Origin of the sequence: Litorivivens lipolytica (assembly GCF_014191715.1) — a bacterium.
Taxonomy (GTDB): Bacteria; Pseudomonadota; Gammaproteobacteria; order Pseudomonadales; family Spongiibacteraceae; genus Litorivivens; species Litorivivens lipolytica.
In genome coordinates this window covers 1,267,787-1,383,129 of sequence record NZ_JACHWY010000001.1, presented here as the reverse complement: position 1 = coordinate 1,383,129, position 115,343 = coordinate 1,267,787, and the positions used below count along the sequence as shown (strand labels likewise).

Genomic DNA, 115,343 nt, shown 5'->3' with positions numbered 1-115,343 from the left:
TCGCCGCTCAGCACCTGCTCTCGTTCAAGCCGAAAGCGTTCGCCATCGTCACCCGGCAATTGCAGGGTTTGTACGGTGCTTGCACTGCGGCCGTCAGCGACCCAGTGAAAACTCATCTTGGCGGTGGTGCCCAGCAACTTGCGGATGGACTGGGGGTTATCCACGCCGGGGAGCTGCACCAGGATGGATTCACTGCCTTGACGAGTAATGCTCGGCTCTACCAGCCCGCTCTCGTCCAGTCGTTTGCGCAGAATATCCAGCGATCGCTCAATGGCATCGTCGAGCAATTGCGTTCGGAAACTGTCGGTAAGGGTAATCGTCAGTTGCGATGATTCGCTGCGAATCCGGTACAGGTCTTCCACACCCGGTTGTTTCAGTTCGCTTTTCACCTGTTGAGCTAGCGCCGGTAATTCCTGAGCGCTGCGGCTGCGGATCAGGATGCGCTGGTCGCTTGATTCGATACCGTCAATGCGCAAATTGTTCTCACGCAGGCTGCGGCGCAGCGAATCCGACAGTTGCTGGTTGTGTTCACTGAGCAATTGGCGCTGGTCGATTTCCAGCAGCAAATGGGAGCCACCGCGTAGGTCGAGCCCGAGCTTGAAAGTGGTATCTCGATACCAGGAAGGCAGTTGTTCACCCAGCATGTTGGGTGAAACAGCAGGCAATACATTTGGCAGGGCGCATAACACGCCCAGCAGAATAATCAGGCTGTACACCACAGCCCGCAGGGGAGAATGAGTCATGATCTGTCCTCTGTCGGCGCGCGTGCGGCGCGCCGGTTAATGATTACGGTTTAAATCATCAACGTGAGAACGGGAGGACCGCGCGCGGGCGGTCTGCGTACGTAATCGCCGTGAAACTCCGAAGGCGGGGGAGTCTGGGCTTTGTGGCAGAAATAATCTGACGAGCTGAGGCCGCTGCCGTTAAGAAACAGTGCGGGCAGGTCGTCCTTTTCACCGGAAGGGGAAAGTCGGAATTCACCCGGTCGCTGGTGAAGGCCATCGGCAAGGCCATCGTGATTCAGTAGCTGGGATTGGGTGTCCGGTCGGGTAACGTCAATCGCTGCAAGACCGGCCATCCCACAACAAAGCAGCAATACCAGCATCAGGCTGGTCAGGCTGAATCGGTGAGTGAGTGGCGTCATGGTTTGCCCGACAGGGTAGTGGTAGGCGGCGCGATTATAGCAGCGTCATCAATGAAAAGATGCTGTGATTTTTACAGTAGTTTGGGGCGCTCAGCACCCCACCACAAAACTTGCGATTGTGGTCGCGCTGCCGCCCAGATTCAGGGTTTGCACGCGCTTGGCGCCATCGATTTGGGCGGCTCCGGCACTACCGGTGACTTGCCGGCAGGCATCGGCCAGCATGCGAATGCCGGTCGCGCCTACCGGGTGGCCCTGTCCCATTAAACCCCCACCCGGATTAATGGGAATCGCACCCTCACGGGTAATGCGCCCATCTTCTATCGCCTGCCAGCTTTCACCGGGGCCGGTAATGCCGAAGTGATCAATGGCCATATATTCGGTGATAGTGAAGCAGTCATGGGTTTCGATTACATCAATCATGCCGGTGTTGGGCAGCCCCGCCCGGTGCTGGGCGTCGTAAATGGCTTTTGCGACGTGTGGAAAGATCAGTGCCTCGTTGGCGCTAAGTGCAATCTTGTCTGTTTGGCGAATGGTGGCGGTGGTATGCCCCCAGCCGAGAATGCGCGGCAGCTTTTCCGGATCGGCGCCAAGTTCTCTCGCCTTGTCGGCACTGACCAGAAGAACCGCAGCGGCGCCATCGGTAAACCCGGCGCAATCATTGCGGCGCAGTCGACCTTCCACCAAGGGGTTGCGACTATCGTCCGCATCAAAGCTGCCTTCGGCGAATTGCCAGTCGCGAGTCTGGGCGCGGGGGTTATCTTTGGCATTGGCGAAGTTGATCTTGCCGATTTCACGCATGGCATTTTCATTGAGACCGTAGCGGCGTTCATACTCTGCAGCGAGGCCTTCAAACATCCACGGCCAGCAGAAGGTAGCGGCTTCAGACTCCTCGCCCGCCAGCGCGGCGGTGGCCATATGTTTTGCGGCGATTTCGCCACTGAGGTGGCGCTCCTGCTCGACGCCGATGGCCAGTACACAGTCGTAACGGCCGGCTTCGATTTCCGCCATGGCCGAGAGCACCGCCATGCTGCCAGAGGCGCATGCGGCCTCGTGCCGGGAAATGGGTAGGCCGTGTAAGGCCGGGTCAACGGATGCCAATACACCACCGAGTTGACCCTGACCGTTGGTTAGCTCGCCAATAAAATTGCCGACGTGAGCCGATTGAATTGCCGAAGCGGGAATATCGGCTTGCTGCAGTACGTCTTCAAGCGCCGAGGCCATAATCTCTTTCAAGCCCTTGTTCTCGCGCCCCCAGTGCCGGGCAAAGTCCGTTTGTGACCAGCCGAGAATAAAGACGTCTTTGCTCATGGGGTGTTCTCCTTGTGTGGGCCCTGTGTTTGCGGCTACCAGCGGTAACTGAATTGGGCCGCAATACTGCGCGGTCTCTCAATAAAGGCGTAGTGGCCAATGGCACCGAAAACGCTGTTGGCTAACGACATGCTGTTGGCGTAGGTAATGATGACCTCGTCAGTGAGGTTTTTGCCGATCAGCGCAAACTCCCAGCCCGCCGCTTCATCCGCGATTGCCGCACGCAGGTTCAGTTTGTAATAAGCGTCCTGCAGCATGCGCGGGTCCAGATCCTGAGTAGGGTTGTACTCGCCTGAGAAAACCACGTCAAACGCGCCGCGCAGTATCAGGCCGTTGGTCATCGGGTTTTCCCACGCGAGAGAAAGGTTGCCTGAGTAATCTGCCACGTACTGGTTGGTTTTTCCGGTAAAGTCGCAGAGGCCATCATCTTCGGGGTCGGGTTGCTGTTGAAAGCACTGGCCGTTTTCAAATTCGGTAAATTCAAAGTCCAGCAGCGCCAGACCACCGCTCAGCGTTAGCGTTTCAGTCAATGCCACGCGCCCATCGAACTCAATACCCATGGTTCGGGCTGCACCGGCATTACCCACGTTGAAGCCGAGGGTGCCATCGAAAATGCTGACCTGAAGATCGTCGTATTCGGTGATAAAGGCTGTGGCGTTCAAATCGGCGCGTCCATCCCAAAAGGTACTTTTGCTGCCGATTTCCAGGGTGATCGCTTCTTCCTCTTCAAATTCAAAGGAGCCGATAAACTGTTCGCTGGGCTCATCTCCATAGTTGGGATTGTGGGGCGCCGGGTCATCGGCGGCCGGCGATTGGTTGGAGCGGGCATCAAAGCCGCCCGATTTAAACCCCTGACTCAGGGTGGCGAACAGCATAGTGGTATCGCTGGGTTCGTATTGCAGGGTAAACAGAGGGGATAGGTTGGTAGAAGATCGGCTGCCGTTCAGATCCTGTTCTTCCACCGAGAGTACCTTGGCGAGCACGGTGCGCACTTCCTGCTGATCGAGCTGGCTGCCGTCATTGGTGAGTTTGATCGAACGGCTGCCGTCTTTGGTTTCGTAGGACAAGCGAGCACCGAAAGTGGCACGTAGATTGTTCTGCCAATGCCAGGTGCCTTGGAAGAAGGCCGACCACAGTGTCGTATCGGTGGTGAAAACCCTGGGAGTACGTAAACCGCGGAGATGCTCGCCAGCATCCCCCACACCGGCGACGCCGCCGAAAACGTCACCGTCTGCTGGTCTGTCGCCAAGATCGCCGCCGGCTGCGGCATCGGCGACATTGAGTAGCTCGGGCAGAATCGTGCTGTCGATGCGCACGGCGTCAAAGTAATCCAGCTCACTCTTTTGAAAATAGCCGCCGGCGATATAGTCAAAGTCATCGCCAACCGGCGATACCCAGCGAAACTCCTGACTGAACTGGCGGTATTCTTCCTGCAGCAAGGCGTCGAACACTTCGGCGCCGGTGAAGTCGACGTCGGCGACTTCTTCAAACTCGTAGTGCATAAAGCCGGTAACGAACGTCAGTATTGTGCCGTCGAGATCGTAATCGGCTTTGATGGTGAGATTGCGCGTGTCGTTGTGACTGTAGTCGCCATTGGAGGAGCGTTTGTAATCCTGAAAGTTGTTGAGTACGGATTCGTCAGCGTCGATATTCAGGGCGCCGGGCACTTGAGTATTATCGAGAATCTGAGCGTAAGTACGCCCTTCGAATAAGGGGTTGGTGGAATTGGATGGGATATCCGTGACAACCTCAACCTGGCGACCAGTCACATCAAACTTGCCGGCTTCCAGTTTGGTCAAAATCTGCAGACGGTCTGATACTGCCCAGTCGATCAGCAAGCGAGCGGTGACTTCGTCGCGGGCCGGTTCGTCCCGATCCAGCGTCAGATTTTCAATGTAGCCATCAAGCTGGCGATAGCGCCCGGCGAAACGCAAACCGACAGAGTCAGTCACTGGGCCCGACAATACGAGATCAATCACCTCTTCGCCGTGCTCGGGTTCGTAAAGCAGCGAGACCTTGCCTTCGTTTTCATCGCTTGGGCGGCGTGAGTGGAGGCTGATAGCACCGGCAATACTGTTCTTGCCATAGAGAATATTCTGCGGGCCGCGCAATACTTCAACCCTTTCGAGGTCGAGAAAGGGCGCTCGGGATAGCTGGGCACGGCCGTAGTAAATGCCATCAAAATACATGCCCACGGATTGTTCAAAACCCTGATTGATGCCGCTGCCGAGACCACGGATATAAATGTTGGTGCCAATACCTGTTTCCGACATGGTGAAGTTGGGGATATATGCCTGTAGATTTTCGATCTTGTCGATCCCTGCTTCCTGCAGTTTGTCGCCGCCCATAGCGCTCACGGAAACGGGGACGTCCTGCAAGCTTTGCGAACGCAGTTGCGCGGTTACCAGCACTTCCTCCAGTACCGGCGAGTTGGCCTGTAGGCTGCCGCTAAGAGTTAGGGCGATGGCAGTCGAGCTTATTTTGCGTCGGTTCATTGTTATTTTCCTCCGCGACGAGGGGGGTTATTCGGCGAGTTGTAGCGTCAGCTCGTCGACAATGTCCTGAATACTTTGCAAACTGTGCACGGGGCCCACGGATTGGCCGGCGGCCCAGATATCCTTCCAGCGTTTGGCGTCCACACTGGCACTCACATTCATCTCGGCTTTTTTGGGCATGTTGTTCGGGTCGAGCCCGGCGGCCTGCAGTGAAGCGCGCAGCCAATTGGCCGCCACGCCGGTAATGGCGTCGGAGCAAATGATGTCGTCAACGGAGCTATCGATCACCATCTGTTTGTAGCCGTCTGCTGCCATACTCTCGCGGCTGGCGAGGAAGCGGGTGCCGAGATAGGCCAGATCGGCGCCGAGTGCACGTGCCGAGCGAATCCCCCGGCCAGTGGCAATGCCGCCACCCAAAATCAGTGGGCCGTCCCAGAATTCGCGCACAGCATCCACAAAGGCAAAGGGGCTCAAGGGGCCGGTGTGACCACCCGCGCCGGAGCAGATCAGCACCAGACCGTCCACACCCGCGTCGACAGCCTTGCGGGCAAAGACCGGGCTGATCACATCGGCAAATACCAGCGAGCCAGCGGCATGGGCGCGCTCGATAATATGCTTGGGACTGCCCAGCGCCGTCACAATCAGATCGGGCTGGTATTCCAGCAGCAGTTCCAGGTCCGCATCGCGCCGTTCAAAGGTCGGGTGGACAATCACATTGGCCGCCCAGGGCTTGCCGGCACAGCCTTGTTGAATGGTATCGAGCCAGTCTTTCAGTTGTTCGCTGGTGCGTGCATTTTGCGTGGGAAACGAACCCAGAATGCCGGCATTGGCGGCGGCAATGACCATGTCCGGGCCGGAGATAAGAAACATAGGCGCCTGTACAACGGGCAAGGTGAGGCGCGCGCAGAGGGCCTCAAAGCGCGAATGACTCATACGGGTGTGGTCTCCAGTTGACGCGCCAGTTCATGGCGCAGCACTTTATTGAGCGGGTTGCGGGGCAGGGTATCGATAGCGATGACCTGTTCCGGCCATTTAAAGCGCGCCAGGCCTGCCTGCTCCAGATACGCTGTGAGATCGTCAACAGTCAAAGGTTTTTGACTGACCACAAAGGCAGCAACACGCTGACCCAAATGCTCGTCGGGGTAGGGCGCGACGGCGACCTCCTGAATATCCGGGTGCCCGGTCAATAGCTGATCGATTTCCTCCGGAGAAATTTTCATCCCGCCGCGCACAATCAGATCTTTGCGGCGTCCGACAAAACGATAAAAGGCATCGTTGTCGCCGGTAATTTCAAACAGATCGCCGGTGCGGAAATACCCCTCCGCATCAAACAATTCGCGGTTGGCCTCAGCGCTGTGCCAATAGCCTTCAAATACAGTGTCGCCCTTGATGACCAGTTCGCCGGCTTTGCCCGCTTCGGTAATGGCATCGCCGCTGTCCGGGTCAATCAAACGGGTATGAAAAACCTGGGCAATGCGGTTATGCCAGGAGATGCCTGGTGCGCCAAAGCGTGGAAACAGGCTGGCTCTGGCGGTGGGGTCCGGCACGTCCTGCGCGTCGGACACCAGACAGCAACCTTCGTTGGAGCCAAACATATTCACCACATCTACCCCTAATTGTTCCTTGAAGCCGGAAATCATTGACGGGGCCAGCGGTGCGCTACCCGAGCCGATCACCCGCAGGCTGGATAAATCGCGACTGTTCAGCAAGTCAGGCGTCGCCAAAAGGAGTGAGAGCAGGGCCGGTGGCGCCACGGTATACAGGGCTTTTTCTTCCTCAATCTGCTGAAGAAAGACCGGTAGATCGAGTGGATGGTGCAGGGCCAGCTTGCCGTTTACCGACAGCCAATACACCAGAAACACGCTGATGGCCGCCATATTGACCATAGGGAAGGGGGCAACCATGGCTGCGCCCTGAGGCAGGGCGGTGGCGTCTTCGAAGGCGGGGATCATGGCTAGCCAGTGACGATGGCGGCGCGGCACGCCCTTCGGTGTGCCGGTGGTGCCAGAGGTCCAGCACAAGGTAAATAGCGCGTCCTGATCCGGCGTGGGAACGTCGTTGAGATTTGCCGTCTCGATATTCTCGCCCAGCGCCTGCCATTGACCGCTTGGGCCATCAATGCTGAAACAGAGCGAAGAGTTTGGGATCAGACCATCAAAGTGTTGCAGGAGATTGTCCTCTTTAAAGCGCTCTCCACTGACAATTGCGCGGGGGTGGGTGGCGTCAATAATCATGCGCAATTCATGCTGCTGATACTGCACCGGTACAGGCGACACAATCAGCCCCAGACGTGCGGCCGCGAGATATACCAGCGGCAGCTCAATCACATTTGGCAACTGCACCAGCACAATATCACCGGCGCGCAATCCGCTCTGATGCCATTGGGCCGCAATACGCAGTGCCGTCTGTTCCACCTCGCTAAAGCTGAGTCGCCTAGCAGGCGTGCCGCAGAGCGCCTCCCGATTGGGTGGATCGAGCAGTGCTTCCTGTTGCGGCGCGCGTTGCACCGCTTGCTGGAACAGCTGCCAGAGTGTGGTCGCCTCGGCCATGGTGGTCTCCCTGCTTGACAGGTGTTATCTGAGTTCTACAATGAAATCCTACGCTTGCATTACAGAACCTGTCAATACAACTGCAGCAATGCACTGGAGAATGCCATGAGCGCGGTCAAGCCACTCCCCGAGTTGAATAAGAAAAACCCCTACCTGCACGGGCTCTACGCGCCAGTTGCGGAAGAGAAAACCCGTCTGGAATTAAAGGTGACCGGGGAAATTCCGAAGGATTTATGCGGTAGTTATTTGCGCAATGGTCCCAACCCCCTGCACACCCCCATGGGGATGCACCACTGGTTTGACGGCGACGGCATGATGCATGGGGTGTATCTGGAAAACGGCAAGGCCGAATACCGCAATCGCTATGTGCGCTCGCAGGATTTTATTGACGATGCCAACGGGCAGTGCGTTGTTGCGGGCGTGATGGAGCCGGCGACGAGAAAGCGCGAACCCAAGGTGTATAAAGATACGGCCAATACCGACGTCATCCTTCATAACGGTGAGCTGATGGCGCTTTGGTATATCAGTGGCAATCCGGTGCGACTGGATCCGAGAACACTGGATACCCTGCGAGAGGAAGATTTCGGCGGCAAATTGCCGCGCCATGTGTCCGCGCATTCCAAGACAGATCCGCGCAACGGTGAATTTCTGTTCTTTGACTACGCCTTGTACGAGCCGTGGATGAGTTGCGGCGTGGTGAATGCGGATAACAAGCTTACCGGTTTTCAGACCATCGACCTGCCCGGACCGCGCCTGCCCCACGACATGGCCTTTACCGAGAATTATTTCGTACTTCACGACCTGCCGGTAGTCTTTACCGAGCAAGCCTTGAAGCAGCGCCAGTGGTCGATTGAAATAGCGCAGCAGCCAACCCGCTTTGGTGTGGTGCCGCGCAACTGTAGTGGCAAGGTCACCTGGTTTGAAACCGATCCCTGCTACATTTATCACGTGATCAACGCCTGGGAGGAGGGCGATGAGATCGTCATGCTCGGCTGCAAGATGGTCCCGAACCCCCATGTAAATGGCGCAGCTTTTGGTCCCTATCGCGCCATGGTGGAAGTGTTGGCCCTAAATGCTGTTCCCAGTGAATGGCGGATGAATCTGAAAACCGGTAAATGCACCACACGTGATCTAGATGATGCGATTGGTGAGTTCCCCAGTATTAATCTCGATAGTAGCGGCCAGAAAAACCGCTACGCCTATGTGCAGGCCATCGCGCCGACAGATACCCTCAAGTTTGAAGGCTTTTATCGCTACGATTTCGATACTGGAACAAAAAGCGAATATTTTTATGAAGCCGGGATGTGTGGTTCCGAAGTCGCTTTCGCACCTCGAATCGGTGCAACAGAAGAAGACGATGGCTATGTGGTTGGCCTCTGCAGCCACGAAGGCACGGGTGAATCAGAGTTTCGTATCTGGGATGCGCGCGCGATAGAGAAAGGTCCGCTGGCACGGGTTCACCTGCCGGATCGAGTCCCTGCGGGTTTCCATGCGACCTGGGCCGATGCACGCGACTGGTAAGAGGGGGAAATAAATGGACGCCTATATTCTGGGTTGCCTGCGCACGCCACGGACCAAAGCGCGTGAAAACGGAAGTCTGACTGCACTTTCACCGGCTGAGCTGGTGGCTGGCCTTACTCGCGAATTCAAACAGCCGCTGGAGTCCACCGGTGCCCTGATGCTGGGGTGTGTCGGGCAGGTTGGAGCGCAAGGCGGTAACCTTGCCTTGCAGAGCAAGCTGCACGCGCGTTTGCCTGAACATTGCACCGCCATGACCCTGAATCATTTTTGTGCCTCTGGCCTGAGCAGCATTGGCTTGGCAGCGAATGCCGTTGCGCTCGGTCAATATCGGCAGGTTATTGCCGGCGGCGTGGAGTGCATGTCTCAGGTTCCTTTTATGGCGGACAAAGCGCACTACTATCAGGACCCCTCGCTGCCGGTGGACGAGCGCTACATTCCTGTGGCCCTGTCGGCGGATATTCTTGCAACTAAGGAGGGGGTCAGTTGTGAGGAATTGAACGCTGCAACCCTGCGCTCACATCAGCGTGCAGCGCAGTCTGAGCCTTATCAGGCTTCTCTCAAACCGGTGCGAGACAATGGCCGGGTATTGGCAGAACGCGATGAATGTATTCGCGCCGAGACGACACTTGAATCCCTGTCGGCTATGCCGCCCGGATTCGAAGCCATGGCAAAACCCTTCGCCGAGATTCTGCAGGAGCGCCGCATTGAATACCGACACAGCATTGCCAATGCACCGCCCATGGTCGATGGCGCCGCTCTGGGTTTGATTGCCGGGGTAGCCCACAAATCACAGGCGCGAGCTCGCATTCTGGGTTGGCTCGACAGTGCGGCCAGTGCCGCCGATTCATTAACGGGCGGTATGGCTGCCATGGAGGCCTTGCTGCAACAGCAGGGCCTGACGCTGAAGGATATTGATCGCATCGAATTTATGGAGGCCTTTGCTGTGGCGCCGGTGCTGTTTGAACGTCGCTATGGCGTTGATCCGGAGAAGGTGAATGTCAGTGGTGGCCATCTGGCCAAGGGCCACCCGATGGGCGCTACCGGAGCGGTATTACTGTCGACCTTGTGTGATGTTCTCGAACAGGATGGCGGCACATTGGGACTGGTGGTTGCCACGGGTGCGGGCGGCGTGGGTTCAGCGATGCTGGTGGAGCGCATGCAATGATACGGATAGATCATTCGATCGTCGGTGGCTGGGAGCTGCTTTCCTGGACGATCACGCTCGGTGAAAAAACAAGCTACCCCTTTGGTGAGCAGCCTGCGGGTCGTATTCTCTATACAAGCGATGGCCAGATGAGTGCGACCATTGCCCGATCAGGCCGTTCACTATTGTCTCATCCGGTTCCGGCCAAAGCGCCCGAGCGCGAAAAGCTCGCGGCCTTCGACAGTTATTTTTCCTACGGCGGCGCGTTTTACATTGACGGCGACGAGGTTGTCCATCGCGTTGAACTTTCGCTAAATCCGAATTTTGTCGGCAGTGAACAGCGTCGGCGTATGACCTTCGACGGAGTTTTTCTAACGCTCTCTGCCGACGAAGACACAGAAAGAGGTATGAAGCATCATGCAATTCGCTGGAAAAAAGTGGGGCACTGATGGACTTGTTTAAAAAACACGAACAGCGTTTTACTGCGGCGCGAAAAGCCTGCAAAGAGCGTTTTCACTGGTCGCCTTTTCCGGAAGCCGCAACGTTGATGCCGGATCATGAAGCACGGTCAGCGCAAGCCGATCAAGAATTTACCGGGCTGTGTAACCAGCCGTTTAATCTGTCGCAACCGGGAATCATTGATCAGGTCGGCGATGAAATCTCGCCCTACACCCGCGAGCCGCTGGGTATTCACTACCCGCGCTGTGAACCCGATGCGCTGTTTTCAGCGGCAGAAGCGGCACTGCCTGCCTGGGCGCGGCTTTGCCCGGAGCAACGCATTGGTCTGTTGATGGACGTGATCGATGCGCTGGAATCCAAAGTCTTTCTGATGGCCCGTGCGGTGATGCATACCGCTGGGCAAAGCCCGAATATGAGTTTTACCGGTAGCGGGGTCAATGCCCTCGACCGCGCGATAGAGGCTTTGGTCTACGCTTACGAAGCCATGCGCTTTACACCCGACACAGCGCACTGGGAGCGTCAGTTTGGTAAAGCCACGATCAGTTTGGATAAAACCTATCGTCTTGTGCCGCGTGGTGTTGCGGTGTGTTTTACCTGTGCCAGTTTTCCCACCTGGAATGCCTGGCCGTCGATGATGGCAAGCCTCGCTACCGGTAATCCGGTGATCGTCAAACCGCATCCAGGTTCTGTTCTGCCGATGGCGATTAGTGTGGAGTGTTTTCGCGAGGTGCTGGCGGCCAACGGCCAGGATCCGAATCTGGTAACCCTGCAACTGGATACCCGCAATGCGCCGCTGGGCAAGATTCTGGTTAAACATCCCAAAACCGCGATTGTGGATTTTACGGGCAGTGCCCGCTTTGGCAGTTGGGTTGAGCAGAATGCCCATCCGGCGTTGTGCTTTACCGAAACGGCCGGGGTGAATACCGTGGTACTGGATTCCTGCAGGGATCTGGATGCGGTGATTCGATCTCTGGCGACCACCTTGTGTATGTTTTCGGCACAGATGTGCACCAGCCCCCAAAATATCTACCTCCCCAAACAAGGGGTAAAAGAAGGGGATAACTGGGTGCCCGCCAGCGAAGTGCGGCAACGCTTGGCGGATGCGGTTCATGCCATCGCGGATAATCCGCGCAAAGCGGCGATGATTCTGGCAACGATACAATCACCGGAAACAGAATCGCTGCTAGATGATCTGGCCGGTCAGGCAGAAGTCCTGTTACCTAGCAACGCCTATCCTCACCCGGACTACCCCAATGCCCGTACCCGCACACCTTTGATGCTCAGCGTCTGTACCGCGCAGCGGGATCTTTATCTCGGTGAGCGTTTTGGCCCAGTATCCTTTGTTATTGAATGTGAAAGCGCCGAGGATGCCTTGCAGCAGGCGACAAGGGATGTTCGTGAGGCTGGAGGCTTGACCGCCTTTCTCTACTCGGAGAATGAGCGCTTTATCGAACAGGCCGAGCTTGCCTATGCCCGCGCCGGTGCCCAGTTAACCATCAATCTGACGGGGCCAATGCCCTTAAACTTTGCGGCCGCCTACAGTGATTTTCATGTCACGGGCTTGAACCCGGCGGGAAACGCCTCGCTGACCGAGCTGGGCTTTGTGGCGCAGCGTTTTCGTATTAGTCAAAGTCGTCGGCCAAGTGGTGGTTGCTAAGATGCCGTCATTGCGAGCGCAGCGAAGAAAACTCGCCATGAGCGGGAGATTGCTTCGCTTTGCTCGCAATGACGGGGGCGCGGCTGGTGGCCAGTACTGTGCGGCTGAGCAGTGTTAGAATGCGTCTATGAATTCATCTAACACTCAGGGCCTTCCCGTTTCCACAGATCAGCCCATGGCCAACCCACTGCTGTATGCTCGCGCCATAAGTCGGGCATTAGCCGTTGTCGGCGATCGCAGCTCTTTACTGCTGACCTATTGGGTTTTTCTCGGGCGCTTTCGTTTTACCGAACTGGTGAAATGTACGGGGCTTTCAAAAAGTCTGGTCAGCAATCGGCTGAAGCGGCTTATCGGCCAGGGCGTTATAGAGCGCCGGGATGTCGGCGGAGCGAATGAGTTTCATCTAACGGAGATGGGGAAAGATCTCTACGATGTAGCGTTGGCGATCATATACTGGGATAAGCGCTGGCACTTTACCGAAGGCTGTGTAACGCATCATTTGAAGCATGCGGGTTGCGGAAAGGAATTCAGTCCTGTCCCGAGTTGCGCGAGTTGTCTTCAGGCTTTCGACGCAAGAGCTTGCGACTGGCACTACGGTCCGGGTGAGCCAGATAGTTCACTCGCGAGTGACATGCCTTCACGGCGTTCGCGCATTGCGGCCTCCGCGTTGAACGTGGAGCACCCCATTATGGATAGAACGCTGGAGATTCTGGGTGACCGCTGGACAGCGTTGACCATTGCGGCGGCCTTCTATCGTGTGCGTAGCTTTGGCGGCTTCCAGCAGGCATTGGGTATTGCCAGTAATATCCTCAGTGACCGGCTTTCGCGTTTAACTGAGCTCGGCATTTTTACCCGCAATGGGGCAGGGCGTGCCGAGTACCGGCTGACGGAAGAGGGGCTTTCTCTGTTTCCGGTGATCGTCACCTTGATGCGTTGGGGGGATCGCTGGTTTTGCGAGGCTCCGGCCCTGGTCTTGAGCCATCGTGCCTGTCAGAACCCGCTTGTTAGCACTATGCTGTGTGACCAGTGCGGGAGCTCACTTGGCTTCGGCGATTTCTATTATTAGTTTGGGAGCTTTTTCCCGTGTCATTACTGTTTGAAGAAATTGATAGTCAGACCTCTCCGCTGGGTGAAATTTCCTTGCGCCGTCGAAGAATTCCAGCGTTTGGTGATCGTGATATTTACGAGGTGAAACTCGGTGAAGAGTTTCTGATGTCCAGTATGTTTGTAGACGCGGAAGAGGCGTTGGCAGACTTGGGGCTGGACGCCGTCAGTGGAGATGGGCTTTCGGTCATTGTCGGAGGGCTTGGGCTCGGTTATACCGCAGTGGCGGCACTGAAAAACGAGCGGGTGAATGAATTGCTGGTGGTCGATGCCATCGAAACGGTTATTGAATGGCATCGCGACGAAAAAGTACCGCTGGGCAAGGTCTTGAATCAGGATTCACGCTGTCGCTATGTGAAGGACAGTTTTTTCGATTTAGCCGTTGATCCGCAGCGCGGTTTTGATCCGGATCAGGCCGGGCGAAAGTTCGACGCGATACTGCTCGATATCGACCACTCGCCCACAGAGTACCTGAATGCCTCAAACGCCGGTTTTTATACTTCGGAAAACCTGGCGCTGATGGCAAGCCAGATCAAGCCGGGCGGGGTCTTTGCTATGTGGTCTCAGAATTTACCCGAGCCCAAATTTGAAGATTTGTTGAAGCAAGTCTTCCCGCAAGTAGATGCGCATATTGTCCGTTTTTACAATCCGTTACAGAACTGTGAGTCTACGAACAGCGTGTATGTTTGCTCGGTATAATCTGCAGGATTCCTGCATAAAAGGTTTGACACGGCGTAAGCTTGCCGTTATGGTAAGCGCAGCTTGAAAGAAAGACTATTATTTATACACTCCGTTACGTCGCATCTTCGCAGTTCTTCGTCCTGTAGTTTTTAAATCTCAGCCTGATTTTCCGCTATTCACGCCTGATGAAGGCACATTTCTATTTGATCTACAGGATATTCTGTTATGTCTAAAGTAACTGGCACCGTAAAATGGTTTAACGAAACTAAAGGCTTTGGCTTTCTGGAGCAGCAAGGTGGTCCCGATGTCTTCGCCCACTTCAGTGCGATTCAAAGCTCTGGCTTTAAAACTCTGGTAGAAGGCCAGGCTGTTGAATTCAGCGTTACTCAAGGTCCGAAAGGCCCCCAAGCCGAAAACATCGTCGCTATCTAATAGCGTACGCGGTTTGTGACAAAGGCAGGCTTTTATAGCCTGCCTTTTTTGTATCCGTCTTATACCCATGCCGAGTGGCGCGATACAGCGCTTGCCCGCAACTATTTCCCGTAGCTCATCGTTTTTGCCTACAATGCTGTCAGTGCTTGTTTAATAAGAGTGCCGTCTTTCCGCGCATAACATCAGGCAGAGGTTAGAATGAAAAAACTCAGTATGGTCGATAAAGGCTTTCTTCTGGCAGAGAGCCGAGAGATGCCCATGCATGTTGGGGGCGTAAGCCTTTTTACCCTGCCTGATGGCGTGGATGAGCAGGCCTTCCTGCACGATCTGGCTCATACCATCCGCGATACCGATACCCTTCTCCCGCCCTTCGGTGATCGCCTGCGGCTTGGCCGAGCTGGATTGATGGGGAATGCGCAGTGGGAACCAGACCCCGCGCTGGACATGGAATACCACGTTCGCCACTCTGCGCTGCCCAAGCCCGGTCGCTATCGCGAGCTGTTTACGCTAGTGTCGCGGTTGCATGGTACCTTGCTGGAGCGCAGCCGTCCCTTGTGGGAAATGCATCTGATTGAAGGCCTGCAGAACCGGCAGTTTGCGGTGTATACAAAAACCCACCATGCGGCAGTAGACGGTGCCCGTTCGGTGCATATATCCCGCAGCATGTTATCGCCCGATCCGAATTACGAGCTGGAAGATTCGCCGCTGTCGCTGGAATCCTGGCGCCGTTACAAAGATGCACTGCAGATTGGGCAGCCCGGCCTGCCGACCGAAGAAGAATTACGCAATGTCGCCGATCGTCTCAAGTCGACATTCGACAGTAGTACGAACTTGCTTCGCGCCTTGAGAGGTTTTACTCAGGCCTGGACAGGCCGCGGTGGTGATCTGGTGCTCCCCCATTTGCGTGTGCCCGGCAGTGTGCTGAACAGCCGTGTGGACGGTGCCCGCCGGTTTGTGGCTCAGTCGTGGCCCTTTGCCCGTATTCACGCCTTGGGTAAGGCCTTTGGTGGAACCTTTAATGACGCGGTGTTGGGAATGTGCGCGGGCGCGCTGAGAACCTATTTGAGCAACCACGCGGAGCTTCCCGATAAAGGCCTGAAAGCCATGGTGCCGGTTTCCCTGCGCCAAAAAGGCGATGTCGATTCCGGTAATGCGGTGGCCGCTATCAGTGCCGATTTATCAACGCATATCGCTGATCCGGCTGAACGAATGCGCGCGGTGATGGCTTCGGTGCAGGCTGGCAAAGCGTTTTACCAAGGTATGTCGCCGAAGGAAGTGGAGCTGGTCAGCATGTTGATGCAATCGCCTTCTGCCTTGTTAATGCCGCTCGGTTTGATACCTCGCTTGCCCCCCTACAATGTTGCGATCTCCAATGTGCCGGGAATCCGGGAAACCATGTACTGGAACGGTGCCAGGATGGACGGTTCTTATCCCTTGTCGATTGTCACTGATGGCATGGCGATGAATATTACCTTGGTCACCTATGGCGAGAATGTGGATTTCGGCATAATCGCCTGCCGACGTTCCCTGCCACAGGTGCAGCGCATCATCGACTATATGGAAGATGCGCTGTGTGAATTGGAGATGGCCGCGGGATTTGAAGCAGGTAACACCAGCCCTGCCGGGAAGCCAAAGGCAACCAAGCGCGTTAAAGCGGCTTCAAAAAAGGCGAAAACTGGCGCTAAAACGTAAGGGTTTTAGTTGTCGCATGGCTATTAGAGGGAACCGTATGATCATCGTTCACGGCTGTGCCGTTGTTCCTGAAGCAAAGCTTGAAGAGGCCTTGCGCCTCAGTCGCGAGCATGTTGCCCGCTCACGCGCGGAACCGGGTTGTCTCGAGCACGGCGTCTATCTGGATCCGGATGTTGCTGGTCGTCTGCTATTTGTAGAGAAATGGGCCAGTGAAGCCGCGTTAAAACAGCATTTCGCGGTTCCCGAATCCATTGCCTTTGTTGAGGCCATCAGTGCAATCGCGAGCGAGTCACCTTCGCTTTCGATGTTTAGCGCCAGCGAACTCTAAAGGTCTAGTTGTGCAGGCAGGCTCGCACCAGATTGCCTTTACTCATGGCGAAGCCTGAAAACCACGATACGATATCTTCTCGCCCCAGCAGCTTCCGGGTAATGGCTTTTTCAGACCAACCCAACTGGTGAAGGTGATTGACCTCTTGCTGCAGGCCACTCAGGTGATCCAGTTTTTTCTGCAGGGCCTGTTTGCCTTCCTTGATCATGCCCTGATGGGCGCAGAAGAGGGTGTCGAAGTCCAGCGCGACGGCAGCTTTCAGACTGGCAATCTGCTCGCTGACACTTTCCTCTCTAAAGGCATAGCGAACCTTGCTCGAGACATACAGGTCACCGGAAAACAGCCAGCCTTCGTTGGGCTCAAAGAGGGTGGTCATGTCGTCGGAATGGCCGGGCATATGCAGAGCCTTGAGTTGCTGGCCAGTGTTGGTTTCTATGGTTTCCGGGAAGGTGCTGGCCTCAGAAAACGTGATATCACCAAAGATCAGTTTGCTGAACAGGTTCAGGTCGTAGCCGCTTGCCAGTTTGTCGTGGTTGCTGGTGTGGCTGTGCACAAGGGCATTAAAGCAATCCTGTACATGACCACAATTGCCGCTGTGGTCTTCGTGATAGTGGGTTAGCAGTGCCCGCCGGACACCCCGTTCATCAAGAAAACGTTTGACCGTTTTCCATTCCTTGGTTGGGCCTGTATCGATGATGGTGTCACCCAGTCGATAAACAATACAGGTGGTGTTGATGCGGTAGTTGCCAGCTGGCCCGGTGCGTCCGACCCGAATACCTTCAACTTGCGGATGATTAATTTTATGAATTAAGGGCATAGCCGACTTGGTTTCTACATTCAACGTTCGCGAAACTTTAGCACAGGCTGCCGAAGGGCCGGGAGGCAAAGGCGGTCAGGTGATGTGCGTAAAGTAAATGATGAGCTAGGGTTACAGCGCCAGTTTTCCGAGGTGTTTTTGCTTTATATGCCCAGCGCGTTGCAGCGAGCGTAGACTGTCTGCGAGGGTCTCCCGGTGGTCGCGAAAAGTCAGGCCGAGCAGTTGCTCGTACTTGCTGTCATCGGTTCGCACCCACCGCGTCGCGTACTGCATCCCTTCAGAGGTGATCGGAATATCGGCGCCCGTCAAAGCGACAACGCCGTCGCCAGCAACTCCCATCGCGCGCAGCAGGGGGCCGGGAATAGGAGCGTAGGGCACCCGTCTGCCGGTCAGATCGTAGAGCGTATTGATCAGCTCCTTCCACGGATAGTAGTGGCCGCCCAAGGGAATCCGTTCCGGTTGTTTGATCTTCTCAATAATGGCGACACATGCTGTGGCGATGTCCCGTACATCCACAAACTGATTGCCGCTGCTGGTAACGACACCCATGCGGGAGCAAAAAATCCGTAGCGCGTTCATGGGTTCAGACAGCCCGGGGTCGTGGGGGCCGATAATACTGGCCGGATACAGGATGGAGACCGGGTACCCTGCGTCCTGTAAGCCGCGCACGTACCGTTCGCATTCGGCTTTTGAATGGCCGTAGGCTGACTCTGAACCGGCCGGGGGTTCTTCTCCGGTGAGTATGGGATGATCCGGAGCGTAAATAGCCGCCACGCTAGAAATGTGAATCAGATGTTTCAGTCCGAGCTCGCAGCCCTGACCAATGACGTTGCGAGTACCGCCAACGTTGGTGCTGATGACCTTGTCGGCATCCTTTTTCTTTGTCGAGACGAACGCGGCGGTATGGATGACCCCGTCACAGTCTTTCAAGGCCTTTGCGACCAGCTCCGCATCTGTCACATCGCCGACAACGATATCGGTAAACGGTGCGGTAGATGCGATGTCGTGCAGTGCCAGAATTTGTTCCAGTTTACTTGGGTTGCGTAGTAGCAAGCGCACGTCATGGCCTGCTTCACGCAGTGCCAATGCCGCGTGTGAACCGACAAAGCCGGTGGCACCTGTGACAAGAATGCGCATGGTTTACCTAGTCTGAATTGGATGTCTGAGTAGTCTACCTGAACTTTGCGGCAGGATTAATCTGTCAGCAGCGGGGCTACAAAAAATTGGCCGCCCCTCGATGAAAGTTTTACAAGTTGTGAGACTGCCTGCGTCAGAAAGCCGGCAGTCTGAAGGTAGATTTATTGCTTGATTGAGACAAAAGGCATGACACCATGCCCGTGATTGTTGTGACCTGCCGCTTTGTAACGGGTCTTATTGGGCGTTTCACCGAGTGATCTTACAATTTTGCCCCACGAGATGAAGCTTTCCAGGTCGCCGTAGCGCTCCTGATTAATCAGGTGTGCGATTTCATTGGCTACCGAGGCACTGACAAATTCTTCAGTGTGATTCAGCTCGGCTAGGATGCGATTGATTGAAATGTGGTTCTTTTCGACGTCGGCCAATGCCACCGCGTTTGCACTTCGAAGGCTGAAGTCGTAGGTTGGCCGCTCATTAGGATAATTAAGGTTTACCCGCGCATTTTCGTGCATGGTCAAAATTGTTTCAGCCCAATGAGATTCCATCTCAAGCGAAACTGGTTTGGTGTAGCTGGGGGGCGATATATATTGCATATAATGTGCGCCTCTCTGGCACTGTGGCAACTCTTCGGTCGAGCAGAATGCTATTTCTTCTGTTGCCTATCTCAAACATAACACGTTTGAATTGCAGGTACGATGAGAGTTTCCTCGGCAGCGGGGAATATGTCTCAATCCTGCAGCGTTTCCATGGGCGCCTAAATTCGAGACAATAGCCCCTTTTATCCAGGGACGATTGATGTTGTTTTCCTCTCAAAACGCGACCGGCCCGGCACAGGACGTGCTGCGCAGCGTTTTCGGCTATGAACAGTTCCGACACCAGCAGCAGGCCATTGTCGATCAGGTGATTGGCGGTGGCGACGCCTTGGTGCTGATGCCCACGGGCGGTGGTAAATCCCTGTGTTATCAGGTGCCTGCACTGGTCCGTGAGGGCACGGCGGTGGTGGTTTCGCCATTGATTGCCTTGATGCGCGATCAGGTTCAGGCACTCCAGCAGAACGGGGTACGTGCGGAATACCTTAATTCCTCACTGGATGCGGACGAAGCCTTCAGGGTGGAATCCCTGTTCCGACAGGGTGATCTCGATCTGATCTATGTTGCGCCCGAGCGGCTGGTGACACCCCGCATGCTGGGGCTGATGGAGCAGACCCCCATTTCCCTGTTTGCCATCGATGAGGCTCACTGCGTTTCCCAGTGGGGCCATGACTTCCGACCGGAGTACCAACAGCTCTGTATTTTGCACGAGCGCTTTCCAGCGGTGCCGCGAATTGCGCTGACGGCTACCGCCGATTTGCCCACGCGTCGAGAGATCATTGAACGGCTCAATCTCCATGACGCTGAAGTCTTCAATAGCGGTTTTGACCGCCCCAATATCCGCTATCACATCAGCGAGAATCAGGGGAATGCCCGCGAACAGTTGAAGCGTTTTATTCTCAATAACCACGAGGGCGAGGCGGGCATTGTCTACTGCCTGTCGCGCAAGCGGGTAGAAGAGACGGCTGAGTGGCTGACCAGGCAGGGTTTTACCGCTTTGCCCTACCACGCGGGTCTCAGCTCGGATATTCGGCAGGACAATCAGGAACGCTTTCTGCGGGACGACGGCGTAATTATCGTGGCAACGATCGCCTTCGGTATGGGGATCGACAAGCCTGACGTTCGCTTCGTGGCGCATTTGAATCTGCCAAAGAGTATCGAGGCCTACTATCAGGAAACGGGGCGTGCAGGTCGTGACGGCTTGCCCAGTGACGCCTGGATGGCCTACGGCCTGCAGGATGTTATCACCCTGCGCCAGATGCAGGAGCAGAGCACTGCCGAGGAAGCGCGCAAACGGGTGGAACGTCACAAGCTCGATGCGATGCTGGGCCTGTGTGAAACCCACGCCTGTCGTCGGCAAGTGCTGCTGCGCTATTTCGACGAGGAGCTGGATGAACCCTGTGGTAACTGTGATAACTGTCTGACCCCGCCGCAAACCTGGGATGCCACAGTCGCAGCCCAGAAAGCCTTATCCTGCGTATACCGCACTGGCCAGCGTTTCGGGGTGAATTACGTGGTGGACGTGCTGCGCGGTGCGAACAGTGGTCAGGTGTTCGAGCGTATTCAGAGTTTTGGTCATGACCGCCTCTCAACCTATGGCATTGGCAGTGAGTTGAATCAGGGCGAATGGCGAACACTCTTTCGCCAGTTAATGGCGGTCGGTTTACTGGGGGTGGACTATGAAGGGCACGGCAGTGTTTTTCTGACCGACGCCGCGCGGCCCGTTTTGCGCGGAGAGCAAACGCTGACTCTGCGTAAAATGCCTAAGCCGGAAAAACAGAAAACCCACAAAACCTCTTCGGCCTTTACCGGCGGCAACAGCAAACTGTGGGAGGCCCTGCGCGCTCACCGCAAATCGTTGGCCGATGAGCAGGGCGTGCCTGCCTACCAGATTTTTCATGACGCCACGCTGGCAGACATGGTTGAACGAGCGCCGAAAACACTGGAGCAATTTGGTCGCATCAGCGGTGTAGGAGCTCGCAAACTCGATGCTTACGGGGAAGGCTTTCTTGAGGTAATTGCCGAGTTTGCCGAAGAGCCTGCGATCAGCAATACAGTGGAAGAAACCATCGTGCTTAGCTGCGAAGGTTTAAGCCCGCTGGAAATTGCCCATCGCCGGGATCTGACGATTGGCACCGTTTACCGTCATCTGGCCCAGGGTATTGCCCGAGGCGAGCTGGAGCTGGAAGATGTGCTGACGCTGGATGCGTCAGAACTGGAAAGTTTGAGAAATGCCATGGCCCTGCAGGATGGGCCCTCACTCAAACCGGTTTTTGAAATGTTCGACGGCGAGTATGACTATGGCGTACTTGGCTGCGTGCGCGCCAGTTTGGGCTGATTGTCTGAAGGCGGCAATCAATCCGCTGTCGGACGCAGGCTATCGTAGCTTTTGTACGTACTGAGTACTACGCCATCGCGGAAGGTAACCGCGTGCAAGCGGTAGCCAACCTCCAGCTTTTCAGCCTTTTTTTCCAGCGCTTTTAGAAGGTCCGGGTAGTCCCGGTCCAGCCCGTAAAACACTTCGAAGCTGGCTCTGCCGCCCGGTGGCAGCAGCCGGTCGACCGCTTCCCAGGCAAAATATTTGCTGGCATAAACGTTCCGGGTTTCAACGCCGTAGACAAACATCTCACCTGAAAATGACTGGATACTTTGGGGATTCTGATTGCTCAGGTTGGCTTTGATCAGCAGTTGTCCGAGGCTGAAACGATGCACACCGGCGATGCGCTCCTGATAGGTGAAATTGCCCAATACCTCGGTCAATTCCTGTGCAATGGCCTGATTGACTTCAATGAGTCGGCCCTGCTCGTGATCGTGAATGGCTTTCAGCACGTCGCTGGCATTCAGCCAGCGTTGAACCTGCCAGTTGCCCTCAGTGTTGCCCATGCCCAGTTTAAGGGTGTAGCTCTGATCGAGGTCTTCACGGACAACGGTGAGCTGTGCGGTAGTCTGCTCTCCGTTCTTTACAACGACCGGATTAAGATTTTCCGGCGTGGGCAGGCCGAGCAGTGTCAGCAGGCGTGAGGTAGAGCTGTCCGTAGCTAAAGGCTTACCGTTCAGGGCGGCCTGAATGAACTGGCGCTCTTCTTTCACCCAGGTGTCTCGGTCGCGGGAGCGAAGGGTATCGCGGGTCAGCGCTTGCGCGAGCAGTGCAGGGTAAAGGTCTTCGGCCAGTGCTTCAAAATCCACTGATTGCTCGAACAGTTCGGGCGAACCTTGCTGCAGGGCGACGCTGGCGTCTTCCAGTGCCGACTCAGGGCCGGGTCGCAGCATCAACACGGTGAGTAGGACCAAAAGCGCTGCCACAACGCAGCCAATGCTTATCATAAGTGGTCGGGGCGGTATGCTGGTGGCGCTTTCTGCCTTGGTGGCCAGGGGCTTGTCTACGGCGATATTACTCAGGTCGGGGCCGCCCAGCACGATGGCTTCTGCACCGGTCTTTTCGTAGATGACGACGGCATATTGCTGGGCGGTGGATTCATCGACGTCTTTTTTAACCACCAGATCACCGCGCTCAAGCCGGGCAGCGAGTTTGCGCGGCGAAGTGTTCAGCAACCCGGCCAGTCGCTGGATGACAGCAGGCGGGTATTCCTGGGCAACAATGGCAACGTTAAAGGACTCAGTCACGGTCGATCCAGCTCACAAAAAGACGGCGGGATGATATCACAGCGCCAATCTGGCGCTGTGTGAGCGTTCACAGGCATTTTTCACTGTGCAATCGTGTGGGTTTTCCACGGTTGCGTGCTGCTGCCTGCCGGTTACGCATCCTTAAAGTGTATCAGGGGCACTCCGCCACGGGGCCGCTGATCACAAAGGTCTCGGTGATGGCTTCATAGGAGCTTGCTTCCGCAGACAGCACACGAGAGGCGCCCTCGACCCGAATTCGATAGGTTCCGGCGGCTGCATTCCGGGGGATATTCCAGATCACCAGCGCAGTGCCACCAGAACTGGTTAGCGGGCGCTCCAGTGCCAGCGGGGGCTGTACCAGCGCTTCCCACTCGTAGATCAGTTCCGGCGAGCGGTCTTCTACCACGGTTTGCCAGCTGCCATCGGCTTGCATGCGCTCGACGGTGACATAGCTCTGCTGGATACGCAGATCGTTACCGGGGTGGCCCACTACAAACCGGGTTTGCAGAATATCGCCGGCCGATACGATTGAGGGTGGCTGCAGCGTCACCTTGCCGGGGTCGCCTTCATGGTGGGGCGACTCCGTCGGGCCAGCCACCAGTGTAAGATCCGCGCGTTCGCCGGTTGCTGGCGCATCGGGCTGGGCATCGCCATTGACCATGGCGCGCGCCAGTCGCAGGGATTCCTGAGCGACCGCCGCCTGTGTCCAGGGGCCGTAAAGGGTGGAGGCGCCTTCGTATTGCTGTGAGGCGTATTCCTCGCGCGTGGTCAGGTAGTGCACGTAGTTATTAACCAGGCCCGCAATCACGAGATTATCAATGCCTTCGGCCGCCAGTTCTTCCAAAAGCAGGGAGCGGATTCGGCGCGCGGCCATGGTGGTAACTTCCCAGGGCAGGCCCAAAAGAGCGAAATTCCCTACCCGGAACAGCTGGAATGGCAGATCTTTGTCGCCGCGAGGTAGCAACACCGGTTTTTCTGCCTGACAGCTAAAGTTGTGACCTGGAATATTATGGGCGTTACACATCACCGCCGCCGACAGCACCTGACCGGGGATGGTTTCCTTGGGCCAGCCACCGGGGAAGCCCTCCAGGGGCTGGCCCTCGAGCGTTTGGATATCGGCCAGCGCCGCATTCAGCACATCGGGGTCGTCGCTACAGGTGTAGCCTTCCTTGGTGGGGCCGGGGCCGTCTTCTGCGCCGGCACCAAAAGATACGCCGAGAATACCGTCGCAGGTGCGTATTTCTTCGTCATCAGAGTGGTTCAGGCTTTTGAGCACGGTCTGGTCAGTAACAGTAATGTCCGTGATGGGAACGGTGGCAAAGCGAAAATCCACCGGGCCGGTAATTGCGCTGCCTGTGCCAAACAGTTCCAAGGCCTTGGCCAGTTGTTTGACGCCAGAGATGGCATTGGCATCCAGATCATTCTCTCCGCCGCCGCGTTGTTTACTGGGGTAGGGAAAGTCTTCGATGGCGATATTGGGTGAGGCGTCGCCCTCATCGGCTTGGGCAAAGGCGGCTACATAGGTGCCGGTAGAAGGGTCAGCCCGATAGTCGGTCCCCATCAGCTCTTCAAAACCTAATGAGGCGTAGCCTTTTACATCGCCACTGACATATTTTTCGGCCGGACCAATCACCGTGGGGTGAACGCCGAACCAGTTGATCAGCCCAACTGGCTGACCACCACGACTCAGCTCCAGCTGCACCATGCGCTTATTCACCTGGGTTTCGTTGCCCGCCGTGTTGGTAAACAGGGCGCGCTCGTCGGCCGGATTCAGGGCGTAGGCGGGTTTGGAGCGATTGATATTGGTATTCAGCAATTCTCCCGCAGATAGGCGAATACTGGCTGGCTCGGGGTTAGCTTCCAGATTCAGATGCGCATTACGGATCGCCTGATAAGTCCCGCCCGCGATAACCTGCAGACCATTGCCCTGTTCGTTTAGCCCAATGCCTGGGTCGGAATGGGTATGGGTCACCGACAGCATCACGTTATTGCCGTTGTAGTGGGGCGAAAGCTCCGGGTCGGCGGCAATCTCAGCGAGAATGGCATCGCGCAGGGTTGCGCTCATCAGGCCGGTATCCAGAGATACAAACAGTATCCGCTTGCCGTTGCAGGGCGAGGCAATGACAAAGGCGCGCGAGTAAACGCGGGTGTGAAGGGCGCTAAAGACCTGCTGCGGATTTACCCAGGCGAGACTCGCGGTATCGGCTATGGTGGCGGTAATGTCGTAAATGCCGGTGCCAACTTGAAAGCGCTGGTTGTCGGCGCATTCACTGGCGGGCTGAAGTGGGGTGTCGACGGTGACTTCCAGAGGGCCAGGGGCATCGGGGGTGCTGCTGACGACCAAGCGGCGCGGATCATTGATCACGCATTGTGCGACTGCAGATTCCTTGACGCGTTCGGCCGGGCTGGGGGCATTGACGGTTGCGGGCGGGGTACTGCTGCTGTCGCCTTTACAGCCGCTCAGTACCAGTGCCACTGACATCAGAATCAGGGCTGGTTTCATTGGGTAATACCTATATCTCGTCTGCCCGCACACGAGGTGAGGCGATGTAATCAGTGAGTAGATACTACCTTAGCCGGCCACTGCTGTCCCATCGTCCAGCCCGATGATCTGGCGACCAGAGAAGATCAGGATGCCAAGGGGATATCGGCAAGGTGACAGTCGATCGCCGTGCATAGGCGGGAGAATTCCTCACAGATTTCTGCCCCGATGACGCCGGTTTGATCCGAGTCCTGTGCGCGGGAGGCTTTTTCCAGCTGCTTACAGAGATCGCTCATTGTCTCTCCTCCCACCATGCTCGAGCTGCCTTTCAGCTTGTGGGCGAGGGATGCCACCTGATCCAGCTTTCCGGTCTCAATCACATGGCACAATTCATCGAGCTGAACCCTGGCGGTGCTCTGAAAATTGCTCAGTGTGGTTCTTACCAACCGCGGATCGTCCGAAATCACCGAGTGCAACTGCTCTACCTTAAAGGTTTTAGCCCATGAGTCGGACTCAAGGCCAGGCGCTGCCGTTTCTGCTGGGTTCGCGTCGTGGTTGATCCAGCGTTGCAGCTCTCGACCTAGCGTATCGAGCTGTATGGGTTTAGTCAGGTAAGCGTCGAATCCGCGCGCGGCGGCGTTATTCGATACGCCGCGGATAGCATTGGCCGATAACACGATCACAGGGGTTCGCGCTTGCGCGTTTTGCTTCTCGTGCTCCCGAATCTGGCCAAGTAGTTCCATCCCATCAAGTTCGGGCATATGGAGATCGGTTAGCACCAGATGATAGCGATTACGTTTGAACAGTTCCGCGGCTTCGCGGCCGTTGCCGGCGATATCGGCTTGGATATTCAGCAATTTGAGTTGCTGCCGAATGACGTATTGGTTTGTCTTGTCGTCTTCAGCAACCAGAATTTTTACTTCATGGTCGAGGGTGTGCAACTCGGCACTTTGCCAACCAGACCGGTGGGGGCTTGAGTTGGTATCGAAGTCAGTGATGCCAGCGCTGATCTTGAGTGCCCGCACAAGCTCCCGATAACTGAGGAAGGGGCTATTCAGGGTGAGATGCCCGCTGCTGTGTTGGCTTACTGAATGTTTGTCTGCGAGTAGGATGTCGAGTCGCACCTCATCAGAGGTGTCAGTCGCAGCAATTGTGATACTCGCTTCTATTTCACCCTCAGGTTCAATATCGTCTCGTGTTGCCGTAATGCGAGCGCCGCTCAAGCGAAGGTACCCGTCCAACTTGCGCAGCAGCCAGGGATTAGCGCTGTTGATTTCGCAATCTACACCGGCTAGTTCAAAGCAGGGTATCTTGCCGGGCGCTTTGTCACAGGGCATGGTCAAGGTTACGCAAGTACCCTGACCCACAACGCTTTGCAGGGCGATCTCTCCGCCCATCAAGGTAGCAAGGCGTTTGGTGATGGCAAGCCCAAGACCGCTTCCACCAAATTTTCGCGTGGTTGACGATTCTGCCTGCGTGAAGGAGTTGAAAAGTCGCGGAATAACCTCTTCTGGAATGCCGATGCCATTGTCTTCAATACTGATGTCGACGTGCCCTGGCTGAGAGGTGCTAGGCCGGGCGTAAATGCCGACCAGTCCGGGGCGACCGGCTTTACGGCCCGAAAATTTGACGGCATTGCCAATGAGATTATAAAAAATTTGCTGCAAGCGAGTGCTGTCTCCCAACATCATGTGGGGCAAAACAGGGTCGACGAAGGGGGACAGCAAAACGTTGTTGTCTTTGGCCAGTGGCAACAGCAGCGTGCACACGTTTTCAAGCAATACGCGTAGATCAACCGGCGACTGCTCCAGCTCCATCTTGCCCGCTTCAATTTTCGAGAAATCGAGAACGTCATCGATCAGGCGCAATAGCACAAAAGATGATTGCCGAATGGTCTCCAGTGCATCCTGCTGTGATTCCGAGAGACCTTCACTGGCGAGTACATCCAGCATGCCTACAACACCGTTCATGGGCGTGCGGATTTCGTGGCTCATGGTGGCAAGGAATGCGCTCTTCGCCCTCGAGGCCGCTTGCGCCGATTGCGTTGCCTGTTCGAGCTCTTCATTGAGTACTTTCAGCTGACGGGTACGGCTTTCCACGCGGTTCTCGAGCAGAGAGCGTTCCTGCTTGATCAGTACGTTGGCACCGCGTAATTCGCGAGCGGCTTTCTCCAGCGCGAGTCGAGATTCCCGCTCTTCGGTCACGTCGCGCATGGTGGCCACCGCGCCGATCTGCTTACCCTGTTTGTCGAAAATAGGGCCACCGCTGGCCAGTATGTGCCTTGTGGGCTCGCCTGTTCGCGCTATGGCCATGCCGGCATTGGTGACGCGTTCGCCATTGAAGGCTCGGATTAGCGGGATCTGTTCAGGCTGGAGCGGGGTTAAACCATCTGCGTCGAAAAGACTGTAATAATTGGCCCATTCGTCAGAGGGCACGTTGCGTGGGTCCATGCCGTGCCAGTCGCGTGCGGTTTTGTTAAAGAGAATCAGCTCGCCCTTTTCATTGCAGGCAACCACACCTTCAGACATGGACTCCAGCAGAAGGCGGTTTAATTCCTGCTGGTGAGTCAGTTCGCGAGTACGTACATCGATATCTTCCTCTAACAGCGCATTAGCGACGGCGAGCTCCGCGGAGAGTTTTCGCTCGTGAGAAATATCGCGTGACACAGAAAGCAGATAGTCGGGCTGATCGCCACCGCAAATGGGGTAAACAGTCACCTCCCACCATTTGGGTTCTCCGGCCATGGTCGCGGTATACCCGGTAAAGCGATGGCTGCGACCATTGACGCCTTCTTCAACGGCGCGGCAGGCATTTTCTCTGTCTTCATCTCGTGACCAAAAATCCGGCCAATACTGTCCGCGAATCAGCTCGAAATCTTTTACCGCCATCAACTCCTGACCGTTCGAATTCATGTCTAACAGGCAGCCCTCTCGGTCAAGAATCTTAACGCAGTCGATGTTGCTGTTGATGAGACTCTCGATCAACGATTGGCTACTGCCGATGGCTTCACGGGCGCTGACCAGTACCGACATATCCAGCGCAATACCGCTCAAGCTATTCGCAGTATTGTCCAGTTCATAGTAAACACTGATATGACGATTGTGGTCGTCGATCGTTAGGTGGCCGCGCTGAGTCGCTTCGGATGCGCCATTTTCTCGCACCTGACCTATCGCCGATTCGATTTGTTCTGCCACCTTCGTGCTCAGCGATTCCTCCAGCCATTGCTGGAAATCATTCGTGGTGGTCGTGGAGGCATCGTTGGAGAGGGACTCCAGGGTGAGCCGTTGGCTTTCCAAGTCCAGATACCAGCGATAGGCCTGACCGTGGGTATCCGCGTAATCAATGTCTGCAATCGCCTGCTTGGTTAAGGCGCCAGCAAATATGTCTTTAGCTACCCCGGCAGTCCGCGGCTTTTCTGCGTTTGCACGGTGACTGGCAACCCAGTGCTTCAGGCGGCGGTACATCGGTTACCCCTTGCCAACTGTGTCATAAACGCATTGACGTCGACGGGCTTGGCCACAAAATAACCCTGTACATGATCACAACCCAGCTCTCTGAGCAGCTCCAGCTCTTCGCCGTGCTCGACACCTTCCGCGACGGATCGCATGCCGAGTTTTTGGGCCATATTGATACTGAACTCGACAATGGCTCGGCTTTCGTTTTTCTCCAGCATGGTGGAGACAAAACTTCGATCGATTTTCAGTTCGGTAAAGGCAATGCGGCCGAGTTGCTCCATGCTGGCAAACCCGGTGCCGAAATCGTCGATAGAGAGTCCAAAGCCGCGCAGCCTCAGTCGCGCAAGATTTTCGAGTGCGGGGGCTAGGTCCTGCATTGCCGCCGTTTCTGTTACCTCAAAAACCACGTTGTCGGTCGCTATTCCGGCGTCGGTTACAATCTCTGTAAGTCGGTCGGCGAAGGAAAGATCGTGGAGCGAATTCGGTGACAGATTTACCGCAATAGACATCTTGTGGCCTTGCTCCAGCCACTCTTGTTGTTTAGCGACTGCCTGCCGAAGCAGTGAGAATGTCAGTGCATCGATATACTGGCCCTGTTCGAGTACAGGGATAAAGCTGAAGGGCGCCTGCAAACCCAGGGTTGGGTGTAGCCATCGTGCAAGAGCCTCAGCGCCGACAATCGTATTGGACGACAAATCTAACTTGGCCTGAAAGTGAGGTTGAATCTGGTGGCTCTCCAGTGCCGCAACTATCTCTGTTTCCGTAAAGGCCTTCTGTTGGGCATAACGGGGTGCATCACTATTGGTCTCGGTTAGCGAAAGCTCTTTCAGTATCTTGCTAATCTGATCTCGGGAAAGGGGTTTTTGAAAGGTGCCGATGGTGGTGATGCCATAGGCTCGGCACATCGTGTCCACACTGCTTAGCATGCTCGTATCGCTGGAGCTCAGCAAAGCCAGATTAGGTGCAACTTCACGGGTTCCAAGGTGTCTCGCGAACTCCATACCGTCCATTTTTGGCATGTCGAGGTCGCAGAGGATCAGTGAGATACAGTGGCCATACCGGTCTACATGCTCAAGGGCTTCTATGCCGTTGCAGGCTTCGAGGATGTCAACATTGAGTGAGCTGAACTGGGTTTTCAGTACCTGCCGCTGGAAATCATCATCTTCGACTAGCAAGATAGACTTTTGCCGGCTAGTGGACTGCACACCTGTAAGCGTTCCTTTCAGAAGATTTGTCACAACTATTTCCCCGAGTCGACATCGACAGCCTGTGAAGTGAATACGCTCCTAGCTACATTGCCGGATGATAAGTACTTTCCACAGTAAGCGAACAATCAGTCAAAGCGTGAGTGTATCGCTCTGGAAGCCGATAGGTAGTTCGGGGTTCTACCTACCGTGAAGGTGCCCTTTGATGATTGATTAACTCATCAGTTCAGGTCGATTTCGGAAATAGCCCAAAGCTTCAGGATTGGCCAGTGCATCGGTATTCTTGACCGGCTCGCCATGCACTACATTGCGCACCGCCAGCTCCACGATCTTGCCGGAGATGGTGCGGGGAATATCCGCCACCTGCAGCACCTTCGCCGGCACGTGCCGTGGTGTGGTGTTTTTGCGAATGGTGGTTTTGATGGTCTGAATCAGTTCTTCGGTCAGCGAGATGTCCTCGCGCAGCACCACAAACAGCACCACGCGTACATCGTCTTCCCAATTTTGGCCGATGACGATGGCCTCTAAAACCTCGTCGATTTTCTCAACCTGACGATAAATTTCAGCGGTGCCAATACGTACGCCACCGGGATTCAGTACCGAGTCGCTGCGGCCGTGGATGACGACGCCGCCTTCGGCGGTGATTTCGCCGTAGTCGCCGTGAGCCCAGATATTGTCGAACTGGGCAAAGTAGGCCTTGTGGAAACGGCTGCCGTCCTCGTCATTCCAGAAGCCGATGGGGCTGCAGGGGAAGGGTTTGATACAGACCAGCTCACCCTTTTCGCCGGTGACCGGCCGGCCTTCGTCATTCCAGATTTCTACCGCCATGCCCAGACCGACGCACTGGATCTGACCCTTGTAGACGGGCAGCGTAGGGTTGCCCAGTACAAAGCAGGACACGATATCGGTGCCGCCGCTTATTGATGACAGGCAGACATCCCGTTTGAAGTCGCGGTACACATAGTCAAAGCTTTCGTGACTTAGGGGTGAGCCGGTGGAGAGTATGGCCTTAAGCGAATCCAGACGGTAGTCGTCCTTGGGTTTGTGGCCGGCTTTTTCCAGTGAGGCGATAAATTTGGCACTGGTGCCAAATACGGTGATGCCTTCCTGATCAATGGCTTTCAGTAGCAGTTTGCCGCGTTTGGCAAAGGGCGAGCCATCGAACAACACCAGAGTACAACTGCTGGCCAATCCACTGACCAACCAGTTCCACATCATCCAGCCGCAGGTGGTGAAGTAGAACAGCACATCGTCCTCACCGATATCCGTGTGCAGCTGATGTTCCTTCAAATGTTGCAGCAGGGTGCCGCCCACCGAGTGCACGATGCACTTGGGCGTGCCGGTGGTACCGGAGGAATACATGATGTAAAGCGGGTGATCGAACGGGACGGGCTCGAAGGCGAGGGCCTGTGGTGACTCGCTCAGGGCCTTTTCAAAACTTGTGGATTTGGTGATGCCGCTGAAATCGGTTTCGCCGGTCAGTGAGGTCATAACCACCTGTTCTATGGAATCCAGCGACTTCGCAATCTCCGCGACTCGCTCGCGAGTATCGAGGGTTTTGCCGTTATAGAAATAACCTTCAACCGCAAACAGCACTTTGGGTTGAATCTGGGCAAAGCGATCCATTACGCCCTGAAAGCCGAAATCCGGCGAGCATGAAGACCAGATTGCGCCAAGGCTGGTGGTGGCCAGCATGGCAATCACCGTTTCCGGAATATTGGGCATAAAGCCCGCCACGCGATCGCCTTTCTGCACGCCCCATTTTTTCAGCTGATCGGCGAGCCGCTCAACTTGGCTGTAAAGCTCAGCGTAGCTCAGTGTGCGGTGATCGCCGTTTTCCAGCAGGCCGATGATGGCGGTTTTGTCATCGCGCCTGCGCAGCAAATTTTCTGCAAAGTTCAGTTGCGCGCCGGGAAACCACCGAGCTGAAGCCGTGCCGCAGGTAGGAAAAGTATTGCCGTTTTGCAGAACGCTGTCATAAGGCTGTTGCGCTTTGACATCGCAAAACTGCCAGATGGATTCCCAAAACTGGGCGGGCTGGTCGACAGACCAGCGATGCAGTTCTGAATAATCCCCGAAGGAAAGGTCATGCTTTTTCTGCAGCCAATCCTGATAGGACTTTAGTTTTGATTGGGCAATGCGCTCAGCAGAAGGCGTCCACAGCGGCGTACTCATGGAATTACTTTTCCCGTTTGGCGGTGATGGCGTTGGCAACCCGTGAGTTGTTCGGGCGGTTCAGGCGATTGGAGATCGCATTGCCAGCGTCGATCAGTTTGTCGAGGTCGATGCCATGCTCAATACCCAAGCCGTTGAGCAGATAGATCACATCTTCCGTCGCCACGTTGCCGCTGGCCCCTTTGGCATAGGGGCAACCGCCGAGGCCCGCGACGGAGCTGTCTACGGTCGCAACGCCCATCTCCAGTGATTTCAGAATATTGGCGAGGGCCTGACCGTAGGTGTCGTGGTAGTGAACCGCCAGTTTCTCCATGGGGATTTCAGCGCCGAGCACTTCCAGTAAACGCTGGCAGCTAGCGGCGGTGCCGACGCCGATGGTATCGCCCAGTGAAACTTCGTAGCAGCCCATATCGAGCAGGGTTTTAGTTACTTCCAGCACCTTCTGCGGTGCGATATCTCCCTCATAGGGGCAGCCGACGATGCAGGATATATAGCCCCGCACCGGCATATTGGCGGCTTTGGCGGCTTCCATAACGGGCACAAAACGTTCGATGCTTTCGGCGATGGAGCAGTTGGTATTTTTCTGGGCGAAAGCTTCCGAGGCCGCAGCAAATACCGCGACTTCGTCGGCTTTTACCGCCAGCGCCCGTTCGAAACCTTTCAGGTTCGGTGTGAGGGCGGAATAGGTCACACCGCTCTTGCGCTGAATACCTTGAAACACCTCTTCGCTGCTGGCCATCTGCGGCACCCATTTCGGGTTTACAAAACTGCCGCTCTCGATCGTGGTCACGCCAGCGTCGGCCAGTGCGTGAATCAGCTCGATCTTGTCCGCGGCGTCCAGCGGGGTCTTTTCATTTTGCAGGCCATCACGGGGGCCGACTTCAACAACACGTACTTTGTTTGGCAGCATTATTCGGTTACCTCAAATTCCAGCAGTTGGGCACCACCATCGACGAGGTCGCCCGCATTAAAGAAAAAGCTGACCACTTTGCCGTCGGCCGGAGCGGTGATGGTGTGCTCCATTTTCATCGCTTCCATAATCATCAGTGTGGCGCCTTTTTTCACTTCGGCGCCTGCCTCAACGGAACAGGCCACAATGGTGCCATTCATCGGTGCCGCAAAGTTGCCAGCGCCCGCCGAATCATCCATCTCGCCGGTGTCGGGTTGCACCAGCGAGAAACTGAACGCGCGATCCGCCAGATACACGTGGTAGTCGTCACCAAACTTGCTGACGGTGGCGGTTACACGGTGACCATCGACAATGGCACTCAGTCGGCTGTCTTGAAGTGATCCACTCACTAATGCGCTTTGACCTTCGAAGCTGAGCTTGAACTGCTCGCCCATCGGTTCAACCGTGACGCGATGCTCATGCTCCTGCCAGCGAACATCCACGTGGCAATAGGCGGGCAGGCTGCTGCGCCAGCCAAAAGGCGTATTCCAGGGTGAATCCGGTTCGCTGCTTTTTTCAGCTTGCGCGCGCTGCTGCTCGGCCTGCTCCAGCAAGGCATAGAGCGCCGCCAGTGGCAACAGTTGGCTGATATCTTCGTCGTTGTCCTTGAACAGCTCGTCATTGTGCTGTTCGATAAAACCGGTGGTCAGCTCGGCGTTTTCAAAAGCCGGGTGAGCCGCCAGGTTGTAGAGGAAGGGCAGGTTGGTAACCACGCCGCCAATGTTGTATTGGGCCAGCGCATTCTGCAGGCGCTTGAGCGCGCGGTCGCGGTTTTCATCCCAGGTAATCAGCTTGGCAATCATGGGATCGTAGTAGACGCTGATTTCATCGCCTTCCACCACGCCGGTGTCCACGCGAATATGGTCACCCTGTTCGGGTTCTTTCAGAAAGCGCAGCACGCCGGTCTGGGGCAGGAAGTTATTATCCGGATCTTCGGCATATACCCGCGCTTCAAAGGCGTGGCCGCGAATCTGCAGATCTTCCTGTTTGCAGGGCAGGGTTTCGCCGTTGGCGACTTTCAGTTGCCAGCTCACCAGATCCTGACCACTGATCAGTTCGGTGACCGGGTGTTCTACCTGCAGGCGGGTGTTCATTTCCATAAAGTAGAACGAACCGTCGGAATCCAGCAGGAATTCCACGGTGCCGGCGCCAACATAATCAATTGCCTGCGCTGCTTTTATCGCGGCTTCACCCATCGCGGCGCGAAGCTCTTCGGTCATACCGGGGGCCGGGGCTTCTTCAATGACCTTCTGGTGACGGCGTTGCACCGAGCAATCGCGTTCGAACAGATGCACTGCGTTGCCGTGGCTGTCACAGAAGACCTGAATTTCAACGTGACGTGGGCCGGTCAGGTATTTCTCGACCAGCATCTTGTCATCGTTAAAGGACTTTTTGGACTCGCGTTTCGCTGCCGCCAGTGCCGCAGAGAACTCATCGCTGCTCCACACCTGACGCATCCCTTTACCACCGCCACCGGCAGCGGCTTTCAGCAGCACCGGATAACCCATATCGTCGGCCGCTTTTTTCAGGATGGCTTCGTCCTGATCCTCGCCGTGGTAACCGGGCACCAAAGGTACGCCGGCCTTTTCCATAATCTGCTTGGCGGCAGATTTTGAACCCATAGCTTCAATGGCGCCGGTTGGTGGGCCGATAAAGACAATGCCTTCCTCAGCGCAGCGACGACAGAAGTCGGCGTTTTCCGACAGAAATCCGTAGCCGGGATGAATCGCCTCCGCGCCGGTCTTTTTGGCTGCCTCTATGATCTTGTCGATCACCAGATAGGATTCTGCCGCTGGTGCCGGGCCAATATGCACGGCCTCATCCGCAAGGCTGGTATGCAGCGCATTGCGATCCGCATCGCTGTAAACAGCGACAGTGCGAATGCCCATTTTCTTGGCGGTTTTAATAACGCGGCAGCTGATTTCACCGCGGTTTGCTATGAGTATCTTTTTGAACATAGTTATTTCACCCAGTTTGGTGAGCGTTTTTCGAGGAAAGCTTTGAGTCCTTCCTGACCTTCTTCCGATACACGGATATCAGCGATACGCGTACAGCTGTCTTTGATCAGGTCGGGCGTAATTTCACGGTTGGCATAGTCCAGCACCAGTTGCTTGGCCTGCGCCAAAGCCTGCGGGCTGTTGGCCAGCAGGGTGGTAACGAGTTCGTTGATCTTTTCGTCCAGAGATTCTTCGTCAACAACTTCGCTGAGCAGGCCGAGTTGCAGGGCGGTTTCTGCGTTGAAACGCTCGCCGGTCTGGAAATAGCGGCGTGAGGCGCGTACACCAATGGCCTGAATCACATAGGGGCTGATCGTTGCGGGGATCAGACCGATTTTGACTTCGCTGAGGCTGAAGCTGGCGCGCGGGGTGCCTACTGCCATATCGCAGCAGCTTACCAAGCCGACCGCACCGCCGAAGGCTGCGCCTTGTACGCGTGCGATTGTGGGTTTGGGAAATTCGTTTAGTACGCGGAGCATTTCGGCGAGTTGGCCGGCGTCTTGTTCGTTTTCGGCATGGGTGTAGTTGGCCATGCGTTGCATCCAGCTTAGGTCGCCGCCAGCGGAGAAGCTTTTGCCTTCTCCGGTGAGTACGAGGACACGTACTTTGTCGTTGTTCGCCAAGGCGTTTACGGCTTCGGTGATTTCGAGGATGAGGGTGTCATCGAAGCAGTTGTGCTTTTCAGGCTTGTTTAGCGATAGCGTCGCTATGCCTTTTTCGTCGATGTTTGTGAGTAGGTTTGTCATCGTTCTGTTCGCTACTTGTTGTTGCTGAATTTTGCCTGCCGGTTTCGCCTGCTGGCGAGTTACTTCTTTTTTGCGTGTCCAAAAAAGAAGTAACCAAGAAAAAAGGACACCCTGTTCCGCAGTCGGTTTCCGCTACGCTCCAACCGATCCCTTGCGCGCTTCGCATCCGGCGGCGCAAACGGAAACTCGCCCTATCGGGCTCAGACACCCGTTTGCTTCATCCGCCGGCTGCTCCAGTGCTCAGCTGCTCCAGTGCTCAGCTGCTCCAGAGGGGGCTGCCGGGCTGGAGCGAAAAGTGCCAGCGAACTTGCTGTTGGCACCCTGCATCCCCTTTGGAGGCGCCGAGAAGCGCAGGTTTGCATCGGGCCAGAGCGAGCACTGTTCGAGTCCCGTAGCGGCGATAGCCGCGGAGGTCGAGTTGCGCAGCGACCGATGCAAACTGAGCATCGCAGGGAACCCGAAGGGCGCCGGAACAGGGGTGTCCTTCTTTGGGTTACCTTTCTTGGACAAGCAAGAAAGGTAACTCGCCCAGCAGGGCGAAACCTGTTTTACCAACATCCATTACCAACAGCGACAGCGCCGCAAATCACATCCGAAAAACCCCAAACTTAGTCTCCTCAATCTCCCGATTAAGCGACGCCGCCAAACTCAACCCAAGCACCCGCCGGGTATCCGCAGGATCAATAACCCCATCATCCCAAAGCCGCGCCGAGGCGTAATACGGATGCCCCTGATGCTCATACATCTCCAGCGTCGGCTTTTTGAACTCGGCTTCTTCTTCAGCCGACCACTCTTTACCTTCACGCTCCAACTGGTCGCGTTTAATCTGCGCCAGTACGCCAGCAGCCTGCTCGCCACCCATTACTGAGATACGGGCATTCGGCCACATAAACATAAAGCGCGGATCATAGGCGCGGCCGCACATGCCGTAGTTACCCGCACCAAACGAGCCACCGATCAGTACGGTAAATTTCGGCACCTGGGCGCAGGCGACGGCGGTGACCATTTTGGCACCGTGCTTGGCGATGCCGCCGGTTTCGTATTGTTTGCCGACCATAAAGCCGGTGATGTTCTGCAGGAACACCAGTGGAATCTTGCGTTGGGCGCACAGCTCTACAAAGTGCGCACCTTTCTGGGCTGACTCGGAAAACAGGATGCCGTTGTTGGCGACGATACCCACGGGCATGCCGTACAGACGGGCAAAGCCGCAGACGAGGGTGGTGCCGTAGAGGGCTTTGAATTCGTCAAAGTCGGAACCGTCGACGATACGGGCAATCACTTCGCGAACGTCGAAGGGCTTGCGGGTATCTTTGGGTATCACCCCGTAAATTTCTTCCGGCGCGTATTTCGGCTCCTGCGATTCAATCACGTCTAACTGCTGGGGCTTGCGACGGTTCAGGCGCGAAACTGCGTTGCGGGCCAGTTGCAAGGCGTGGTGATCATTGTTGGCGTAGTGGTCGGAGACACCGGAGGTTTTACAGTGTACGTCGGCGCCGCCAAGTTCTTCGGCTGTCACGACTTCACCGGTGGCCGCTTTCACCAGCGGCGGGCCGGCCAAGAAGATGGTGCCCTGATTTTTAACGATGATGGATTCGTCTGCCATGGCGGGGATATAGGCGCCACCGGCGGTGCAGGAACCCATAACGACCGCGATCTGGGGAATGCCCTTAGCGGACATATTGGCCTGGTTAAAGAAGAAACGGCCAAAGTGATCCCGGTCCGGAAAGACATCATCCTGACGCGGCAGGTTGGCGCCGCCGGAATCTACCAGGTAGATACAGGGGAGGTTATTTTCAGCAGCAATGCTCTGGGCTCGCAGGTGCTTCTTAACGGTCAGCGGATAGTAGGAGCCACCTTTTACCGTGGCATCGTTGGCAACGATCATGCACTCCTGACCGGCTACGCGACCGACGCCAGTGATGATGCCGGCTGCAGGAACGTAGTCGTCATACACTTCCCACGCCGCCAGTTGCGAGAGTTCCAGAAAGGGCGAGCCCGGGTCGAGCAGGGCATTGATACGCTCGCGGGGCAGCAGCTTGCCGCGCTCGGTATGTCGCTTCTGGTATTTCTCACCGCCACCCTGACTGATCTGTGCGATTTTTTCGCGCAGGTCGTCGACCAGAGCCTGCATATGCTGGCGGTTGGCTTCGAAGTCTTCGGAGCGAGGGTTGATTGTACTGTTGATGATCATTGCTTTTTTCCTTTTAACTTGAAGGCATTCAAACCTCCCTCACCCCAACCCTCTCCCAGCGGGAGAGGGGGCGCCCAAACTGGCTATGTGGGTACCCTCTCCCTTTGGGAGAGGGTTGGGGTGAGGGCGCCTTTAAGCAGTTTCCTTAAACAATTCCCGACCAATCAGCATGCGGCGAATTTCTGACGTGCCGGCGCCAATCTCGTAGAGCTTGGCGTCGCGCAGCAGTCGGCCGGTGGGGTATTCGTTGATATAACCATTACCACCCAGCGTCTGGATGGCTTGCAGGGCCATCTGGGTCGCGCGCTCTGCGGTGTACAGAATCACCGCAGCCGCGTCTTTACGGCTTTCTTCGCCACGATCACAGGCGCGAGCTACCGCGTACAAATAGGCGCGGCTGGCGTTCAGTTCGGTGTACATGTCGGCCACTTTACCCTGCATCAGCTGGAATTCACCGATGCTCTGGCCGAACTGTTTGCGGTCGTGAATATAAGGCACGACGATGTCGAGGCAGGCCTGCATGATGCCGACCGGGCCACCAGAGAGAACCGTTCGCTCGTAGTCGAGACCGCTCATCAGCACGTTTACGCCACGGCCTTCGCCACCGAGAATGTTTTCCGCCGGCACTTCACAATCTTCAAACACCAGTTCGCAGGTGTTTGAGCCGCGCATACCCAGTTTGTCGAGCTTCTGGGCGCGAGAAAAACCGGGGAAGTCCCGTTCAACAATGAACGCCGTCATGCCGCGTGGACCGGCGTCGATATCGGTTTTGGCGTAAATCACATAGACGTGGGCATCTGGACCGTTGGTGATCCACATCTTGTTGCCGTTAAGTACGTAGCAGTCGCCTTTTTTCTCGGCGCGCAGTTTCATGCTTACTACATCAGAACCGGCATTGGGCTCGGACATGGCCAGTGCGCCGATATGTTCGCCGCTACAGAGCTTGGGCAGATATTTACGACGCTGTTAGTCGTTGCCGTTTTTGAAAATCTGGTTCACGCACAGGTTGGAATGTGCGCCGTAGGACAAACCCACCGAGGCCGAGGCGCGGCTGATTTCTTCCATCGCCACACAGTGAGCGAGGTAGCCCATATTGCTGCCGCCGTATTCCTCGCTGACGGTAATGCCGAGCAGACCGAGATCGCCGAATTTTTTCCACATGTCCATGGGGAACTGGTTGTCGCGATCGATGGCTTCGGCGCGAGGCGCGAGTTCGGTCTGCGCGAGGTTGTAGGTCATGTCGCGCAGCATGTCGATCTCTTCGCCGAGGCCGAAATTAAGTGTGGGATACGGTGTGTTCATGGTTTGCCCTTCCTGAAGATCATGAGGATGTGGTGACGTTTTTCATTACTGTCAGTGCATCGGCGCAGCGCGCCTCCGCTTCATCCAGCTCGCGCATCATGGTGCGCAAGTCATCTAGTTGTGTTTTGAGTTGTTCGCGTTTTTCACGAATCTTGTCGATCAGGGTTTGCAGCTGATGGCTGTTGTCCTGATCGGGGTGGTACATCTCGATGATGTCCTTGCTTTCCTCCAGCGACAGGCCAAGGCGTTTGCCGCGAAGAATCAGAATCAGCTTGACCCGGTCGGCGGCGCTGTAAATGCGGGTTTGGCCGTTGCGTTTGGGTTGCAGCAGGCCTTTTTCTTCATAAAAACGGATGGTGCGGGTGGTAATGGCAAACTCTTCCGCGAGTTGCGAAATCGAGTAGGTGCGGCTTTTGGTGCTTGTCGCGCTCACAACACGGCCCCGTTTTGATGATGTCAGGATTCTAGCGCCAAGTTTACGTTAACGTCAACGGCAGCTTTGTCTCGTTTTTTTGCCCTGATTCAAGGTGATCACATGAACCAGCCTTCATGGATTCCTGCCGCGGCAGCTACTACTCTGCGAGAAATAAGGAGATTTTCATGCCTCTGACTCACCACCACGCCACACTTAACGGTATCCACACGCACTGGGTCGAAGCCGGCGAAGGCCCGCCAGTGGTGCTCTGCCACGGCTTTCCCCATCTCTGGTTTAGCTGGCACAGGCAAATCAGCGCCTTGAGTCAGGCCGGCTACCGGGTGATTGCCCCGGACATGCGCGGGATGGGCCAGACCGAAGCGCCGGCAGACAAAGAGGCCTATTCCGTCGCGGCCATTACCGGTGACCTGCTGGCCTTGCTCGACTATCTCGGTATAGACCAAGCGGTGTTCTGTGGCCTCGATTTTGGTGCTTTTGCCATTTATGACCTGGCCCATTTGCACCCGGAGCGAGTGACGGCGGTTATCGGGCTGGAAAACCCAGCGGCCCCGCATAATCCGGATATTCCGCCGCTGACGGAGTATGCGGAGATGGGCAAGGATCATTTTCTGCACATCAACTATTTTCGTGAGCCCGGCCCCGCCGATCGTGATCTGGCGGCAGCGCCTCGCGAGTTTTTGCAAAAGGTGTTCTGGGCCTTGAGTGGAGAGGGGGATTATTTTGCGACCTGGAAGTACCCGCCCTCGGCCACCTATATCGAATCGATGGACGACGCGCCGCCCTTGCCTTGGGCCTGGCTCAGCGAGCTGGAGTTTGAGTTTTTCCACAGTGAATATGCTCGCTCCGGCTTTACCGGGGGGCTCAACTGGTATCGCTCAATGGATATCAAATGGCAGGAGCGCAAGGTTCTGGAGGGTAAGCAGTCGCAGGTACCGGCCTATTTTCTGGGTAGCGAGTTCGACGTGGATCTGGAAGGCTTTCACGGCGACGATCCGATCAGCTTGATGCGAGCCCAGTTCCCAAACCTCAAGCGGGTAGATATGATTCCGGGGGCAGGGCATCTGGTGCAGCTGGAAAAATCCGATGAGGTAAATCGATTGCTGTTGGAGTATCTGGCGGAGATTTTTGCCTAGCGGATCATGCTCTGAATCTGCTCCCGCAACCAGCGATTCGAAGGGTCGTTATCCACATTCTTGTGCCAGTAGAGGTAGGCGTCGAAGGGCGTGGTTTTAAAGGGGAGCGGTAACACCTTCAACCCAAATTGGGGGGCAAGTTCCCGGGCATAGCTCTCTGCCAGTGTCAGCAGGGTATCGGTTTCGTTGACGATGCGCAGGGCGGCAAAGGCGTTCTGGCAGCGCAGGCGAATCCGGCGCTGAATACCGAGGCGGCTCAATTCCAGATCTTCAAAGCTTTGCCCTGAGCGGCGTGAGCTGAGCTGGATATGGTCCTGTTCCAGATAGTCTTCCAGCGTCAGGCCCTGACTCACAACGCGGTGATGAGGTCTGGCCAGCACCACCATGCGGTCCTGAGCAGTGCGCTGGTAGGCAATGTCGTCAGAGACCGGCCGCAATACATCTATTGCTACATCCAATACGCCGGTGGCCAGTTCCGCTTCCAGATTGGGGCGATCGAGTCGCACCGAGGCAAGTTTCAGCGTTGGTGCTGCTTTGGCCATACGCTGAGCCAGTACAGGCAGCACACTCACCTCCAGCAGATCCCGCATTCCCACCGTAAAGCCGCGCTCGCTCGTGGCCGGATCGAAGCGTTCGATATCGTTGAACATGATCTGCAGGTCGCGCAGGGAGCGACGCACGGTGCCAATCAGACTGCGGGCCTTGGGCGTGGGCATCATCAGTCGCCCGTCGCGCTCAAATAAAGGGTCATCAAACAGATCGCGCAGGCGCCCCAGCGCATGGCTGACGGCGGGTTGGGTCAGGTGGAGTTTGTCGGCCGCGCGAGTGATTCCGCCCTCGCTGTAGATGGCGTCGAAGACAACCAGCAAATTCAGGTCTACTCTATTTATGTGCATTAGTATCTATGCATGAGATTAATACAAAGTGATAACTCTAATTGATTGGAATAATAGTAAGGGGCTGTCTAAGCTGCTGGCAAGTCCAAAATAACCGTTTAAGGGAGTTCGCATGGAACGATCTACGTCTTTTGATCTGGGTGGCAAGGTAGCGCTGGTAACAGGTGCCAGCCGTGGTATTGGTGAGGCAATCGCCCGGCTGTTGGCCGAGCACGGTGCGTCGGTGATTGTGTCCAGCCGCAAGATTGATGGCTGCGAGGCGGTGGCGTCCTCCATCCGTGATGCCGGCGGCAAGGCCGAAGCTGTGGCTTGCCATATTGGCGAGCTGGAACAGATCGAAAACATGTTCAACCACATCAAATCCCAGCACGGCAAGCTGGATATTCTGGTCAACAACGCCGCGACCAACCCTCACTTTGGTCATATCACGGAAACCCCGATATCCATGTTCCAGAAAACCGTCGATGTGAATATTCGCGGCTACTTCGTGATGTGTCAGGAAGGCGCGAAGCTGATGGCCGCCAACGGCGGCGGCAGTATCGTAAATGTGGCTTCTGTGAATGGCGTAATTCCGGGCGATATGCAGGGTATTTACTCAGTCACCAAGGCGGCGGTGATCTCAATGACCAAGGCCTTTGCCAAAGAGTGTGCGCCGATGGGAATTCGCGTGAATGCGCTGCTGCCCGGCATGACCGACACCAAGTTCGCTTCTGCGCTGGTTAACAACGACGAAATCCGTGAACACGCCATGCAGCACGTACCCATGAAGCGCGTCGCCGACCCGAGCGAAATGGCGGGTGCCGTTTTGTATCTGGCCTCATCAGCGTCCAGTTACACCACCGGTGCCGCATTGAATGTTGATGGCGGCTATCTGACAGCATAAGCGAGGCGCAAAAATGGAAATCTTGAAAGATCGCGTAGCGATTATCACCGGGGCCGGCAGCGGCCTAGGCCGTGAGCTGGCCAAACTTTGCGCCGCCGAAGGCATGAAACTTGTGCTGGCGGATGTGGATGAGAAAGGTCTGGAAGAAACCCGTACTCTGCTGGGTGCCGCAGAATCCGTTCTGCGTCGCACCGATGTTACCAAGCGCGATGAGCTGGATGCGCTGGCAGAGCTGACCTACAGCAGCTTCGGCAAGGCCCACCTGCTGTTTAACAACGCCGGTGTTGCCGCGTCCGGTCCGGTATGGAGCAGCACCGCCGCCGAGTGGGAATGGGTGATGGGCGTGAATGTGATGGGTGTGGTTCACGGCATTCAGGCCTTTGTACCGCGCATGCTGGAGCAGGGTGAGCCGGCCCACGTGGTCAGCACGGCTTCACTGGCGGGGCTGACTTCAGTCCCGGGCTCTGGTGTGTACTGCGTGTCAAAGCACAGTGTGGTGACCCTGTCTGAGTGTTTGTATCACGACCTGCAGATCGCCAAAGCGGATATTGGTGTATCCGTTCTGTGCCCGGCCTTTTTCAAAACCGGTATCGCAGAATCCGAGCGCAATCGCCCGGCGGAGTTAAGTGACAGTAACCCTGCTGGCGCGGCCTATGCAGAGTTTGTAAGGGCGGCAATCGAGGCAGGAAAACTGAGTGCGGAAGATGTCGCGCGCATTACGCTGGAGGGGGTGAAAAGCGAGCGTTTTTACATTCTACCGCACAACGGCGCGCGTAAAACTGTTCAGCTGCGGATGACGGATATTCTCGAAGATCGCAAACCGACCAGCCCGATGGGTTAATTCCTACAACCTCCCCGTCATTGCGAGCGAAGCGAAGCAAACTCCGTAGTATTAGCACCAGATTGCTTCGTCGTTCCGCCTCGCAATGACGGTAGATATGAAAAGTACAAGGAGAACGTATGAAAGCATTATTGTGTAAACAACATGGCCTACCCGAAACTCTGGTGGTAGAAGAGGTCGCTGATCTGGAACCCGGCAAGGGTCAGGTCGTACTGGACGTGAAAGCGGCGGCGGTGAACTTTCCCGATACACTGATTATTCAAAATCTCTATCAGTTCAAACCCGAGCTGCCGTTCTCTGCCGGCGGCGAGTGTTCCGGTGTGGTGAAGAGTGTTGGTGAAGGCGTAAAACATGTAAAACCGGGTGACCGTGTCATCGCCTTTACCGGTTGGGGCGCCTTTGCGGAGCAGGTATTGGCGGATGCCGCAGCAGTTATCCCGATGCCTCCGGAAATGGATTTTGTCACAGCGTCTGCCTTTGTGATGACCTACGCCACCTCCTACCACGCGCTGGTGGATCGCGGCGAATTAGAAGAAGGGGAGACCCTGCTGGTGCTGGGTGCCTCTGGCGGCGTGGGGCTGGCAGCCATTGAAATCGGCAAGGCGCTCGGTGCTCGCGTAATTGCGGCTGCGTCTACCGCTGAAAAACTTGCGGTCTGCAAAGAGCATGGCGCGGACGAGCTACTAAATTACGAAAGCGAAGACATGAAGGCTCGCCTGAAAGAGCTGACTGGCGGCAAGGGCGTGGATGTGGTCTACGACCCGGTCGGCGGCCCCTTCAGTGAAATCGCGCTGCGCTCTACCGGCTGGCGTGGTCGCTTTCTGGTGATTGGTTTCGCTAACGGTGAAATCCCGAAAATCCCGCTGAACCTAACGCTGCTTAAAGGCAGCTCGATCTGCGGTGTGTTCTGGGGCGACTACGTTAAACGCGAGCCAGACAACAATATCAAGGATCTGTTTGCGTTGTTCGAATGGCTGCAGGCGGGCAAGCTCAAACCGCATATAGCCGGCACCTACTCTCTTGAAGACGGGCCCAAAGCCATCCGCGCGCTGATGGATCGCAAGGTCTCGGGCAAGGTGGTGATTACGCCGGGGGAGGTGTAAGGCATGGCTGATAAATTGGCCGGAACCTTTTCCGGCACGATGGCGGTTCAGGAAAAGCATCAGTTCAATGTTGCCAGCCTTGAGGCCTATATGCGCGAGCATGTGGAAGGCTTCAGTGGTGAACTGGAGGTGAGCCAGTTCAAGGGCGGGCAGTCCAACCCGACCTACAAGCTGTCGGCGGGCGGTAAGCACTACGTGCTGCGTCGCAAGCCGCCGGGTGAACTGCTCGCCTCGGCCCATGCGGTAGATCGTGAATACACGGTGATTACCGCGCTGGCAGAAACCGATGTGCCCGTTGCCAAAACCTACTGCTTGTGTGAAGACGAGTCCGTTATCGGTACCGCCTTCTACATTATGGATTGCGTGGAAGGGCGGGTGCTTTGGGATCCGGAATTGCCCGATCTCAGTCCGGGCGAACGCACGGCGATTTTCGAGGAAATGAATCGCGTTATTGCGGCGCTGCATAATGTCGATTACACAGCAATTGGTTTGGAAGATTACGGCAAGTCGGGCAACTATTTTGCCCGCCAGATAAGCCGTTGGACCAAGCAGTATAAAGCCTCGGAAACCGAAACCATTCCGGCGATGGAGCGATTGATTGAATGGCTTCCGGAAAACATTCCGCCCGGTGATGACTCCGCCATCGTGCACGGCGACTTTCGCCTGGATAACGTGATGTTGCACCCAACCGAACCGCGCATTGTCGCGGTGCTGGACTGGGAGTTGTCGACCCTCGGCCATCCGCTGGCAGACTTTGCTTACCACTGCATGACCTGGCATATCCCCAAGGGCGCGTTTCGCGGTCTCGCCGGCGTTGATCTGAAAGCCATCGGTATTCCCACGGAAGAGGAGCATATTCAGGCCTACTGCTCGCGCACCGGCAAGGATATCGATCCGAGCCATTGGGATTTTTATATGGCTTACAACATGTTCCGTCTGGCGGGCATTCTGCAGGGCATTATGGGCCGGGTGAAAGCCGGTACCGCCGCCAGCAAACAGGCCGAACAAATGGGTTCAGCGGTAATGCCGCTGGCAGAAATGGCGTGGCAACAGGTTGAAAAAATCAAGGCGCGCGGCTGAGATCGCACGCAGGGAGAATCGTATGAATTTTGAATACTCGGAAAAAACTCAGGAACTCATCGCGCGCGTCAGCGCCTTTATGGATGAGCATATCTACCCGAATGAGCAGCGTTTTATCGATGAAGTGAACACCGGCGATCGCTGGGAACACACGGCTGTTGTTGAAGAGCTCAAGGTAAAGGCCAAAGAGCTGGGCTTGTGGAACCTCTTCCTGCCGGAATCCGAACACGGCGCCGGGCTGACAAACCTGGAATACGCACCGCTGTGTGAACTGATGGGCCGCGTGTTATGGGCGCCGGAAGTGTTTAACTGCAATGCGCCGGATACTGGCAATATGGAAGTGCTGGCGCGCTACGGCACCGAAGAGCAGAAAAAGCAGTGGCTGGAGCCCTTGCTGGAAGGTGAAATTCGCTCCTGCTTCGCGATGACGGAACCGGCGGTAGCGTCATCAGATGCCACTAACATCGAAAGCTCCATCGTACGCGATGGTGATGAGTATGTGATCAACGGTCGCAAGTGGTGGTCCTCCGGTGGTAACGATCCGCGCTGCAAGATCTTTATTTTCATGGGCAAAACCGACCCGGAAAATGAAAACCGTCATCGCCAGCAATCCATGATTCTGGTGCCGCGGGATACTCCCGGAGTCACTGTGCTGCGCCACCTGCCGGTGTTTGGCTACGACGATGCGCCTCACGGTCACGCGGAAATTCTGTTTGAAAACGTGCGCGTTCCCGCCAGCAATATGCTGCTGGGCGAGGGCCGTGGTTTTGAAATTGCGCAAGGTCGCCTTGGTCCGGGCCGGATTCACCACTGCATGCGTTTGATTGGTCTGGCTGAGCGCGCACTGGAAAAAATGTGTGATCGCCTGAAAAACCGCGTCGCTTTCGGTAAGCCGGTTGCACTGCAAACCGTGTGGGCAGAGCGCATTGCCGAAGCTCGAATTATGATCGATCAAACTCGTTTTCTAGTACTGAATGCGGCCTGGAAAATGGACACGGTTGGCAACAAGGTTGCCGCAAAAGAGATCGGCATGATCAAAATTGCTGCGCCACAGATGGCCTGTCAGGTGATCGACTGGGCGATTCAGGCCCACGGCGGTGGTGGTGTGAGCGATGACTTCGGTCTAGCTTACGCCTACGCCATGGCGCGCACCCTGCGACTGGCGGACGGTCCCGACGAGGTTCACCGCAATCAGGTGGCCAAGATGGAATTGCGGGGATGAAACTGCGGTGGCTGGCAGCGCTCACGCTATGGCTCTGCTCGCTGCCGGCGTTTGCCGCCAATACCCTTTCTGATGAAGAAGTTGCGCAAGGCTGGCAACTTCTCTTCGACGGCCATTCCTTCGCGGGTTGGCGCAATTATAGCGCTGAGCCCGGTGCGCCGGTCGAAGGCTGGGAAATCGAAAACGGCAGCCTAAAAATGGTTCGCGCGGTTTCTGAATTCCGCTATGCGCTGAACTTTATCAACCCCTTCGTGGAACACCCCCTGCTCGATCTGATGACCGAGCAGACCTTTGAAAATTTTGAGCTCAGTATCGATTGGAAAATCTCGGAAGGCGGCAATAGCGGAATTTTCTATCTGATTCCCGACGACAACGAAGACCTGCCCTGGCGCTTGGGTGTGGAAATGCAGGTGCTGGATAATAAGCGCCATTCAGACGGCGCCATTCGCACGCATCGCGCCGGAGATTTGTATGATCTGGTCTCCAGTAGTGAGGATGCCGCGCTGCCGGTCGGAGAATGGAATACGGCGCGCATTCGGGTAGAGGGCTCGCGCCTAACTCACTGGCTGAATGACGTGAAGGTCGTTGAGATTGATCGCTGTAGCGAACGCTGGCGTAAGGCCGTTGCGCAGAGTAAGTTCACCAAGCGGGAAAACTATGGCATGGCGCGGCGTGGCCATATCCTGCTGCAGGACCACGGCGATCTGGTGTGGTATCGCGCCATCAAGCTGAAGCCTTTACCTGCGTCTGATGACGAGTTGCTTTGTCCCAGTCGCTAGTTCACCGCAACGGCAGAGCCTTCCGCTAATACCTTCAACTCGACGGCGAAACCCGTGAATTGAGCCATTCCGGATAGGGGTTCTATTTCATCGTGGCGGTCCGAGGCCAGTATGTTGGCGTTTACGCCGCGGGTTTTGCTGGCTACGCTCAGTCCACTGGCTTGCTGGTGTCCCCAGCCGTGGGGCAGGGCAACACTGCCGGGCATCATGTCGTCACTCAGGGCGGCCGGTAGAGTGACGGAGCCGACCGCGGTTTTCACTTCGACCATGCTGCCATCGTGGCAACCCAATCGCTCGGCATCGTCCGGATGCAGATACAGATAATTCGTCTGACGCTTGCCTTTGACGAAGGCTGTGTCGTTATGTGTCCAGCTGTTGTGGCTGAAGCGCTCGCGTTTGGTAATCAGGCGAAATTGCTTCTGCTCCTGTTTCGCCTTTTCAAAGCTGCGTTCCAGCCGACGTTCGGCAAGCTCGATAAAGGTGGGTGGTGCGAGATGTACCTTGCCATCGTCTGTGAGTACCCGCCTGCCGAGATAGGAGTTCCCTTCGATAATAGGCAGGGACTTACCGTGGGGATGTTTGCGCAGTGTCCTCAGCCCGCCCTGTTTACCCATGCGACTGATCAGTCCGAGCAGGCGCTCGGGCATGGGTGTCAATCGTTGGCCGATAAGGGGCAGTTTGCCTAAGGCTTCACCGGTATTGATGAGTGTTTGCAAGGCGTTTGATCCAAAGAAAGGCGCGTCACAAACTTTGGCCAGTTGTTGCATGATCCAGAGTTCGTCGCGACATTCTCCGGGTGGTGTGACCAGCCGATCGGTATATTGATACCAGGGCTGGGGCGACAGGCCCGACAGGCTGACAAAAGAAAAGGGGATATCCGGTCGCTCGGTAAAGTGGGTGCCGGGAAGAATGTAGTCGGCATACTCTGCGGTTTCGTTGCGCACAATGTCGATACTGACCAAGAGTTCTAACTGTTCCAGGGCTTTTGCCAGCTTGTCACTGTTGGTAGCCGTCAGCAGTGGGTTGCCTGACAGTACAAACATGGCGCGAACTTGATCCTCGCCCGGAGCCAGAATTTCATCGGCCATCAAGGCGGCGGGCAGGGCGCCCAGAAAATTACGGGTATTGCCGATCCGTGAATGAAACGCGTCTTTGTCCGCATCTTTGGTGGCCTTGCCGTAGTCAAAAATACCCAGCCCCATCAACGAGCCGCCGCTGCGGTCAAGATTGCCGGTTACCGCGTTGATCACTTCCAGTAACCAGAAGGCCAGCGTGCCGTTGCTTCCCTGATTAATGCCAGTGGACGCATAGAGCGCAGCGCCGTCGGCCTTCAGGTAGGCGTCGACGAGTTCGCGGAGCGCGCTTGCACTGATGCCGGTGACTTCGGCTTGACGCTCGGGCGCCCATTCGGCGCACAGAGATTGGAGTTGATCAAAGCCCGTCATATGCGCGTCGATTCGCTGTCGGTCAACGGCCTCGCGTGCAAGGACTTCGTGCAGAAATCCCAGTAGCATAAAAACGTCCGTATCCGGTCGGATAAAGACCTGCTCGCCAACGGCTTTGGCGGTTTCTGTGCGGCGCGGGTTGATATTAAAGACCTTGCCGCCACGCTGTTCTACCGCTTGCAGGCGACGGACCGGATCGGGCAAGTTGATAAAACTCATTTTTGAGATTGCGGGGTTGGCGCCGATCATAATCAGGCAGTTGAGCTTGTCGACATCCGGGAATGTCAGCGCCATGGGTGAACCGTAAAGATGCTGGCTCACCAGAAACTTGTTGTTACAGTCGAGGCTGCCGGTATTGTAGGTTTTGTGAGTATTCAGGCCCTGCGTGAAAGCCGTCCAGAAGATCGGCATCAGGGGGCTGAAACTGATGGGGTTGCCAAAGTAGGCACCGACCGACTCGTCGCCGTGGTCGCCGCGCAACTGTCGTATTTTTTCGCCGATTTCGCTCAGTGCCTGCTTCCAGCTAATGGGCTCAAAGCCGGTTGCAGTTTTCTTGAGCGGTGTGGTGAGCCGATCCGGCGTGGTGCGCATTTTTTCAATGCTAAGCCCTTTGATACAGGCAAAACCCTTTGACGCAACATGCTCGGTATCCGGTTCAACGTGAGTAATCTGATTGTTATCGACCGTCACAACAAGGCCGCACTGGTTTTCACAGATACGGCAGAAAGTGGTTTTGGTTTCGGACATTTTGCTGGCCTCTTGCGGGCGGTTTATTGTTGGCGATTCATGTTCAGCGTTGGATGTGGGCTTTGGCGAAATGCTCCATATCACGTAATTTTTCATCCAGTGTCATGGTGCTCGCCATGCCGTTTTCGTCGCAGAAGGCTTCGCGGTAAAGCATAGTCACGCCAAGCTCCCGGCAGCGTTCGAGATTGGCTTCGCTGTTGTCGTAGAGCCCGAGGGCGATATCGAAGGAATCCCAGGGCAGGCCTGCCTGCTCGCGAAAATGGCGAAGGGCTGGAATCAGCTTTTCAATATCATCCATCTCATGTTGAGCGCCGACCCAGCCATCGTTGCGAGCGGCTCGCTTCAGCGCCGCCTCGCTGAATCCGCCAATGCAGATGGGTAGTTCGTGCTTGAGCGCCGGTGACATCTGCAGGGCTGGGAACTGATAATAATCGCCGTCATAAGTCACCGAGTCACCGGTCCAGAGTTTTTTCATCACTTCAAGCATTTCGTCGCAGCGTTTGCCCCGATTGTGAAAGTTCTGGTTAACCAGCTCAAATTCCGATTTCTGCCAGCCTATACCGGCGCCCAGTATCAGTCGACCATTGCACAAGTTGGCCGCAGTGGAGATCAGTTTAGCTGCATGACAGGGATCGCGCAGGGGCAGTACATAAAGCGTATTGAGGAACTTGAGGGTGGTGGTGACCTGTGACAGTGCGCCAATCTGTACCCAGGGCTCGGGCCAGTGGGTCTCCGGATACCAGCGAATCTGGCTGTTTTTACTGTAGTCGTAGTGCTCGTATTGCTCGGCAAATGTGATCAGGTGTTCGCCGAGGGTGATGCCTTCGAAGCCGAGATCTTCGGCATGCTTGGCCAGTGTCGGTAGTTCGTCCATGTCGAGCATGGCCAAGCATTGCCAGAATTTCATCGCTGAGTCCTATTCTGTGAGTTGGCAGTCCAGTACAACCTTGCCTGCAATCTCTCCCTTGTCGATTTGTCGGTGCACTGCTGCTGCGTCGGTCAGGGGGCGGATGGCTGCGATGGCGGGGTTCAGGCGACCGGCTTTCAGCCACTGCATGAGCGTAGCCACATCTTCCTTGAATTCTTCCGGCTTCTTCTCGCGACGCGTGAGGATGTTGTAAAAACCGCTGTCTTTACCGTTCGGGAGCAATCTCCATAAAACCAGCAGTTTGAAGAAGCCGAACAAAAGCGAGGGGACTTTTTCTTCACCCGTCGTCAATTGCAGGGCGCCAAAGCCCACCAGTTTGCCGCCCTTGCCAAGACAGCGGTAGGAGCGCGACCAGTATTTTCCGCCAATGGTGTCGAATACGGCGTTGACTCCCTTGCCGCCCGTTTCTCTGGTGATGCGCTCGACGAAGTCTTCATTGTGATAGTCGATGGGTGTGGCACCAAAGTGTTCGAGCAGGCTGTGTTTGCCCTTGGAGGCGGTACCGTAGACCGTAAGCCCCATTTCTCGCGCCAGTTCCAACAGGGCGGTGCCCACGGCGCCGCCCGCGGCGTGAACCAGAATACTGTCGCCGGGTTTGAGGGTGCATTCGCGGGTCAGCATTTGGTAGGCGGTAGTGTAGGACAGAATCATGCACACCGCAGACGCCGGGTTCAGCCCCTCGGGACAGGGAATGGCCCGGTCTTCGCTGACGCAAAGATACTGGGTGTAGCCGCCAATTGCGGGCATATCGGCCACAAAATCGCCCACCTTGAAGCGGGTGACGCCTTCGCCAAGAGCATCCACAACTCCAAACCAGTCATAGCCCAGGGTAAACGGCGGCTTGTCTTTGACATCGACATACTGACCCTGACGGATAATCGTATCGGTGAAACCGGTGCCCGCGGCTAGCACTTTCACCCGGATCTCACCGGGCGCAGGCTCAGGAAGCGCCTGCTCAGTCACGACCTCCATATTCTCGGGGCCGCCAAAGGCTTTGAGGTCGATATGTTTCCACTGCATGGTCTAAACTTCCTGAAATGCCGTAATTGGGCGCAATCTAGGAAAGCTGGGCCGTTGGGTCAAAAGCTTTCTGATTACAAGACAGTAATGCATCTGTTTGACATAAAAACATTTTAACCAAAATGTTATGGGCAGTATGCTAGCGTGAGTTACCAAATCATTAAATAAGGGGTCATAGCGTTTCAAGCGCGAAAAGGCCTCGTTTATCACACTGGAAGGGAAGTAATTATGAGTCAATGTCCGTTTACCCACTTGCTGGACCTGGATGCCTACGTCAATGGCATGCCCTATGCGGAGCTGGGCAAGCTGCGCCAGCAGGGTTCCTTTGTAAAGTTTGATGACCCTGACAACGGAGTACCCTATTGGGCGGCGGTTAAGCGTGATGCGCTGGACTTTGTTTCTCAGAACCCGGATCTGTTCTCCTCGGCGGCTGAAGGCCCCTTTCCGATGGAAATGCCCCCTGAGCAAAAGGAAATCCAGGAGATTATGAACGAAAACTTCATTATCTCCATGGACCCGCCCAAGCACATGAAATACCGCAAGGTCGTGCGTGACGCGTTTACGCCTCGCGCCGTGGCGGCAATGGAGCCCTGGCTCCGCGAACAGGCGAAAAACATCATTGATCGCGTTGCGGCTAAAGGCGAGTGTGAGTTTGTAGAGGACGTTGCTGCGGAATTGCCCTTGATCGCTATTCTGGAGGTGTTGGGTGTGCCTCAGGAAGACCGCAAACAGTTCTTTGAGTGGACCAATGTCATGGCCTTTGCTGATGACCCGGATGTTGCAACGGGCCCGGATGAGGGTAACGCGGTGTCCATGGAAGTGATCATGTATGCCATGGAGCTTGCCAAAAAGCAGCGAGAGAACCCGACCAGTCAAGTGGTTCAGGCTTTGCTGGAAGGTGAGGTTGATGGCGTTAAAGTGACCGAAGAAATGTTCGCCTGGATGTTTATCCTGATTATGGTCGGTGGTAACGAGAGTACGCGTACCGCCACGGCGCACGGTATGCGTCTGTTGATGGAAAACCCGGATCAGTTGCAGCATCTGGTAGATCATCCCGAAGACATCCCGATGGCGGTCGAGGAAATGCTGCGCTACAACACAGCGTTCATCGCCATGCGCCGTACCGCAACTCAAGACATTGAATGGAACGGCTATAACTTCAAAAAGGGCGATAAGATCGTGTTGCACTACCATGCGGTTAATCACGACGAGGATGTGTTTGGTGACGATGCGATGAAGTTTGATATTCACCGCCACAAGCGTCATCAAGCGATCAATCGTGAGCACCGTGCCTTTGGTATTGGTGAGCACTTCTGCCTGGGTATGAATCTGGCTCGACTCGAACTGCGCATTATTTTCGAGGAAATGATTCCGCGCCTGCGTAACCCGAAGTTTGCCGGTGATATCACCTACATGCGTTCATTCTTTATCAACACGATCAAGGCGATGCCTATCACCTTCGATCCCGAGAAGCAGGCGGCCGCCTGATATCTCTGTGGCCCCGTCGCGCTGGCGATGGGGCTGCCCCCCTTTCCTTTGCATACTCTTCTTCAGTCTCACTCATTTGGCTTGCCTTGAAACATTTCACTGGAAATGTTTTAGTGGTATAGATAGACCCTCTTCTGCGTGATTGCGGATATAACGATAAAAGTGAGGCGATTGTGAGCGATATTGTCCCCCTGCGGGATATCCCCGAATTTGACCTGGCAACGGATGTGCTGGTTGCGGGTTTTGGTGGCGCCGGTGCCAGCGCGGCATTGGAGGCTCGCCGGGCCGGTGCCGAGGTGATGGTGCTGGAATCTTCCAGTGGCGGTGGCGGGTCTACCCAGATGTCTGCCTGCGAGATGTACCTCGGCGGTGGCACGGCCTTGCAGCATGATTTGGGTATTGAGGATTCGGTCGACAACTTTTACCGCTATTTAAAAGCCTGCTTCGGTGATAACTGCGACGAAGAGCGTCTCAAACTATTCTGCGAAGGTGCTGTCGAGCATTTCGACTGGGCAGAAAGCCTTGGCGTGCCCTATAAACGAGGCTTCTTCAGCGGCCGGGATGTGGTGGCTATGACCGGCGATTCGCTGCAGTACACCGGTAATGAGCGGGCCTGGCCTTTTACGGAGACCGCTGCGGCAGCGCCGCGCGGACATTTGCCGGCCGATGCCGATCACAGCGGCGGACTGGTGTTTATGGGACACCTGATGGAGCGTGTTCGAGAGTCTGGTGCTGATATCCGCTGCGATGCCCGTTTGACTGCTCTGGTGCAGGATGACCAGGGGCGCGTGGTTGGGGCCATTGCCCGCATCGACAACCGCGATGTGTCGATTGCAGCCACACGGGGCGTCGTGCTTTGTACCGGCGGTTTTATCATGAACGAGACCATGACCCGGAAGTACCTGCCAGATCTCGATTCAATTGCGACCCGGCACGGCAACCCCGGTGATCGGGGCGATGGCATTCGTCTGGGTCAGGCTGCCGGTGGCAACGTGATTAATATGGGCGAGGCCTTTGTCGGCATTGCTCATTATCCGCCGCCGCAGCTGACCTACGGCATCTTCGTGAATGAACAGGGCCAGCGCTTTGTGAATGAGGATGTGTACCTCGCCCGGCTGGGCCACTATGCGGTACAGCAGACGGGTGGCCGGGTTTATATGTTTATCGACAATCGCCACTTTGAGCGCCCTGCCTATCTAGAGGTGGATATTGTGGCCGTCGGCGAGAGTGTCGCGGAAGTCGAGTCGGAAGCGGGTTTTCCGGAGGGGGCGCTGCAGCATACAGTCGAGTTTTATAACCGCCATGCTGCAAAAGGCGAAGACCCTCTTTTTCATAAGGCCAAAGACTGGTTAATGCCACTCGACTGCGCTCCTTTTGCTCTTGTCAGCTACGCGCTCGACCAGATACGGCCACCGGTATTTACCCTGGGTGGGCTGGAGGTTCGACCCACCGGCGAAGTGCTGCGCCCGGATGGCAGTGAGATTTCAGGTTTGTACGGAGCTGGTCGCACTGTTGCCGGTATTCCCAGAACGTCTGCCGGTTATGCCAGTGGCATGTCGGTTGCCGATGTTACCTTTTTCGGGCGTTTGGCAGGTCGGCAGGCGGCTGCAAACTGAGAACAGAAAATCCGCAAACAGGGGCTAGGATAATGATAAAAGCAGGTGCTCGCTGGTTACTCGTAGTAACTCTCCTTGGACTTCCCGCGTCGTTGCCAGCAATCGCAGCAGAACGCCAAGGTACGGCCCTGGAAGAGGTTATTGTTACCGCTAGGCGGCGGGCTGAAAATATTCAGGAAACACCGATTGCGGTCAGTGCTTTGTCTGGTGATGATTTGCGCGAGCGAGGTCTGGGTAATGTGCAGGATCTCGCCAAGGTGGTCCCCAGTCTGGAGGTTATGAAGAATCGCTCGAGCGCTATTTTTATTCGTGGGGTTGGAGAGCGCACAGGTTTTGCCCGGGTCGACCCAGCGGTCGGTGTCTATCTCGATGATCTGTTTTTACCGCGTGCTGACGGCCAACTTCTGGATACCGTAGACGTGTCGAGTATTCAGGTGTTGCGCGGGCCGCAAGGAACCCTGTTTGGTAAGAATACGACCGGCGGCGCCATGGTTATGTCTCTGCTAAAGCCCTCTGACACCGTTGAAGGATATCTGGACGTTGGCATGGGAAATCGAGGTTTGCGCCGCGCTAAAGCCAGTATCAACTTTCCGATTACCGACCACTTGTTTATGAAGATCGCGGCCAATACGATCAAGGATGACGGCTATATTGAAGATGAGCTGGTGGGAACAACGCGCGGCGGTGACAACGATCGTCAATCGCTGATCACCCAGTTGCGCTGGGATATCAGCTCCACCATGAGTCTAGATGCCTTTGCCTATTATGGCCGCGTGAACGAGCAGATTGCGACGGATCACTGTAATGTGATTAACGAAAACTCTCTGTTTATGCGGGGGCTTTATATTATGTGGGCGGGGGATACGGACCCACAAAACCCGCGAGCGTTTAAAGAAAACTGTGAATCAAACTCCCGAGAGGTGCAGGGTGATTTCAATACGCGGATCGGTCCTAATCCCTATATGAAGCGCGATCTGGAGTCGGCAGTGGTGGCGGGCACTCTGCAGTGGGAGTTAAGCGAGTACCACACGATCAAGGCAGTGATGGGCTTACGTGGTGCGGAAAAAGGACCTCAGTGGCTGGGCGATAACGACGGCGGTCCGGCAAAGTATAGTGAGTCCTACGGTGTCTCGTTTCTCGATCCTGACCAGAAGAGTCAGCGCGATTCACTAAGCCTGGAGCTGCAGTTCAACGGTTCTACCCAGTCTGAGAACCTTTCTTACACGCTGGGCCTGTTTGGAATGCGGGAAACAAATGAAGAACCCTTTTCTCTGTTTACCGCGCTTGCGGGGCTGGATCTTGAAAATCTTAGCAAACTGGCCACCTCACAGGCACCTGGTCCAACGACGAATCCGGCGGGGACGACGCCGATGGTCGGAACACTAACTCCCATTTCCTATTCCCAATTCGGGCTGGAAAATATCACCTTTGCGGCGTTTGGGCAGGCCTCCTGGCACCTTACCGACTTGTGGGAGGTCACGGCCGGTGTCCGTTATACCTCGGAAAAGCGTTCTTCCGATCTGACGGTCTACCAGTCGGATGTCGACGCGGTTTCCCAGCGCTTGGCCACAAGTGGGTTTTTTGGGCCCGGCGCGGGTGGTTTCAATCCCTTTAATGGAACGTGGGCCGGTATTCCAGGCTTGGGTGATCCTGTCACTATCGCCAATTCGTTGTTTCCTGATACCAATGGCGACGGCTTGCCCGATTATCCCTTTGATCTTGCCAACCCTCGCTATTACGAGCGCTCTGAAACCTTTTCCAAAACCACGCCGATGGGCTCCCTTTCCTACAGTTTTAGCGATGGTTTGCTGGACAGCGCAGGGCTGGACTCGGGATTGTTTTACCTCACCTGGAGTTTTGGATTTAAATCCGGATTCTTCGAACCGCGTGGTATTGATGGGCTGGAACGCGTCGAACCGGAAACCGTTGAAAATCGCGAACTAGGCTTGAAGCTGGAAGCGCTCAACCGGTCATTGCGCGTCAACCTTGCTGCGTACTCCATGGATTTTGATGAGATGCAGCTAATTCAGGTAAAACAGGACTCGGCAGGCAACAATGCGGTCATTTTCCAAAACGCCGGGGCCTCTAGTATTGTCGGTGGAGAAATTGAGGTGCAGTGGATACCCGTGCCTTCGCTGAACATCAATTTTGCCTACAGTAATAACAACTATTCCTATGAAGATTACAAGGATGCCGACCTGTTTACTCAGGCCATCGGTCAGGGCGTCGTGTTGAACGATCGCTCTGACGAACCGTTTCAGGTATCACCCCAGGACAACGCATCGATCGGCATCCAGTACACCGCCGAGACTGGCGTAGGTCGAATTACGCCGCGGCTGGATGTGCGCTATCGGAGTGAGCGTTATTTTGGTATCGATAATACGGCCTATGACGCCTATCGACGTGACCCGCTTGCCAGTGGTGACGAGCCATTCACCGTGGTCGATATGCGCCTGGGGTGGGAAAACCCTGAGGGCAGTACCGCCGTAACTCTGTATGTTAATAACGCCTTTGACGAGCGTTATCTAAGTAATTCCGGTGGTGTGGGAGATTCCATTGGCACCAATACCGGTTCACTGGCACCGCCGCGCAGCTACGGGGTCGATGTGCGATGGGTTTATTGAAGTCGAGGTAATAACAATGAAACGTAGTACGCTGGGAGTGTTTGCCATTTTTGGTTGGGCCGCCTTGTGTCATGGGGAGAGTCAGGCTCAGGGCAGTGCACCGGCTTTGGAGGAAGTGCTGGTCACGGCCGAGAAAAAGGAAGCCTCGCTGCAAGATACGCCCATTTCCCTGTCGGCCTTTAACAGTGAAGACATCGAAAAGCTGGGTATCAGTAATCTGGCGGATATTCAGTTCAGTGTGCCGAATATGGCCATGCGGCAGTTTCCCAATTCCCAGTCCTCGCTGCGGGTGTTTATTCGCGGAATCGGAAATAACGATGTACAAATCACGCAGGATCCTGCGGTGGGTGTGTATATCGATGGGGTGTATGTATCGCGCTCGTCCGGGCTCGCCAACAAGATCGTTGATCCGGCACGTATTGAAGTTCTGCGCGGGCCGCAAGGGACGCTTTATGGGCGCAATGCGACGGGCGGAGCGATCAATATTATTCCGCGTGCGCCCAGTGGCGATTTTGGCTGGAAGCAGAGTTTTACCTACGGCAACTACGAGCGTCGCGAAGTAAAGACCGATATTGATTTGCCGGAAATCGCTGGCTTGAGTGCGAAATTGGGTTATGTCTACAGCGAGCGCGACGGCTGGGTGGAAAATCTCGGTGAAGGACCGGATTTTGGTGATGAGCGCAAGCAGGGCGCTCGACTGGCGTTGCGATACGATCTGTCAGATACGGTGACCGTCGATTACGCCTACGATTATACCGACAACGATATCGGAACCTTTTACTACCAGACCATCGGTCGTCCCAATGCGGGCTTTGAAGATGTAACGTGGTCTGAAGATTTCATTGATGCGGTCAAACCACGCAAACCGATTGACGACAGTGGTCTTCGGGTCAAAGGTCAAAGTTTGATTGTGAACTGGGATTTTAGCGAGACACTGCAGTTAAAGTCGTTGACCGGCTATCGGGAAATGGACGAATGGATTTATCAGGATTACGGCGCCAACCCGAACACAGACCGCCTGTTTGCCAACGATCCTTTCGAAACCTCGCATCGCCAGTTCAGTCAGGAGTTTCAGATCACCGGTACAGCGTGGGATCAACAGCTCTCTTTTGTCGCGGGGCTGTATTACTTTGAAGAGGCGGGCAGGGAGTTCACCACGGATTTTATAGCCTTGGCAGCCGAAACCTTCAGCGGACCCTTGCCGCTACCAATATCAGCATTTGCCGAGCCGGTGGAAGAAGAGTTACAGACGCGAACGACCCGAGCGGAAAATGAAGCCTCGGCTATTTTCGGTCAGCTGACCTACAGTCCTGTCTGGCTCGATAATCGCTGGCATTTCACACTTGGGTTGCGTAAAACCGAGGACACGCGCTATGTAAATGGTGATCGCCAGAATGGTTTCTGGGGCGTGGTATTTGGCGGCGAAGATTTTGAGAGCGTTGAAACTGAATCCGAGTATTCCAATACCAGCCCGGCCTTTACCGTGGCCTGGGATGCGCGCGATCACCTCAACCTCTACGTCAAATATGTAGAGGGTTATCGCACGGGAGGTTATACCGGACGAGGCGTCAGTCGTCAGAGTCTAACGACGCCCATTGGTGAAGAGACCGTGGCCAACACGGAATTGGGTATCAAGTCAGAGTGGTTTGATCGTCGGGTTCGGTTTAACGCAGCGCTTTTTCAGAGCGACTATGAAGACATCCAGTTGAGCTTTGCGACTCAAGGTAATCCCGCAGATGTGGTGGTGTTCAACGCGGGTAAAGCATCGATCAAGGGCTTGGAAGCCGATATCACCGCCATGTTGTTGCACGATCTGATGCTAAACCTGAATTACGCAGTGCTCGACACCGAAGTTGAGGAGGTTATTAACCCTAACACTGGCGCAAATGACGCGGAAGGTTATTCACTGCCGAGCGCGCCGGATTCCAGTTATACAATTGACCTAACTTATACACCCTATCTCTGGGGCACTGTCAGCCTGTTGGCCAATATCAATTATTCCTGGCGCGACAGCCAGTGGCCGGCAGCGGATTCCGGTGTCATCACCGACGCCGAAATTGCAGACTATGGCTTATTGAATGCCAGACTCGGGCTGCGAGATCTCGAGGCCTTTGGCGGCACCATGGCCGTATCCCTGTGGGGCAAGAATCTGGGAGATGAGGAATACCAGCTGGACATTATCGGCGCCTTTCCCTGGTCAACTCGGGTAGGCGCCTTTGGTGAGCCGCGCAGTTATGGCGTCGATCTTAGTCTGCAGTTTTAAGTCTTACGCGTCGTCGCGCTTCCAGAAGGGGAAGCGCACTTGAATCGAACCACCAAACTCGCGCTCGTCGGCATAGATCAAGGCCATATTGATGGCGGCACCATTTTCCCAGTGATAGCCCGCGCCCAGCGACAGGGAGTCGCTGTCGCGGCCTTCAATGATGGCTTCCACGCCGGCACTGAGGTGCCAGCGTCGATTGAGGCGATACTGACCACTCAATCGCACGCGTTGTTCATCGTCCAGCAGGCCATAGCGGCGCTGGCTGGGCACAATATCCCAGTCCAGTGAGCCGAGGCTGCGATCGCCGGTGTACGCGAGACCGACTGCGACACCCGGGTGTTGGCGGTATTCGGTGCCTGCCTTGCTGGTGTAGGACTTGCTATTCAAGGATTTGACTACCAGTGAGCTGTACCAGTAACGCGTCCATTGTTTGTAGATGCCGACGTCGGCGTTGATATGGTGTTCGGTTTCGATGTTGCGTTCGAACTCGTCGAGGGTGATTTCCTCGTAGTCGTCGATTTCAATGGCTTTGTCGAGTAGCCGAACACCCTGATATTTTAGCGTGATGCCTACCCGCGTGTTTTCAAAGCGTTCCCAGTTGTGCGAGAGATTAATGCCAATATCGCTGATGGCGATGCCTTGAATAATGATTCGGGATTCAAGGTCAGGGCGTTGCGCAATGCCGAGTATCGGAGCGGTGCGCAGGCGGTTGGCATCCTCCGGGTCGTAGCGGAAGGCTGTGGCAAGGCGGCTGACAACCGAACTAACCAGTGTCAGGTCAAGGCGTTCAACGGGCAGTGACACGGCGCTTATATTGCCGCCAGACAAGGTGAACAGCTTGCCATCCATGCGCTCAAAAATTGCAATTTGCCGCTCAAAGTCGGTTGGGAACAGCAATCGCTCCTGCGATAGTCGTTCCAGTCTCTCGCCTTCTTCCTCGGCGTCTTCAAAATCGTCCAGCAGGCGCTGTTGGTCGTTAAAGTAACCGCCGCCGGCCGAGTTCAGCACAAAGCGATAGCGGGGCGAGCTGGCATGCACGGCGGCCGGGTTTGATAGAAACGAGGAAACATCGGTCTGTGAAGCCAGGCCGAGCAATTGGGTGTCGAGGGTTGTTTGCGCCATTGCCGCACCCGTCCACAACGCGGTGAACAGGGCGGGCAGGGCCTTGAGGTGAGGTATTGTCATCAGTTCGGAATTTAGTTGGCGGGATAAGCCGACCAAGTGCGCTCATCGAGCGTCACATAGTCAGTGCCGTCAACCTCCATCACTGTGCTGCCTTCATTCTGTGAAACACGACGTGTGCGAGGAAGGTTGCTGACCAGAGAGGCCGGCGTATAACTCTCCGCCTGAAATGGCTGCTGCTGAATGACATTGTTGATCAGTACAGACAGGGCCAGATGGCTGGTCTGGGCGGTCACGCGGGCCACAGGGCCGCGACGTTTTGCGCCAATCAGGCGGGCTGCTACCGGTACATGGGTGATGCTGTGAGCCGGAATCTCGCGCATGCCCGGCAACTGCATACGGTCGCCGCGCAGGCCGGCGCCGTGTTCCGGCACAATCAGCAGGAGCGTATTTTGCTCGCTGTTTTCCAGTGTTTTGATGAATTGAGAGAGCTGGTCCAGAAAGGCGCTAGCGCGCAGGCGATAGCTTTCGTTGCCGACCGCTTTCTGGCCGATGATCCGGTTTCCGTCGTGGAGAGAGACGGTGTTATAGAACGCAAATTCATTGCGATCGCGCTGCGAGCGTTGTTGGTGCCAGCGCATCAGAATTTCCAGATCATCAAAGATGGGCGTCCCGTCAAATGACTTCTGGGCAATGCGGATATCCGTGTGGGGTTCCAGTTCAGCGTCAAAACCTGACTGGTCATTGATGAAGCTGAGGAAGTTATCAAAGGCACCGTCATGGTTCATCATCAGTACGGGTTCGAACTGCGCGAGTTGGGTGGCTAGCTGACATTTGGGGTAGCGGTCGCTAAATAGCTCGCTGTGCGGCTTTTGTCCGCAGCTGGCATTGAGCAGACGGATGACCGCCGGTCCGCTGTAGGAAGTGGCGGCATTAAAGCGGTCAAAGACGATATCGAATTGCTCAAAGAGAGGGTGGTTCGATAGGCCAATCATGTTCAGGTCGTCCCAGCCAAGGGAGCAGACGCTTAACACTAAAATATCAAAGTCAGCATCGTCGGCGATACTTTGAATCGGCTCGCGTCGCTGGCTTTCCATATCGAAAAACTCGGCCAGTGATGCATTCAGAGCTTGGTCTGACGTCAGTTCTATGGCGCGTTGCTCTGTGCCATTTGAGGCGGCTACCTGCTGAACACTGGCGTCATCTGCGCCTAGCATGTTGAGAATGTTGGTCTTGTCTACCAGTACGCACACCGCGAGAAAAGCGACGACAACACCGGGTTCAATAAAGCGCAAAAAGTACTGATAGGCGAGCGCAATTAGGCCGGTTGTGAGCAACATCGGCCAGGCCAGCGTGCCGAGCCAGGTCATGAAACCGCCACCCTGTTCCGCTGGCAGGAAGAAGGGAGGCAGAAGATTTTCAAAATACATCAGGCCGATGGCGACGACGACACCGACCAGCTGTTGGGCCTTGGCGGCTCCCGCATATTGGGTTTTTATCAGCAAGAAAAGGGCGAGGGCAAGGTTGGCAATCAGAATAAAGCCGGCCAAATCCTGAAAGTAGAGCGCGATCTTGGCTGCGAAATAGACATTCCACCAGCCTAGCGCTTTTACGTGCTTGAATTCCATGCTGCCCCTGTAAATAGCCAATAGCGCCAAGCCGGCGCCTGAATCACTCTGCGCGCCGGTACTCTGGCGCAGTGCCTGTTGTCGTGTTGTTTAACCGTATTGCGTCCTGTGTCCGGAAGATCGGGGGTTCAGGACAGGAAGCGTCGTTACTCAGTGGGGTATTCGTTCCAGGTGCGGTCATCCAGTGAGATGAAGTGGTTATCCCCCAGCTTGATGACGGTGCTACCTTCGTTTTGAGAAACCTCTGCGGTTTCTGGCAGGCCCCGAGCTACTTCAGAAGCCATGTAGCGGCGCTTGCCGTAAATATCCTGTTCAACCACGTTATCCAGTAATTGTGCGAGCGCTTGGTAGCTGGTGGGCTGTTCGACATGGGCGACCTTGTCGCGGCGCTCCATTCCCTGACCAAAAAATTTCACGGCGACGGGGATGTGTGTGATGGTTGGGGAGGGGATTTCGCGCATCCCCGGTATTTGCATTTTGTCGCCACTCAAGCCGGCCCCGTGTTCCGGTACCAGCACGACAACGATGTCACGTTCGGAGCGCTCGAGTATGTCGAAAAACTCGTTCAACTCGGCAAACAGCGTTTTTGCGCGCAGCGAAAAACTTTCTTCACCAAAGCTGGGCTTTTCACCGATGACCTGATTACCCCCGTGCAACGACACCGTGTTGTACAGCGCGGCGACGGGCTTGCCGGGTTGCGCGTTGAGCAGGCGGGACTGCCACCAACGGCTCAGCATTTGCAGGTCGCTGTAGACGGGCGAGCCTTCAAAGGCTTTCTGAGCGGCGGTCATACCGCCTTGTGGGAACAGGGGCGATTCCATGCCGCCATAGAGACGCATTTTTTCGAGCAGGCTATCGAACTCGCCGTTGTGGTTCATGACCAGTTCTTCGCTATACCCCAGTTTCGCGAGGTTCTCGAACAGGTCGCATTGAGCGGGTGTGTCTTCGTACAGCGCCGCGTGAGACGGCTGACCACAGCTGGCGCGCGTCAGGCGGAGCAGGGCGGGGCCACTGTATGAGGTCGCTGCATTGAACTGATTAAAGATCACGTCGAAGCGGCTGAAAAAGGGGTGATCCGCCAGCTTGGTCACAGCCAGATCTTCCCAGGAAAGGGAGCAGACGCTCAGCAACAGAATGTCAAAGTCTTTCCGGGCCTGAAGCGCGGGAGAAAAATCGACCATGCGATCTTGCTCGGTCCGGAAAAAGTCGCTGAGGTAGCGATTAATGCCTTCGTTGCTGGTCAGGCTGTCATCGCTGGTACTGGTTAGCGTCGGCGCCGCAGTATTGCCACCTACCGGGCGAGCCGATTGTTCTTTGGGGAGAGAGGTAAATGCGAGGATCACCAGGGCCACAACTACCACGACGCTGACGCGGAAAAAACGCGATAGCAGATAGTAAACGGCGATCAGAACAATCAGCGACAGCACGGCGCTGGCGGGCACGAAGCGCATCAGTAGTTCGATCAGGTAGCTGGTTTCAAATTCCAGTAGCTGGTTCATCTGTGCCGTCAGGCGACTGAGTGGCGGCAGAAAGGAATCGTAGTGGAATAGCCACAGCGCAACCGGAATCGCAACGATATTGCGGAGTATATTGAGCGCCCGCTGTTTCAGGGGGATCAGCAAAAAGGCCGCAAAGCTCAAATTTTCCAGTGCGTGAAAGCCGATTTTGCCCTGATAAAAAAGAGCGAACTTCAATTTGAAATAGATATTCCACCAGCCGAGGCCTGCTAACGCGGGACCTGACTCGTTGTTATTCTCAGGGGTACTCATTCGGTGCTGGAATCCTGTCGGTTAGATGTAGGTGCGTGGAAGCGCTTCAGGCGTTTAGGGGTGGCATAGAGATCGTGGACAGCCCTGCAAATTGCGTGAAAAACTTCGCGCGCGAAGTAGCCGATCAACATGCCAATCGCCAGCGAGACGCTGACGGTAATTATAAAGCTTTCAGGATTCATGTTGCCTGTAAGTGCCCCCTCACTACCTCCGTTGTCGGAGGATTTGTTCTAATTCCACTTGTCGTGCTGATTTGCGTTACGACTTGACCAGCTTAAGGCTCTGTCGTGTGGCGAGTCGCAGACCATCTTCTCGATAAACTGACGAAGCCGCGTTGACGACCTTCTGGCTCTGTTCTTGTTGCATCAGTGCATTGCCACTATCGCTATCCAGATCGCAGGTCATGTGCACGATCTTGCCCAACGCATCGTCAACCATGGACGGCGAATTAAACAGCTGTCGACTGTCGAAGATATCATCAACCGGAAGTACAAAACATTTTTTCAATGCGACGCCCACATCGGCCGGGCGACAGGCCCGGAACAGAATAAACAGGCGACCATCTCCCATCGTAATCAAGTCGCCTTCACGGCGTATTCGGCAGAGGCTAAGACAGTCTTCTGCACTGATGTTGCTGTAGGGCGTTAATGCTACCAGCGTACTTTCGGTATCGTGCTGGCGCGAAATGGCAAAAATGTGGCGGGCGTGACCGACAAAGGTTTCCGGCTCGAAAAATCCCGACAGGCCGCTGATCGTCCAGGAGTCGAGCAGATCGTCAAGACTGGGTGGCAGCGAGCGACCAAACCACTGGCCGCGCAGCGAATCCACAAACATCATGAACGAGGCATAGTCGACGGAGTGAGGCAGGATCAGGTTGGCGCCGGCCTTGAGTAACAGTTGTTCATCGGTGTAGCGCAGGCAGCGGGTTGTCTCGCGAACGATCAACTTGAGATTGCGACCGTATTTGCGACGCAACGTATAACAGAAGGAGGCTAGGTCCCGAGCTTGAAAGGCTGCAGTGCAAGCAAACACGACAGTGGCGGACTCGACGTCGGGCAGGCGGTCTACCAGCTCCCGGTTGGAGTCGGCAATCAGGGTGAACTGGTTTTTGTCAGTTTCACCGAACTCCTGATCGATGGCATCAGCTGCAATGTAGATGGCGTCATGATCGGCGCTTTCACCCTCATGATCAGGCGTTATCGACGACGATGTGCTGGCGCGTTGTTCTGTTAATTCGAACTGGGTTTCCCCGGTCTGGGTAAGTTCGTAGACGGCATCGGCGAGTACATCGCTTTGCGTGTGCCAGTAGTAGACCTGAAGGTTCCAGCAGGCAGAGCCCAGGGTTTGCAGCGAGGCCAGCCCGGCAATGCAGGTGTTGAGTCGCATCAGTACCGGTTTGACGGACGAGTACTCGCCTGACACCAGAAACAGTACAGAAAGGGAACGCTCGCGGGCGTATTCACGCCAGCGCTCGAACTCGACCTTCATTCGCTCGTCTTTACCGGATTTAAAGGCGGCTTCCTCTAGCACGACAACCAGCAGCGATTTTTTCTCAATATGGGCGCGCCGGACATCGCGCAGTAGTTCGTAAAAGTTATGGTCTGAGCCGCCTACATCGGAGCGGGCAAACCAGGCTGAGGTGGCGCGGCTAAAAACGTTAGTCAGGGCCGGGTGTTGAGCTTGTGAGGTGGCCCCGAAATAGGTGTCTCGAGATACCTGAGTGACCACGGCGATGCGTTTACAGACCTGATCCAAGTCTATTAATGCAGTTGCGGTATCCGTGAGCGCGGGTGTAAAACAGAAGTATAGCTCCCCGGCGTGGAGCGAGCGCAGAGAAACGGGAAGCGTGTTCGATTCTGCCATATAGCCGGGACTCCTCGAGGCGAACTAAAATAGTTATGAATATCAAATGTAGTATATACGTGAATTAACTCAAACAGGATCAATGGCCAACAACAGCTTGAATATACTGATAAATAATTCCGCTTGGAAGAAGTAAAAGTTGCAAGAGTTGCTGGTGTGTGACTAGATAAAGCGTTGGTACCATTGCGTTTTATCGGAGGTGGTAGTGTTCCGGCCAAAGCGCAGTTAAATAATAAGGGGAATAGGGGGTCATGTCTGAGTTAAGCGAAGACATTCGTGCTGTTTATCAGGCGTTTGGTCGCAAGGATCTGAGTTATCAAGAGATCACTGAGCGACTGGAATATCGAGCGGTTACCGATAAGTGGCCCCTGCTGCGTCTTCTGCATTCCGAAAACACTGAAAAGGCAGAGGAGTCTGGGTCTTGATGCGTGTTGTGGTAGTCCGCGGTGTGCGCGGTGGCGGCGGCAGCAGTACCGTGGCCGCCAACCTCGCTTCAGCCTTGCAGAAGCTTGGCCGCAGTTGTTTGATGCTGGATCTGTGTCAGAACAACGACCTTCGTTTTCATGCCAGTGTCGATCCTCGGGAACCCGACGGCTGGGCGCGACGTTTGGTCGCCGATCAGTCCTGGGAAGGTGCGGTCTTCGGTGTAGAGGATGGTCTTCGGGTCATTCCTTTTGGGGAGCTTGATCACAATGAATACGACGGGTTTCAGGAACTTTCGCAGAGCGTGCTGACGCGCTTTGCCGAGCAGGTGTTGGCAGGGTTTTCGCCAGCGGTAGATTGGTTAGTTGTGGATGCGCCGCCGCTGGTTTCTCCTCACGGTACTGCCTTTGAATCCCTTCTTTATACCTTTTCGGAGGCAGCCTCTCTGCGTTTGTTGGCTGTGCCGCCGGAATCGCCTAGCTACATTAGTCTGAAGTTCAACCCGCGGGTCAGTGCCGCCGCTGCTGATTATCGTTTGGTGTTGAACCGGACGGCGTCGGAAGTGGAGGCTAACAGGGATATGTCTCTGGTGCTTAGGCAGGAGTTTCCTGCGCGAGTGGTACCTAGTCAGATCGGTACCGACAATGCGTTGGCGGAGGCTTTGCTGAGTCTGCGTACCGTTGATCAGTATTCCCCAGACAGCGAGGCTACCCGCGAATTTCATGCACTCGCGATCTGGTGTCAGGCCAGTTTGGTGGGGGCGGCATGAGCAGTGCCGATCGCCTAACGGTACGCCGCTCTGAATTGAGCGTGCTGCGCTGGTTGTTCAAACCCGAAACCAAGCGCATGTTTGAAGAGCGCTACGCGGCTTATCGCAGTCCGCGCGGCTACTCAAGAATTGGGCGAGTACTGGTAGGTACCTGGCTGTACTTCTCTTATTGTTTCCTCAAGCCGGAGATTCTTGGTGTACCAAGCTGGCGTTTGATGAAGGTGATGTTCCCTCATGTTGACCTCAGTCGGCCGCGCTTGGGCGACTTGTTGCGGATGCCGGTGCAGTTTCTCTGGCTGCTGCTGTTCAAGCAGGTCACGACCACCGGGCCATCCCGCCGACGGATTCGCCGAATTCGACAATTTTACCGTCTTGCCGACCTTCGTTCGCGTAAGTTGCTGTTCCGAATGGTCGCGTTGACACGCCTAACAATGCGCAAATTTCGGCGGTTGGTAGGTGGTTCGGATCACAGAGCGGATTTATACGATCAACCGCACACTGATGAAGCAAAATCTTTTAAGGCCAAGGGCTTGGTGGGCTTGCCTCTGGTTCTTGTGTTAGTTGTCGTTACCTTTCTGGCCTTCATTTGTGTAACGGTCCCCTTTAGCCTGACGGCTCAGGCGAGTTTTGTTATTGCTCTCGTCGTAACCGCATTGATTGTGCGACAGGTGCCGGGCCGTTACCCAGCGCTGTTGCTGATGGTGCTGTCGTTGATCGTCAGCTTTCGTTATATCTGGTGGCGGGTCTCCTCAACACTCAACTTCGATGACACTCTGGGTCTTATCCTCGGCATCATTTTGATGCTGGCCGAAGCTTATGCCTGGTTGGTGTTATTGCTGGGTTATTTCCAGACCATGTGGCCTCTGCGTCGAGCGCCGGAGAAACTGCCAGAGGATACCGCTGAATGGCCGACCATCGACCTGATGATCCCGACCTACAACGAGGATCTGGACGTGGTTCGCGCCACCGTTTACGCCTGCTTGGGCTTGGATTGGCCGCGTGAGAAGCTGCGGATTCATATTCTCGATGATGGCAAGCGCGACAGCTTTAGAGACTTTGCTGCGGGAGTCGGTGTTAACTACATTCGTCGTCCAACTAACGAGCATGCCAAGGCGGGCAACGTTAACCATGCCTTGAAGTTAACCGATGCCGAGTATGTGGCCATTTTTGACTGCGACCACATTCCTACCCGGGCCTTCTTTCAGGTCGCGATGGGTTGGTTTCTCAAAGATCCCAAGCTGGCCCTGGTGCAGACCCCCCACCATTTTTACTCGCCGGATGCGTTTGAACGTAATCTGGGTAACTTCCGCAAGATTCCGAACGAAGGGTCGCTGTTTTACGGGATTACTCAAGACGGGAATGATCTTTGGAACGCGTCTTTTTTCTGTGGCTCCTGTGCCGTCATGCGCCGGGATGCGCTGGAAGAAGTCGGGGGTATCGCGGTAGAAACCGTTACCGAAGATGCGCACACCTCATTGCGTCTTCATCGCAAGGGCTATAATTCGGCCTACCTGCGGGCGCCCGTGTCGGCAGGTCTCGCTACAGAGACCTTGTCAGCCCATGTCGGGCAGCGTATCCGTTGGGCCCGGGGTATGGCCCAGATTATGCGATTGGATAATCCGCTCTCAGGCCCGGGCCTGAATTGGCGCCAGCGCTTGTGTTATTTCAACGCCATGCTGCACTTTCTTGCAGGGATTCCCCGGCTGATCTTCCTGGTGGCGCCGTTGGCCTTCCTGCTGCTGCATACTTATATTATTTATGCACCGGCGGCGCTTCTGCTGTTGTATGTCATACCCCACATGGTACTTGCCTCGGTGGTGAACTCCACCACACAGGGTAAATACCGTTACTCGTTCTGGGGTGAGGTCTATGAAATCGTGCTCGCCTGGTATGTGGCGAGACCGACGACGGTCGCCCTGTTCGCGCCGCACAAGGGTAAGTTCAATGTGACTGCCAAGGGCGGCAAGGTTGAAAACTTCTATTACGACTGGGTGATATCCAAACCTTATGTGTTCCTGGTCTTGCTGAATGTTGCCGGGATTATCTGGGGGGTATTCCGCATAGGCTATGGTCCTCAGGAAGAAATTGCGGCGGTGCTCGTGAATATGGCCTGGGTGTTGTACAACCTGATTCTTTTGTGTGCCGCGGTAGCGGTAGCCGGTGAAATGAGGCAGGTTCGTTCCGCACCGCGGGTGGATGTTCGCATGCCTACCAGTATCAAACTGCCCAACGGCCGTAGCTATCAAGCAACCTTGCGCGATTTCTCCATGGGCGGGCTGCGGGTTGATATGGATGATGCGACGGTGGTGGGTAATTACTCTCACGTAGAGATTGTATTGCAGCGTGCGAACCGGACGTTCTCGTTCCCGACGCGAATCGTGTTCTCCAATAACCAGATGCTTGGCCTCCGGCTTGAGCCGATGACGCGTCAGCAAAAGATTGATTACGTTCAGTGTACTTTTGCCCGGGCGGATCATTGGGTGCGCTGGCAGCGCGACTATCAGGTCGATCGTCCCGGAGTCAGCTTTGGTCAGGTCTTTATGGCGGCCATGCGTGGCTTAAAAATATCGCTTGAGCACGGCCCGCGACCACTGCCGTGGATTGTGCACGGCGTCAGCTTTATTTTGAATTCATTAAAATCATTCGCACCTGTAAGGGTAGAGGCAAAAGCCTTGTGAGGAGAAAGACCTTGTTTAAAAGAATCATGAAGTTTGGGGTGCCACTCACCTTGCTCAGCGCTGTGGCGCTGGCCCAGCAACCAAAAGAAGAGCCGGATCCTCGCAGTTTGGTCCAGGACAGTCGCACGGTGGCAGAGATGGGCTTTGCGAACGGTTTTGAAATCCGTGGCAGCGAAGGCTCGCGGACGGTGGGCTTTGGTTCTCGGCTGGATGAAGTCGTTGAATCCGCCTACATCGATATGGATTTCACCGCCTCGCCTGCGCTGGCGCCCTTGTATTCACACCTCAAGGTTTATCTGAATGATGAGCTTCAGAAGGTCGTGCATTTCGAGGATGTGCAAAAAGGCGACCCACTGAGTTCGCGTGTCTACCTGAATCCAAAATTCTTTGGTGAGTTTAACCAGGTCCGTATACAGCTGATTGGCCACCTGGATAAAGAATGCTGGAATCCGAATGACCCGAGCATCTGGATGGCGATGAGTAAGGGCAGCCGTCTGCACCTGAATAAGCGGAAACTCAAGTTGTCGAATGACTTGAGTATGCTGCCGGCCCCGTTCTTTGATGACCGGGATTTCCGAAAGCTCTCACTGCCTATCGTATTTGGTCCGAATTTCCATCTCGGTACGGTTGAAGTTGCCGCGATGGCAACGTCCTTTTTTGGTGCCCAGGCAGATTGGCGTGAAGCCCGATTCCCGGTCTTTGTGAACCGTGTGCCGGAACAGCACGCTATTGTGTTTGTGACCAATCGCAACCGCCCGGATTTCCTGCGCGATTTCCCGCAAGTCAGCAAGCCGACGCTACAGATGGTCTCTCATCCGGATAACCCTTACGTCAAGCTGTTGCTGATTCAGGGGCGCGATGAGGCCGATTTGAAAACTGCCGTTCGCGGTCTGGCACTGGGTACCGACCTGTTCAGTGGTTCAGTCGCTACTGTGAATGAGATTACTGATATTAAGCCGCGCGAACCCTACGATGCACCTAACTGGGTGCGCACTGATCGTAAGATTCAGCTCGGTGAGCTCGTTGATGACCCCGCGCAATTGCAGGTGTCTGGACGTTTGCCGGCACCGGTCAAGGTCAACTTTGCGATACCGCCGGATCTGTTTACCTGGCAGAGTCGGGGCATTCCGTTAGAGCTGAGTTATCGCTATACACCGCCGGTCAGCGACGATACCGATTCGAATATGAGCTTCAGCGTAAACGGCGGGTTTGTAGAAGGTTTCCAATTGACCACCGAGGGTGTAAATGGAGCTGAAAAACGCGTTCGCATTCCTCTGCTGGAAGAAGCACTAAAAGAAGATGGTGACACCGTTCGAGTACCGTCTTTCCGCGTAGGCAACAACAATGAAATGAGCTTTGAGTTTGCCTTCTCGGGCGTGTCGGATCGCCCCTGTCTGACGACAGCGGCAAACAACTACAGTGCTGTAATTAACCCGAACTCCACCCTGGATTTTACTGGCTTCCCGCATTACTTGGAGATGCCGAACCTGCACGCTTTTGCGACCTCTGCCTATCCCTTCATCCGGATGGCGGATTTGTCGGATACCGTGTTTGTTCTGCCGGAAAACCCCAGCAAGGAAGAAGTCGAAACACTGTTGTTCCTGAGTGGTTACTTCGGTGGCCGTTCGGGCTTTCCCGGTTTAAACCTGAGTGTGGTGAGCAGTTGGGATGAAGCGGTACTTGCCGACAAGGATATTCTGGCCATCGGTACCGACCCTTCATTGTCTGGCCGTGCCAGCGATGCAGAAAACCTCAACCTGGCCGTCGATGCGAGCGAGCGTTTCTTGAGGCTGCCGCTGCGCAATACCCGTCACGAGTACCGCCGCTGGCGCAATGATACTGATAACGAAGAGCGTCAGAACGTGAACATCTCGGCCAACGGCGGTTTTGCGGCCATCGTCGGTCGTGAGTCTCCCATCACCAGCGACCGCAGCATGGTTGCGATACTTGCTGCGCACGATACGGATTTTCGTATGGTGCAACGCGCTCTGGCGGATGGCGGCAAACACAACTTCATGTTCGGTTCTGTTGTGACTCTCCGCGGAGACAAGGTGGCGAGCTACCATGTGGGTGACACCTACTACGTAGGCTCACTGCCGCTGATCAACCTGCTTTGGTATCACTTGGCTGAGCATCCGGTTTTGCTGGCTTTCGCCTCGGTGCTGATCGTTATTCTGCTCGCGACACTGCTGTGGCGGATCGTGACCCTGATCGCTCGCCGCCGGGTGCAGGGAAGCAAGTGATCTCCGAGCCGCCGCGGGTAGCGGCGGTTCTCAGTCTATTTGAGCGCTGACTGTGGCCGGGCTCGGTCACCTCGGCGTTCAGCTTTTGGGCTGAGATCTAGTGTGGGGAAGAGTGTATTCGACGTTGTCGACGCGATATTGCGTAGCCTAGAGGCTGACGCGCGCCGACAAGTATGGGAGGAAATGTGCGCATAACCGGTCGTACAGTGATTCAGGCCTTGCCACTGCTGGTGCTGGGCGCAATTGTCTGGTGGGTATACCAGCGCTACTGGGCGCCTGAAGATACAGGCCCTGAGCGTGAGACCAAAGTGGATATAGAGCCTTCGGAAGAGCCTGCTGGCCCTGCCTTGGCTGCCCCCGACGAAAAGGATATGCGCGAACTGGTGCGCAGGTTGCACCTTGCCGAGGTAATGAACCGCCCTGATCTTCTCAGCGAGGCCTTAAACAAGCTTAAGGCCATTGCACCGGGTCACCAGCGCGTGTTTTTCTTCGAGGCTTATCAGGCGGTTTATGCCGGCAATGATCAGCGCGCCCGCGAAATTCTCGAAAACTATTCCAGCACTTATCCCAATTCAACCGGTGCGCGTTTGCTGTCGCACTTTATCGATTCGGAAACCACACGTAAGCATGAATTGCAACAGGCGCGTCTGCTGGCGACTGCGGGCCGTTATGGCAAGGCTCTGGAAGTCTATGACTCACTGTTTCCTGAGGGACGGCCGACGCTGACATTGGAGCTCGAGTACCTCAATACGCAGGCCGCGATTGAAGGGCGTTGGCTGGATACCTATCAGTCGCTTAAGAACCTCGATGCTCAATACCCGGATTTTCCGGCCATCGAACTGGCGCTGGCCGAGCACCTCATGCGGAACAACCCCGGCAATGAGTGGGCGTTAAATACCTATAAGCGCTTGGCCTACGGTTACGGTATAGGCCGTCGCGCGGCCGATAGCTGGATTCGCGAATTGAATAGCCGTCCGATCAGTACTGACGTTGTCGCTGAATTCGAAGAACTGGCGAATCGCTACCCGGATGATATCGATATTCAGGAGCGCTACAAAAATGCGCGACTGGCACTCAAGGCCGAGCAGGAAAGACTGAAAAACCCCCGCTACCGTGCAAAGAAGGAAGGCTTGGCGCTGCTTAATCGCAATCAAACCCAGCGTGCTAAATGGAAGCTGTTGGAAGCTCTGAAAGACTTCCCCAATGACGAAGAAGTGCTTGGCGGCCTGGGGATGGTGTATTTGCGCGAAGGTCGTCAGGCCAAGGCGCTGACTTACTTTAAACGTGCCCAGAACAACAATCTTAATCCAGATCTCACCTCGAAGTGGGATGCGTTGTACAACACTTCCTTGTATTGGGCCAATCTGGATCGCGCGGACGCGATGATTGCCGCCCGTCAGTACGACGATGCCGAACAGTTACTGATCAAAAACATCAAAATTAACCCCGGTGCACCAGAGGCATACCAGCGTCTGGCGAGTATCGAGCGCGCACGCGGGAACTATGCGGATGCTGACCGTCGCTATGTTCAAGCGCTGAGTGTCGATGCCCTGCACGAACCTTCGCTGTGGGGCCGCGTCGAAATGCGCTCCGAACAGGGTAATCGCGTTGCGGCACTGGAACTGGCGCTTAGCTACTCCAAAGCGCAACAGGGACAGATCGCTGATCGGCTCAAAGACTGGCGTCTGGAAAAGACACTGGTCAGCATGGATTACGCGGTGGCTCGGGGTGATCGTGAAGCGGCTCTGGCAGATATTCTACGAGCAATTTCACTTAACCCGACTTCGCCATGGCAGCGTTCCGATATTGCGGACGCGCTGGTTAAACTCGGTGATACGCAGCGCGCTGACAACCTGATGCGCAGCTGGGCGCGCGCGGACAAGTCCGCTGAAATGCAGTTTGCCTATGCCCTTTATCTATCCGGCCGTGACCGTGCTGACGAAGCAGTGGCGGTACTGGAATCTATTCCTGAAAGTCAGCGCAGCGATGCGATGAAGTCTAACCTGCGCCGGCTAAAGTTCGATCAGCAGCTCGCCGCGGCGGTTGCAAGCAGCGAAGATGGTCTGATCGAAACGCTGGGCCAGATGGAGGAAGACTATCGCTTCGATCCTGATAACCTGATGCGAGTGGCTAACCAATGGCTGGCCATCCAACGCCGTAATCGCGCCGAGGAGATCGTTAACGGATTGACGCCCACCGATGCCTGGCCGATTGACCGGCAGTTCGCCTATGGTGAACTGTTGCTTGCGCTAGATAAGCAAGAGGAATTCGGTGACTGGTACGCGGAAATGTATCCTCGCAAAATGTCTGCCGAACAGAAAGGCAATCTCGGTCGCCTGCACGCGCAGTTTCTTGTGCTGCGCGCCCGTGAGTCTGAGGGGCGTGGCGAGTACGAGGTGGCTTACGCGTTCTACCTGCGGGCGGCAGGCGTGGTAGGCGATCATCAGTTGGCGGCCGAGCTGGGTGTGTTGCGTACGGCTCGCCAGTTGGGGCATGAAGACGTGTATGAAAAATATCGTGAGCGTTTGCTGGTCGATCCTGATCGCCGTACCCCGGCTGAAGTGATTCTGATTGCGGATACCTTGCATCAGATGGATGATCACGCATTGGCCGAAGTGCTGCTCAGCGATGTGGAAAGTCGCGGAGACGCCAGTGCGCTCGACCTCCGCAACGCCATGGTGCTGGCGGAAGAGATTGAAGCCTGGAAAGCATCCGAAGCCCTTGCCATCAAAGCGATGGAGAAGGAAACCGGACTTCGCGCCGAAGATGATCCCAAGGCCTTGTGGGCTGCTGCAGAAAAGAATTGGTTGACCCGCAGTGCCCGAAGCACCTTCGATCGAATTCGTGCCCGCGAAGACGGGCATATCTGGTTTGGTCTGGATATCAGCGAGCGCGACGGTACGGAAGAGACTTTTCTTGTGCCGGTAGAAATTCTTTATCCCATTTCAAAATGGGACGGACACCTGTTGGGTCGTATTGACTATGTCAGTATCGATACGGGCGATGTCGATTATATTGATCGACCTTCGTTGAATCCGCTGACAACACAGCGTGTCGAGTTTCAGGAAAAAGACACCGGCATCGCGCTGGGCATTGGCTGGCGGGCAGAAGATTGGTCGGTAGATGTCGGTACCACACCCCTCGGCTTTCGCGAGCGCACCTGGGTTGGCGGTGTTGGCCTGTCGGGTGATGTTGGCGATGTGGGCTGGACCCTTGATCTGTCGCGTCGACCCGAAGTCGGCACACTCCTGTCCTACGGCGGGATGGAAGTTCCCTCCGATGCCAGCGGATTCCAGGGCACCGAATGGGGTGGCGTAGTGCGCACCGGCGGTAAACTCGGCCTGAGTTATGATCTCGGTGGCAAGGTTGGCTACTGGGGCAGTCTGCAGGCTCACCAGCTGACGGGGCAGGGGCGCGTGGAAGACAATGACCGCTTCGGCGTACTGGGCGGTGTGTACTGGCGTGCCAAAGAATCGGTTCCGCACAATATTCAGGTCGGCGTTAACCTGATGCACCTGCAGTACGATAAAAATCTGATCAACCGTGGCTTGGATAACGCAGGCTACTTCAGTCCGCAGAACTATGTGTCGGTGTCATTGCCGGTGCGTTATTTCGGTCGCAGCGGCCACGACTTTTCGTATATGGTCGGAGCATCCGTCAGCCATTCCTGGTCTAGAGAAGACGAGCCCTTTGGCTATGGTGAAGGCTCTTCATCCAGTAAGGATTTTGGCTTTACCGTAGAAGCCGCGGTAGAAAAACGCATCAGCGACCATTGGTATCTGGGTGCTGCGGCTGACATACAGCGCGCGGATTTCTACGAGCCGAACCATTTTGTTATCTACGCCCGCTACACCTTCAAGGATCGCTGGAGTCCGGTACCCACGCCGCCGGAACCTCCCATTCCCTACAGCGATTTCGACTGAGATAAGCGCCCCACGGGGCGCTTTTTTCTTGACTGTCCCCCTCAGCTCCTTATTATTGCCCCTCGTTTCAGGTGCCCGAGCTGCTATCGGCGGTAAGGGATAATCGGGAAACAGGTGCGCGCTGCGTCATGTATCGCTACGCAAAGCAAAGCCTGTGCTGCCCCCGCAACGGTAAGCAGAAACGCATTCAGCGCATATGCCTCCACGGTATTTGCAGCCACTGTATCCAATGGGTATGGGAAGGTTGAATGCGGCGTGAGATCGCGTCTGCCAGCCCGGAGACCGGCCCGGAACAGAAATGCGAACAGTGGCGGGGCGCCGGGTTCGGATGGATTGCCGGACCACGATCGCCCGGCCCACCCACTCCTCATATCCGCTGCTGTCATTCTGAATTCACCGGTTTTCGCCGCAAAGGTGCACCGCAATCGAGGCTTCTGGATGAATGACTTAAGTAAGTGGATAACCCTCCTGCTGGCTGCGTGTCTGCTGACATTGCAATCCGGATGGGCCGTATCTGCTCAATCGTCGGTTCTGGCTCTAGTCTCCGAGCGCTCGGCACCTACGCTGGTAGCTGGTGCGCATCAAATTCTCGATAGAGACCCCGGTCAGCGTATTTCGGTGCGAACACTCGAGCAGCTTGAGATGCTGTTGGATTCAGAACTTCAGTCGTTGCTTGTTGAACACGACAGTCTGTTGTTGGTTGCGGTATTTGGCGATGTCGTGGATCGCTTGCTGGCGCTGTCTTATCCCAAAAACCAGCAGCGCTTTGTGATTCACAGCGACCGTCGTCTGTTTCTGTTACAGCAGGACCGCCAGGGTCAGATCTTCAGAAATGGCCTGCCGGAAGCGGTTGTGGGTGACCGCGAAGCGGTACTGAATACACAGACGCTTGCGCAGAAACAGCGTGATTTCCCGGGTTTCCGTGATTGGCTGCAGGTTAGGGCCTACTGGGTGAACCGCTCGGTAACCAACGCGGCGTCGATGTTTGAATTTATCCGCTCACGCGGTCAGCAGATGCCCTTGCTGGAAGTGATTGCACCGCTCCGTGTTGCTCTGCACGACGCGGACAGTGTGCTTTGGCTTGCGCCAGACAAGCTTGCCAGCAAACTAGACCGCAAGCGCCCGCTGATCTGGTTACTGGATCATGACAGCGCAGATCTGTCCGGCGAGTGGGCGCTCCATCGTCGCTACTGCGCTGCGCTCAATGCCCAGTGTGTCTCTCTACTGGCAGGTTGGGGGCAACCGAGCGTCGAGGCGGTGGCCTTGATCAATTCCACCAAGACGCACGCTGGTCAGGTAATTGTCAGTCTTCAGGATTTTGTTATCGGGGGAGGTGATGGTCGCGCTGAGGTGGATTATCTCCTTGCAGAGATTAATCTGCCGGTGATGAAAGGCCTGCGGCTGACGGACCTGAGTGCGGCGGATTATGCGCTGTCCAATCAAGGTGTGCCGAGAGATTCCGTTCACTATCGCGTGGCCATGCCGGAACTGCAGGGTGTAAGCCAGCCAGCGATTCTGGCACTGGCAAGCCAGACGGAGGAAGATGAACGCACCGGTGCGCGTATCAGCCAAACTAAACCGCTCGGTGGGGCTGTTGAGGCACACGCCCGCCGCGCCGAAAGCTGGCTGCGATTGCAAGGCAAAGCCAATGCCGATAAGCGTATTGCCATTGTCTACTACAATCATCCGCCCGGTCGTCACAATATTGGTGCTGATAACCTCAATGTGCCGGAAAGCCTGTTGGAAATACTGCGTGCTTTGAAAGCAGCTGGCTACGACACCGGCCCACTGCCTAAAGATGCCGAGGTTCTGCTGGATAGCTTGCAGGAACAAGGTGTCAATTTGCCCAACGATCGCGAGGCGCTGGCTGCGATGAGCAAGCGCGCGGTTACGCTGAGTGCCGAGACGTATTCCGAGTGGTTCAAGACACTGCCCGCCAGTGTTCAGGCGGAGATGACCGATGGTCCACTGGCGCAACTTGCAGTGCGCCTGCGCGAGGGTGCGGTAGAGGCGCTGCAGCTTGATTCTCTCTCAGAACGACAGCGCAGGTTGGCCCTGTTAAAGGATGTCTTACATAACGTTGTCACCGATGTTCACCATGCCCTCGATGGCTTGCGGCACCCTGGTAGGACGCGGGCACTGGCCTTGCTCGATCAGCTCGAAAACGCCTATGAAGATCTATTGAATGATGCCGCGCGGGGGCAAGCGATTTCCCTCCCGTGGCAGAAAGCAGAAACCCCGCTACGGGCACTGATCAATTTAAATATCGAAGGCTTGCGCGGTTGGGGACAGGCACCGGGTAAAGTCATGGTCTGGCAGAATCAATTGCTGATCCCCGGGCTCCAGTTCGGCAAGGTCTTTATCGGCCCGCAGCCACCTCGAGGTTGGGAGATACACGAGGAGCTGCTGCATGCCAATCTGTCTTTCCCGCCACCGCACCAGTATCTCGCCTTTTATCATTATCTACGTGATGTTTTTCGGGCGGATGCCATGGTTCATGTGGGTCGACACTCAACCTATGAGTTCATGCCGCGCCGCAGTGTCGGTCTGGACGAAGATGATTATCCGGCGCTGGTTGCGGGTGAAGTTCCGGGCATCTACCCCTACATCGTTGACGGGGTGGGTGAGGGTATTCAGGCCAAGCGTCGCGGGCAGGCGGTGATGGTCGATCATTTGACGCCGCCTTTGGCGGCGACTGAACTCTACGACGATCTTCTGGAATTGCGGCAATTGATCGAAAGCGCCGAGGCGGCTGGAGATGCGAGCACTCGCTCACGGGCCGTCTCAACCATGCGCCAGCGCATCGATGAAATGAACTTGCGCGAGGAATTGGTCGCGAGCATGGATGAGGAGCTTGCAGTACGCGGCGTCGGTTTTGACGACGTCGATGAAGAGTTCCTCTTACACGAAGTCGGGCATTATCTCACCAACTTGCAGGAAGCCTTTATGCCGCTGGGGCTTCACGTGTTTGGCCGAGACTGGTCAGACGAAGGCGTCGAAACCCTGCTGGAGTCCATGGTACAGGGGACTACCGACAGCAATTCCCGGGCGCGTTGGAAGGAAAATCTGATCCGCTCCCCCGCAGCTGAAATGCAGGCCCTGCTGGCGGGTTTGAATGGCCGCTTCGTGAAACCGGGTAAGGGCAATGATCCGATCCGTACCCCAGAGGCCTTGCCCACCGGGCGTAACTTCTATGCTTTGGATGGGAGCCTCCTGCCGACCCGTGTGGGCTTTGAACAGGGCAGTGAGCTGGCCGGCGCGGTGTTGAAAGGGGAGACCTTGGACATTGACGGGTTAGTGCCGGGTCAGCGCAATAAACAGGGTGTGATTTTGTGGGCATCCGATGCGGTACGTGATGAAGGCGCAATGATTGCCTTTGGTATGAAGCTGCTCGGCGTGCGCCCAGTCTGGAACAGTCGTGGGATTATCAAAGGCTTGGAGAGGCTGCCGCTTGGGGCAGAGCAATCCCGCCGCTTGGACGTGGTGTTTACCACCTCGGGCCTGTTCCGTGATCTCTATGGTGAACATCTGGTGTTGCTTGATCGTGCTAGTCTGCTGGCATTGGACGCCAGTGCAGATCTTATTCGCGAAAACTATCCGCTACTAATTCCCGCGCTGGACGCGGCACTTGCGTCGCTCGGCGAATCTCGTGAAGGCGGGCGTGAGCCCTTCGAACGCAATCTGGTTGCGGCTAACTGGGTCGATGAGGCGCGGGAGTTGTTGAGTGCCTCGCCGGGTGCCGCCACTGAAGCCGGTCGTCAGGCCAGTTTGCGAGTCTTCGGTATTGCTCCCGGCGCCTACGGTGCCGGTATCAATCGTTTGGCAGAGCGCTCTGGTGCCTGGAATGATCGCGAGCAACTGGCAGAGGTCTTTATCAAACGGATGGGGCATGCCTATGGCGGAGGTTTGTCCGGTGAAGCGGTGCAGCCCCTGTTTGAGAAGCAGCTAGAGGGGATTTCCAATACCTACCTGGGTCGTGCCAGCAACCTCTATGGTTTGATCGACAACAACGACGCTTTTGATTATCTCGGTGGCTTGAATATGGCCGTCGAAAAAATTAGCGGCAGTCAGCCGGACAGTGCTGTGATCAACCACGCCAACGCGGATCGGGCCCGCATAGAAGCACTGGAAACCGCACTACTCAGTGAGCTGCGCGGGCGTTTTCTGAACCCGCAATGGATCAAGCCTCTGATGGAAGAGGGTTATGCCGGTGCCCGCACGATGGGTAGCGAGTTTGTGGAGTACCTCTGGGGCTGGCAGGTGACCAGCCCCGACATTATTCGTGATGAAGCCTGGGAGTCTGTGAAAGCCGTTTACGTCGATGACAGTCATGAACTGGGGCTGGACGAGTTTCTGGGTGAGGGCCACCGTCGCCACGTTCAGACCAATATGCTGGCCATCATGCTGGTCGCCATCGACAAAGGTTTCTGGGAAGCTGGCGAAGCGACACAGCAGCAGCTGGCCCGTCAGTTTGCCGACAACGTCTTAGTCGATGGCCTGCCCGGCAGTGGTCATACCCACCCCAACCATCCGGTCTTCGAACGCATCAAGACTTTGCTCGAATCTGATCAGGCCGAGGCTTTGGAGCAGGTGCTGGCGCGGGCTCGAATTCCCGAGTCGCAGGAAGGTGGTAGTGAGATGGTGCGGGTGGCTGAACTGCGGGACGTTACGGCAGCCGCTAACGAAAAGGGCGAGGCGGCGACACAAACCTTGTTGTGGCTGCTTACGCTAATTACGGCTGGGTTAGTGATCGTCGGATTCTGGCGTGGTCGCCGGGCACATTAAGAGGAGAATTCAATGTTTGCTGGTTATTCACTGAGCCTGCTTCATCAGATTACCAGTGTGCTATTGGAGCCTGTAATCTGGGCTCTGCTGTTTTTTCTCGCACTGGCATTCTACGAGGTTGGACTCGCCGTTGGCGAACGTTTCGGCGGTATCGCCCGTATTCGTGAGCAGGGGCACAAGGCGCTGATGCGAACCGGTCGTCGCCGCATTGAACGCGCGGATTTCATCACCCGGCTTGCCCCCATGCTGGGTCTGATGGGAACGCTGATTCCTCTTGGGCCCGGATTAGCAGCCCTTGGGGAGGGGGAGCTTAAGGTGCTGACTACAGCGATGATGGCAGCCTTTGATACCACGGTGATCGGCCTGCTCGCCGGTATGATCGGTTTTGTGCTGGGGCGTTTGAGGCGCCGATGGTATGACGCGGCGCTGGAGTCCCTTCAAAGTCGGGCCGAACATCATGGATAAGTGGCGCCGCTCGTCTTTTCTGGATCACGAGGAAGACCCCCTCGGGCCGCTGGCCAATCTGGTGGACATTATTCTGGTATTTGCCTGCGGCTTGATCGCCGCACTGGTGTCTTTCAGTCCAGAGCTGCAGCGACACTTTGCTGTACAGCGTGAACTCAATCTTGAAGTCGGGCGAGAGTTACCTTCTGTGCCACAGGCGGTGCAGGAACAATTGGATGGCGGAGAGGGTTACGAATCGTTGGGGCAGGTCTACCGTGATCCGGAAACAGGCAAACTGATTTTGATCGACAACTAGCGTTTCAGGTGTGCTGGCCCGGCTGCTGACCATAGCCAGAAAACTTCTCCAGCACCTCTGCCATCTCTTCTCGGGTGAGCAAGCTTGGTTCGCCCAGTGTGAGACATTGGTAATAACCCGCGGCCAGATCCTCCACCTGAATCGCCAGTGCCAGCGCCTGCTCCGATGTTGCGCCCAGTGCTATCTGACCGTGATTGGCCATCAGGCAGGCTTTGCGATCCTTCAATGCGTTAACTACGGCTTCGGCCAGCGCTTCGGTACCGAAGGTGGCGTAGTCGGCCAGGCGAATGGAGTCGCCGCCAGCCATGGCAATCATGTAGTGATAGGCGGGAATGCTTTTGCGCAGGCAGGCTAGGGTGGTGGCGTAGCGCGAGTGGCAGTGAACAATACCGCCAATCTCAGGCCGCTCACAGTAAAGGGCGAAATGCATATGCCATTCACTGGAGGGCTTCAGTGCCCCGGCTTCTGGAGCGCCTTCGCTGTCGATAAACACCACATCAGCGGGCTGGATCTGGGAACAGACGGCGCCGGTCGGAGAAATCAACAGGCCCCCATCGACACGGACAGAGGCGTTTCCTGTGCTACCCGGGCTAAGCCGGGCATCGGCAAGGGCGTGCAGCGTTTCACACAGTTCCCTGCGGGCTGCGCTGAAACGCTGCTTGCTCATTAGCGAGGGCCTTGGCGCAGCGCTTCAATCCGTTTTTCCAGCGGCGGGTGGCTGCTGAACAATTCCGCCAGCGATTGACCTTTGGCTTTGCGAATACCAAAGGCAGTCAGTTCGCCGGGCATGTCGCCCGGATCAACACCCTGTTCAGCCTGCAGGCGTTGCAGGGCGGCGATCATGGATTGACGGTCGGCCAGTGTCGCACCAGCGTGATCCGCACGGAATTCACGCCAGCGGGAAAACCACATCACGATGGCAGAGGCCAAAATCGCCAGAAGCATTTCGGTGATCATGACCACAATGTAGTAGCCGAAGCTGTAGCCGCGCTCGGTTTTGAAGACCACACGGTCAATGGTGTGGCCTATTACGCGGGCGAAGAACATCACGAAGGTGTTTACCACGCCCTGAATCAGGGTGAGGGTCACCATGTCGCCATTGGCGACGTGACCGATTTCGTGGGCCAGCACGGCGCGTACTTCTTCCGGGCGAAAGCGTTGCAGCAAGCCTTGAGATACGGCGACCAGCGCATCGTTGCGGTTCCAGCCGGTGGCAAAGGCGTTGGAACTGTGGGAAGGGAAGATACCCACTTCCGGCATTTTGATACCGGCCTTGTCAGATAGTTCTTTTACTGTCTGCATCAGCCACTGTTCCTCGCGGGTGCGCGGGTTGGTGATGATCTGGGTGCCGGTGCTGCGCTTGGCCATCCACTTGGAGATGAATAGCGAGATCAGCGAGCCGGACATGCCGAAGATGCCGCAGAAGATCAGCAGCGCGGTCAGGTTTAAGTCGACGCCGTTGGCCTGCAGGTAGCCGGAAAAGCCCAGCAGGTTGAGGACGGTGCTGGCCACAATCAGGATGGCCATGTTGGTCAGGAGAAAAAGAGCAATTCTGAGCATCGAAGTTTTCCGTAAGCCTTATGCGGCAGAGAGTCAAACAGAGATATGGGGGTTGTCGGGGCTGCTTTCAAGCTCTTCGGCGTCTTCTTCGCCGCTCATGGGCAGTGGTACCGATGACGCCTCAACTACCGGGTTGCCGAAGTCGTCGACCTCGCATTCCAGATAGTGGGCGCGCAGTTCAATATCCTTGGAGCTGAGTTCAAAGACCATATTGATGGCATCAACTTTGTCCTGGCAGCGAAACACAATGCGGCGGTCCCGGCCATCGGTCCATTCCTTATTCTTGCCGAGAAAGTGGCCATGCTGGTTTTGAATCACAAAGGTCATCCGAGTGTCCTCAAGGTTACTTCAACTACAGATTAATTCGGCGTTAGGCCGCGCTGACTATTGTCCCTGACAAGCAGCTTACTCGTCGAGCAGGGTATCTTTGGCCAGATTGATTTGCGCCGCCAGATAATCATTGCCACCGCGGTCCGGGTGCAGTTTCTGCATCAGGCTGCGATGGGCTTTGATAATGTCGTCGCGACTCGCACCCTCACTCAGACCCAATACGGACAGAGCTTGTTCCCGGTTCATCGGACCTTGATTGCCCGAACTTCGTCCGTCCCGTTTATTCCAGTCCTTGCCAAAGCGGCGGCTCAGATAGGTATCGAGCAGCTCGGCAGATTCCCGGTCCACCTGACATTCCACAAACAGCTGAGTGAGCTCTTCGAGTGACAGCTCATTCAGCGTGCGGCCGCTGAAATCACCCTGCCGCACTTCGCCATCCAAAGCGCCGCTATCGTGATCCATGGTCATATGCAGCCACGGGGTATCGACGGCAGATTGATTGCCGGTAGTGGCACCGCGACCGGCCGCGCCGGCTTTGCGCTGGTGAGCGAGAAAGGGCACCAGGCGGATTAGCAGGGGGAAGGCCTGACGGATAAAGGGCAGTACGGCACCGATCAGTGCGCCGATCCAGTGCACGCGCCCGGTCAGGGACAGCAGCACCAGCGCACCGGCCAGCACCGTGAGTGTCAGGGTTAGGTAGTACTTGCGACGCTCAACCGGGCCTTTCTGGTTGGCCCGACGAACCACCGCGATGATGGCGAACAGTACCGCGCCCGCCAGCAATAAACGCAAAATCACTACAACTGCTCCAGAAGATGTCTGGCCGCATTATCCGGTAATTTGCGCAGCGCATCCACGCCGCCGGCGGCAAAGCTGGCCACCGCACGCAGCAGTGCTTTCAACAGAGCGGCGCTGGCGGCATCAAAACGGGCGTAGGCGCCGCCGCTGAGTTTGCACAGACGCTTGAAACAGCGCGCTACGTCCGCGTCGTCGCCCTCCTGAAATAGAAACAGGGGCAGTTTGCGCAGCCCGCATTCGCCGGCCAGTGCACAGAGTTCGTCCACGGATTCTTCGACGGCGTCTCCAATAAAGATGACGGCGCGCAGCCGTCCTCGCTGATGCTCTTCGAGACAATGACGCAGCAGCGCGCGGACTTGGGTATATCCCGCCACGCAGCGCACACTGGCCATCTGATCGTGCAGGGTCGCAGGCGAAGAACCCCAGGGGCTAGCGTAGAATTCCCCTAGCCCGCGGTAGTAGCACAGTTGAATGGCGAGGCCGCCGAGATCGCGGGTGGCGCTGAACATTTCGCCGTGAAGGGCACAGGCCTGCGTCCAAGTGGCTTGGCGGCTGGCGGTGGCATCTAGCGCGAAGATCAGGCGCTGGTTATCAGCCTTTGCGGGGAGGGTGTTTGCTTTGTCCAGAAAACGGCTGATTTCCGCAGAAGACGAGCGTTTTTGCGGAAATTGCTTTGCCATCGAATCTCTCCCCATGTCAGTTGCGGCTGGCTGTGCTAAAGTCGCCCCCAATTATAGCGATAATAAACTGGCAATATGGATTACAGCCTCTCGACCACCATGGAACTTCAAGAACTGACCAGTCAACACCGCGCCAATCTCTTTTCTGCGCTCAGCGAGCAGCAGACCGGCGACAGTGATTGGGATCAAGTATTTGCCCTCATGCGCCACGGCCAACAGGTCGCGGAACGCGCGGAATTAAGCGACCTGGCGGAGCAGTTTGCTGCTGGCCAGGAGCTGGTCATCGATGAGCTGAAAAAGGGCGGTCAGTTTTACGACTGGGAGTTGCAGTTCATGCAGCTGGGGATGGCCACCGGAGCGCTATCGGCGGTCTACGATCGCATTTCTGCACACTACCGCCTACTTGGGGCTTTTCTTGACGAGCTGCGCCGCAATCTGTGGATGCCGGCGCTGATCATGCTCTGCTTTGCCATCGGCATACCCACCTTTGCCTGGCTGCTGGGAGAAATGGGGCTGTATCAGGCGCTTGGCAATGTGGTGCTGGCGATGATTCCCGGGGTGCTGCTGGCCTGCATTGTGCCGCTGACACTGGTGTCCTATCGCGCGGGCTGGATGCCGCAAGCCTTGCGGCGGGCAGCGTTTCACTTGCCGGGTATCGGCAACCTGCTGGCGCGCTACCAGACCTTCCATTTTCTGAGTCATCTGAACTTGTGTGTGGCAGCGGGTTTTCCTGTGTCACAGGCGCTGAAGCAGTCGGCCCGGCGCATGCCACCCACGCCGATGAAGCCGCGCTATCTCTCGCTGTATAAGGCGGTAAGTCAGGGCGGCAAGCTGTCGGCTGCACTGCAGGAGAGTCACCTGATCGTGGGCGTGAATATGCCGCAGCTGCAGGCCGGTTCGACGGTGCAGGATGCGCAAGTAGCGCTGACTCGAGCGGTGTATGAGGATTGCGTGGAGCAGGCCGCGTTCTGGACGCGCACCCTGCCGTGGCTGTTGCTGGCCTTGCTGCCCTACGTGGCTCTGATTAATGTCTGGTCGCTGTAGATGGCGCCAACACACGCTTCTTGCCACTGAGGGCTTCCATCTGCTCGAGATAGTGTTGACGGGCAATTAGCTCGGTCTCGATTTTGCGCCGCTCACGGGCACTGTCCCATTCGTCGTTTTTTAATAAATCCAAGAGTTTACGGCTACAAAGAGCTTTAACGTCCAGTTCTTTTTCCTGTGTTTTCATGACGCTTCCTTTTTGATGTCTCTTCCTTCTGGTGTGCTGTAGTCTGCGTGCTATAAATGACATTCGAATGACAGCACAGGTTCCCCATCCACTTCCGGTAAAAGTTGGCGGTCGGAGGGTGAAAAATTACCTTGCGACATTAAAAACATTATTTGCGCTGGTAACTTTTTGCTGTAGGATTCGCGCCCTTTTAGGGGGTGCTAAATCCCCGGCTTACTTAACCTGGCAAAAGCGGGGTTTATACCATGGAGCAGGCAATCCTTCCGGAGAGCAGTTGGCAGCGTATTCGCGAGTTCGCTGCAGACAAACAGACCCCCTGTCTGGTTGTGGATCGCGAGGTTATTCGTGGCAAATACCAGGAACTGCGCGAGGTATTCCCCTTCGCCTCTGTTTACTACGCGGTTAAGGCGAACCCGGATCAGGCGGTTATTGGCTGCCTGGAAGAGATGGGCTCCAACTTCGATATCGCCTCGGTCTATGAGCTGGACAAGCTGCTGTCCCTCGGCGTAAGCGCTGATCGCATGAGCTATGGCAATACCATCAAGAAGGCTCGCGAGATCGAATACGCCTATAACAAGGGCATCCGCATGTTCGCCACCGACAGCGAGTCGGACCTGCGCAACGTTGCCAAATATGCACCGGGCAGCAAGCTCTACGTACGAATTCTGACCGAGGGTACTGAAACCGCTGACTGGCCACTGTCTCGCAAATTCGGCTGTCAGGCCGATATGGCGATTGAGCTGATTGTGCTGGCGAAAGAGCTGGGTTTGGAAGCGGTGGGTATTTCCTTCCATGTCGGGTCGCAGCAGCGTGATATCGGTGCCTGGGACGCGGCGATTGCCAAGGTTCGCTTTATCTTCGACCGTGTGGCGGAGCACGGTATCAAACTTCGTTTGATTAATATGGGCGGTGGACTACCGGCCCTCTACAGCAGCCGTAGTCATGAAATTGACGCCTACGGCGCAGCCATTCGTCGTTTCTTGGATGAAGACTTTGGCGAGGAGCAGCCGGAAATCATCATCGAACCCGGCCGCTCGCTGGTGGGGGAGAGTGGTGTGCTGGTCAGCGAGGTGGTGTTGATCTCGCGCAAATCACGCGATTCGCTCTACCGCTGGGTCTATCTGGATGTGGGCCTGTTCGGTGGCTTGATTGAATCACTGGGCGAGGCGATCAAATACCCGCTGTACTGCGACAAGGCCGGTGACGGTGTCGAGGAAGAGGAAGTGGTACTGGCGGGGCCGACCTGTGACAGCATGGATATTCTCTACGAAGACCACCGCTACTCGTTGCCGCAAACCCTGGAAGCCGGTGATCGCTTGTATTGGCTGTCTACCGGTGCTTACACCACCAGTTACAGCTCGGTGGAATTTAACGGCTTTCCGCCGCTGAAGACTTACGTTATCTAAGTCCCCTCACCCCAACCCTCTTCCTCTGGGAGAGGGGTAGTTTTCAGGCAATCGCCAGTGGTTGCCCCGCCAACCGGCACACCAACTGATCAATCATCTCCCAAGGCTGGCCTTCTCGTTGGCCCTTCAGGCTTAAATCAATCTCTTGCGCCAGTTGTAACAGTTTGGCCAACTCGGCCTCTTTTACTCGCCCCAGCGCCTGTTTGTACAAGGGTTTGCGCTTGTCCCATACCCCGGCGCTGTCGAGCACCCGATCAATGCCGTTGCCGCGGCCGATCTGCTGGGCGCACTGGTAGAGATTGCGAATTTCGCGGTTGATGGCACCCATCAGCGGAATGGCTTCGGCGCCTTCATTGCGCAGGCCGCGCAACATTTTCAGTGCTGTGCTCACCTGGCCGGCGAGAACGCAATCAATCAGCTTGAAGACATCGTAGCGGGGGTTGCTGGCAACGAGGCTGTTCACGGCGTCGCCACTGATCGCGTCACTGCCGACCAGTATTTTCAGTTTTTCCAGCTCCTGCGCAGCCGCGAGCAGGTTGCCTTCAACCCGCTCGGCCAGCAGGCTAATGCCGGTGCGATCAATATTCAGGCCGAGACTCTGAGCCCGCTGTTGCAACCAGCGCGGCAACTGCTGGCGATCAATCGGCCAGATTTGCAGCATGGCGCCATGTTTTTCCACGGCTTTAACCCATTTGGCGCGCTGGGCTGAGCGATCCAGTCGGCCACATTGCACCAAGAGTAGGGTGTCCTGGGTTGCCGTTTCGCAGTAGTCGCACAGGGCTTGCGAGCCTTCCTTACCGAGCTTGCCGTTCAGGCGAAGGTCGAGAATCTTTCGCTCCCCAAACAGTGACATGGACTGACTGGCTGCGGTGAGATGGCCCCAGTTGAATCCAGTATCCACATCCAAGACTTCGCGTTCGGTATAGCCTTGATCGCGAGCCGCCTTGCGAATGGCATCGCAGGCCTCCTGCGCCAGCAGCGGCTCATCGCCGCTGATGACATAGACTGGCAGTAGCGGCGAGGCGAGGTGCTTGCTGAGCTGGTCGGCGCGCAATTTCATTGGGCGGGTGGCTCGAGCTTGTCCAGCCAGCGTGCGAGCAGCAGGGCAATCCGCTGGGCGGTGGCATCTTCCAATTCGTTGATCACGAGCTGCGATTCAATGGAATCGCCCACCGGGTTGTCCGGGTCGGTAAACAGAATGCGCTGTTCGCGAATGCGCTGATTTTGCAGCAGTTGGTCATCCTCACCAAACAGGCTTAGATCCGCTTCAATCAGCAGACGTCGCTCGGCCGTGCGCGCATCGCTGTCGAGCGAAAGCACAGTATCCGTGCGCTCAACCTCGGAGATAACAAAGCGGTAGCTCGCTTCATTGCGCTTTACGGCCTGCAGATTGTACATCGCGATTTGTTGGCTGATGCGTCGGCGCAAGGGGTTGTCAGCGTGTGCCTGAACCACGTGCACTGCCTCGCCCTTGCCGCTCAGCGCCGGGGAGCCACGCAGCTGAAAGCCGCAACCCACCAGAGCGCTAATCAGCAGTACGAGCAGTAAACGAGGCATTGTCACGCTTAGCCCACCACAATATTGACGAGTTTTTGGGGTACCACAATTTCCTTGCGGATGGTTTTGCCGTCGATAAAGCGCAGTACGTTTTCGTTGGCTCGGGCCACTTCCTTGATGCTCTCGGCATCGGCATCGGCTGCGACCTGAATCTTGCCGCGCACCTTGCCGTTTACCTGAACCACCATTTCGATGCTGCTTTTGACCAGCGCGCTTTCGTCCACCTGCGGCCACTGGGCATCGATCACCGCCTCGTCATGGCCGAGCTCCTGCCACAGGCTGTGACAGATATGCGGTACGATAGGCGACAGCAGCACCACGCAGGCTTCCAGTGCCTCGCGCTCAACAGCGGCCTCGCCCTCGAATTTGCCGATGTCATTCAAGAGTTCCATCACGGCGGCAATCGCGGTGTTGAAAGTCAGGCGCTCGGCGTAGTCGTGGCTGACCTTGGCGATGGTTTCATGGGTCTTGCGGCGCAGATCGCGAGCCGCATCGGACAAGCTGTCTTTGTTCAGCGCTTCGGTCGCACTTTTTTCCAGATGACTGTGAACGGCCTTCCATAAACGGCGCAGGAATCGGTTGGCGCCCTCTACGGCAGAGTCTGACCATTCCAGACTTTGTTCGGGCGGTGCGGCAAACATCATAAACAGGCGCACGGTGTCGGCGCCGTATTGTTCGATCATGGCCTGCGGGTCGACGGTATTGCCCTTGGACTTGGACATCTTAGCGCCGTCTTTCAGCACCATGCCCTGACAGAGCAATCGCTTGAAGGGTTCGTCACTATCGACCAGTCCTTCATCGCGCATCAGCTTGTGGAAGAAGCGAGCGTATAACAGGTGAAGAATGGCGTGTTCGATGCCGCCCACATACTGATCCACCGGCAGCCAGTAGTTGGCTTGAGCGGGATCAAGCATGCCGTCGGTAAAGTCGGGGCAGGTGAAACGCGCGTAGTACCAGGACGATTCCATAAAGGTGTCGAAGGTATCGGTTTCGCGCTCGACGGCTTTGCCATCGTGGGTTTCCTTGCGCCACTCGGGGTCAGCTTTGATCGGCGATTGCACGCCGTCCATCTCAACATCTTCCGGCAGCAAAACCGGCAAACGGTCAGCCGGTACCGGAATTTCGCCGCCTTCGGGCAAGTTGAACATGGGGATGGGCGAGCCCCAGTAGCGCTGCCGGGAGACGCCCCAATCACGCAGGCGGTAGTTGGTTTTTACGCTGCCGGCGTTTTTGCCTTCCAGCACACCGGAGATGGCGTTGAAGGCGCCGTCGAAATCCAGACCATCAAATTCACCGGAATTGACCAGCTCGCCTTTCTCGACAAAAGCCTCTTTCTGCAGATCAATCTCGCTGCCATCGGCGGGCGCGACCACCTGTTTGATCGGCAGATCGTATTTGTTTGCAAACTCCCAATCGCGCTGATCGTGGGCCGGTACCGCCATGACCGCGCCGGAGCCGTAATCCATCAATACATAGTTGGCTACCCAAACCGGCACAGGCTTGCCAGTGATGGGATGGATAGCATTGATGCCAGTTGGTAGACCGCGCTTCTCCATCTTCGCCATATCGGCTTCGGCGACGGAGCTGGTTTTGCACTCTTTGATAAAAGCGTTCAGCTCGGAGTTGTCTTTCGCCAGAGCCAGACTGATCGGGTGTTCGGCCGCCAGACTCAGATAGGTCACGCCCATCAGCGTGTCGGGGCGAGTGGTGTAGACGTCGAAGCCATCAATGCCGGCCACTGCATCTTCCAACGTGAAATGCATTTCCACGCCCTGCGAGCGACCGATCCAGTTGCGCTGCATGGTTTTGACCTGCTCGGGCCAGCCGTCGAGCTGATCCAGATCATTCAACAGCTGATCTGCGTAGTCGGTAATGCGGATAAACCACTGGGGAATTTCCTTGCGCTCGACCGGTGTATCGCAGCGCCAGCAACCGCCGTCGATCACCTGTTCGTTGGCCAGCACGGTTTCATCATTGGGGCACCAGTTCACCGCCGAGGTCTTTTTATAGACCAGTCCTTTTTCATACAGACGGGTAAAGAACCACTGCTCCCAGCGATAGTACTCGGGCGTGCAGGTAGCGAACTCGCGATTCCAGTCGTAGCCAAAGCCTAGGGCCTGCAACTGCTCGCGCATATAGCGGATATTTTCGTAGGTCCACTTGGCGGGGGCGGTCTTGTTTTTCACCGCAGCGTTTTCGGCGGGCAGGCCAAAGGCATCCCAACCCATGGGTTGCAGGACGTTTTTGCCGAGCATGCGCTGGTAGCGGGAGATCACGTCGCCGATGGTGTAGTTGCGAACATGGCCCATATGCAGCTTGCCGCTGGGGTAGGGGAACATGCTCAGGCAATAGTATTTTTCGCGGCTGGGGTCGGCTTTAACAGCAAAACTCTGCTGCTCATGCCAGAACTGCTGGACGGCTTTTTCGATCTGATCGGCGTTGTAATGTGTGTTCATGAGTCTCTGTATGGGGCTCTTCTTTAAAGGGCTCAAAGCGGGACGGCGACGTCGGTAAGGTCGCGCATTTTATCAGCTCTGGACAGTGAGTGCTAAAGGCGGCGATTGTCAGGGCGAGTAAAGGCGGCAATAGCCACCAGCGCAAAGCACAGCAGCCAGACCGGCCATGATCCCAGCTGCATGAAAGGCGTGCTGCCGTGACGGCCTTTTACCGTGGTGCTGAGCACGCTGCGCTCAAAGGGGGCGATGCGCTCGCGGACCTTGCCGCGGGCGTCGATTATCGCGGTAGTGCCGGTGCCGGTAGCGCGAATCAGCTCGCGCCCGGTCTCCAGTGCCCGCATTCGGGCCATCTGGAAATGCTGTTTAGGGCCGATGGAACGACCAAACCAGGCATCGTTGGAAACCGTCAGTAGCAGCTCGGCGTCGTTCATCTGATTGACCAGAAAATCCGGGTAGACCACTTCGTAGCAAATGTAGGGCGCGACGGTGTGCTCCTTGATCATCAGCGGTTTTTGCTCGGCGGGACCTTCGGTAAAGCTCGACATGGGCAGATTGAAAAAGCGGATCAGGCCACGCAGCCAATCTTCGAGGGGGACGTACTCGCCAAAGGGCACCAGCCGCTGCTTGGCATAGACGCCGCTGCCGCCGGTCAGCACCGCCAGTGCGTTATAGACGCCTTCGGGCGTGCGCAGGGGGATGCCCGTGACCAGCGCGGTATCACTTTGCTCGGCCATCTCAGCCATCATATCGAGATAGTCCTTGGCGATATGGTAGTAATTGGGAATGGCCGCTTCCGGCCAGATCACCACATCGTGCTGCCCCAGCAGGGGTTGAGTCAGCTCGTCGTAAAGTTTTAGCGTCGGCTCGTAATTCTCCGGCAACCACTTCTGATCCTGAGTGATATTGGCCTGCACTGCTGCGATTTTCAGCTCCCGGCCATTAGCCTCGGTCCATTCCACGCTTTGCAGTGAATAACCCAGTCCCCACAGGGCCACTGCTGCAAGTAGCAAGGCATAGCGACGATAGAGCAGGGCCTGAGCAAGACAGGCGCCGCAGAAATAGACCATCAGGCTCAGCAGAAACACCCCGCCGATCGGAGCCCAGCCCGCCAGAGGTGTATCGATATAGGCATAGCCGAGATAAAGCCAGGGGAAGCCAGTCAGCAACCAAACCCTAATCCACTCTGACAGGAGCCAGATGGCGGCAAAGCCTAGCACGCGCCCGCCGCGGCCATCGCGCAGCCAACGGCAGTAGGCCCAGGCAACCAGCGCCGGAATGCCACCGAGAAATAGACAGAAGATGGCGGTAAAAGCGATGGCCAGCGGCGCCGAGGTAAAGCCGTAGTCGTGGATGGACACATAGATCCACGACACGCCACTCCCAAAAAGGCCTGCGCCATAAGCCCAGCCAAGCGCGAGCGCGCGGCGGGGAGTCGATTTTTCCAGGGCGAGGTTGAGTACGGCGGCGGCTAAAAGACTCAGAGGCCACAAACCGAAGGGCGCAAAGGAGAGTGTTACGGCAACGCCACACAACACCATCGCAATCAGTGAGAGGGTCGTAAGGCTGGCGTTTTTAAGACTCATTCCGTGCGCTCAAAGAGGTTTTTGTCATTCTATCGGTGAGCCTGAAGGCTTCCAAGCGATTAGCGTGTTTTCTCGTGCGAGACGCTCTGAAACAGTCCGGCTTTGGGGCGCGGTTCCGGGTAGAGGATATCCAGCGGTTCAGGAATGCCTCGATCATTAATGATGTGCGCGTGACGGCGCTGCAACTCTCTGGCTTCACGTGCACCGCAGGAGTGAGCGATCACGCCAACTTCCTGCATCAGATTGCTGGCGTAGTTGGCAACCCGCACCGCCTTGCTCTCGGGCACTAAGCCCTTCTGTAGCTCCGGGTTATGCGTTGTTACCCCGGTTGGGCAGGTGTTCTTATTGCACTGCAAAGCCTGAATGCAACCAAGGGCAAACATAAAGCCGCGGGCGGAGACGATAAAGTCAGCGCCCACACACAAAGCCCAGGCCACGTCGGCGGGGTTCACCAGTTTACCCGAGGCAATCACCTTGATGCGCTGGCGCAGATTCCACTCATGGAGCTTGTCGACGACCAGCGGCAGGCTGCGGCGAATCGAGAGGCCGACATAATCCATCAGACTCTGAGGGGCGGCGCCGGTGCCGCCATCGCCACTGTCGATGGTGATAAAATCCGGTGCGCTGTCGAGCCCGCGTTCGGTAATGCGCTGGAACAGCTCATCCAGCCAATGTATGTCTCCCATCACAGCCTTGAAGCCGGTGGGTTTGCCGGTAACGCGCCTGACCCGCACGATCAGGTCGAGCAGCTCATCCACATTGCGCGCCTCGACATGGCCGTTGGGGCTGATGGAATCCTGGCCTTCCGGAATACCGCGAATGGCGGCGATTTCGGCGGTGACTTTGGCGGCGGGGAGAATCCCGCCCTTGCCGGGTTTGGCGCCTTGACTCAATTTGATTTCAAACATTCGCACCGAGTCGTGGCCAGCAACCTCCTTGAGTTTGTCGTCGCTTAGCTGGCCTTCGTGGTCGCGAACACCGTATTTCGCGGTACCCATCTGAAACACCAGATCGCAGTTGCCGCTTAAATGGTAGGGTGACAGACCGCCTTCGCCGGTGTTTAGCCAGATGCCGGCCTGCGCGGCGCCGGACGACAGCGCCTTAACGGCGGGAACGGAAATCGCCCCAAAGCTCATGCCGGAAATATGAAAAAACTTATCGGTGGTGTAGGGCTTCTCACAATAGCCTTCACCGACGGTGACGGCGGAGGCAGGGACGAAGTCTTCTTTTAAGGTGGGAAACGCGGCGTTCAGAAAAAGAACATCATTGGCCTGATTCATCGGATGCGTGGAACCGAAGGCGACGGTGGTATCCACATTTTTGGCTGCGCGATAAACCCACGAACGCTGGGCCCGGTTAAAGGGCAATTCTTCGCGATCCATGGCAAAAAAGTACTGGCGGAAAAACTCGCCGAGGTGTTCAAACAGGTAGCGAAAGCGGCCTATAACGGGGTAGTTTCGGCGGATGGCGTGCTGGGTCTGGCGCACGTCGATCCAGTAGAGGTAGCCAACGTAGATCAGCCCGATAAGCAGGACAAACAGTATGGATAGAACACTGATATCGACCAGAAGCTGGGCGAACTGGTGAAAGCGGTCACTCATAAAGTCAGGCTCAGCAGCAAACAATGAATGCCGCTGAGCCTAGCATTTAGCCGACTACTGAACCAGCTCGGCCTCTTCGACTTCTTCTTCGAGCAGACGCATTCGCAGCAGGTGGATTTGCCGGTTGTCGGCATTGATCACCTTGAACTCGCAACGCTCGATCGTGGCGACTTCATTGCGGCTGGGCAGGTGGCCGAGCTGTTGCAGAATAATACCGCCGATGGTGTCGAACTCTTCGTCGCTGAATTCCGTTTTGAAGGTCTCGTTAAAGTCTTCAATGGGGGTCAGCGCCTTGACGATAAAGTCGTTGTCGGCAATTTTACGAATGAAGGCGTCGTGGTCTTCATCGTACTCGTCTTCAATTTCGCCGACGATCTGCTCCAGCACGTCCTCAATGGTCACGAGACCGGCCACACCACCATACTCGTCGATGACCACGGCCATGTGATTGCGTTTTTCCCTGAAGTCGCGCAGCAGCACATTCACCCGTTTGCTCTCCGGCACCAGCGTGGCCGGACGGAGGATACTCTGCAGGTCGATTTCTTCGGGGTTGGATTTGAGTAGCTGCGGCAAAAGATCTTTTGCCAACAGGATGCCCAGCACTTCATCCGCACTTTCGCCAATCACGGGATAGCGGGAGTGGGCTGATTTGATAATCAGAGAGAGGATTTCGTTGAAGGGCTGATCAACTTTGATCACCACCATCTGCGGACGCGGCACCATTATTTCCCGCGCCTGCATATCCCCTACATTCATTGCACCTTCAATGATGCCGAGTACGTCGCTGTCGATAACCTCGTTCTGACGCGCAATGCGCAGAATATCGACGAGGTCGTCGCGGTTTCTCGGTTCGCCGGCGAAGGCCTGAGCAATTTTTTCGATCCAGGATTTATCGCCTGAATCGTTGCCAGATCGGTCGTCGCTCATGAATTTGTGTGCTGTCCTCCTGTAGGAGCTTTCTTGTGGCTGCAGTTAGCCCGGCCGGCTAGTTTGCCAGATAGGGGTTGGGAAACTCCAGTGTTTCCAGAATGCCGATTTCGAGGCCTTCCATCACCTCGGCATCGGCGTCATCAATATGGTCGTAACCAATCAGGTGCAGGGTGCCGTGAATCACCATGTGTGCCCAGTGGGCGATTTCCGGCTTGCCCTGCTCAATAGCCTCGCGCTGCACCACGCCCGCGCAGATCACCAGATCGCCAAGCAGGGGCAGCCCCAGCTCTGGCGGCAGATCCGCCGGAAAGGACAAGACATTAGTAGCGTAGTCCTTCTGTCGGTATTGCGCGTTCAGTTGCGCCCCCTCGTCTTCGTCCACCAGCCGAATGGACACTTCGGCTTCATCACGTCGGCCATGCAGGGCCGCGCCAACCCAGCGCTCAAAGTCGGCGAGCGAGGGCGGGGCAGACACCGAACTGGCGTTCTGCAGGTCGAGGATGAGGTTCATGACTTGGTTTTGTCGAAGGAAGCGGCGTCGCCGTTGTAGGACTCGTAAGCTTCAACAATGCGCTGCACCAAGGGGTGGCGCACCACGTCTTTGGACTGGAAAAAGGTCATGCTGATGCCGTCGATTTCTTTCAGTACATTCAGCACGTGGGTCAGGCCGGACGGGGTGCCGCGCGGCAGGTCGATCTGGGTGGCATCGCCGGTGACGATGGCGGTGGAGCCAAAACCGATCCGCGTCAGGAACATCTTCATTTGCTCTCGGGTCGTGTTTTGGGCTTCGTCCAGCAGAATATAGGAATTGTTCAGCGTGCGGCCGCGCATATAGGCCAGCGGCGCAATTTCAATCACATTGCGCTCAATCAGTTTGCTGACCACTTCAAAGCCCATCATTTCATAGAGGGCGTCGTAGAGTGGGCGCAGGTAGGGGTCAATTTTCTGGGCCAGATCGCCGGGCAGAAAGCCCAGTTTTTCGCCGGCTTCAACCGCCGGCCGCACCAGCAGAATTCGCTCGACCTGATGATTGAGCAGGGCCTCAACGGCGCAGGCCACCGCCAGATAGGTTTTTCCTGTGCCCGCCGGGCCCACACCGAAGTTGATATCGTTGGCCTTGATCGCCTTCACATAGAGCTGCTGGTTTTTGCCGCGTGGCTTGATGGTGGCGTTCTTGGTGCGGATCAGGGAGAGGGCAGCGACATTGGGTTCGCCCTCTCGGGGCTGCTCGAGTCCGGTTTCCTGCAAGCGGATATGGATGGTCTCTGGGTTCAGCTCGGCGCCGTTTTCGCACTCGCGGTAGAGCCCTTCAATCACGCCGGTCGCTGTATCCACCGCGCTTTGGCTGCCTTCCAGCGCCAGCGCATTGCCGCGCACGCCAATGCGCACACCGAGGCGCTGTTCAATCAGCTGCAGGTGTTCATCAAACTGGCCGCAGAGTTGCGCCAATAAGTGAGGATCGTTGGGTTCGAGGGTGAGAACGGTTTGTACTGGTGTTGAAGTCAAAGTGTTTCCGGTTGTTCCGTCCCGCAGACGTGTTCGATAAGTTTAGGATAACCGAGTTTTGAGTGCCGCCAAACCTTTTTAGGCGACGAGCTCTCCGCGCAGGGAGTTGGGCAGCGCCTCACGGATGGTCACTTCGGCAAACTCGCCGATAAGTGATTGATCCTGTGCGCTAAAGTTCACCACGCGGTTGTTCTCTGTACGGCCCTGAAGTTGCCCAGGATCTTTCTTGGAGATACCGGTCACCAGCACGGTCTGGGTGCTGCCCACCATACTTTGGCTGATTTCCTGGGCCTTTTGCACGATGCGCTGCTGCAACAGTTGCAGGCGCTGTTTCTTGACCTCTTCGGGCGTATCGTCGTCCAGCTGGGCCGCCGGGGTGCCGGGGCGGGCGCTATAGATAAAGCTGAAAGAGGTATCAAAGCCAATATCGCCGATCAGGCGCATGGTTTCGCTGAAGTCTTCTTCGGTCTCCCCCGGGAAGCCGATAATAAAGTCGGATGAAAGGCTGATATCGGGGCGAATTTCCCGGAGTTTAGCAATTTTAGCCCGGTATTCATCAGCGGTATGGCCGCGCTTCATGGCCTTGAGAATGCGATCCGAGCCGCTTTGTACCGGCAGGTGGAGGTGATTCACCAGCTGGGGAATATGTCGGTAGGCCTCGATCAAGGCATCGGAGAACTCCACCGGGTGTGAGGTGGTATAACGGATGCGATCGATACCGGGGATGGCCGCGACAAAGCCCAGCAACTCGGCGAAATCCACGATATCGCCATCTGAAGTCGCGCCGCGGTAGGCATTCACGTTCTGTCCCAGCAGATTGACCTCACGCACGCCGCGCTCGGCCAGGGATTCCACTTCCGCAATCACCTGTTCCAGCGGGCGACTCACTTCCTCGCCGCGGGTATAGGGCACCACGCAAAACGTGCAGTATTTGGAACAGCCTTCCATGATCGAGACAAAAGCGCTGGGGCCTTCCACCGAGGGTTCAGGCAGTCGGTCGAATTTCTCGATTTCCGGGAAAGTCACATCCACCACAATCGGGCCGTCGGGCTTGCGGCTTTTGAGCATGTCCGGCACCCGGTGCAGGGTCTGGGGGCCAAAGATCACGTCCACGTAAGGAGCGCGCTGGCCGATATCCGAGCCTTCCTGACTGGCGACACAGCCGCCCACGCCAATCACCAGATTGGGGTTCTTGTCTTTGAGTTGCTTCCAGCGTCCCAGTTGGTGGAAGACCTTTTCCTGAGCTTTTTCCCGGATTGAGCAGGTATTGAGCAGCAAAACGTCGGCTTCGTCCGGGTTATCCGTAGGTTCGAGGCCGTGCGATACCCCCAGCAAGTCCTGAATACGGGCGGAGTCGTACTCATTCATCTGGCAACCGTGGGTTTTGATGTAAAGCTTTTTCGGGGCGTCGGCCATAGGGTCTCGGGTTGGCGCAGTCTCTAATAGGCGCTGTGTATAAAATGGGCGGCCATTATACAGATGAGGGCCCGAAACGCCCAAGCGGGATTGCTGATTTTTTGCGCGACAAATGGGCAAATGTGCTACTATCGCCGCCCTTTTTTCGGATCCAGCGAGTTTCAGGTACGCGAATGAGTAAAACGCCCATCTACAAGGTGATTTTCTACAACCAGAATCAGGTGTATGAGCTGTACGCCAAGGCGATTTACCAGAGTGAGATGTACGGCTTTCTCGAAGTGGAAGAATTTGTCTTCGGCGAGGAAGGTCAGATGATCGTGAATCCGGGTGAAGAGAAGTTGAAAAACGAATTTGCCCAGGTCACTCGCTCCTACGTGCCCATGCACTCCATTATCCGTATCGATGAAGTGGAGAAGGAAGGCGTCGGCAAGATCCACGAACTGCCCGCCAGCAGTGGCAAGGTGGCGAACTTCCCCACCATGCCACAGCGTCCCGGCAATATCACGGGCGGCGATTCCAGCGATTAATTCCTTAGGGTAAGCCTCTCAGGTTATCAGACCTTCAGGCGGGGCGGCGCTGGATCAGCGCCATCCCGTTGTCCCGCATGATCAGTCGCTGCTCGTCGGCTGAAAAGTCCGCAATATCCTCGATAAAACTGACCGGTTCGGCCAAGCCTTCTGCGTGGGGATAGTCCGAGCCAAAAATTATCCGGTCCGAGCCGATCGCTGCTTTCAGTTCCTGCAAATCGTCTTCGTAATAAGGGGAGACCCACACGTGCTCGCGCAGGGTTTCTGCAGGGTCGCGGGAAAAGGCCTGGGGAAACTGGCCGTAGGTTTTGGCCAATGACTTGAGCAGGGGTTTAACCCAGCTGGAACCGGATTCTATGGTCGCCACCCGCAGATTGCGGTGACGGTCAAACACCCCATCAATCACCAGCGATGCAACCGTATCGGAAATCGGATTAGCGCTCAGAACGCTGCCCAGCAGGGAGGTGCCGAAGGCCTTCATGTGGCCGCCTTCACCCCAGAATTCATTAAAGCTGTGATAACCGGAGTCGCCGGAGTGGAAGGCAACGGTAATACCGCTTTGTGAGGCCAGCGCCCAGAACTTGTCGTGATCCGGATGGCCGAGACTGCGGTTGCCCGTCGGCAGCATCACCGGGCCCGAGCGCATGACGACCACGCGCACATCGTGCTCAAGCGCCCATTCGAGTTCGCTTACCGCAAAGTCCGGATCGACCAGACTGATATAGGGTGCGGCGAAAATACGGTCCAGATAGTTGCAGCCCCAGTCTTCTTCGAGCCAGCGGTTAAAGGCGTAAAACGCCGCACAAATAGCCTCGGGATCGTCTTTCAGCGCCTGTTCCATTCCGACCCCGAGTGTCGGGAACATAAACATGGCTTCGATGCCCTGTTTATCCATCAGCGCCACCCGGGCGTCGCGATCGCGGTATTCCGGGCGAATGGGCTCCAGCTCGCCGAACAGTTCCTTTAGCCCTTTACCTTCCGGGTTTTTTGCACGGAAAAACTGATCCATGCAGCCGGGCTTGGCGACCGGATCGAAGGTCGGGTTGGGAATAAAGGGGCAGAGTTTGCCGCCGACCATGAGTTTGCGTTTGCCATCAACGTCAGCCCACTGCATGCAGCGGCGCCGCATTTTTGGATCCATATGGCGAGTAAAGGCATCTTCGGCTTCGTAGTAGTGGTGGTCGGCGTCGAAAATACGGTAATCGAGCTGGGTCATGGCGCTGTCCTTCTTGTTATCAAACTGCGATCACTCCAGTTCACCGCGATAAGGGAAGGCTTGCCATGAAATTTTGGACACGTTGTTCTGCCTGCCTTTGAGGCCTGACGATTTTTATGCCGGTATCAGTTCACTCCCCGATCTAGCACGGCATCAATAAATCGCGCTTCTTTCTGAATCTCAGCCAGTGGCCTTGTCGGCAATTCCTGCAGATCGGCAATAAATTCGCTTACCACCTTGCTGTCTGTATCGAAATCTACCAGCTTCATGGTGGTAGATTCGCCGCTCTTTTGCCGGTTCAACAAGACCACGAGTTTCAGATAGGGGTTCCACCAGACCGTTAAATCGCCGCCCGGTAGTGGACGATGATACTTTTGCGTCAGTTTGCAGCCGTCGCCTTTCTGGCTTTGCAGTGTCATTTTTTCGAGCGCTTCCGAAGACAGTAGCTGCCAGCGCGGCGACCACTCATCCAGTTGCAGTGGCATTTCCACGCCACGGGCAAAGTGTTCGAAATAGCGGGTGTGGGTAAAGCTGCCGTTGCGCAGCCACTGCCAGTAATCGCTGATGCCGCGATCAGGGCGCTGCTGAACCACTTGATGATTGGCGCGCCAGAGCACCAGCGGGTGAGAATCGCCATTGGTATGTGACACCGTATACCGTGCCACCAGAGTTGAGGCCGACAGGTTGCAGGCACTGGCTGGCAATGCTGCGAACATGGCTAAAAGTAGAAAAAAGCGGGCGTACAAGGTCGTTAAGTCCTAGTGTAAATGCCCGCCTATTTTGCGGATGCCGGTGGTCGATTGCCAGTCTCAGGCGGTGGCATCCACATCGGCTGCCGCAAAGGCATCGCCGATTTTCTCGCTACCACATAGCGACATCACCTCAAGACCCAGCATGTGAACGAGCTGTCGGCTGTAAGCCGTGAGACCGACCAGCGATTTGGAACACAACGCCAGCGCCGCTTCGGCCATCATCTCAACCGGCTCGACCATATCCGGATTCTTGCGCGCAATGTCGCGCACATAGTCCGCTCCCGAGGTGAGGACGATGGCTTCGGGAGCCAGCGTATTCACGTAGATTTTTTCCGGTGCTAATTCGTGGGCGAGTGCTTCACTGTAGCGGGCGAGGGCAGCCTTGCTGGCACCGTAGGCGCCGATGACTAAGGCCGCTTCACGGCTGTCGCGATAGGGCACTACAGGTTGGTCGGTAGTGGCGCTGGAAAGATTTAGCACCCAGCCCGCGCCGCGCTCGCGCATTCCCGGCAGGGCTTGCTGCGTTAATTCGACGGGCACATTGACGTTCAGGTCGAACATGCGGTTGCGGTGTTTGGTGCTGATCAGGCTGGGCATATTCATAACGGAGGTGGCAGCGTTATTCACCAGAATATCGATGGGCCCAAAATGCTGGCTGGCACGTTGGATGAGATCAGCGCGGGCGGCTTCGTCGAGCAGGTTGCAGACTTCCGCCGCCGCCTTGCCGCCGCTGGCATTGATCTCATCGACGGCTTCTTCGAGTGTGCCTTGAAGGTCCCCGTGCGCGCCGAGTCGCGACGCGCAGAGCACGACATTGGCGCCTTCGGCGGCGAAACGTTGCGCGATGGCGCGGCCGATGCCGCGGCTGGCGCCAGTGATAAAGGCGGTTTTTCCTTCCAGTGTTTTCATTTTTATTGTGCTCCTAACTCAGTATTGGCGATAACGACGCTGCACATGGCGATGTCGGATCAGCCGCTGTTCGGCGCGCTCCGCTTCGCTGACGATTCTTGCCTCAGGCAGTTTGCTACGGATTTCATCGAAGGCTACTTTCTCGACTTTTAACGTTGGCCACTGCTCTTTCGGAGGCGGAGAGGGATAGGTCCAGCGCATCGAGGTATAACCGTGAGGCAGGCCAGTCGTGCTTACCCAGTTGGCAATACCCGGATCCTTGTGACACACCACCCAGCGATAGCCGCCATCCTTATCGCGATCGAGAAAGTGGGCATTAATATTCGAGGGGTAACTTTCGAAATCCAGCGACTCGCCCCACAGGTTGGCCAGATGAAAACCCATAAAGGCCGGTTCTACTGGGGTATGGGTTTCGATGATCAGGGCTTCGTTGTCATCTAACAGATACGTCCCGCCCGCATAGATATTACTGCTCTGGCCACCGCCGGTTGCAATGCCGAGGGCGTTGGGCGGATTCATATCGTTGACCGGCATAAAGGGCCGATCCATGCCCATCTTGTCACTGATGCCGCCGGGAATTTTGCCATAGGTTTCTAGCGTGATGGCGTTGAAGGCGTTCCAGAAATGCACCTGATTGCGGGCGATTTCGCCGACATTACGCATCAACTGAGCGGCCTCGTTGGCGGTGATGGGGGGCTTTATGTCCTGTTCACAGTCGAGTCGCAGAATTTCCAGATCCATCACATCCTGATATTCCCAATCGTGGAATAACTCGCGACAAGTGAGGAAGCGACCCACGTATTCGGTGTTGTGGCTGACCCGCTTGCTGGGAATAAAATTACCCTCGTAACCAACGGGTTTTGTCGGGGCGATCAGAATCTCGAATTCACCATTGGCATCCACGGCGATCTGACTGCTGTCGAGGGTGCCGGTATTGATGCGTGAGCCGGGTTTCATTTCCGAGAGCTTGCCGGAGTCCCCGGCGTAACCACTGGACAGCTCGAAAATAATATATTGCGGAGCGGTCACTCCGTCGGCCGGTTGTTCACCGCGCCAATGACGCGTGTCCTTGGCTTTTCCCCGTACCCGATAGCTGTAGTTGCCATCAATTTCCGCCATCAGATAGACCGCGTCGGCGTTATCAATCGTGGCCCGGTTGGTGGGCTGGATGGCGCGGCGAAAGCGCGGGTAGAGCGGGTCGGCCAGCGAGCGCTCTATGCCGCTGAGCATGAAACCCAGCATATAACGGTAGCCCTCGGCGAGGTTGCGTTCGGTGGGCGGGGCCGGGTAAAGCTCGGGCGTATCGATGGCATCGCGGGCTTCCTGAAAAAACTGAATCATGTCGTCAAAGGCCGCGCGCAGTTGTTGTTTCATTTCCTTATTGTCGTCGGTCATGGTGTGCTCCATCTCTCAGGCCGCATCGCTGCTGCGAGGCCACTGATAATGATCGTAAAAGTCTTTCAATTCCTGTTCGATGGTGTCGCTGGTCAGAGCGTATTCACCCAGGCTGTATTCAAATTTCGAGGCATGATTTTTCTCGCGCTCGGCCTGCGCCTGCAAATAGCGATCAAAATGTTCCGAGAGTTCCAGGCCCAGCGCCTTGTACACGGCATGGACGGTTTCGCGCGGCGAACGGGTAATGTCCCGGTAGTCGACCACAATCTGTGGGGTCTGTGGATTGGCCGCCAGTTGCTGGGCGGGATTGTGGAAGGTTTCAAAAGACAGATTGCGAAGTACGTCGAGGGATGACTGATAGTCAGCCTTCTTCCAGCCCTGATGCTGCCAGGACTTTTCGACCAGTTTCAAAAGGCTTGGAATGCATTGGCTGGGATCGCGCATCATCACCACAATTTTGGCATCGGGGAAGGTTTCGATCAGTGAGCCGACCCAGCCGCTCATCACCGGGTTTTTGCTCAGGTGAATTCTATCGCCCCCATTCAGCAGCAGTTGGCGTTTGACGCACTCTTTATAGTGATGCAGCCAGCGTTTGCGTTTGGCGGGCATCTGGTCCACGTGGAAGATATCGATCACATCCATGACCGGCAGATCCGTCGCCCATTGCTGGGTTACGAAGGCCGCGCGCATCACAAATTGATCTTCCTCGGAGTTCCACAAGCTCATATCGTGCATATGGCGGAAGGGGCCGAAGGTTTTCTCATCCCAAGCCTGTAGCTTTTTAAAAATAGGGCTGCCGAACAGGGCGTCGAGTTTGCCTAGCAGGCGAATGACTTTTTTCTGCAGCAGGGAGGGGAAAAAGGTTTCCCAATAAAGAAAGTAGCTGAAACGATCGCCGTCCGCAGACATCAGTCGATGCATCAGGGTAGTGCCGCTGCGGGCGTGGCCGACCACAAACACCGGTGTTTTCACCTGCTGGAACCAGAGTTTGGGAAACAGTAGATAGTCCAACAGAAAACAGACGGTATGAAACAGGGTCAGTATTGGTGTGATTACCAGCAGCCGGAACAGCAGCTGGCGACGTTTGGGCCATTGCTTCAAGCCCCAGACGTAGCGAATAACGCGCCAGTAATAGTCAAAGTCAAAGTACATGGTTTACCTTAAGCATCAATGTGATTGATCAAGTGGCTAGTGGCTACAATCTAAAAAGCCCCTTTGCGACTGACAACTGCGGTTTTTGTGTTTTTAACTGCATGAAAATAAAAGAATTTATGAGAAATCTCAGGAATACTTACATTTTTCTGGAAGCGGGCCGTCATGACTGAGCTGCCCCGCGCCCGCAAACGCCCGAAACAAAGCCGCTCGGCGGAATTGGTGCGAGCCATTCGCGAAGCCTGTTTGAAAATTCTTGATGAGGAGGGTGCCGAGCGCCTGACCACCCAGCGCATTGCCGATGTCGCGGGGGTCAATATTGCCTCGGTCTACCAGTATTTTCCCAACAAGGAAGCGGTGCTGGCAGAAGTCTATGAGGATCAGCTGGCGGAGCTGGCCGATCAGGCGAGCGCGGAATTCAAGCGTATTTGGAAGCTCTCCAGCGAATCCTTTGAAGATACCTTGCGTGCGATTATTGCTATGGAAGCCGATTTTCTGCAGCGCCTCTATCAAATGAACCCGGACTTCTACCAGCAGTACCATCAGGCACTGGATGTGCGCGAGCGGGTGAATCAGCGCACCCAGGCTGAGTCCAATCCCTCCTGGGCCGATTGGTTCAGCCAGTTTCTGGCGCAGCACGCGGATCGCCTGCAAGTGGGAGATCGGGATGTTCAGGCCTTTCTCGCCCGTCATACCCTGGAGGGCGCGTTAACGGCGGCCCTGCGGGAGCGTCCGCAGGCTCTGGGTGACGAATCCTTCAGGGCAGAAGTCCTCGCATTACTGTTGCGTTACCTTCTGAGGAAGGCGTAGGTTTCGATCTGTTAATGAACTACAATGTTGCTTATTAGCGGGCCGTGAGCTCTTTATTCTCCACGCGGTGAGTAGCCGATACGGAGCGGGGCTTGGTAGAGAGTCAGTACAGGACAGATCGATGAAAGATATGGTGCAGCCGGGCGACGAACAGTGCCCTTTCTCATTTAACTTTGATGAAAAGACCTTCAAGCCCGGCGATGTGGTGAGTTACCGCGTCGACGGTAGTCTTGGCGATATGCCCTTTGTTGGTGTGTTGCTCGAGGTGCACGAGGATCATGTGGTTCTTTGTCACGACGACGGCAATCGTCCACCCAAATCCCACCCCATGCGCGGCACGCGGGAAAGCCGGCCGCGTGTCAGTGAAGAAGATGCTCTGAAATAGTCAGACCAGCGTTCCAAACACTTTGTCATACAGCAGGGTAATGGTGGCGTAGTTGCCCTGTTGCATATCCTTGTGGTGATTGGCGTGTTTGACTGAAATCCAGCTCAGTGTTCTGCCCGGAAAGCTGTCCATGCGGATATGGCAGTGATTGATAACATTGAGATTCTGGAAGACCAGCACGCAGACTGCCAGTGTCGCCACATGAAACGGCCCCATAAAAATCCCCAGCAGGGCCGCTGATCCCATAAACAACGCGATGCCGATGAATGTCTCCAGCGGGTGCACGTAGTAGGCATCGATATGGGTGGGTTTACGCGCCTGATGGTGTAGGCCGTGGATCTTTCGGAAATAGCCTTTGCCGTGAAACACGAAGCGGTGCGTCAGATAATAAAAGAAATCGTACACCATCAAGATGGCGACAATATCTAGCAGAATCTTCCAAAGGGGCTGGCTGTTTATCGTGACGATAAAAGGCACCACGAGCGCGTAAAACACCAGGTTGGTGATACCGCCGATTTTCCGGGTTGAGGCAACGATCGGGGGGTATTTGTCCTGCGCGATCTTGCGTTGATCCTCTTCGCGGTTGATGTCGCGCATGCCGTCGAAGGCACGAATACGCTTGACCAGAAAATTTCCTGTGACGGTAACTACCGTCAGGGTCGCCAGTAAAATCAGTGTGGCCTGCCAATCGTAGCTCATGCTGAAATCCTCGTATTCGACAGTTGCGGCTGTCAAACGAAAGTAAACGGATTAGAGTAAATATAATAAACATATATTTACCAAAATATAAAATTAAAGTTTACTAAATGTGAGGGGCTAATTGGCGTCGTCCCGGAACACCATCGCGAGCAGATAATCGATAAAGGCCTGCTTGGCTTGTGGGCCGAGGGGGTGAATACCGGCTTGGGGGCTGCCGGTTACCAGAGCAAGGGAGCGATCCATTAAGGGGCCCAGCGTGACAAATGACACCATGACGCTGCCGAGAATATCGCGCAGGATGGTGCGCTGCACCCGGTAGACGATATCCGCGTCGTCGAGCTCCATGCGCAGGGCCTTGATCGGTGCAAAGTGCCGGGCCAGCCACTCCATGCGCGGACCCTCGCTGGCGCCTTCGCGGAGCATAATCTGGCCGTAGGCTGGCACCGCGATCAGCGTATCGATAAAAGCGCTCATCAACAGCTGGATGCGTTCCCGGTCATTGCTTAGCGGGGTTTTCTCCGGCTGATAGAGTGACTCGAAAGTCTCGCTAAAGCGGAGTTCAACCTGTTCCGCGGCAGCCTTCCAGAGGCTTTCCTTGTTTTTGAAATGGTAGAGAATCAGGGGGCGGTCGGCGCCGCAGCGCTGTGTGATTTCACGAAAGTTGGTGCCGTCATAGCCGAGTCGGGCAAAGGCATCGATTGCCGCTTCAAGGATACTCTGCCGGGTTTCGGCTTTCTGCTGTTCGCGTCGGTTGGGGGCCGTCATGCAACATTACCGGGATTTCATTGACACTTATGTTAGCAGAAACTAGTCTGGCTGACATAGCTGTCAATCAAACCTCTCTGGAGGCTGCATGAGTCAGATACTGGCCCGCGAAAAACGCTTTCCCTTCCCCATCCCCTTCGGGTGGTTTCACGTCGGTTTCGAACAGGATGTGTCACCCGGCGAGATCAAACCGCTGCGCTATTTTGGCCGTGACCTGGTTATGTGGCGCACTGCCTCCGGCGAATTGCATCTGCAGGATGCCTATTGCCCCCATCTCGGCGCCAATTTCGGGGCGGGTGGCGAGGTTGTGGGCGAGGGCATTAAGTGCCCCTTCCATCACTGGGTGTTCAATGGTGCGGGCAAGGTTATCGAAATTCCCTATGCCAAACGGCTCAATGAAAAGGCCTGCGTGCGCACCTACCCGCTGGCGATTCGTCACGGCATTGTGATGGCCTGGTATCACCCGGACGGCGCCGATCCTCTCTATGAATTGCCGTTTGTGGCGGAGCTGGATGACCCGGCCTACGTAAAACCGATCTCCACGGCGCACACCATCAAAACCTGTATTCAGGAAATGGGTGAAAACACGGCGGATGGCGCGCACTTTGTCTCGGTGCACGGTCATCCGGGTGCGGCGGAATACGATAACTTTGAATTCCGTGATCACTTTATGATTATGGAGAGCACCCAGACCTTCCCCAGTTCCGGCGGCCCGGTAGAAGGTACGCTGAAATCTACCAGTGTGGGTTTTGGCTGGGCGGAAGTGCGCTACCAGACATTGATCGACGTCTGCATGCTCACCACGAATGTGCCGGTCGATGATGAAACGGTGATTCAGTATTTCCATGTGTCTTACAAAAACCCCGAGCGCGACCCGAAGATTGATCGTATTGGCGCGGCCTTTAATAAAGAGGTTAATCGCCAGTTGACGGACGATGCCTTTATCTGGGAAAACAAGCGTTACGAGCCGTCGCCCCAGCTGTGTGACGGGGATGGTCCGATTGCACGCTATCGCAAGTGGGCAAAGCAGTTTTATGTGGAGGCCCAGTAATGGTATTGCTGGATTACACGGTTCCTGAAAATCGCGTCTTGGGAAATATTCTGGCCCACTACGCGGCGGCTACTCCCGACGTGGTTTTTCTGCGGGCGGAAGATCGTTGTATTACCTATGCCAGTGCTTTTGAAAAGGCAAAAGCCTTGGCAGCCGGCATGCAGGCCAGAGGGTTGGCGCGGGGTGAGCGGCTCTGCCTGTATCTGTCATCCAGCCCGGATTTTGTACTGTTGGCCTTTGCCGCCAATCTCGCGGGTGTTCACTGGATACCGGTGAATACGGATTACCGTGGGCTGTGGCTGCAAGAGACGCTGGACGACAGCGAACCCTCACTCGTTATTACCGACGCCGACTTTCGCGGGCGACTGGACGACGTCACGCTGGCGGCACCGGTTCTGGAGATCAGCGCGGAGTGTCAGGAGCTGGTTTCTGACAGGGCATTTGAGGCGCCGGATATCGATTACGGCGATACCGCTTCCATCATGTGGACTTCCGGCACCACCGGTAAATCCAAGGGCGTGATGCAGAGCCATAATGCCTGGGTGCGCAGTGCCTTGAGCGCCGCGGAAATGGGCGGGGTGAGCGCAGGAGATGTCACCTACAACTGTCTGCCGCTTTACAACTCCGCGGCTTGGGTGACCGGCATCTATCCGGCGCTGGTTACTGGCACAACCTGCGCCATGGATCCGGTGTTTTCGGCGTCCATTTTCTGGGAGCGAACCCGCTTCTATCAGGCTAGCCATGTTTTTACCCTCGGTGCCATGCACATGTTCCTGTGGAACGCGCCGCCCGCAGACAACGACGCAGACAACCCGGTCCGCAGTGCCCAGATGGTGCCGATGCCGGACGCCATTCGCGAGCCGTTCAAAAAGCGTTTTGGCATCAATGCCATTCACCAGGGCTTTGGTCAGAGTGAAATCATGCTGCTGATGCGCCGCTATGACGACAATCAAACTGAATGGCCACCTAATTCACTGGGTACGCCGGCAGATGATATCGAGGTGGCCTTGCTGGACGAGAACGATCAGCCGGTTCCGGTCGGCGAGCCCGGCGAAATTTGTGTGCGGGAGAAGTCGCCTCATGTCCTGTTCAACGGTTACTTCAGGAATCCGAAAGCGACTGAGCAAGCCTTTCACAACGGCTGGTATCACACGGGCGACCTGTTAAAACAGGACGAGGCGGGCCATTTTTATTTTGTCGATCGCAAGAAGGATTTGATTCGCTACAAGGGGCGGAGCGTGTCCTCTGTGGCGATTGAATCCATTGCCCGCAGTCACCCGGCGATTGCAAATGTTGCGGTTTACGGCGTTACCTCGGCAGAGCTGGAGTCCGAGCACGAGATCATGTTGGCAGCGGTGGTCGCTCCCGGGCAGTCGCTGTCTGAAGAAGCGTTGGCTCGATTCATCAATCAAAACGCGCCGTATTTTTTTGTGCCTCGCTATATTGAGTTTATGTCTTCGCTGCCTATGACGCCTACGCAGAAAGTGCAGAAAAACCCGCTGCGCGAGCGCGGAGTCAGTGAGCAGACCTGGGATGCAAAAGCGGCACAGTTTGAGGTGGAGCGCTGATGGCTCAAACCATTAAACAATTAAAGGAGCGCGCCGGCTCGTTTAGCTGGGGGCATTCGGTCGAGCTGGACGATATTCGCGGCGAAGTCGCCATTGTCGGGATTGGCGAGACGGAATACAGCGGCCCTTCGGGGCGCAGCGCCAAGGCAATGGCGCTGGAAGCGGTCGCCGCGGCAATCGCTGATGCGGGCTTGAAACCCGATGATGTCGATGGGCTGATGATCAGCCCCGGGATTGGCGATCAAATTACGCCCGATGATTTTCGCGCCCATTTCAATACCACGGGAGACATCTGGTTTTCGCAGGAAGGCGGCGCGATGATCTGGGGTGCGACCTGTGCCCACACGGCAGCCCATGCGATTCGCAATCGACAGGCCAGCACCATCGTCAATGTGTTTTCGGTCGACTGGGCGACCACGCGCACACAGGGGGGCAAGCGCCCGGGTGACTGGCATGCCAGTGAGCCGATGAAGGCGGGTTTTGAGTTGCCCTTCGGCTGGTTTCCGCAGCCGCTGTATTTTTCGACCTTTATGCACCGGCACATGCACGAGTTTGGCACCACCGCCGAGCAGTTGGCGCAGATTCCGCTGACCTTTCGGCGACACGCCAATAGCCATAAGGGCGCCGTTATGCATGATCGGGAAATGTCACTGGAGCAATATCTCGCGCGCCCCCTGCTGGCAGACCCGTTTCGGGTGGAAGACTGTTGTCTGATTTCCGACGGCGCAGGCGCATTTGTCCTGTGCGCCGCTGAGCGCGCTGCCGATTTTCCGCATACGCCTGCCATCGTCGAAGGGGTCGGCCGCGGGTGCATTGATGGTGCACCCTATATCAGTCAGCAGAAAAACCTGACCGCCACGCCCCAAACCTTTGCCGCGCCCTGGGCCTATGCCATGGCCGACATCAGCGCCAAGGATATCGATGTCATTGGCGTCTACGACTGCTTTTCCGGTACCGCCTTGATGCAGGTCGAAGACATGGGCTTTTGCCAGAAAGGTGAGGGCGGAGAGTTTATTGCCGACGACCGGCTTTACTATCGGCGGCCGCGTTCCCAGGGTGGGATTCCCTGTAATACCCACGGCGGGTTGTTGTCGCACGCCTATGTGCTGGGCATCGCCCATGTGATTGAACTCGTTAGGCAGATTCGCGGCACTGCGCAAAATCAGGTTGAACAGGTTCGGCGTGCGGCCTATGCGGGGTTTACCGCCGATGAAGGCGCCACCTTGATTTTAGCGAGAGGTGAATGAAATGTCTGAGCAGGCCCTGATCCAAACCTTCTGGCAGGCCGCCAGTCGCGGCGAACTGATTACATGCTGCTGTCGAAACTGTCGTATCGATATCTGGTATCCCGAAGCCAGTTGCCCGAGCTGTGGCGAGCATTCCAGCTGGCGGCCGCTGGGAGATCGCGCGCGTTTGCTTTCCTGGACGCAGGTTCAGCGCCAGATTAATGGCGCGTTCGAGGTACCTTATATGCCGGCCATTGTTATTCCTGATGATGCGCCCGACGTGCAGTTGGTAACGCAATTATTTTTGTCCGAGGGTGTAGCGCCCGCGTGTGATATGCCTTTGCAATTGCATTTCCGAGAACTAAAACCTCTCGACGGAGAGGCCTTTATGGCGCCAGTTTACAGCGAGGTAAACGCATGAGTTTTTCGGTACAACCCTTGTGTGATGCGTTGGGTGTAAAAATCGAGGATTTTGATTTTTCTGCGCAGTGGGCTGACGACGAGCGGCGTGAGCTGCAAGACCTCTGGCTGCAACATGGCCTGCTGTTGGTAAGAGGGCGCAATGCAAACCCGGAAAACCAGATTCGCTTCAGCAAGCTGTTCGGTGAGTTGGAAGCCCACCCCCTCAAGACAATTCGCAGCGGCGACTATCCCGAGTTGATGGAGTTGAACAGTGAAGACAGCCGCACCAACCCCGTGTCGGTATGGGATGGCGAAGAGTGGGTGGGTCGCCTGCCCTGGCACAAGGATCTGGTCTACACCGCCAAACCGAACCGAGGGGCGATCCTGCGCGCTGTCAGGCTCCCTGCCGAAGACGGGCAAACAGGCTATGCGGATCAGGCAAAGGCATACGAGGCCTTGAGTGATGCCATGAAAGCGAAGATTGAAGGCCTTAAGGTCATTTATCGCTTTGAGGTTAACCTCAACAAAATGCCCTTTCTGGATACCTCGACTTACGTGGCCGGGCCCGGTGCGCCGCAAAAACCGAGCGATGTAGGCTTTCCCGATTTTCCTGATTCACGCTATCCGCTGGTACTGGAGCATCCGGAAACGGGCCAGAAAATTCTTAATGTCTGCCCGATGTTTGTCGAACGTATCGACGGCGTCAGCAAGACAGAAAGTGATGCCCTGTTAACGGAACTGGTGGCTCATGTAACGCGCCCGGAGTTTGCTTATCTGCATCCGTGGCAGGAGGGCGACATGATCCTGTGGGATAACTGGCGCTATATGCATTCAGCCCCCGGCGTAAAGCCCGGTGCTAAACGCTTGATCCACCGGACGACGATTCTCGGCGATAGCGTTTTGGGTGAGCCGATGCCACTTAACACAGAGACAAGGGCGAGCTGAGCAATGAACGAACTGCTGAAACAACTGGCCCCGGTGCCTCAGAAACGACCGTTGTTGCCGTCGCTATCGCCGCAGGCGGAGCTGGCCTTGCTTTGTCGTGTGCTCTATCGGGAAGGCTACAGTGACCATATTGCTGGCCATATCAGCTACCTGCAGGACGACGGCAGTATTCTGGTGAACCCTTGGGAATTGGCTTGGGATGAATTGACGGCTGGCGATATTCTGCGGCTTGATGAAAGTGGCAAGGTTATAGAAGGCGGCTGGAATGTGACGCCGGCGATCAACCTGCACACGGAAATTCATGCCCGCCGCTCTGACGTCAAAGTGATCATTCACAACCATTCGCGCTACGGTACCGTTTGGGCCAACGCCGGGCGCGTGCCGCCAATTTATGATCAGACCTCGGCTCAGGTCAGTGGCGAGCTGAAACTGATGGATGAGTACAACGTAACCGTCAACGAATCCAGTGAGGGCGCTCGCTGTGCCGAGTTATTGGGCAAGGCCAAGTGGGCGCTGCTCGTCAATCACGGGGTGTTGGTTGTGGCGAAGGATATTGCGCAAGCCCACTTGCGTGCGGTGACGCTGGAGTGGCGGGCTCGCACCGCCTGGGAAGTCGAGGCGCTGGGTGGCGGTAAGCCCATGCCTTCAGACGTAGCGCAGGGCCTTGGTGACATGATTGACGGCAATGGCTTCCCGTTTTTGTGGGAGGCGATGGCGCGCCGGGAAATTCGACTCGACGCGAGCGTGCTCGACGACTGACTCAGCTGGTTTCGCGCGGGCCGTCGCCGTTTCCGCCATTGCCATTATTTCCTTCCGGCTTTTTCTGTTGAGCTCGCTGGGCGGGCGTAGAGACTGGCAAGGGGCGCCGGCCCTGCTTTTCTGACTGGTGAACCAGAATCGGTGTCGACAGGTCGACGCCGTGAGCAATGGATTCTTCGAAGACTTTCTGGTTGATCATAAAGCGAGTGCCCAGCAAGTGCTGGCGCACGGTTCGGGTGACTTTGGTGTTGGGAATCGCTTCCAGGTAGTACCAGAGGGTGTAGGTCAGGGCATAATCGCCGGCGTCGGTCAGCGCCCATTCAAAGTCGCAGTTACCGTTAATTCGGTTGTTCTCGCTATCTTTCAGCGCCTCCGCAACTGCGGTAAACATGTTTTCGATACGGCGCTTGAATTTCTGCAGTTCCTGTATCCGTTCCTCGTTATCGCTGGATTGAATGTCCGGGTAGCCGATGTTGTATTTCAGTGATTCCCGCAAGCCGTCGATGGAGGCGCGCTTGGTCAAATTCTCCACGGTCATGTTGATCAGCTTGCTGTTGCGAATCAGCGAACGATGGTTGTTCTGTATATCCAGCAAGATGGTGTAAATGAAAGTGACCTTGTTGATGATGTAAATACTGGAATCGCCTTCGAGCCGCACCGTATCCCCATCCGACATCATGTCGGAATTCAGAATCACCATGCCGTAATAAATGTCTGGCGCCCAGATCTGGTTGGTCAACGCGAGGAAGGCGAAAATCAGGCCGAAGATGCCGGTGGTTTCCAGCAGGCTGTCGAGGCCCCAGATTTTGATCAGGGCATAGATCACCACCAGTACCAGCACCACTACGGCAAACAGTTCCATCAGGCGGCTGTTGTAGGTGTCCAGGTAAACCAGCTTGTCGTCGATTTTGCGCTCAAGCCCGAAACGCTTGCGAATAAAGTGCGACAGGATATTAAAAATAAATATCGCGCCATACACCGGTACAAGCGAGAGGCCGAGTCGAATAAAAAATTGATGGTAGCCGGGCAGGAGCCACACCAGCGCCAGATCGGCAATGGTGAGAATGAGCAGCATATAGGCCATCACCCGGAGCAGGCCTTGCTGGAAATCCGTATTGCGGCCGTCGTTAAAGACCTCGGAGATCGGGCGGGCAGCAATGATCAAAATGATATTGAGCAGTGCCACCAGTCCGTGAGCAAGTAATTGTGATCCGACCAGAGATTCAACCAGTTCCACGCGCGTTCTCGCTGTGCTTTTCGATCCATTGTGCCCGCATTTTGCGGCCGCTGCTACAAACGGAGGAGGCGCGTCGGGCATTGAGCTGCAATACTGGTACAAGCGCAAAAACATAGGTGAGAAGCAATGGGCTTGAACAAAGATCGCGTGGTGCTGGTGACCGGCGCTAGCCGGGGCGCAGGTAAAGGCATCGCACTGGCGTTGGGGGCGACAGGTGCGACGGTCTATGTGACTGGGCGCAGCCAGAAAGAGGGCGACGCCCCCTTGCCGGGAACGGTATTTGCCACGGCCGAGGCGGTTACAGCGCGCGGTGGCAAGGGCATCGCGGTGGTCTGTGATCACAGCGACGACACTCAGGTAAAAACCCTGTTCGAGCAGATTGAACGCGAGCAGGGGCGCCTCGATATTCTGGTCAACAATGCGCTCTATGTGCCGCCAGAGCTGGTGCAGCACGGGCCGTTCTGGGAGAAGCCGCTGAGTTTGCAGGCGATTCTCGATGTGGGAATGCGCTCGACTTACGTATCCAGTTATTACGCCGCTCCCTTACTGGTGAAGGCTGGCGCCGGCCTGGTGGTGAATACCTCTTCTTTTGGTGGGCGCTGCTATATGCATGGCCCCGCCTATGGTGCCGGCAAGGCGGCGGTCGACAAAATGGCCCACGATATGGCGGTGGATTTCAAACCCTACAATGTCGCGGTCGTCTCCTTGTGGATGGGTTTGCTGAAAACCGAGCGCAGTCAGGCCGTGTTTGATGCCGACCCTGAGCTATACCGAGATATGGAAGCGACGGCGGAGAGTCCGGAGTTCCCCGGTCGCGTGATCGACGCCCTGGCCAATGAT

At 56.0% G+C, this 115,343-nt stretch carries 91 protein-coding genes, 1 pseudogene and 1 riboswitch (2 of these 93 running past the window's edge); of the genes and pseudogenes, 41 read left to right on the top strand and 51 right to left on the bottom strand.

Annotation, left to right across the window (positions count from 1 at the left end; genetic code table 11):
* The 6 genes from secD to FHR99_RS06295 form a co-directional block, all read right to left on the bottom strand.
* Positions 1–743, bottom strand: the start of a protein-coding gene (secD, locus tag FHR99_RS06320) for a protein translocase subunit SecD (protein ID WP_183409667.1). 1,801 nt of this gene lie to the left of the window's left edge; the window shows 743 of its 2,544 coding nt (coding positions 1–743); the start codon lies at positions 741–743; the stop codon falls past the left edge of the window.
* Positions 744–793: 50 nt separating this feature from the next.
* Positions 794–1,144, bottom strand: a complete 351-nt coding sequence (locus tag FHR99_RS06315) for a hypothetical protein (protein WP_183409666.1) — start codon at positions 1,142–1,144, stop codon at positions 794–796.
* 90 nt (positions 1,145–1,234) lie between these two features.
* Entirely contained in the window at positions 1,235–2,452 is a 1,218-nt protein-coding gene (locus FHR99_RS06310) for an acetyl-CoA acetyltransferase (RefSeq protein WP_183409665.1), read from the bottom strand.
* A gap of 35 nt (positions 2,453–2,487) precedes the next feature.
* Positions 2,488–4,947 (bottom strand): TonB-dependent receptor, encoded by a 2,460-nt coding sequence (locus FHR99_RS06305; RefSeq protein ID WP_183409664.1) that lies wholly within the window; start codon positions 4,945–4,947, stop codon positions 2,488–2,490.
* Between the two features lie 27 nt (positions 4,948–4,974).
* Positions 4,975–5,880, bottom strand: a complete 906-nt coding sequence (locus tag FHR99_RS06300) for an NAD(P)H-dependent flavin oxidoreductase (RefSeq protein ID WP_183409663.1) — start codon at positions 5,878–5,880, stop codon at positions 4,975–4,977.
* The gene (locus FHR99_RS06295) at positions 5,877–7,496 is read right to left on the bottom strand and encodes a class I adenylate-forming enzyme family protein (protein WP_183409662.1); all 1,620 of its coding nucleotides are present in this window, start codon (positions 7,494–7,496) and stop codon (positions 5,877–5,879) included. The genes FHR99_RS06300 and FHR99_RS06295 overlap by 4 nt, the downstream gene beginning before the upstream one ends.
* A 105-nt stretch (positions 7,497–7,601) precedes the next feature.
* On the opposite strand from FHR99_RS06295, the gene FHR99_RS06290 reads away from it, so the two are divergent.
* The 9 genes from FHR99_RS06290 to FHR99_RS06250 all read left to right on the top strand — a co-directional run bounded on the left by FHR99_RS06290 (position 7,602) and on the right by FHR99_RS06250 (position 16,514).
* On the top strand, positions 7,602–9,017 hold the full coding sequence (locus FHR99_RS06290; RefSeq protein ID WP_183409661.1) for a carotenoid oxygenase family protein: 1,416 nt from the start codon (positions 7,602–7,604) through the stop codon (positions 9,015–9,017).
* Between the two features lie 13 nt (positions 9,018–9,030).
* Positions 9,031–10,182, top strand: coding sequence for an acetyl-CoA C-acyltransferase (locus FHR99_RS06285; RefSeq protein WP_183409660.1), 1,152 nt, complete (start codon positions 9,031–9,033; stop codon positions 10,180–10,182).
* Positions 10,179–10,610, top strand: a complete 432-nt coding sequence (locus FHR99_RS06280) for a lipocalin-like domain-containing protein (RefSeq protein ID WP_183409659.1) — start codon at positions 10,179–10,181, stop codon at positions 10,608–10,610. The genes FHR99_RS06285 and FHR99_RS06280 overlap by 4 nt, the downstream gene beginning before the upstream one ends.
* The gene (locus FHR99_RS06275) at positions 10,610–12,277 is read left to right on the top strand and encodes an aldehyde dehydrogenase family protein (RefSeq protein ID WP_183409658.1); all 1,668 of its coding nucleotides are present in this window, start codon (positions 10,610–10,612) and stop codon (positions 12,275–12,277) included. Before FHR99_RS06280 ends, FHR99_RS06275 begins: the two co-directional genes overlap by 1 nt.
* A gap of 175 nt (positions 12,278–12,452) precedes the next feature.
* Positions 12,453–13,343, top strand: coding sequence for a winged helix-turn-helix transcriptional regulator (locus tag FHR99_RS06270; RefSeq protein WP_183409657.1), 891 nt, complete (start codon positions 12,453–12,455; stop codon positions 13,341–13,343).
* 17 nt (positions 13,344–13,360) lie between these two features.
* Positions 13,361–14,080 carry a spermidine synthase family protein gene (locus FHR99_RS06265; RefSeq protein WP_183409656.1) on the top strand — a complete coding sequence of 240 codons (720 nt, stop codon included), beginning with the start codon at positions 13,361–13,363 and terminating at the stop codon, positions 14,078–14,080.
* A gap of 207 nt (positions 14,081–14,287) precedes the next feature.
* Positions 14,288–14,494 carry a cold-shock protein gene (locus FHR99_RS06260; protein WP_183409655.1) on the top strand — a complete coding sequence of 69 codons (207 nt, stop codon included), beginning with the start codon at positions 14,288–14,290 and terminating at the stop codon, positions 14,492–14,494.
* A 198-nt stretch (positions 14,495–14,692) separates the two neighbouring features.
* A complete protein-coding gene (locus FHR99_RS06255) occupies positions 14,693–16,186 on the top strand; it encodes a WS/DGAT/MGAT family O-acyltransferase (protein ID WP_183409654.1) in 1,494 nt (497 codons plus the stop codon).
* A gap of 37 nt (positions 16,187–16,223) precedes the next feature.
* The gene (locus FHR99_RS06250) at positions 16,224–16,514 is read left to right on the top strand and encodes a putative quinol monooxygenase (protein ID WP_183409653.1); all 291 of its coding nucleotides are present in this window, start codon (positions 16,224–16,226) and stop codon (positions 16,512–16,514) included.
* Between the two features lie 4 nt (positions 16,515–16,518).
* Here FHR99_RS06250 and FHR99_RS06245 read toward each other — a convergent pair whose 3' ends face one another.
* From FHR99_RS06245 to FHR99_RS06235, 3 genes are all read right to left on the bottom strand, one after another.
* A complete protein-coding gene (locus FHR99_RS06245) occupies positions 16,519–17,331 on the bottom strand; it encodes an MBL fold metallo-hydrolase (protein WP_183409652.1) in 813 nt (270 codons plus the stop codon).
* A gap of 111 nt (positions 17,332–17,442) precedes the next feature.
* Positions 17,443–18,468 carry an SDR family NAD(P)-dependent oxidoreductase gene (locus FHR99_RS06240; RefSeq protein WP_183409651.1) on the bottom strand — a complete coding sequence of 342 codons (1,026 nt, stop codon included), beginning with the start codon at positions 18,466–18,468 and terminating at the stop codon, positions 17,443–17,445.
* Positions 18,469–18,629: 161 nt separating this feature from the next.
* Complete coding sequence (locus FHR99_RS06235) at positions 18,630–19,061, bottom strand: SprT family zinc-dependent metalloprotease (RefSeq protein WP_183409650.1); 432 nt, start codon at positions 19,059–19,061, stop codon at positions 18,630–18,632.
* Between the two features lie 202 nt (positions 19,062–19,263).
* Here FHR99_RS06235 and recQ point away from each other — a divergent pair, with 202 nt between their 5' ends.
* Complete coding sequence (recQ, locus tag FHR99_RS06230; RefSeq protein WP_183409649.1) at positions 19,264–21,396, top strand: DNA helicase RecQ; 2,133 nt, start codon at positions 19,264–19,266, stop codon at positions 21,394–21,396.
* Positions 21,397–21,413: 17 nt separating this feature from the next.
* On the opposite strand, the gene FHR99_RS06225 is transcribed toward recQ, so the two are convergent.
* From FHR99_RS06225 to FHR99_RS06175, 11 genes and pseudogenes are all read right to left on the bottom strand, one after another.
* On the bottom strand, positions 21,414–22,682 hold the full coding sequence (locus tag FHR99_RS06225) for a hypothetical protein (RefSeq protein ID WP_183409648.1): 1,269 nt from the start codon (positions 22,680–22,682) through the stop codon (positions 21,414–21,416).
* Between the two features lie 151 nt (positions 22,683–22,833).
* A complete protein-coding gene (locus FHR99_RS06220) occupies positions 22,834–25,185 on the bottom strand; it encodes a neutral/alkaline non-lysosomal ceramidase N-terminal domain-containing protein (protein ID WP_183409647.1) in 2,352 nt (783 codons plus the stop codon).
* Positions 25,186–25,310: 125 nt separating this feature from the next.
* On the bottom strand, positions 25,311–28,628 hold the full coding sequence (locus tag FHR99_RS06215) for an ATP-binding protein (RefSeq protein WP_183409646.1): 3,318 nt from the start codon (positions 28,626–28,628) through the stop codon (positions 25,311–25,313).
* On the bottom strand, positions 28,613–29,857 hold the full coding sequence (locus FHR99_RS06210) for an EAL domain-containing protein (RefSeq protein ID WP_183409645.1): 1,245 nt from the start codon (positions 29,855–29,857) through the stop codon (positions 28,613–28,615). The genes FHR99_RS06215 and FHR99_RS06210 overlap by 16 nt, the downstream gene beginning before the upstream one ends.
* 180 nt (positions 29,858–30,037) lie before the next feature.
* Positions 30,038–31,999 carry an acetoacetate--CoA ligase gene (locus tag FHR99_RS06205; protein ID WP_183409644.1) on the bottom strand — a complete coding sequence of 654 codons (1,962 nt, stop codon included), beginning with the start codon at positions 31,997–31,999 and terminating at the stop codon, positions 30,038–30,040.
* A gap of 4 nt (positions 32,000–32,003) precedes the next feature.
* Positions 32,004–32,912, bottom strand: a complete 909-nt coding sequence (locus FHR99_RS06200) for a hydroxymethylglutaryl-CoA lyase (protein WP_183410191.1) — start codon at positions 32,910–32,912, stop codon at positions 32,004–32,006.
* Complete coding sequence (locus FHR99_RS06195) at positions 32,909–34,906, bottom strand: acetyl-CoA carboxylase biotin carboxylase subunit (protein WP_183409643.1); 1,998 nt, start codon at positions 34,904–34,906, stop codon at positions 32,909–32,911. Before FHR99_RS06195 ends, FHR99_RS06200 begins: the two co-directional genes overlap by 4 nt.
* A gap of 2 nt (positions 34,907–34,908) precedes the next feature.
* Positions 34,909–35,691, bottom strand: a complete 783-nt coding sequence (locus FHR99_RS06190) for an enoyl-CoA hydratase/isomerase family protein (protein ID WP_183409642.1) — start codon at positions 35,689–35,691, stop codon at positions 34,909–34,911.
* A 586-nt stretch (positions 35,692–36,277) separates the two neighbouring features.
* Positions 36,278–37,882, bottom strand: a complete 1,605-nt coding sequence (locus FHR99_RS06185) for a carboxyl transferase domain-containing protein (RefSeq protein ID WP_183409641.1) — start codon at positions 37,880–37,882, stop codon at positions 36,278–36,280.
* A gap of 132 nt (positions 37,883–38,014) precedes the next feature.
* Positions 38,015–39,184 (bottom strand): annotated as a pseudogene (locus tag FHR99_RS06180) (isovaleryl-CoA dehydrogenase).
* A gap of 19 nt (positions 39,185–39,203) precedes the next feature.
* The gene (locus FHR99_RS06175) at positions 39,204–39,617 is read right to left on the bottom strand and encodes a MerR family transcriptional regulator (protein ID WP_183409640.1); all 414 of its coding nucleotides are present in this window, start codon (positions 39,615–39,617) and stop codon (positions 39,204–39,206) included.
* Between the two features lie 167 nt (positions 39,618–39,784).
* Between FHR99_RS06175 and FHR99_RS06170 the strand changes: the two genes are divergently transcribed.
* Positions 39,785–40,753, top strand: a complete 969-nt coding sequence (locus FHR99_RS06170; protein WP_183409639.1) for an alpha/beta fold hydrolase — start codon at positions 39,785–39,787, stop codon at positions 40,751–40,753.
* Here the strand turns inward: FHR99_RS06170 and FHR99_RS06165 are convergent.
* Positions 40,750–41,649 carry a LysR family transcriptional regulator gene (locus FHR99_RS06165; protein ID WP_183409638.1) on the bottom strand — a complete coding sequence of 300 codons (900 nt, stop codon included), beginning with the start codon at positions 41,647–41,649 and terminating at the stop codon, positions 40,750–40,752. The two genes, FHR99_RS06170 and FHR99_RS06165, sit on opposite strands and share 4 nt — an antisense overlap.
* Positions 41,650–41,761: 112 nt before the next feature.
* Here FHR99_RS06165 and FHR99_RS06160 point away from each other — a divergent pair, with 112 nt between their 5' ends.
* The 6 genes from FHR99_RS06160 (at position 41,762) to FHR99_RS06135 (ending at position 47,557) form a co-directional block, all read left to right on the top strand.
* Entirely contained in the window at positions 41,762–42,532 is a 771-nt protein-coding gene (locus FHR99_RS06160; RefSeq protein ID WP_183409637.1) for an SDR family oxidoreductase, read from the top strand.
* A gap of 13 nt (positions 42,533–42,545) precedes the next feature.
* Positions 42,546–43,373 (top strand): SDR family NAD(P)-dependent oxidoreductase, encoded by an 828-nt coding sequence (locus tag FHR99_RS06155; protein ID WP_183409636.1) that lies wholly within the window; start codon positions 42,546–42,548, stop codon positions 43,371–43,373.
* Between the two features lie 119 nt (positions 43,374–43,492).
* Positions 43,493–44,476 carry an NADPH:quinone oxidoreductase family protein gene (locus FHR99_RS06150; protein ID WP_183409635.1) on the top strand — a complete coding sequence of 328 codons (984 nt, stop codon included), beginning with the start codon at positions 43,493–43,495 and terminating at the stop codon, positions 44,474–44,476.
* A 3-nt stretch (positions 44,477–44,479) separates the two neighbouring features.
* A complete protein-coding gene (locus FHR99_RS06145) occupies positions 44,480–45,556 on the top strand; it encodes a phosphotransferase (protein WP_183409634.1) in 1,077 nt (358 codons plus the stop codon).
* Between the two features lie 22 nt (positions 45,557–45,578).
* On the top strand, positions 45,579–46,778 hold the full coding sequence (locus tag FHR99_RS06140; protein WP_183409633.1) for an acyl-CoA dehydrogenase: 1,200 nt from the start codon (positions 45,579–45,581) through the stop codon (positions 46,776–46,778).
* A complete protein-coding gene (locus FHR99_RS06135; RefSeq protein WP_183409632.1) occupies positions 46,775–47,557 on the top strand; it encodes a 3-keto-disaccharide hydrolase in 783 nt (260 codons plus the stop codon). Before FHR99_RS06140 ends, FHR99_RS06135 begins: the two co-directional genes overlap by 4 nt.
* On the opposite strand, the gene FHR99_RS06130 is transcribed toward FHR99_RS06135, so the two are convergent.
* Genes FHR99_RS06130 through FHR99_RS06120 form a run of 3 tightly spaced genes read right to left on the bottom strand, consistent with a single transcriptional unit; the run spans position 47,554 to position 51,697 of the window.
* Complete coding sequence (locus FHR99_RS06130) at positions 47,554–49,749, bottom strand: molybdopterin-containing oxidoreductase family protein (RefSeq protein ID WP_183409631.1); 2,196 nt, start codon at positions 49,747–49,749, stop codon at positions 47,554–47,556. The genes FHR99_RS06135 and FHR99_RS06130 overlap by 4 nt on opposite strands.
* Positions 49,750–49,792: 43 nt before the next feature.
* On the bottom strand, positions 49,793–50,656 hold the full coding sequence (locus FHR99_RS06125; protein ID WP_183409630.1) for a TIGR03619 family F420-dependent LLM class oxidoreductase: 864 nt from the start codon (positions 50,654–50,656) through the stop codon (positions 49,793–49,795).
* Positions 50,657–50,665: 9 nt separating this feature from the next.
* The gene (locus FHR99_RS06120; RefSeq protein ID WP_183409629.1) at positions 50,666–51,697 is read right to left on the bottom strand and encodes a medium chain dehydrogenase/reductase family protein; all 1,032 of its coding nucleotides are present in this window, start codon (positions 51,695–51,697) and stop codon (positions 50,666–50,668) included.
* A gap of 228 nt (positions 51,698–51,925) precedes the next feature.
* On the opposite strand from FHR99_RS06120, the gene FHR99_RS06115 reads away from it, so the two are divergent.
* The 4 genes from FHR99_RS06115 (at position 51,926) to FHR99_RS06100 (ending at position 59,688) form a co-directional block, all read left to right on the top strand.
* Positions 51,926–53,185 carry a cytochrome P450 gene (locus FHR99_RS06115; RefSeq protein ID WP_183409628.1) on the top strand — a complete coding sequence of 420 codons (1,260 nt, stop codon included), beginning with the start codon at positions 51,926–51,928 and terminating at the stop codon, positions 53,183–53,185.
* A 173-nt stretch (positions 53,186–53,358) separates the two neighbouring features.
* Positions 53,359–54,801, top strand: a complete 1,443-nt coding sequence (locus tag FHR99_RS06110; RefSeq protein ID WP_343067419.1) for an FAD-dependent oxidoreductase — start codon at positions 53,359–53,361, stop codon at positions 54,799–54,801.
* 32 nt (positions 54,802–54,833) lie between these two features.
* On the top strand, positions 54,834–57,425 hold the full coding sequence (locus FHR99_RS06105) for a TonB-dependent receptor (protein ID WP_183409627.1): 2,592 nt from the start codon (positions 54,834–54,836) through the stop codon (positions 57,423–57,425).
* 16 nt (positions 57,426–57,441) lie between these two features.
* Positions 57,442–59,688, top strand: coding sequence for a TonB-dependent receptor (locus FHR99_RS06100; RefSeq protein ID WP_183409626.1), 2,247 nt, complete (start codon positions 57,442–57,444; stop codon positions 59,686–59,688).
* Between the two features lie 3 nt (positions 59,689–59,691).
* Here FHR99_RS06100 and traF read toward each other — a convergent pair whose 3' ends face one another.
* The 4 genes from traF to bcsE form a co-directional block, all read right to left on the bottom strand.
* A complete protein-coding gene (gene traF, locus FHR99_RS06095; protein WP_183409625.1) occupies positions 59,692–60,873 on the bottom strand; it encodes a conjugal transfer protein TraF in 1,182 nt (393 codons plus the stop codon).
* 11 nt (positions 60,874–60,884) lie between these two features.
* Positions 60,885–62,438 carry a cellulose biosynthesis protein BcsG gene (gene bcsG, locus FHR99_RS06090; protein WP_183409624.1) on the bottom strand — a complete coding sequence of 518 codons (1,554 nt, stop codon included), beginning with the start codon at positions 62,436–62,438 and terminating at the stop codon, positions 60,885–60,887.
* 146 nt (positions 62,439–62,584) lie between these two features.
* Complete coding sequence (bcsG, locus tag FHR99_RS06085; RefSeq protein ID WP_183409623.1) at positions 62,585–64,207, bottom strand: cellulose biosynthesis protein BcsG; 1,623 nt, start codon at positions 64,205–64,207, stop codon at positions 62,585–62,587.
* Between the two features lie 258 nt (positions 64,208–64,465).
* Entirely contained in the window at positions 64,466–66,070 is a 1,605-nt protein-coding gene (gene bcsE / locus FHR99_RS06080) for a cellulose biosynthesis protein BcsE (protein ID WP_183409622.1), read from the bottom strand.
* A gap of 251 nt (positions 66,071–66,321) precedes the next feature.
* On the opposite strand from bcsE, the gene bcsR reads away from it, so the two are divergent.
* From bcsR to FHR99_RS06040, 8 genes are all read left to right on the top strand, one after another.
* Entirely contained in the window at positions 66,322–66,495 is a 174-nt protein-coding gene (gene bcsR / locus FHR99_RS06075) for a BcsR/BcsP family cellulose biosynthesis protein (protein ID WP_183409621.1), read from the top strand.
* Positions 66,495–67,262, top strand: coding sequence for a cellulose biosynthesis protein BcsQ (gene bcsQ, locus FHR99_RS06070; RefSeq protein ID WP_183409620.1), 768 nt, complete (start codon positions 66,495–66,497; stop codon positions 67,260–67,262). The genes bcsR and bcsQ overlap by 1 nt, the downstream gene beginning before the upstream one ends.
* Entirely contained in the window at positions 67,259–69,940 is a 2,682-nt protein-coding gene (gene bcsA / locus FHR99_RS06065; protein WP_183409619.1) for a UDP-forming cellulose synthase catalytic subunit, read from the top strand. Before bcsQ ends, bcsA begins: the two co-directional genes overlap by 4 nt.
* An 11-nt stretch (positions 69,941–69,951) precedes the next feature.
* A complete protein-coding gene (gene bcsB / locus FHR99_RS06060) occupies positions 69,952–72,183 on the top strand; it encodes a cellulose biosynthesis cyclic di-GMP-binding regulatory protein BcsB (protein WP_183409618.1) in 2,232 nt (743 codons plus the stop codon).
* 185 nt (positions 72,184–72,368) lie between these two features.
* Complete coding sequence (locus FHR99_RS16570; RefSeq protein WP_183409617.1) at positions 72,369–76,106, top strand: cellulose synthase subunit BcsC-related outer membrane protein; 3,738 nt, start codon at positions 72,369–72,371, stop codon at positions 76,104–76,106.
* 52 nt (positions 76,107–76,158) lie between these two features.
* A riboswitch (cobalamin riboswitch) is annotated at positions 76,159–76,411 on the top strand.
* Positions 76,412–76,544: 133 nt separating this feature from the next.
* Positions 76,545–80,891: a cobaltochelatase subunit CobN gene (locus FHR99_RS06050; protein ID WP_183409616.1), complete on the top strand. Its 4,347-nt coding sequence runs from the start codon at positions 76,545–76,547 to the stop codon at positions 80,889–80,891.
* 12 nt (positions 80,892–80,903) lie between these two features.
* A complete protein-coding gene (locus tag FHR99_RS06045; RefSeq protein ID WP_183409615.1) occupies positions 80,904–81,356 on the top strand; it encodes a MotA/TolQ/ExbB proton channel family protein in 453 nt (150 codons plus the stop codon).
* Positions 81,349–81,651, top strand: a complete 303-nt coding sequence (locus tag FHR99_RS06040; protein WP_183409614.1) for a DUF2149 domain-containing protein — start codon at positions 81,349–81,351, stop codon at positions 81,649–81,651. Before FHR99_RS06045 ends, FHR99_RS06040 begins: the two co-directional genes overlap by 8 nt.
* A gap of 4 nt (positions 81,652–81,655) precedes the next feature.
* On the opposite strand, the gene FHR99_RS06035 is transcribed toward FHR99_RS06040, so the two are convergent.
* The 5 genes from FHR99_RS06035 to FHR99_RS06015 all read right to left on the bottom strand — a co-directional run bounded on the left by FHR99_RS06035 (position 81,656) and on the right by FHR99_RS06015 (position 85,019).
* Entirely contained in the window at positions 81,656–82,318 is a 663-nt protein-coding gene (locus FHR99_RS06035; RefSeq protein WP_183409613.1) for a class II aldolase/adducin family protein, read from the bottom strand.
* Positions 82,318–83,211 carry a protease HtpX gene (gene htpX, locus FHR99_RS06030; protein WP_183409612.1) on the bottom strand — a complete coding sequence of 298 codons (894 nt, stop codon included), beginning with the start codon at positions 83,209–83,211 and terminating at the stop codon, positions 82,318–82,320. Before htpX ends, FHR99_RS06035 begins: the two co-directional genes overlap by 1 nt.
* A gap of 33 nt (positions 83,212–83,244) precedes the next feature.
* Entirely contained in the window at positions 83,245–83,538 is a 294-nt protein-coding gene (locus FHR99_RS06025) for a hypothetical protein (protein ID WP_183409611.1), read from the bottom strand.
* Positions 83,539–83,616: 78 nt separating this feature from the next.
* On the bottom strand, positions 83,617–84,339 hold the full coding sequence (locus tag FHR99_RS06020; protein WP_183409610.1) for a DnaJ domain-containing protein: 723 nt from the start codon (positions 84,337–84,339) through the stop codon (positions 83,617–83,619).
* Entirely contained in the window at positions 84,339–85,019 is a 681-nt protein-coding gene (locus tag FHR99_RS06015; protein WP_183409609.1) for a VWA domain-containing protein, read from the bottom strand. Before FHR99_RS06015 ends, FHR99_RS06020 begins: the two co-directional genes overlap by 1 nt.
* Before the next feature lie 75 nt (positions 85,020–85,094).
* Here FHR99_RS06015 and FHR99_RS06010 point away from each other — a divergent pair, with 75 nt between their 5' ends.
* A complete protein-coding gene (locus FHR99_RS06010) occupies positions 85,095–86,063 on the top strand; it encodes a type II secretion system F family protein (RefSeq protein WP_183409608.1) in 969 nt (322 codons plus the stop codon).
* Here FHR99_RS06010 and FHR99_RS06005 read toward each other — a convergent pair.
* On the bottom strand, positions 86,044–86,250 hold the full coding sequence (locus FHR99_RS06005; protein ID WP_183409607.1) for a hypothetical protein: 207 nt from the start codon (positions 86,248–86,250) through the stop codon (positions 86,044–86,046). The two genes, FHR99_RS06010 and FHR99_RS06005, sit on opposite strands and share 20 nt — an antisense overlap.
* Positions 86,251–86,495: 245 nt before the next feature.
* Here FHR99_RS06005 and FHR99_RS06000 point away from each other — a divergent pair, with 245 nt between their 5' ends.
* A complete protein-coding gene (locus FHR99_RS06000) occupies positions 86,496–87,656 on the top strand; it encodes a type III PLP-dependent enzyme (protein WP_183409606.1) in 1,161 nt (386 codons plus the stop codon).
* A gap of 43 nt (positions 87,657–87,699) precedes the next feature.
* Here FHR99_RS06000 and holA read toward each other — a convergent pair whose 3' ends face one another.
* The 9 genes from holA to miaB all read right to left on the bottom strand — a co-directional run bounded on the left by holA (position 87,700) and on the right by miaB (position 98,705).
* Positions 87,700–88,716 carry a DNA polymerase III subunit delta gene (gene holA, locus FHR99_RS05995; RefSeq protein ID WP_183409605.1) on the bottom strand — a complete coding sequence of 339 codons (1,017 nt, stop codon included), beginning with the start codon at positions 88,714–88,716 and terminating at the stop codon, positions 87,700–87,702.
* Complete coding sequence (locus FHR99_RS05990; RefSeq protein WP_183409604.1) at positions 88,713–89,213, bottom strand: LPS-assembly lipoprotein LptE; 501 nt, start codon at positions 89,211–89,213, stop codon at positions 88,713–88,715. Before FHR99_RS05990 ends, holA begins: the two co-directional genes overlap by 4 nt.
* Before the next feature lie 8 nt (positions 89,214–89,221).
* Positions 89,222–91,669, bottom strand: coding sequence for a leucine--tRNA ligase (gene leuS / locus FHR99_RS05985; protein ID WP_183409603.1), 2,448 nt, complete (start codon positions 91,667–91,669; stop codon positions 89,222–89,224).
* A gap of 92 nt (positions 91,670–91,761) precedes the next feature.
* Entirely contained in the window at positions 91,762–93,252 is a 1,491-nt protein-coding gene (lnt, locus tag FHR99_RS05980; protein ID WP_183409602.1) for an apolipoprotein N-acyltransferase, read from the bottom strand.
* Between the two features lie 59 nt (positions 93,253–93,311).
* On the bottom strand, positions 93,312–94,853 hold the full coding sequence (locus tag FHR99_RS05975) for an FMN-binding glutamate synthase family protein (protein WP_183409601.1): 1,542 nt from the start codon (positions 94,851–94,853) through the stop codon (positions 93,312–93,314).
* Positions 94,854–94,907: 54 nt separating this feature from the next.
* Positions 94,908–95,780, bottom strand: coding sequence for a CorC family transporter (locus FHR99_RS05970; protein WP_183409600.1), 873 nt, complete (start codon positions 95,778–95,780; stop codon positions 94,908–94,910).
* Positions 95,781–95,838: 58 nt separating this feature from the next.
* Positions 95,839–96,294 (bottom strand): rRNA maturation RNase YbeY, encoded by a 456-nt coding sequence (gene ybeY, locus FHR99_RS05965; protein WP_183409599.1) that lies wholly within the window; start codon positions 96,292–96,294, stop codon positions 95,839–95,841.
* A complete protein-coding gene (locus FHR99_RS05960) occupies positions 96,291–97,289 on the bottom strand; it encodes a PhoH family protein (RefSeq protein ID WP_183409598.1) in 999 nt (332 codons plus the stop codon). The genes ybeY and FHR99_RS05960 overlap by 4 nt, the downstream gene beginning before the upstream one ends.
* Before the next feature lie 78 nt (positions 97,290–97,367).
* Positions 97,368–98,705 (bottom strand): tRNA (N6-isopentenyl adenosine(37)-C2)-methylthiotransferase MiaB, encoded by a 1,338-nt coding sequence (gene miaB / locus FHR99_RS05955; protein ID WP_183409597.1) that lies wholly within the window; start codon positions 98,703–98,705, stop codon positions 97,368–97,370.
* A gap of 173 nt (positions 98,706–98,878) precedes the next feature.
* Here miaB and FHR99_RS05950 point away from each other — a divergent pair, with 173 nt between their 5' ends.
* Positions 98,879–99,232 carry a DUF1820 family protein gene (locus FHR99_RS05950; RefSeq protein WP_183409596.1) on the top strand — a complete coding sequence of 118 codons (354 nt, stop codon included), beginning with the start codon at positions 98,879–98,881 and terminating at the stop codon, positions 99,230–99,232.
* A 34-nt stretch (positions 99,233–99,266) separates the two neighbouring features.
* Here FHR99_RS05950 and FHR99_RS05945 read toward each other — a convergent pair whose 3' ends face one another.
* From FHR99_RS05945 to FHR99_RS05925, 5 genes are all read right to left on the bottom strand, one after another.
* The gene (locus tag FHR99_RS05945) at positions 99,267–100,448 is read right to left on the bottom strand and encodes an amidohydrolase family protein (RefSeq protein WP_183409595.1); all 1,182 of its coding nucleotides are present in this window, start codon (positions 100,446–100,448) and stop codon (positions 99,267–99,269) included.
* 125 nt (positions 100,449–100,573) lie between these two features.
* Positions 100,574–101,194, bottom strand: coding sequence for a hypothetical protein (locus tag FHR99_RS05940; RefSeq protein WP_183409594.1), 621 nt, complete (start codon positions 101,192–101,194; stop codon positions 100,574–100,576).
* Between the two features lie 63 nt (positions 101,195–101,257).
* Positions 101,258–102,109, bottom strand: a complete 852-nt coding sequence (locus FHR99_RS05935) for an SDR family NAD(P)-dependent oxidoreductase (protein ID WP_183409593.1) — start codon at positions 102,107–102,109, stop codon at positions 101,258–101,260.
* Between the two features lie 18 nt (positions 102,110–102,127).
* Complete coding sequence (locus tag FHR99_RS05930; protein WP_183409592.1) at positions 102,128–103,504, bottom strand: hypothetical protein; 1,377 nt, start codon at positions 103,502–103,504, stop codon at positions 102,128–102,130.
* A 15-nt stretch (positions 103,505–103,519) separates the two neighbouring features.
* Positions 103,520–104,656 (bottom strand): sulfotransferase family protein, encoded by a 1,137-nt coding sequence (locus FHR99_RS05925; protein ID WP_183409591.1) that lies wholly within the window; start codon positions 104,654–104,656, stop codon positions 103,520–103,522.
* A 165-nt stretch (positions 104,657–104,821) separates the two neighbouring features.
* On the opposite strand from FHR99_RS05925, the gene FHR99_RS05920 reads away from it, so the two are divergent.
* Together FHR99_RS05920 and FHR99_RS05915 are read left to right on the top strand one after the other, a co-directional pair.
* Positions 104,822–105,466 carry a TetR/AcrR family transcriptional regulator gene (locus FHR99_RS05920; RefSeq protein WP_183409590.1) on the top strand — a complete coding sequence of 215 codons (645 nt, stop codon included), beginning with the start codon at positions 104,822–104,824 and terminating at the stop codon, positions 105,464–105,466.
* Positions 105,467–105,596: 130 nt separating this feature from the next.
* A complete protein-coding gene (locus FHR99_RS05915; RefSeq protein WP_425488614.1) occupies positions 105,597–105,851 on the top strand; it encodes a reeler domain-containing protein in 255 nt (84 codons plus the stop codon).
* Here FHR99_RS05915 and FHR99_RS05910 read toward each other — a convergent pair whose 3' ends face one another.
* Both FHR99_RS05910 and FHR99_RS05905 read right to left on the bottom strand, forming a co-directional pair.
* On the bottom strand, positions 105,852–106,550 hold the full coding sequence (locus FHR99_RS05910) for a sterol desaturase family protein (protein ID WP_183409588.1): 699 nt from the start codon (positions 106,548–106,550) through the stop codon (positions 105,852–105,854).
* Positions 106,551–106,667: 117 nt separating this feature from the next.
* Positions 106,668–107,315 (bottom strand): TetR/AcrR family transcriptional regulator, encoded by a 648-nt coding sequence (locus tag FHR99_RS05905; protein WP_183409587.1) that lies wholly within the window; start codon positions 107,313–107,315, stop codon positions 106,668–106,670.
* A gap of 88 nt (positions 107,316–107,403) precedes the next feature.
* Here FHR99_RS05905 and FHR99_RS05900 point away from each other — a divergent pair, with 88 nt between their 5' ends.
* From FHR99_RS05900 to FHR99_RS05875, 6 genes are read left to right on the top strand one after another with little or no spacing between them, the layout of a single operon-like run.
* Positions 107,404–108,366, top strand: coding sequence for a Rieske 2Fe-2S domain-containing protein (locus FHR99_RS05900; protein WP_183409586.1), 963 nt, complete (start codon positions 107,404–107,406; stop codon positions 108,364–108,366).
* A complete protein-coding gene (locus FHR99_RS05895; RefSeq protein ID WP_183409585.1) occupies positions 108,366–109,934 on the top strand; it encodes an AMP-binding protein in 1,569 nt (522 codons plus the stop codon). Before FHR99_RS05900 ends, FHR99_RS05895 begins: the two co-directional genes overlap by 1 nt.
* Positions 109,934–111,181 (top strand): thiolase family protein, encoded by a 1,248-nt coding sequence (locus tag FHR99_RS05890; protein ID WP_183409584.1) that lies wholly within the window; start codon positions 109,934–109,936, stop codon positions 111,179–111,181. The genes FHR99_RS05895 and FHR99_RS05890 overlap by 1 nt, the downstream gene beginning before the upstream one ends.
* 1 nt (position 111,182) lies before the next feature.
* Complete coding sequence (locus FHR99_RS05885; RefSeq protein WP_183409583.1) at positions 111,183–111,581, top strand: Zn-ribbon domain-containing OB-fold protein; 399 nt, start codon at positions 111,183–111,185, stop codon at positions 111,579–111,581.
* On the top strand, positions 111,578–112,507 hold the full coding sequence (locus tag FHR99_RS05880) for a TauD/TfdA dioxygenase family protein (RefSeq protein ID WP_183409582.1): 930 nt from the start codon (positions 111,578–111,580) through the stop codon (positions 112,505–112,507). The genes FHR99_RS05885 and FHR99_RS05880 overlap by 4 nt, the downstream gene beginning before the upstream one ends.
* A 3-nt stretch (positions 112,508–112,510) precedes the next feature.
* Positions 112,511–113,266 (top strand): class II aldolase/adducin family protein, encoded by a 756-nt coding sequence (locus FHR99_RS05875; protein ID WP_183409581.1) that lies wholly within the window; start codon positions 112,511–112,513, stop codon positions 113,264–113,266.
* A 1-nt stretch (position 113,267) separates the two neighbouring features.
* Here FHR99_RS05875 and FHR99_RS05870 read toward each other — a convergent pair whose 3' ends face one another.
* Positions 113,268–114,503 (bottom strand): mechanosensitive ion channel family protein, encoded by a 1,236-nt coding sequence (locus FHR99_RS05870; RefSeq protein ID WP_183409580.1) that lies wholly within the window; start codon positions 114,501–114,503, stop codon positions 113,268–113,270.
* A gap of 126 nt (positions 114,504–114,629) precedes the next feature.
* Between FHR99_RS05870 and FHR99_RS05865 the strand changes: the two genes are divergently transcribed.
* A protein-coding gene (locus tag FHR99_RS05865) for an SDR family NAD(P)-dependent oxidoreductase (protein WP_183409579.1) crosses the window boundary here: on the top strand, positions 114,630–115,343 show its 5' portion. The gene runs 150 nt beyond the window's last position; only the first 714 of its 864 coding nucleotides appear in the window; it begins with the start codon at positions 114,630–114,632; its stop codon lies beyond the right edge, outside the window.

Coding starts and splice junctions, on each gene's coding strand:
- FHR99_RS06315 (WP_183409666.1), bottom strand. CDS start 1,144: ATGACGCCACTCACTCACCGATTCAGCCTGACCAGCCTGATGCTGGTA.
- FHR99_RS06310 (WP_183409665.1), bottom strand. CDS start 2,452: ATGAGCAAAGACGTCTTTATTCTCGGCTGGTCACAAACGGACTTTGCC.
- FHR99_RS06305 (WP_183409664.1), bottom strand. CDS start 4,947: ATGAACCGACGCAAAATAAGCTCGACTGCCATCGCCCTAACTCTTAGC.
- FHR99_RS06300 (WP_183409663.1), bottom strand. CDS start 5,880: ATGAGTCATTCGCGCTTTGAGGCCCTCTGCGCGCGCCTCACCTTGCCC.
- FHR99_RS06295 (WP_183409662.1), bottom strand. CDS start 7,496: ATGGCCGAGGCGACCACACTCTGGCAGCTGTTCCAGCAAGCGGTGCAA.
- FHR99_RS06290 (WP_183409661.1), top strand. CDS start 7,602: ATGAGCGCGGTCAAGCCACTCCCCGAGTTGAATAAGAAAAACCCCTAC.
- FHR99_RS06285 (WP_183409660.1), top strand. CDS start 9,031: ATGGACGCCTATATTCTGGGTTGCCTGCGCACGCCACGGACCAAAGCG.
- FHR99_RS06280 (WP_183409659.1), top strand. CDS start 10,179: ATGATACGGATAGATCATTCGATCGTCGGTGGCTGGGAGCTGCTTTCC.
- FHR99_RS06275 (WP_183409658.1), top strand. CDS start 10,610: ATGGACTTGTTTAAAAAACACGAACAGCGTTTTACTGCGGCGCGAAAA.
- FHR99_RS06270 (WP_183409657.1), top strand. CDS start 12,453: ATGGCCAACCCACTGCTGTATGCTCGCGCCATAAGTCGGGCATTAGCC.
- FHR99_RS06260 (WP_183409655.1), top strand. CDS start 14,288: ATGTCTAAAGTAACTGGCACCGTAAAATGGTTTAACGAAACTAAAGGC.
- FHR99_RS06255 (WP_183409654.1), top strand. CDS start 14,693: ATGAAAAAACTCAGTATGGTCGATAAAGGCTTTCTTCTGGCAGAGAGC.
- FHR99_RS06250 (WP_183409653.1), top strand. CDS start 16,224: ATGATCATCGTTCACGGCTGTGCCGTTGTTCCTGAAGCAAAGCTTGAA.
- FHR99_RS06245 (WP_183409652.1), bottom strand. CDS start 17,331: ATGCCCTTAATTCATAAAATTAATCATCCGCAAGTTGAAGGTATTCGG.
- FHR99_RS06240 (WP_183409651.1), bottom strand. CDS start 18,468: ATGCGCATTCTTGTCACAGGTGCCACCGGCTTTGTCGGTTCACACGCG.
- FHR99_RS06235 (WP_183409650.1), bottom strand. CDS start 19,061: ATGCAATATATATCGCCCCCCAGCTACACCAAACCAGTTTCGCTTGAG.
- recQ (WP_183409649.1), top strand. CDS start 19,264: ATGTTGTTTTCCTCTCAAAACGCGACCGGCCCGGCACAGGACGTGCTG.
- FHR99_RS06220 (WP_183409647.1), bottom strand. CDS start 25,185: ATGAAACCAGCCCTGATTCTGATGTCAGTGGCACTGGTACTGAGCGGC.
- FHR99_RS06215 (WP_183409646.1), bottom strand. CDS start 28,628: ATGTACCGCCGCCTGAAGCACTGGGTTGCCAGTCACCGTGCAAACGCA.
- FHR99_RS06205 (WP_183409644.1), bottom strand. CDS start 31,999: ATGAGTACGCCGCTGTGGACGCCTTCTGCTGAGCGCATTGCCCAATCA.
- FHR99_RS06195 (WP_183409643.1), bottom strand. CDS start 34,906: ATGTTCAAAAAGATACTCATAGCAAACCGCGGTGAAATCAGCTGCCGC.
- FHR99_RS06190 (WP_183409642.1), bottom strand. CDS start 35,691: ATGACAAACCTACTCACAAACATCGACGAAAAAGGCATAGCGACGCTA.
- FHR99_RS06185 (WP_183409641.1), bottom strand. CDS start 37,882: ATGATCATCAACAGTACAATCAACCCTCGCTCCGAAGACTTCGAAGCC.
- FHR99_RS06170 (WP_183409639.1), top strand. CDS start 39,785: ATGCCTCTGACTCACCACCACGCCACACTTAACGGTATCCACACGCAC.
- FHR99_RS06165 (WP_183409638.1), bottom strand. CDS start 41,649: ATGCACATAAATAGAGTAGACCTGAATTTGCTGGTTGTCTTCGACGCC.
- FHR99_RS06160 (WP_183409637.1), top strand. CDS start 41,762: ATGGAACGATCTACGTCTTTTGATCTGGGTGGCAAGGTAGCGCTGGTA.
- FHR99_RS06155 (WP_183409636.1), top strand. CDS start 42,546: ATGGAAATCTTGAAAGATCGCGTAGCGATTATCACCGGGGCCGGCAGC.
- FHR99_RS06150 (WP_183409635.1), top strand. CDS start 43,493: ATGAAAGCATTATTGTGTAAACAACATGGCCTACCCGAAACTCTGGTG.
- FHR99_RS06145 (WP_183409634.1), top strand. CDS start 44,480: ATGGCTGATAAATTGGCCGGAACCTTTTCCGGCACGATGGCGGTTCAG.
- FHR99_RS06140 (WP_183409633.1), top strand. CDS start 45,579: ATGAATTTTGAATACTCGGAAAAAACTCAGGAACTCATCGCGCGCGTC.
- FHR99_RS06135 (WP_183409632.1), top strand. CDS start 46,775: ATGAAACTGCGGTGGCTGGCAGCGCTCACGCTATGGCTCTGCTCGCTG.
- FHR99_RS06130 (WP_183409631.1), bottom strand. CDS start 49,749: ATGTCCGAAACCAAAACCACTTTCTGCCGTATCTGTGAAAACCAGTGC.
- FHR99_RS06125 (WP_183409630.1), bottom strand. CDS start 50,656: ATGAAATTCTGGCAATGCTTGGCCATGCTCGACATGGACGAACTACCG.
- FHR99_RS06120 (WP_183409629.1), bottom strand. CDS start 51,697: ATGCAGTGGAAACATATCGACCTCAAAGCCTTTGGCGGCCCCGAGAAT.
- FHR99_RS06115 (WP_183409628.1), top strand. CDS start 51,926: ATGAGTCAATGTCCGTTTACCCACTTGCTGGACCTGGATGCCTACGTC.
- FHR99_RS06105 (WP_183409627.1), top strand. CDS start 54,834: ATGATAAAAGCAGGTGCTCGCTGGTTACTCGTAGTAACTCTCCTTGGA.
- FHR99_RS06100 (WP_183409626.1), top strand. CDS start 57,442: ATGAAACGTAGTACGCTGGGAGTGTTTGCCATTTTTGGTTGGGCCGCC.
- traF (WP_183409625.1), bottom strand. CDS start 60,873: ATGACAATACCTCACCTCAAGGCCCTGCCCGCCCTGTTCACCGCGTTG.
- bcsG (WP_183409624.1), bottom strand. CDS start 62,438: ATGGAATTCAAGCACGTAAAAGCGCTAGGCTGGTGGAATGTCTATTTC.
- bcsG (WP_183409623.1), bottom strand. CDS start 64,207: ATGAGTACCCCTGAGAATAACAACGAGTCAGGTCCCGCGTTAGCAGGC.
- bcsE (WP_183409622.1), bottom strand. CDS start 66,070: ATGGCAGAATCGAACACGCTTCCCGTTTCTCTGCGCTCGCTCCACGCC.
- bcsR (WP_183409621.1), top strand. CDS start 66,322: ATGTCTGAGTTAAGCGAAGACATTCGTGCTGTTTATCAGGCGTTTGGT.
- bcsQ (WP_183409620.1), top strand. CDS start 66,495: ATGCGTGTTGTGGTAGTCCGCGGTGTGCGCGGTGGCGGCGGCAGCAGT.
- bcsA (WP_183409619.1), top strand. CDS start 67,259: ATGAGCAGTGCCGATCGCCTAACGGTACGCCGCTCTGAATTGAGCGTG.
- FHR99_RS06050 (WP_183409616.1), top strand. CDS start 76,545: ATGAATGACTTAAGTAAGTGGATAACCCTCCTGCTGGCTGCGTGTCTG.
- FHR99_RS06045 (WP_183409615.1), top strand. CDS start 80,904: ATGTTTGCTGGTTATTCACTGAGCCTGCTTCATCAGATTACCAGTGTG.
- FHR99_RS06040 (WP_183409614.1), top strand. CDS start 81,349: ATGGATAAGTGGCGCCGCTCGTCTTTTCTGGATCACGAGGAAGACCCC.
- FHR99_RS06035 (WP_183409613.1), bottom strand. CDS start 82,318: ATGAGCAAGCAGCGTTTCAGCGCAGCCCGCAGGGAACTGTGTGAAACG.
- htpX (WP_183409612.1), bottom strand. CDS start 83,211: ATGCTCAGAATTGCTCTTTTTCTCCTGACCAACATGGCCATCCTGATT.
- FHR99_RS06025 (WP_183409611.1), bottom strand. CDS start 83,538: ATGACCTTTGTGATTCAAAACCAGCATGGCCACTTTCTCGGCAAGAAT.
- FHR99_RS06015 (WP_183409609.1), bottom strand. CDS start 85,019: ATGGCAAAGCAATTTCCGCAAAAACGCTCGTCTTCTGCGGAAATCAGC.
- FHR99_RS06010 (WP_183409608.1), top strand. CDS start 85,095: ATGGATTACAGCCTCTCGACCACCATGGAACTTCAAGAACTGACCAGT.
- FHR99_RS06005 (WP_183409607.1), bottom strand. CDS start 86,250: ATGAAAACACAGGAAAAAGAACTGGACGTTAAAGCTCTTTGTAGCCGT.
- FHR99_RS06000 (WP_183409606.1), top strand. CDS start 86,496: ATGGAGCAGGCAATCCTTCCGGAGAGCAGTTGGCAGCGTATTCGCGAG.
- holA (WP_183409605.1), bottom strand. CDS start 88,716: ATGAAATTGCGCGCCGACCAGCTCAGCAAGCACCTCGCCTCGCCGCTA.
- FHR99_RS05990 (WP_183409604.1), bottom strand. CDS start 89,213: ATGCCTCGTTTACTGCTCGTACTGCTGATTAGCGCTCTGGTGGGTTGC.
- leuS (WP_183409603.1), bottom strand. CDS start 91,669: ATGAACACACATTACAACGCCGATCAGATCGAAAAAGCCGTCCAGCAG.
- lnt (WP_183409602.1), bottom strand. CDS start 93,252: ATGAGTCTTAAAAACGCCAGCCTTACGACCCTCTCACTGATTGCGATG.
- FHR99_RS05975 (WP_183409601.1), bottom strand. CDS start 94,853: ATGAGTGACCGCTTTCACCAGTTCGCCCAGCTTCTGGTCGATATCAGT.
- FHR99_RS05970 (WP_183409600.1), bottom strand. CDS start 95,780: ATGAGCGACGACCGATCTGGCAACGATTCAGGCGATAAATCCTGGATC.
- ybeY (WP_183409599.1), bottom strand. CDS start 96,294: ATGAACCTCATCCTCGACCTGCAGAACGCCAGTTCGGTGTCTGCCCCG.
- miaB (WP_183409597.1), bottom strand. CDS start 98,705: ATGGCCGACGCCCCGAAAAAGCTTTACATCAAAACCCACGGTTGCCAG.
- FHR99_RS05950 (WP_183409596.1), top strand. CDS start 98,879: ATGAGTAAAACGCCCATCTACAAGGTGATTTTCTACAACCAGAATCAG.
- FHR99_RS05945 (WP_183409595.1), bottom strand. CDS start 100,448: ATGACCCAGCTCGATTACCGTATTTTCGACGCCGACCACCACTACTAC.
- FHR99_RS05935 (WP_183409593.1), bottom strand. CDS start 102,109: ATGAAAACACTGGAAGGAAAAACCGCCTTTATCACTGGCGCCAGCCGC.
- FHR99_RS05930 (WP_183409592.1), bottom strand. CDS start 103,504: ATGACCGACGACAATAAGGAAATGAAACAACAACTGCGCGCGGCCTTT.
- FHR99_RS05925 (WP_183409591.1), bottom strand. CDS start 104,656: ATGTACTTTGACTTTGACTATTACTGGCGCGTTATTCGCTACGTCTGG.
- FHR99_RS05920 (WP_183409590.1), top strand. CDS start 104,822: ATGACTGAGCTGCCCCGCGCCCGCAAACGCCCGAAACAAAGCCGCTCG.
- FHR99_RS05915 (WP_425488614.1), top strand. CDS start 105,597: ATGGTGCAGCCGGGCGACGAACAGTGCCCTTTCTCATTTAACTTTGAT.
- FHR99_RS05910 (WP_183409588.1), bottom strand. CDS start 106,550: ATGAGCTACGATTGGCAGGCCACACTGATTTTACTGGCGACCCTGACG.
- FHR99_RS05905 (WP_183409587.1), bottom strand. CDS start 107,315: ATGACGGCCCCCAACCGACGCGAACAGCAGAAAGCCGAAACCCGGCAG.
- FHR99_RS05900 (WP_183409586.1), top strand. CDS start 107,404: ATGAGTCAGATACTGGCCCGCGAAAAACGCTTTCCCTTCCCCATCCCC.
- FHR99_RS05895 (WP_183409585.1), top strand. CDS start 108,366: ATGGTATTGCTGGATTACACGGTTCCTGAAAATCGCGTCTTGGGAAAT.
- FHR99_RS05890 (WP_183409584.1), top strand. CDS start 109,934: ATGGCTCAAACCATTAAACAATTAAAGGAGCGCGCCGGCTCGTTTAGC.
- FHR99_RS05885 (WP_183409583.1), top strand. CDS start 111,183: ATGTCTGAGCAGGCCCTGATCCAAACCTTCTGGCAGGCCGCCAGTCGC.
- FHR99_RS05880 (WP_183409582.1), top strand. CDS start 111,578: ATGAGTTTTTCGGTACAACCCTTGTGTGATGCGTTGGGTGTAAAAATC.
- FHR99_RS05875 (WP_183409581.1), top strand. CDS start 112,511: ATGAACGAACTGCTGAAACAACTGGCCCCGGTGCCTCAGAAACGACCG.